This window comes from Streptomyces sp. NBC_01268 (assembly GCF_036240795.1).
In the GTDB taxonomy this organism is placed as follows: Bacteria; Actinomycetota; Actinomycetes; order Streptomycetales; family Streptomycetaceae; genus Streptomyces.
On the sequence record NZ_CP108454.1, the window covers coordinates 6,419,208 to 6,532,886 of the forward strand.

The window sequence follows — 113,679 nt, forward strand, 5'->3', positions numbered from 1 at the left end:
CACCGAGATGCTGCGCAAGCACGGTGTCGTCGGCAAGTTCGTCGAGTTCTACGGTGAGGGCGTCGCCGCCACCTCCCTCGCGAACCGCGCCACCATCGGCAACATGTCGCCCGAGTTCGGCTCCACCGCCGCGGTCTTCCCGATCGACGGCGAGACCCTGAACTACCTCAAGCTCACCGGCCGCTCCGAGCAGCAGGTCGCGCTCGTCGAGGCGTACGCCAAGGAGCAGGGCCTCTGGCTCGACCCGGCCGCCGAGCCCGACTTCTCCGAGAAGCTGGAGCTCGACCTCTCCACGGTCGTCCCGTCGATCGCCGGCCCGAAGCGCCCGCAGGACCGCATCGTCCTCGCGAACGCCGCCGCGCAGTTCGCCCAGGACGTCCGCAACTACGTCGACGAGGTCGACGAGGCGGGCAAGGAGTCCTTCCCGGCCTCCGACGCCCCGGCGAACCACCCGAACGGTGCCCCGTCGAAGCCGGTCCAGGTGACCGCCCCCGACGGCACGACCTACGAGATCGACCACGGCGCCGTCACCGTCGCCGCGATCACCTCCTGCACCAACACGTCGAACCCGTACGTCATGGTCGCCGCCGCGCTCGTCGCGAAGAAGGCCGTGGAGAAGGGCCTGACCCGCAAGCCGTGGGTCAAGACCACCCTCGCCCCGGGCTCGAAGGTCGTCACCGACTACTTCGACAAGGCGGGCCTGACCCCGTACCTCGACAAGGTCGGCTTCAACCTCGTCGGCTACGGCTGCACCACCTGCATCGGCAACTCCGGCCCGCTGCCGGAGGAGGTCTCCAAGGCCGTCAACGAGCACGACCTGGCCGTGACCTCGGTGCTCTCGGGCAACCGCAACTTCGAGGGTCGCATCAACCCCGACGTCAAGATGAACTACCTGGCCTCCCCGCCGCTGGTCGTCGCGTACGCCATCGCGGGCTCCATGAAGGTGGACATCACCAAGGACGCCCTCGGTGTCGACCAGGACGGCAAGCCCGTCTACCTGGCGGACATCTGGCCCTCCGAGGCCGAGGTCAACGACGTCGTCGCCAACGCCATCGGCGAGGACATGTTCAACAAGTCCTACCAGGACGTCTTCGCGGGTGACGCCCAGTGGCAGGCGCTGTCGATCCCGACCGGCAACACCTTCGAGTGGGACACCGAGTCCACCTACGTCCGCAAGCCCCCGTACTTCGAGGGCATGACGATGGAGACCACCCCGGTCACCGACATCACCGGTGCCCGTGTCCTGGCCAAGCTGGGCGACTCGGTCACCACCGACCACATCTCCCCGGCCGGTGCCATCAAGGCCGACACCCCGGCCGGCAAGTACCTCACCGAGCACGGTGTGGAGCGTCGTGACTTCAACTCCTACGGCTCGCGCCGAGGCAACCACGAGGTCATGATCCGCGGCACCTTCGCCAACATCCGCCTGCGCAACCAGATCGCGCCGGGCACCGAGGGCGGCTTCACCCGCGACTTCACCGTCGAGGGCGCGCCGGTGTCGTTCATCTACGACGCCTCGCAGAACTACCAGGCCGCCGGCACCCCGCTGGTCATCCTGGGCGGCAAGGAGTACGGCTCCGGTTCGTCCCGCGACTGGGCGGCCAAGGGCACGGCCCTCCTCGGCGTCAAGGCCGTCATCACCGAGTCGTACGAGCGCATCCACCGCTCGAACCTCATCGGCATGGGCGTCCTCCCGCTCCAGTTCCCGGCCGGCCAGACGGCCGACTCGCTCGGCCTGACCGGCGAGGAGACCTTCTCCATCGCGGGCATCACCGAGCTGAACGAGGGCACGACCCCGAGCACGGTCAAGGTCACCACCGACACCGGTGTCGAGTTCGACGCGGTCGTCCGCATCGACACCCCCGGTGAGGCGGACTACTACCGCAACGGCGGCATCATGCAGTACGTGCTGCGCAACCTGATCCGCGGCTGAGGATCGGGCAGAACGGCAAGGGCCCTCTCCCCGGTGGGGAGAGGGCCCTTCCTCATGTCCGTGCGGGAGGTGCCCTGCAGCACCTCTCGCACGGGCCTAGCCCAGCAGCTCGACCTCGGCCAGCTCACCCGTCGCCACGAGACGGTAGTGCGCGTACGAGCCCGGAGCCGCCACCGTGAACACCCGGGTCTGCCGGTCCCACGCGAAGGTCTCGCCCGCCCGCCGGTCCAGGTCCTTCCAGGTCAGGCCGTCCGCCGAGCCCTGGAGCACCCAGCCCGCCGGCGCCTTCGCCCGGTCGGCGGAGGAGGTCAGCGTGTACTGGACCGCCTTCCCCGGCGCCGCCACCGGCAGCTCCACCGTGCCGGCCAGCGGCCCCGCCGTCGCCGACGTGTCGTCGAAGAGCACGCCCGCGCCCTTCACCAGGTCCGCCCGGGGCGTCGGCACCTTGTCGTCCCGGGTGACCGAGACCGGGGCGGCCGAGCCGCCGGTGCCCCACGCCGAGGGCTCGGGGCCCATGTCGAACGTCAGCGTGCCGCCCTTCGCCAGCAGGTCGTGCGGCAGCGCCGTCGACGTCCAGCGCTTCCCGTTCAGCTTCACGCCCTGGACGTACAGGTTGCGGGCGCTGTTGCGCGGGGCCTCCACGACCAGCGTGCGCCCGTTGTCCATCCGCACCGTCGCCTTCTTGAAGAGCGGCGAGCCGATCGCGTACTCCCCGCTGCCCATCACCAGCGGGTAGAAGCCGAGTGCCGAGAAGAGGAACCAGGCCGACTGCTCACCGTTGTCCTCGTCGCCGTGGTAACCCTGGCCGATCTCGCTGCCGGTGTAGAGGCGGGAGAGGACCTCGCGGACCTTCTCGGCCGTCTTCCACGGCTGCCCGGCCGCGTCGTACATGTACGGCACGTGGTGGGCGACCTGGTTCGAGTGCCCGTACATGCCCATCCGCACGTCCCGCGCCTCGGTCATCTCGTGGATCACGCTGCCGTACGAGCCGGCGACGTCGGGGCTCGCCGTCTCGGGCGTCGAGAAGTAGGCGTCCAGCTTCTTCGCGAGACCCGCCCGCCCGCCGTACAGGTTGGCCAGCCCCCGGGAGTCCTGCGGGGCGGTGAAGGCGTAGCCCCAGCCGTTGGTCTCCGTGTAGTCGTAGCCCCAGACGCGCGGGTCGTACGTCTCCGAGGGCAGCCGCCAGGCGCCCTTGGCGTCCCGTCCCTGGAAGAATCCGGCCTTCGCGTCGAAGAGCGAGACGTAGTGCCGCGCCCGGTCGAGGAAGTACGCCGACTCCTCGCGGTAGCGCTTCTTGCCGGTCTTCTCGTAGAGGGCCTGGCCCATCTTCGCGATGCCGTAGTCGTTGAGGTAGCCCTCCAGGGACCAGGACAGGCCCTCGTGGGTCTCGGTCGACGCGTAGCCGGTGAAGGGCGAGGTCTCCATGCCCTTGCGGCCGACGCCCCGGCTCGGCGCGACGACGGTGGCGTTCTTCAGGGCCGCCTCGTAGGCCGCCTCCCCGTCGAAGTCCACGCCCTTCACGTACGCGTCCGCGAAGGCCACGTCCGAGGAGGTGCCGGTCATCAGGTCCGCGTAGCCGGGGGAGGACCAGCGGGAGATCCAGCCGCCGTCCTTGTACTGCTGCACGAAGCCGTCGACCAGCTCGCCCGCCTTGCGCGGGGTGAGGAAGGAGTAGGCCGGCCAGGTCGTCCGGTAGGTGTCCCAGAAGCCGTTGTTGACGTACGCCTTGCCGTCGACGATCTTCGCGCCGGTATGGGTCGGGGTGTCGGGACCGGCCGGGGCGGAGAAGGGGCTGGCGTACCGGTATCCCGAACCGACCTTCTCGAAGCCGGAGTTGGGGTACAGGTACAGCCGGTAGAGGCTGGAGTAGAGGGTGACGAGCTGGTCGTGGGTCGCCCCCTCGACGGTGACCCGGCCGAGCACCTCGTCCCAGGCGTCCTGGGCCCGCTCCCGGACGGTGTCGAAGCCGGTGCCCTCCGGTATCTCGTCGGCGAGGTTCGCCTTCGCCTGCTCGACGGAGATCAGCGAGGTCGCGATCCGCAGGCCCACCGTGCGGTCCGCGCCCGCGTCGAAGCGGAAGTGCCCCTTCACGCCCTGCTCGGCCGGCTTCCCGGAGCCGGTGACCGGCGCGTCGAAGACGCCGTACACGAACATCCGCCCGGCACCGGTGGACAGCCCGCTCTTCACGTCGGACCAGCCGGTGAAGGAGCTCGTCGCCGGGTCGAGGGAGAGCCCGCCCTGGTCGGTGACGTTGTCGAAGACGACGCTCGCGTCGGCGCCGGGGTAGGTGAAGCGCATCGCCGCCGCGTGGTCCGTCGGCGCGATCTCCGCCTTCAGGCCGTTCTCGAACGTGACGCCGTAGTAGTGCGGCCGGGCCGTCTCGTTCTCGTGCCGGAAGGGCAGCGCCCGGGCCGTCCGGTCGGCCGGCGGGGCACCGGCGGCGGCCGAGGGCATCAGCTGGAAGGTCTGTCGGTCGCCCATCCACGGGCTCGGCTCATGGCTCGCCGACAGGGCCTGCAGGGTCGGCAGGTTGTCGGCGTTGTTGCTCCGCGCGTACTCGTAAAGCCAGCTCTGGGAGGCCGAATTGGTCACCGGCGTCCAGAAGTTGAAGCCATGGGGCACGGCCGTCGCCGGGAAGGTGTTGCCGCGCGAGAAGGCGCCCGAGGAGTTCGTGCCGCGGGTCGTCGACGCGTAGTCGGAGAGCCGGGCGAGCGGCCGCGGCGGCGCCTTCGGGGCGAGGGAGAGGTCGTCGATCCAGCCCTGGAACTTCGCCGGGCCCTTGGGGGAGTCGTAGGCCACGAGGATGCGGTCGACGGTCTTCCCGTTCGCGACCTCGCCGATCCTCGCGGTGACCTGGTTCCACTGGTTGACGTAGAGCCGCTTGGCGGCGCCCTGCCCCTGCGGGGTGAGGAGCCCGCCGTGCGTGTCGGTGGCGCCGAGCCCGCTCAGATAGGTGCCGTCGGTGAAGGCCAGGTCGACGGCGACGTTCGTCGCCGGGTAGTTCAGGTCGGTCTCGTTCATCGCCGGGAAGATCCGGTAGGACAGCTCGGTGTTCCGGACGATCCGGGTGTCGACGTCGAAGACCTTGTTGTACGACCAGGCCCGGCCCTCGCCCCGGTGGGTGCCGGCGTAGCGCAGCGCCCGCTTCCCGGTGAACCCGGCGCCCGCCTTGGCGGTGGGGGAGCCGCTGGGGCCGCGGTCCGGCTGGCTGCGCATCTCCTCGGGGACGGGCTGGGAGCTGTCCCCGTTCGAGAACTGAACGTCGGCGAGCTGGGTGAGGCCCGCGCCCGCGTTCTTGGTGATCTCCAGGCGGTAGTGCGCGTACGCCGCGCCGCCGCCCGCGAGGTCGTACGAGCGGGTCTCGAAGCGCTTGGCGAAGGACTCGCCCGCGCGCGCGTCGAGGACCGTCCACTCCTTGCCGTCCGCCGAGCCCTTGAGGGTCCAGTCGCGCGGGTCGCGCTCGGCCGCGTCGTTGGCCGAGGTCAGCGCGTACGTCGCCAGCCTCACGGGCGCGTCGAGGTCGAACTCGATCCACGCGGTGGGCTCGAACACCAGCCACTTGGTGCCCGGTTGGAGGTCGGTCAGGTTCTCCTTGACCTCACCGCCGGACGCGTTCTCGCCGCTGGCGCGCAGCGTCGTCACGCGGTCGGTGACGTTGCCGGGGATGCCGGTGACGAATCCGCCGTCGACCCCGCTTGTCCGCTTCTTTCCGTCAGGGCCGACTTCGACGGAGTTCCGCCAGGTCGGCTGGGTTTCGTCCGCTTCGAAGGAGGTGGTGAACTCCCGTGCGGAGACGCCGGATCGGCGTGATTGGTCCGTTCCGCCCGGAAGCGCCTGAGCCACCGTGGGGGTGAGGCTCAGTACCAATGCCGCCGAGGCTGCCAGGGAGACCGCTCTGAGAGGGGGGCGCATGCCGTGTCGTCGCTCCTGCCACTGGATGTAGACAACGTTGTCATTCTCGCCGAGCAAGTCCCCAGGAGAAGGCCAAGTGGCAGGTGGTGTCAAGGGTGTTGACGGCAAAATCGGGGAGGAATCGGGGCAGAAGCGCCTCCGGCGTCCCGCAGGTCTCAACTCGGAGACGACTCCCGGAGAAAGCTGGTTTCGATCTTGCTCCGGCAGCGGGAAGTGGACTATACCTGTCGGCGTCCCGCCCGTCGTACCACTGCGCACGACGGCCCGACCCATGTACGACCCAGCTGCAATTGACCGCGGTGGCGGGGCCCTTCGCCTGAGGCGAATCTGTACGGGCGACCGGTACACCGCCTGAGTCCTGAATGAAGGCGAGGACTTGAGCATGGGATCCACCTCCGCCCAGAACCATGAGGGCCTCGGCCGTCGCGATCTGATCAAGCGTTCCGCCGCACTCGGTCTGATCTCGGTGCCGACCATGAGTTTCCTGTCCGCGTGTGCCTCCAGCGGGGGCGACGACGCGGGCGAAGACAAGCCCAAGGGCGAGAAGACGAAGGACAACCCGTTCGGCGTCGCCAAGGGCGGCAAGATCGACGTCGTCGTCTTCAAGGGCGGGTACGGCGACGACTACGCCAAGGCGTGGGAGGCCAGCTTCAACAAGAAGTGGGACATCACCGCCACCCACACCGGCACCCAGGAGATCACCGGCAAGCTGCAGCCGCGCTTCAACGCGGGCAACCCGCCGGACATCGTCGACGACTCCGGCGCCCAGAAGATCAAGATCGACGTGCTGGCGAAGAACGGGCAGCTGCTCGACCTCGCCGAGGTCCTCGACGCGCCGTCCGTCGACGACCCGTCCAAGAAGGTCCGCGACACCCTGATCCCCGGCACGATCGACGCCGGCCTCCAGGAGGGCAAGGTCGTCGCCCTCAACTACATCTACACGGTGTGGGGCCTGTGGTACTCCGGCAAGCTCTTCAAGGAGAAGGGCTGGACCGAGCCGAAGACCTGGGACGAGTTCATGGCCATCTGCAAGGAGGCCACCGCCCAGGGCATCGGCGGACTCGCCCACCAGGGCAAGTACCCGTACTACATCAACGTCGCCATCATGGACCTGATCGCCAAGAAGGGCGGTCTGGAGGCCATGAAGGCGATCGACAACCTGGACCCCAAGGCGTTCGTCGGCTCCGCCGCGGCCAAGGAGGCCGTCGAGGCGGTCTACGAGCTGGTGGAGAAGGGCTACCTGATGGCCGGCACCAACGGCCTCACCCACACCGAGTCGCAGACCCGCTGGAACCAGTACAAGGCGGTGTTCATCACCTCCGGCTCCTGGCTGGAGAACGAGCAGCTCAAGCAGACCCCGGCCGACTTCGACATGAAGTTCATGCCGATGCCGCTGCTGCCCGGCAGCAAGATGCCGTACGAGGCCATCCGCGCCGGTTCCGGTGAGCCCTTCATCATCCCGTCCAAGGCCAAGAACCTGGCCGAGGCGAAGGAGTTCATGCGGATGATGCTCTCGAAGGAGTGGTCGACGCTCTTCGCCAAGGAGGCGAACTCCCTCACCATCCTCGCGGACGGCGTGGACCCGAGCGTCAAGCTGCGCCCCGGCACCCAGTCGACGGTCGTGGCCTCCAAGGCGGCCGGCACCAACACGTTCCGCTACCTGTACACCGAGTGGTACAGCGAGATGGACACCGAGATCCAGAACGCCTCCAACGAGCTGATGGCCAAGCGCATCCAGCCCGCCGAGTGGCTCAAGCGGGCCCAGGCCGCCGTCGACAAGGCCGCCAAGGACCCGGCGTCCAAGAAGAACCACCGCGACTGACCGCCAGCACACCGGGGACATCAGGGACAGGAACGCCATGCGCAAAGGGCAGTACCAGTTCGTCACGGGATTCCTCTTCGTACCCGTGGCCCTCTATCTGGTCTTCGTCATCTGGCCGTACATCCAGACGATCGGCTACTCGCTGACCGACTGGAAGGGCCAGTCGCAGACCTTCTCCTTCGTCGGACTCGACAACTACGTCGCCCTGTTCCAGGACGACGTCTTCCTGGGAGCGGTCTGGCACAACATCCTGTTCCTGGTGTTCATCCCGGTGATCACCATCCTGCTCGCCCTCTTCCTCGCCTTCATGGTGAACGCGGGCGGCCGGGGCAAGGCCGGTGGCGTCGCGGGCGTCGCCGGGTCCAAGTTCTACAAGGTCGTCTACTTCTTCCCGCAGGTGCTCTCGCTGGCGATCCTCGCGGTGCTCTTCGGCGCCGTGTACCGCAGCGACACCGGCGGCATGCTCAACGGCCTGCTGCTCAAGCTGGGCCTCATCGACGCCACCGAACCGATCGAGTGGCTCAACGAGCCCGACTTCGTCCTGTGGGCGCTCATGGCGGTCGTCGTCTGGCACGGCGTCGGCTTCTACCTGGTGCTGTTCTCCGCCGCCATGCAGTCCATCCCCCGGGACATCTACGAGGCCGCGCTGATCGACGGCGCCGGCCGCGCCCAGTCCTTCTTCCGCATCACGCTGCCGCTGCTGTGGGACTCCGTGCAGACCGCCTGGGTCTACCTCGGCATCGTCGCCATGGACATGTTCGTCCTGGTCTCCACGATGACCTCCGGCGACTACGGCGGTGGCCCCGACCACCACAGCGAGACCATGTCGACGGTCATGATGCGCAACTTCCTCTACTTCGGGAAGAGCGGTTACGCCTGCGCCATGGGCGTGGTCATGCTGCTCCTCACCCTGATCGTGTCCGTGGTCACGCTGCGCGCCACCCGCCGCGAGCGCCTCGAGTTCTGAGCGGGAGAACCGACGATGACTGCACCCATCCAGAAGTCCGACGCGAGCCCGGCCACCGGCACGGGCGGGGGCTCCGTGCCCCGCCAGCGCGCGGCACGCGAGGGACACGCCCCGGCCCCGGGCCCCGCCCGCGAGGGCGTCGTCCTCAACGTCTTCTCACACGGCTTCCTCGCCGTGTGGGCCCTGCTGATCGTGCTGCCGCTGCTGTGGCTGGTGCTCAGCTCCTTCAAGACCGACTCCCAGATCGCCGGATCGGCCTTCGGCTGGCCGGCCAACTGGTCGCTGGACGTCTTCGGCCGGGCCTGGAGCAAGGGCATCGGCGACTACTTCGTGAACACCGTGATCGTCCTGGTGTTCTCGGTGCCGCTGACCATGCTCTTCGGCTCCATGGCCGCGTACGTCCTGGCGCGCTACCAGTTCTGGGGCAACCGGGTCATCTACTACTTCTTCGTCGCCGGCGCGATGTTCCCGGTCTTCCTGGCGCTGGTCCCGCTCTTCTTCATGGTGAAGATGCTCGGGATGCTCAACACCTACCAGGGCCTGATCCTGGTGTACGTCGCCTACTCGATGCCCTTCACCGTCTTCTTCATGCACTCCTTCTTCAGGACCCTGCCGACGGCGGTCTTCGAGGCGGCGATCCTGGACGGGGCCTCGCACACCCGGGCCTTCTTCCAGGTGATGCTGCCGATGGCCAAGCCGGGCCTGCTCAGCGTGGGCATCTTCAACACGCTTGGGCAGTGGAACCAGTTCGTCCTGCCGACCGTGCTGATGCAGCCGCAGAGCGGTGACGACCCGGAGCGGTACGTGCTCACCCAGGGCCTGATCCAGCTCCAGCAGCAGCAGGGGTACGAGACCGATCTGCCGGTGCTCTTCGCCGGCGTCACCATCGCCATGATCCCGATGCTGGTGGTCTACCTGTCCTTCCAGCGGCAGGTCCAGGCGGGTCTCACTTCGGCCACGCTCAAGTAACGACGACCGCGCGCGGAGGTCCGGTCCCGGGGAGTCCACCCCGGGACCGGACCTTTTGCGTCCGTTTTCGGCTACCGTCGAGGACTTGACGGCGACAAGCCCTACGAAGGAGCTTGGAGTTCATAACTTGTACACGTCGTAGGGTGGAGAGAGTCAATGGAGACTCCGGGGTCGCAGTCGTCGCTGCACCGGGCCAATCTGGAGCGGGTCGTCCGGGCGGTTCGGATGGCCGGATCGCTCACCCAGGCGGAGATCGCCCGGGCGACGGGCCTGTCCGCCGCCACGGTCTCCAACATCGTGCGGGAGCTGAAGGACGGCGGGACCGTCGAGGTCACCCCGACCTCCGCGGGCGGCCGCAGGGCCCGCAGCGTCTCGCTCAGCGGCGACGCGGGGATCGTGATCGGCGTCGACTTCGGCCATACGCACCTGCGGGTCGCGGTCGGCAACCTGGCCCACCAGGTGCTCGCCGAGGAGGCCGAGCCGCTGGACGTGGACGCCTCCGCCGCGGAGGGCTTCGACCGGGCCGAGCAGCTGGTCACCCGGCTGATCGCCGCCACCGGCATCGGCCGGGACAAGGTCGTCGGCGTGGGCCTCGGCGTGCCGGGCCCCATCGACGTCTCCTCGGGCACCCTGGGCTCCACGTCGATCCTGCCGGGCTGGAGCGGGATCAACCCCGCCGACGAGCTCTCCGCCCGCCTGGGCGTCCCCGTGCACGTCGACAACGACGCCAACCTCGGCGCGCTCGGCGAGCTGGTCTGGGGCAGCGGCCGGGGCGTGAAGGACCTCGCGTACATCAAGGTCGCCAGCGGTGTCGGCGCCGGGCTCGTGATCGACGGGCGGGTCTACCGGGGCCCTGGCGGCACGGCCGGCGAGATCGGCCACATCACCCTGGACGAGTCGGGGCCGGTCTGCCGCTGCGGCAACCGCGGCTGCCTGGAGACCTTCACCGCGGCCCGCTACGTGCTGCCCCTGCTCCAGTCGAGCCACGGCCCCGACCTGACCATGGAACGGGTCGTCCAGCTGGCCCGCGAGGGCGACCCCGGCTGCCGGCGCGTGATCGCCGACGTCGGCCGCCACATCGGCAGCGGCATCGCCAACCTCTGCAATCTCTTGAACCCGAGCCGGGTGATCCTCGGCGGCGATCTGGCCGAGGCCGGAGAGCTGGTCCTGGCGCCCATCAGGGACTCCGTCTCGCGGTACGCCATCCCCAGCGCCGCCCGGCAGCTGTCGCTGGCCCAGGGGGCGCTGGGCGGCCGCGCCGAAGTGCTCGGCGCGCTCGCCCTCGTGCTCAGCGAAATGGGCGATTCGACGCTTTTGGAGGGGGGCTCCGCGAGCACCCCGAACAAGGCCACGCTTGCGTTCACTTAGATAACGGATGGCACCGTTGTCATCTCGTTAAGGATTTACTCCTTGACGTCGACCCTGCGGCCGAGTTGACTTCCAGCCACCTCGGCCGCAACGTCGCGGCCTCGTCAGGGAGGCAACCCCACATGAATGCAATGACGCGTCGCGTCGTCATAGGCACGGCCGCGGTTTCCATGGCCCTCTCCCTCGCCGCCTGTGGCCAGGCCGGCGACAACGGGTCGGGCGATGCGAACGGCGGCGACGGCAAGACCATCGGTCTGCTGCTTCCGGAGAACAAGACCACGCGCTACGAGACCTTCGACCGCCCGATCATCGAGGCGAAGATCAAGGCCCTGTGCTCCGACTGCGAGGTCAAGTACAACAACGCCGCGCAGGACACCGAGACGCAGAAGAAGCAGTTCGACGCGCTCGTCACCCAGGGCGTGAAGGTCATCATCCTGGACTCGGTCGACTACAAGGCCACCAAGTCCTGGGTGCAGCAGGCCGAGAAGAAGGGCGTCAAGGTGGTCGCGTACGACCGCCTGGCCGAGGGCCCGATCTCCGCCTACGTCTCGTACGACAACGAGAAGATCGGCCGCCTGCAGGGCGAGGCCCTGGTGAAGGCGCTCGGCGCCAAGGCCAAGGAAGCCAACGTTGTCATGATCAACGGCTCGCCGACCGACCCCAACGCCCCGCTGTTCAAGAAGGGCGCCCACAGCGTCCTCGACGGCGGCGTGAAGAAGGTCGTCTACGAGCAGGACATCCCGGACTGGTCCCCGGACGAGGCCAACAAGAAGATGGGCGCCGCCATCGACTCGCTGGGCAAGGCGGGCTTCCAGGGCGTCTACTCCGCCAACGACGGCATGGCCGGCGGCATCATCACCGCCCTCAGCAAGCAGGGCGTCAAGGTCCCGGTCGGCGGTCAGGACGCCGAACTCGCGGGTCTGCAGCGGATCCTGAAGGGCGACCAGTCCTTCACGATCTACAAGCAGATCAAGCCCGAGGCCGAGACCACCGCCGAGATCGCGGTCAAGCTCCTCAAGGGCGAGAAGATCGACGACCTCGTCCCGGTGAAGGTCACCAGCCTCACCGGCGAGTTCAAGGACATCCCGGCCAAGCTGTACGACGCGCAGATCGTGACCAAGGAGAACATCGCCTCCACGATCATCGCCGACAACGTCTACAAGGCGGCCGACATCTGCACCGCCGAGTACAAGGCGGCCTGCGAGGCGGCGGGCATCAAGTAGCCCGCCCGGCCCCCCACGGAAGACCGTCCGGCGCTCCCCGCCCCGTTCCACGCCCCGCAAGCGGGGGCGGGGCGCCGGACTCCCTCGCGGTACTCGCGGTACTCCGCAGCACTTCTCGCACCACATCCCCGCCGGTCAGGCGGCGAAGGAGATGATTCACGTGTCCGCTACGCCCGTGCTGGCGTTGCGCGGGGTCTCCAAGCGGTTCGGCGCCGTCCAGGTGCTCACCGATGTCGATCTGGAGATCCACGCCGGAGAGGTCGTCGCCCTGGTGGGCGACAACGGCGCCGGCAAGTCGACCCTCGTCAAGACGATCTCGGGAGTTCACCCGATCGACGAGGGCACCATCGAATGGGACGGCCGCCCCGTCCAGATCACCCGGCCCCACGACTCCCAGAACCTCGGGGTCGCCACCGTCTACCAGGACCTGGCGCTCTGCGACAACCTCGACGTCGTCGCCAACCTCTTCCTCGGCAGCGAGCTCAGCTCCGCCCGGGTGCTCGACGAGATCGCCATGGAGAAGCGCGCCCGGGAGCTCCTGGACACCCTGTCCATCCGCATCCCCTCGGTCCGCATCCCCGTCGCCGCCCTCTCCGGCGGCCAGCGGCAGGTCGTGGCCATCGCCCGCGCCCTGATCGGCGACCCGAAGGTCGTCATCCTCGACGAGCCCACCGCCGCCCTCGGCGTCGAGCAGACCGCCCAGGTGCTCGACCTGGTGGAGCGGCTGCGCGAGCGCGGCCACGGCGTCATCCTCATCAGCCACAACATGGCCGACGTCCGCGCCGTCGCCGACAAGGTCGCGGTGCTCCGCCTCGGCCGCAACAACGGTGTCTTCGACGTCCAGGACACCACCCACGAGACGATCATCGCCGCCATCACCGGTGCCACGGACAACGCCGTGACCCGCAGGCAGGCCCGTACGGCAGCGGCCGGGAACGACGAGAAGGGGGCCGCCAAGTGAGCGACCTCGCCAAGACCCCCGAAGCCGCTGAGGCTCCCGAGACCCCCGAGACCCCCGTCGAGGCGTCCGCGGCGCCCGTCCCGGCCGTCGACCCCCGCCTCCTGGTGCGCGAGGAGGGCGTCAAGGGCTACTGGACCGAGTTCACCCGCAAGATCCGCGGCGGCGAGCTCGGCTCCCTCCCCGTGATCCTGGGCCTGATCGTCATCGCGATCGTCTTCCAGATCCAGAACGCGAACTTCCTCTCCGCGAGCTCCGTCGCCAACGTCGCGGTGTACGCCTCCGGCCTCGGCATCATGGCCGTCGGCATCGTGTTCGTCCTCGTCCTCGGTGAGATCGACCTGTCGATGGGCTCCGTCGCCGGCGTCGGCGCCGCCGTCTGGGCCGGGCTGCAGGTCAGCAACGGGATGAACCAGTGGCTGTCCATCGTGCTCGCGGTGCTCGCGGGCACCGCCATCGGCGCGCTGCACGGCTTCTTCTTCGCCAAGATCGGCGTCCCCGCGTTCGTCGTCACCCTGGCGGGCTTCCTCGGCTGGATGGGCTTCCAGGAGTGGCTCATGGGCGGCGAGGGCTCCATCAACACGCCGTCCGGCAGCGTGGTGGAGAACCTCACCAACTACTTCTTCGCCGACAAGATCGCCGCCTACGGCCTCGCCCTGGTCGCCGTCGCCGCGTACCTGTTCTCGCTCCTGCGCGACAGCAGCCGCCGCAAGGCCGCCCAGCTCCCGGCCCGCCCGATCGCCGAGATCGTGCTGCGCACCGCCGTCGTCGCCGTCCTGGTCTTCGTCGTCGCGTACGTCATGAACGAGCCCGCCGGCGCCCGCGGCCTGCCGCTCGCCCTGGTGCTGTTCCTGGCCGTCCTGGTGATCGCCGACTTCGTGGCCCGCCGTACCCTGTTCGGCCGCAAGGTCTTCGCGGTCGGCGGCAACGCCGAGGCGGCCCGCCGCGCCGGCATCAACGTGGACCGGGTCCGGATCGCCGTCTTCGCGATCTCCGGCACCCTCGCCGCCTTCGGCGGCCTGTTCATCGCGAGCCTCTCCGGCGGCGCGACCAAGAGCCTCGGCGGCGGCAACACGCTGATGCTGGTCATCGCCGCGGCCGTGATCGGCGGCACCAGCCTCTTCGGCGGCCGGGGCAAGGTCTGGTCCGCGCTCCTGGGCATGATCGTGATCCAGTCGATCCAGCAGGGCCTGAACATGATCGGCATGTCCAACGCGATCCAGAACATGATCACCGGCGCGGTGCTCCTCGCCGCCGTCGTGATCGACTCGGTCTCCCGCCGCACGCAGAAGACCGCCGGACGCGCGTAACGCTCGCCACACTCCGCCCGGCGCCGAGAACCGGCGCCGGGCGCTGCTGCGTCCGGACCAGTGCACCGGCCGTGCGGATCAGCGGTGTGTCGGCCATGGGGGTGGCGCTCGAACGCCCGGCCCGATGCCCACGATCCAAGACGGAACATTAGACTCGACAAATCGGCAAGCTCGACCAGCTCAAACGCAAGGAGGCACGGGTGGCTCTGCTGACCCGTATCAGGGGACCGCGAGATCTGGACCGGCTCTCCTCGGAACAGCTGGACCAGCTGGCCGGAGAGATCAGGTCGTTCCTCGTGGACGCCGTCTCCAAGACCGGCGGGCACCTCGGCCCCAACCTGGGTGTGGTCGAGCTGACCATCGCCCTGCACCGCGTCTTCGACTCGCCCAAGGACAAGGTCCTCTTCGACACCGGGCACCAGAGCTACGTCCACAAGCTGCTCACCGGGCGCCAGGACTTCTCCAAGCTCAAGATGAAGGGCGGCCTGTCCGGCTACCCCTCGCAGGCGGAGTCCGACCACGACGTGATCGAGAACTCGCACGCCTCGACCGTCCTCGGCTGGGCCGACGGACTGGCCAAGGCCAACGAGATCCTCCGCAAGGACGACCACGTCGTGGCGGTCATCGGCGACGGCGCGCTCACCGGCGGCATGGCCTGGGAGGCGCTCAACAACATCGCCGCGGCCAAGGACCGGCCGCTCGTCATCGTCGTCAACGACAACGAGCGCTCCTACGCCCCCACCATCGGCGGCCTCGCCAACCACCTGGCGACCCTGCGCACCACCGACGGCTACGAGCGCTTCCTCGCCCGCGGCAAGGACATCCTGGAGCGCACCCCGGTCGTCGGGAAGCCGCTCTACGAGACCCTGCACGGCGCCAAGAAGGGCCTCAAGGACTTCATCGCCCCGCAGGGCATGTTCGAGGACCTCGGCCTGAAGTACGTCGGCCCCATCGACGGTCACGACATCGAGGCCCTGGAGTCCGCCCTGACCCGCGCCAAGCGGTTCGGCGGCCCGGTCATCGTGCACTGCCTCACGGAGAAGGGCCGCGGCTACCAGCCGGCCCTCCAGGACGAGGCCGACCGCTTCCACGCCGTCGGCAAGATCCACCCCGACACCGGTCTGCCGATCGCCTCCTCCGGCGCCGACTGGACCAGCGTCTTCGGCCAGGAGATGGTCGAGCTCGGCAAGGAGCGCGCGGACATCGTCGCGATCACCGCGGCCATGCTCCAGCCCGTCGGCCTCGACAAGTTCGCCAAGGCCTTCCCCGAGCGGGTGTTCGACGTCGGCATCGCCGAGCAGCACGCCGCGGTCTCCGCGGCCGGCCTCGCCACCGGCGGCCTCCACCCGGTCTTCGCCGTCTACGCGACCTTCCTCAACCGGGCCTTCGACCAGGTCCTCATGGACGTGGCCCTGCACAAGTGCGGCGTCACCTTCGTCCTGGACCGGGCCGGTGTCACGGGCACCGACGGTGCCTCCCACAACGGCATGTGGGACATGTCGATCCTCCAGGTCGTGCCCGGCCTGCGGCTCGCCGCCCCGCGCGACGCCGACCAGGTCCGCGCCCAGCTGCGTGAGGCCGTCGAGGTCACCGACGCCCCCACCGTGGTCCGCTTCTCCAAGGGCGCGGTCGGCCCGGCCGTCCCCGCGCTGCGCCGGGTCGGCGGCATGGACGTGCTCCGCGAGCCGGGCACCGACACGCCCGACGTCCTCCTGGTCTCGGTCGGCGCCCTCGCGCCGATGTGCCTGGAGATCGCCGACCTCCTCGACAAGCAGGGCATCTCCACCACCGTGGTCGACCCGCGCTGGGTCAAGCCCGTCGACGAGGCCCTCGCCCCGCTCGCCGAGCAGCACCGCGTGGTCGTCACCGTCGAGGACAACAGCCGCGTCGGCGGTGTCGGCTCCGCCGTCGCCCAGGCGCTGCGCGACGCGGGCGTGGACGTGCCGCTGCGCGACTTCGGCATCCCGCCGCGCTTCCTCGACCACGCCTCCCGCGGCGAGGTCATGGCCGAGATCGGGCTCACCGCCCCGGACATCGCGCGCCAGGTCACCGGCCTGGTGTCACGCCTCGACGGGCGCTTCGAGTCCAGCGCCAAGGCCGTGGAGCCCGCCCGGGACTGACCCGCCGGGATCTCACCCAGCGTCACCTTTGGGCCGGTCGGCTCACTCTTCGGAGTGCCGACCGGCCCTTTCGCGTGCATTCTGGCCTGAGGGCGGGCAGCCCACTGGCAGGAGGTGCGACGGTGACTACGGACCAGCAGCCACGCGCGAGTTCAGGGATGTTCCGGACCAAGTCGGTCGAGCAGTCGATCCGCGACACGGAGGAGCCGGAGCACGCCCTCAGGAAGTCACTCTCCGCCTGGGACCTCACGGTCTTCGGCGTGGGCGTCATCATCGGTACCGGCATCTTCGTCCTCACCGGCAAGGTCGCCAAGGAGAACGCGGGGCCGGCCACCGCCCTCGCCTTCGTCGCCGCCGGCATCGTCTGCGCCCTGGCGGCCCTGTGCTACGCGGAGTTCGCCTCCACCGTGCCGGTGGCGGGATCGGCGTACACCTTCGCGTACGCCTCCATCGGCGAGCTGCCGGCCTGGATCATCGGCTGGGACCTCGTCCTGGAGTTCGCGCTCGGCACCGCCGTCGTCGCCGTCGGCTGGTCCGGGTACGTGCGCTCGCTCATGGACAACATCGGGTGGCATCTACCGGCCGCGCTCGAAGGCCCCGACGTGGCCGGAGGCACCTTCGACATCCTCGCCTTCCTGCTGGTCCTGGTGCTGACCGCGGTCCTCGTCCTCGGCATGAAGCTGTCCGCAAGGATCACCGCGGTCGTCGTCGCCATCAAGGTGACCGTGGTGATGATCGTGATCATCGCGGGCCTGTTCTTCATCGTCGGCGACAACTACAAGCCGTTCATCCCGCCGGCCGTCACCCCGCCCGGCGGCGGCTCCGGCTGGACCGAGCCGCTGGTCCAGCTGATGTTCGGCTACGAGCCGACCAACTTCGGCGTCATGGGCATCTTCACCGCCGCCTCCGTCGTCTTCTTCGCCTTCATCGGCTTCGACGTGGTCGCCACCGCCGCCGAGGAGACCAAGCTGCCGCAGCGCGACATGCCCCGCGGCATCCTCGGCTCGCTGCTCATCTGCACCGTCCTGTACGTGGCCGTCGCGCTCGTCGTCACCGGCATGCAGAAGTACACCGAGCTCTCCACCAGCGCCCCGCTCGCCGACGCCTTCAAGGCCGTGGGCCACCCGTTCTACGCGGGCGTCATCAGCTTCGGCGCCGCCATCGGCCTCACGACCGTCTGTCTGATCCTGCTGCTCGGCCAGACCCGGGTGTTCTTCGCGATGAGCCGCGACGGCCTGCTGCCCCGCTTCTTCTCCATCACGCACCCGCGCTTCAAGACCCCGTACCGGCCGACCATCCTGCTCGGCGCGATCATCGCCGTGGTCGCCGGCTTCACCAGCATCAACGAGCTGGCCACCCTGGTGAACATCGGCACCCTGTTCGCCTTCGTCGTGGTCGCCGCCGGTGTGATCGTGCTCCGCCGCAGCCGTCCCGACCTGCACCGCGCGTTCCGCACCCCGTGGGTGCCGGTGCTGCCGATCGTCTCCATCGCGGCCTCGCTCTGGCTGATGCTCAACCTGCCGGCCGAGACCTGGTTCCGCTTCGCCGTCTGGATGGTGATCGGCTTCGTCGTCTACTTCCTGTACGGACGCCGGCACAGCCGCCTCGGCAAGGCCGGAAGGGACGCGACCTACTAGGGCCCGTCAGACAGGCTCTGGGGGTCAGTCCCGGCCGGGAAGGCTGCGGGGCCCGGTGCACCGCCCGCCGGCCTCCGCCACCCGGCTCCGCAGTTCCCGGTCGGCCGTGACCACCAGACACGGCCGGCCGGCCGCGTTCCGGGCCAGTTCCACGATCAGGTCGTCGCCGCTGCCGGGCGCCTCCTCGACCCGTACCCCCGGCACGGACGCCACGCCCCGGGCCCGGCCCTCCACCACGAGCACGATCTCGTAGGGGCCGCCCTCCGCGGGCCCGCCGTGTTCCGCGAGCCGGTCCCGCAGCCGCTCCGCGGCCCCGCGCCGGTCCTTCCACCAGCCGTCGGGTACGGACCCGACCACGTTGGCCCCGTCGACGATCAGAAGTTCCATGCGCACAGCATGACGGCCCCGGCACCACCGAAGTGGTGCCGGGGCCGTCCGCACCCCCGGACTTCGTCCGGGGGGACCCGCAGGGGGTGTTACGCGGGGACGCTCGCGACGCCCTGCGCGAGGAACCGCTTGCCGTTGACGCGCTCGGAGACGCCCTCACGGTCCAGGTACGGCGTGATGCCGCCCAGGTGGAAGGGCCAGCCCGCACCCGTGATCAGGCAGAGGTCGATGTCCTGCGCCTCGGCGACGACACCCTCCTCCAGCATCAGGCCGATCTCCTGCGCGACGGCGTCCAGGACGCGCGCGCGGACCTGCTCCTCGGTCAGGACGACGTCGCCCTGCTTCAGGAGCGCGGCGACCTCGGGGTCGAGCTCCGGCTTGAAGCCGTTCTCCGGCTTGTAGACGTAGAAGCCGCGCTTGCCGGCCTCGACGACCGCCTTCAGGTTGGGGGAGACGGTGAAGCGCTCCGGGAAGGAGCGGTTCAGGGTCTCGGAGACGTGCAGACCGATCGCCGGGCCGACGAGCTCCAGGAGCACCAGCGGCGACATCGGCAGGCCGAGCGGCTCGACGCCCTTCTCGGCGACGGCCACCGGGGTGCCCTCGTCGATGACGTTCTGGATCTCGCCCATGAAGCGGGTCAGGATGCGGTTCACGACGAACGCCGGGGCGTCCTTCGTGAGCACGGCCGTCTTCTTCAGCTTCTTGGCGACGCCGAAGGCGGTGGCCAGCGAGGCGTCGTCGGTCTGCTCGCCGCGCACGATCTCCAGGAGCGGGAGGATCGCGACCGGGTTGAAGAAGTGGAAGCCGACCACGCGCTCGGGGTGCTTCAGCTTCGAGGCCATCTCGGAGACCGACAGCGAGGAGGTGTTGGTGGCGAGGATCGCGTGCGCCGGGGCGACCGCCTCGACCTCCGCGAACACCTTCTGCTTGACGGACATCTCCTCGAACACGGCCTCGATGATGAAGTCCGCGTCCGCGAAGCCCTCGGCCTTGTCCAGCACACCGGAGACCAGGCCCTTGAGGCGGTTGGCCTTGTCCTGGTTGATGCGGCCCTTGCCGAGCAGCTTCTCGATCTCGCCGTGGACGTAGCCCACGCCCTTGTCGACGCGCTCCTGGTCGATGTCGGTCAGGACGACCGGCACCTCCAGGCGGCGCAGGAAGAGCAGGGCCAGCTGGGAGGCCATCAGACCGGCGCCGACGACACCGACCTTGGTGACCGGGCGGGCCAGCGACTTGTCCGGCGCGCCGGCCGGGCGCTTGCCGCGCTTCTGCACCAGGTTGAAGGCGTAGATGCCGGAGCGGAGCTCGCCGCCCATGATCAGGTCCGCGAGGGCCTGGTCCTCGGCGTCGTAGCCCTTCTGCAGGTCGCCGTCCTTGGCGGCCTCGATGATGTCGAGGGCGCGGTAGGCGGCCGGGGCGGCGCCGTGCACCTTGGAGTCGGCGATGGCGCGGCCCTTGGCGACGGCCTGGTCCCAGCCCTCGCCGCGGTCGATCTCCGGGCGCTCGACGGCGACGGAGCCGTTGAGGACGCCGGCGGTCCAGATGAGGGACTGCTCGAGGAAGTCGGCACCCTCGAAGAGCGCGTCGGCGATGCCGAGCTCGAAGACCTGCTTGCCCTTGAGCTGGCGGTTCTGGTTGAGGCTGTTCTCGATGATGACCGAGACGGCCTTCTCCGCGCCGATCAGGTTCGGCAGGATCGTGCAGCCGCCCCAGCCGGGCACCAGGCCGAGGAAGACCTCGGGCAGCGAGAAGGCCGGCAGGGCCTTCGAGACGGTGCGGTAGGTGCAGTGCAGACCGACCTCGACGCCGCCGCCCATGGCCGCGCCGTTGTAGTAGGCGAAGGTCGGCACGGCGAGGTCCGCGAGACGCTTGAAGACGTCGTGGCCGCCCTTGCCGATGGCCAGCGCGTCGGAGTGCTGCTTGAGCAGCTCGACGCCCTTGAGGTCGGCGCCGACGGCGAAGATGAACGGCTTGCCGGTGATGCCGACGCCGACGATCTCACCGTTCGCGGCCTCGGCCTCGACCTGGTCGAGCGCCGTGTTCAGGTGGGCCAGCGACTGCGGGCCGAACGTGGTCGGCTTGGTGTGGTCGAAGCCGTTGTCCAGCGTGATCAGCGCGAACCGGCCCGCACCCGCGGGGAGTTCGAAGTGACGTACGTGGGCCGAGGTGACGACCTCGTCCGGGAAGAGCTCGGCGGCGCCCTTCAGAAGCTCTGCGGTGGTGCTCACTTGCCCTCCCAGTGGGGGTTTTCCCAGATGACCGTCGCGCCCATGCCGAAGCCGACGCACATGGTGTTGAGGCCGTAACGGACCTGCGGGTTCTCCTCGAACTGGCGGGCCAGCTGCGTCATCAGACGGACGCCGGAGGAGGCGAGCGGGTGGCCGTACGCGATGGCGCCGCCGTACTGGTTGACGCGGGCGTCGTCGTCGGCGATGCCGTAGTGCTCCAGGAAGGCGAGGACCTGGACCGCGAAGGCCTCGTTGATCTCGAAGAGACCGATGTCCGAGATGGACAGGCCGGCCTGGGCCAGCGCCTTCTCGGTGGCGGGGATCGGGCCGTAGCCCATGACCTCGGGCTCCACGCCGGCGAAGGCGTAGGAGACGAGGCGCATCTTCACCGGGAGGCCGTTCTCGCGGGCGAAGTCCTCGGAGGCGATGATCGAGGCGGTGGCGCCGTCGTTCAGGCCGGCCGCGTTGCCCGCGGTGACGTTGCCGTGGACGCGGAACGGCGTCTTCAGGTTGGCCAGCGACTCCAGGGTGGTGCCCGGGCGCATCGGCTCGTCGGCGGTGACCAGGCCCCAGCCGGTCTCACCGGTGGAGGCGTCGGTGCGACGCACCGAGATCGGCACCAGGTCCTGCTGGATCTTGCCGTCGGCGTACGCCTTGGCGGCCTTCTCCTGCGAGCGCACGGCGTACTCGTCGGCGCGCTGCTTGGTGATGGTGGGGTAGCGGTCGTGCAGGTTCTCGGCGGTCATGCCCATGAAGAGGGCGGACTCGTCGACCAGCTTCTCGCTGACGAAGCGCGGGTTCGGGTCCACGCCCTCGCCCATGGGGTGACGGCCCATGTGCTCGACGCCACCGGCGATGACGGCGTCGTAGGCGCCGAACGCGATCGAACCGGCGGTCGCCGTCACGGCGGTCAGCGCGCCGGCGCACATGCGGTCGATGGAGTAGCCGGGCACGGACTGCGGCAGACCCGCCAGGATGCCCGCGGTCCGGCCGAGGGTCAGGCCCTGGTCGCCGATCTGGGTGGTCGCGGCGATGGCGACCTCGTCGATCTTGACGGGGTCGAGGCCGGGGTTGCGGCGCAGCAGCTCCCGGATGGCCTTGACGACGAGGTCGTCGGCGCGGGTCTCGTGGTAGATGCCCTTCGGGCCCGCCTTGCCGAACGGGGTACGGACGCCGTCGACGAAGACGACGTCCCTGACGGTACGAGGCACGATGGCTCTCCTCCAGGGTGCGGGGTGGCACTGCTGCACGGGCGCGCTGCCCGGCACGCGGCTAAGCGCGCGCTTGCTCCCCCATGCTACTTGCGGGTAACCAGACTGCCCAGTCCCCCCGCGCCAAGCGGCGAAGGTCACACCCGACCGGGGTGCGCGGGAGCACTCTGGCACTCTGTCGGCTGCGGCCCATGATCATCAACCCGGGCCCGCGTTCCTCGGGGGGAGAACACATGTCCGCAGGGATGATCGGCACCGCCCGGCGAGACGGCGGAGGTGCCGTTCGAGGCCCGCGCCGCCGCGGGCGACCTGCTCTGCACCCGCCTGGACCTCCAGGGCCGGACCTCAAACCCCTGGGCGGCAACACGCCGCAGGTCCGGATCGTGAAGATCGAGGGCACCGACTTCCTCCAGCTGCGCGGCGGCGTCTCCTGCGACCCGGAGTTCGCGTTCGACGGCGGCAACACCGCCGACACCCTCGACCCGATCGGCACCCTCCCGGCCGGCTTCGAGCCCCCGACGACCTACGTCCGCGGCGTCGCCCCGCGCAACAACCGCGACGGCTTCAGCACCTGCCGGATCGAGGTCACCCTCACCGGCAAGGTGTACGTGTACGGCGCCACCACCGCGAACCGGATCTCCTGGATCCAGCTGGATTCCTTCTCCTCCATCTGGCGCTGACCCGGCGCCGGATCCGACGTGGGTCCCACGCCCGTCCGGCCCCGGGCACGCCGAAGCCCCCGGACCCGGTCCGGGGGCTTCGGCACACGTCCGTACTTCGTCAGGTCGTACGGCGGACGCTCACGCGTGGGCCGTCAGGGCCGCCACCAGGAGCGGGGTCACCAGGCCGACCTGCCACGGGCGGGCGCCGTGACCGATGAGGGCCGCGGCGACCGTCTCCGGCGTCACCGGGGCCGGCGGCTCCCAGCAGACCCGGCGGACCGTGTCCGGGGTGATCAGGTTCTCCTGCGGCAGGTTCAGTTCCTCCGCGAGCGTCGACACCGCGGCGCGGGCGGCGGAGAGGCGGGCCGCGGCGGCCGGGTCCTTGTCGGCCCAGGCGCGCGGCGGCGGCGGACCCGCCACGGGCTGGCCCGGCTGCGGCAGCTCCGCCTCGGGCAGGGCCTTCGCCCGGTCCACGGCCGCCTGCCACTGCTCCAGCTGGCGCTTGCCCATCCGCTGGCCGTAGCCCGGCAGCGCCGACAGCGCGCCCGCGTTCGGCGGCAGCGCGAGGGCGGCCTCCACGATCGCGGAGTCGCTCAGCACCTTGCCGGGGGAGACGTCACGCCGCTGCGCCACCCTGTCCCGGGCCGTCCACAGTTCCCGGACCACCGCCATCTGGCGGCGCCTGCGCACCTTGTGCATGCCGGAGGTGCGGCGCCACGGGTCCTTGCGCGGCGGGGCCGGCGGGGCCGAGGAGATGGCGTCGAACTCCTCCAGCGCCCAGCCCAGCTTCCCCTGCCGGTCGAGCTCCTTCTCCAGCGCGTCGCGCAGGTCGACGAGGAGCTCCACGTCGAGCGCGGCGTAGCGCAGCCAGGGCTCGGGCAGCGGGCGGGTGGACCAGTCGACGGCGGAGTGGCCCTTCTCCAGGGCGTAGCCGAGGACGGACTCGACCATCGCGCCGAGGCCGACCCGGGGGAAGCCCGCGAGGCGTCCGGCGAGTTCGGTGTCGAAGAGCCGCGTGGGCACCATGCCTATGTCACGCAGGCACGGCAGGTCCTGGGTCGCGGCGTGCAGGATCCATTCGGTGCCGGTCAGCGCCTCGCCGAGGGCCGACAGGTCGGGGCAGCCGACCGGGTCGATGAGCGCGGTGCCCGCGCCCTCGCGGCGGAGCTGGACGAGATAGGCGCGCTGCCCGTAGCGGTAGCCGGAGGCGCGCTCGGCGTCCACGGCCACGGGGCCGCGGCCGGCGGCGAAGGCGGCGACCACCTCGGCGAGGGCCTCGTCGGTCGCCACGACGGGCGGAATGCCCTCGCGGGGTTCGAGCAACGGGATCGGCAGCCCATTCGCAGGGACGTCGTCGTCCGAGGGGGCGCCCCCGGTGGTTCGCAGCGCTGTGTCGCTTGCGGTGTCTTGGGCGTCGGTCACCTGTCAAGGGTATCTGCGAATGGCAAGCACCCGCCGACGGAACGGCCGGAACGGCCCGTGTGGCCGGAACGGCCTGGTGGGGCCGCACCGGCCACACGGGACGGAACGTTCCGTCGACAGGTGACGGTCCTTCGTCGAGCCCGTCGGCCCTCAGGGGGTCGACCGGCTCAGTGGATGATCCCGGTGCGCAGGGCCACGGCGACCATGCCGGCCCGGTCGCCGGTGCCCAGCTTGCGGGCGATGCGGGCGAGGTGGCTCTTCACGGTGAGGGCGGACAGGCCCATGGAGACGCCGATCGCCTTGTTGGACTGGCCCTCGGCCACCAGCCGGAGCACCTCGACCTCGCGGCCGGAGAGCTCGCGGTAGCCGCCCGGGTGGCTCGGGGCACCCGGGGGGCGGCGGTGGCCGAGGCGGGCGGCCGCGGAGCCGATGGGGGCGGCGCCGGGGCGGGTGGGGTGGCCGATGTTGGTGCGCGTACCGGTGACGACATAGCCCTTGACACCGCCGGCGAGCGCGTTGCGCACGGCGCCGATGTCGTCGGCGGCCGACAGGGCGAGGCCGTTGGGCCAGCCTGCCGCCCTGGTCTCGGACAGCAGGGTGAGCCCGCTGCCGTCCGGGAGGTGGACGTCGGCCACGCAGATGTCGCGCGGGTTGCCGACGCGGGGACGGGCCTCCGCGATGGACGACGCCTCGATGACGTCGCGCACCCCGAGCGCCCACAGGTGGCGGGTGACGGTGGAGCGGACGCGTGGGTCGGCCACGACGACCATGGCCGTCGGCTTGTTCGGGCGGTAGGCGACCAGGCTTGCGGGCTGCTCGAGGAGAACGGACACCAGGCCTCCTGGAAAGGGGGTGCGGGACGGAGCCGGCTCGGGGAAGAAGCCGGGGGCGAACCCGTGCTGTGATGGGGTCACTGACTCCTTCGGCAGCTGGGCCGCCCGCCTTTAGGGAAAGATCACGATTTGGTGAGTAACAATTGGGGCAATTCGGACGCGTGATCGATCATCGTACGAGCCGTACGTGCTCCGCGGCCGTTTCTGTCCGGAAATCGACGTTACGAGCGGGGCGGTACGGCTATGGCTGCTGAGGCCCCCGCCGCTGGGGCAGCGAGACGACCCCCGCACCCGACGTCGTCCCCGCCCCCGGATCGGCCGACGCCGGCGGCAGCCCCGCGATCTGGCACAACAGGTCGCACCAGGCCGCCAGGTGCGCGCCCGTGTCCGGCACCCCCGACGACCCCTCCCGGGGCGTCCACGAGGCCCGGATCTCGATCTGGGTCGCCGGCCGCCGCTCGGCGAGACCCCCGAAGTAGTGCGAGCCGGCCATCGTGACGGTCCCGCTCGCCTCCCCGTACGCCAGACCGCGGGCCTCGAACGCCCCGGTCAGCCAGGACCAGCAGACCTCAGGCAGCAGCGGATCCGCGGCCATCTCCGGCTCCAGCTCGGCCCTGACCAGCGTCACCAGCCGGAACGTGCCCTTCCAGGCCTCGTGCCCCGCCGGGTCGTGGAGCAGCACCAGGCGCCCGTCCGCCAGATCGTCCTCGCCGTCCACCACGGCCGCCTCCAGGGCGTACGCGTACGGCGCGAGCCGCTGCGGCGGCCGGGTCGGATCGACCTCGATCTCCGGCCGCAGCCGGGCCGAGCGCAGCCCCTCGACCGCCCGCTCGAACGCGGGAGGCACCGGGTCGGTCTCCGTGGGGTCCACCCTGTCGCCCGCCGTCTTCTCCGTCCCTCGAATGCCGTCGGAATGATCGGAAAAATGTCCCTGAGCCGCAGCCATGCGGGGAAGAGTAGGCGGAACGGGGCCCGTGCGCAGGGAGGGACACCCTCGCCGGGCGAGCGGCTTCTCGCCACATGCGAAGATTCTGGGCGTGAGCGCCATTGACAGCCCGAAGGGCCAGCAGACGAAGCACCAGCCGCAGACGTACGACTCCGCGTTCCTGAAGGCGTGCCGCCGCGAGGCCGTGCCGCACACGCCGGTCTGGTTCATGCGGCAGGCCGGGCGGTCCCTGCCCGAGTACCTCAAGGTCCGCGAGGGCATCCCCATGCTCGAGTCGTGCATGCGGCCCGAGCTGGTCACCGAGATCACCCTGCAGCCGGTGCGCCGCCACAAGGTCGACGCGGCCATCTACTTCAGCGACATCGTCGTCCCGCTGAAGGCCATCGGCATCGACCTCGACATCAAGCCCGGCGTGGGCCCCGTCGTCGCCGACCCGATCCGCACCCGCGCCGACCTCGCCCGGCTGCGCGACCTGACCCCCGAGGACGTCCACTACGTCACCGAGGCCATCGGGATGCTCACCGGCGAACTCGGCGCCACCCCGCTCATCGGCTTCGCCGGCGCGCCCTTCACCCTCGCGAGCTACCTCGTCGAGGGCGGCCCGTCCCGCAGCCACGAGCACACCAAGGCACTCATGTACGGCGACCCGCAGCTGTGGGCCGACCTGCTGGACCGCCTCGCCGAGATCACCTCCGCCTTCCTCAAGGTGCAGATCGAGGCCGGCGCCTCCGCCGTGCAGCTCTTCGACTCCTGGGTGGGCGCCCTGGCCCCCGCCGACTACCGCCGCTCGGTCATGCCGGCCTCGGTGAAGGTCTTCGACGCGGTCGCCTCGTACGGCGTCCCGCGCATCCACTTCGGCGTGGGCACCGGCGAGCTGCTCGGCCTCATGGGCGAGGCCGGCGCGGACGTCGTCGGTGTCGACTGGCGCGTCCCGCTCGACGAGGCCGCCCGCCGGGTCGGCCCCGGCAAGGCCCTGCAGGGCAACCTCGACCCGGCCGTCCTCTTCGCCTCGCGCGAGGTCGTCGAGGCCAAGACGGACGAGGTCCTGGCCGCCGCGAAGGACCTGGAGGGGCACGTCTTCAACCTGGGCCACGGCGTCATGCCGGCCATGGACCCGGACGCGCTGACCCGCCTGGTCGACTACGTGCACACCCGCACCGCCGTCTGATCCGCCCCGGCCGTCCCCCGCACCGCGGGGGACGGCCCCGGGCGTCAGCCCGCCGCCCGCACCGCGGCCACCGCCTTGCGGGCCGCCACCAGGACCGGGTCCCACACCGGCGAGAACGGCGGCGCGTACCCCAGGTCCAGGGCCGTCATCGCCTCCACCGTCATCCCCGCGGTGAGCGCCACCGCCGCGATGTCCACGCGCTTCCCCGCACCCTCGCGGCCCACGATCTGCACCCCGAGCAGCCGCCCGGTGCGCCGCTCCGCCAGCATCTTCACGGTCATCGGGGCCGCCCCCGGGTAGTAGCCCGCCCGGCTCGTCGACTCGATCGTCACCGACACGTACTGCAGCCCCACCGCCCGGGCGTCCTTCTCCCGCAGCCCCGTCCTGGCGATCTCCAGGTCGCAGACCTTCGACACCGCCGTGCCGACCACACCGGGGAAGGTCGCGTAGCCGCCGCCCACGTTCGAGCCGATCACCTGGCCGTGCTTGTTGGCGTGGGTGCCCAGCGGGACGTACCGCTCCCGCCCCGACACCAGGTCGAGGACCTCCACGCAGTCACCGCCCGCCCAGATGTTCCCCTGCCCGCGCACCCGCATCGACAGATCCGTCAGCAGCCCCTCGTGCGCGCCCAGCGGCAGCCCCGCCGACCGCGCCAGCGAGGTCTCCGGCACCACGCCCATGCCGAGGACCACCACGTCCGCCGGGTACTCGCCCGTCTCCGTCGCCACCGCCCGGACCCGGCCCCCCTCGCCGGTGAGGATCTTGGTCACCGGCGAGGAGCCCACCGTCGTGATGCCCAGGCCGTCCATCGCCGCGTGCACCAGACGCCCCATGTCCGGGTCGAGCGTCGCCATCGGCTGCTCGCCCCGGTTCAGGACCGTCACCTCGAAACCGCGGCCGAGCAGCGCCTCCGCCATCTCCACCCCGATGTACCCGGCGCCCACGACCACCGCCCGGCGGCCCCGGGCCAGCCCCAGCGAGTCGAGCAGCGCCTGCCCGTCGCCCAGGGTCTGCACCCCGTGCACCCCCGGGGCGTCGATGCCCGGCAGTGGCGGGCGCAGCGGCCGGGCGCCGGTCGCGATCACCAGCTTGTCGAAGCCGGTCCACCCCTCCGCGCCCGACTCCAGGTCCCGGGTGCGCACGCGCTGCCCGTCCACGTCGAGCGCGGTCACCTCGGTGCGCATCCGCAGGTCGATCTCCCGGGCCCGGTGCTCCTCGGGGCTCCGGGCGATCAGCTCGTCCCGGTCGGCGACCTCGCCGCCGACCCAGTACGGGATGCCGCAGGCCGAGTAGGAGCTGAAGCGCCCCCGCTCGAACGCGACGATCTCCAGCTCCCCGCGCCCCTTGAGCCTGCGTGCCTGGGAGGCGGCGGACATGCCCGTCGCGTCACCGCCGATGACCACCAGTCGTTCCGTCATGCGACCACGCTACGACGGGCGGTGGGTCAGGGGGTGTCCCCCTGCTCGCCGACGGCCTCGGGGGTCCTGTCCGCGTCGGCGACGGGCCGCCGCGGAGGGGCCGGCCAGGCCCCCGACGCCGGCCCGGGGACCGGCTCCGGCTTCGCCCGCCGGGGCAGCCGCGGCCGGAGCACCCACCGCCACACCGCGTACGCCAGCGCGAGCAGCGCCAGCCACGGCGCGATCGCCGCGAGCACCACCAGCGTCCAGGCGAGCGCCGCCACCAGCGCGTCCCAGCCGCCGCCCAGCGCGTCCAGGAAGCCGGGCCGGTCCTCGTCCCCGGCAGGGGCCCCGGACTCCGGCTCCGTCAGCTCCAGGGTGATCGTCGCCAGCGTCGTACGGTCCTTCAGCGCGGCCTGCTGGGCGAGCAGCGACTCCAGGTCCGCCTGGCGGCGGCTCAGCTCGCCCTCCAGCGTGACCACGTCGCCCAGCCGCGTGGCCTTGTCCATCAGGGCCCGCACCCGCGCCACGCTCGCCCGCTGGGTGGCGATCCGGCTCTCCACGTCCACCACCTGGCCGGTGACGTCCTTCGCGTCCGCCCTGCGCGACAGCAGCCTGCCCGCGCCCGCCAGTTCGGCGAGGACGGAGTCGTACCGCTCCTGCGGGACGCGCAGCACGACCCGCGAGGTGACATGGGTGTCGTCGACGCGCTCGGTCGTCTCGTTCTCGACGTGGCCGCCCGCGCCCGCCGTCACCCGCCGGGCCGAGGCCAGCGCCTTCCCGGCGTCCTTCACCTCGACGGACAGCTCGGCGGTCCGGATCACGTGCTGCGGCTCCTGGACCGGCGCCCGGGTCCCCTCCCTGCCGTCGGCCGCCTTGTCGGCCCCGGCGGCGCCCGCCGCCCCGGAGGCGTCGTAGGCGGGCTTCTCCTGGCTCGGGTCCTTGGCGTCGGCCGACGCGGTGTCGGCGCCGCCGCTCCCGGCGCAGCCGGTCAGGAAGAGGGTTCCCGCCAGCAGCGCCCCGGCGGCGGCCCTCGCCGTGCCCCGGCGCGTACCCCGTCTCCTACCCGGGTCCGAACCCCGTCTCGTACCGCGTGCCGTCTCCCGCATGGACAACCCCCCAAGGTCGTGGTGTGCGCTGCTCGTTGGACGTGCCGGCCCGGCGGCGGGTTGCCGTCCGACGGTCGCGAAGGGGTCACGGTCCGGCCTCGGAACGGAAGCGCGTGGGCGATTTGAGAGAGTGGTCCCATGAACGCGAACGCGCAGACCACGGGCGGACCGGACGTCGTCGTCGTCGGAGGCGGCATCGCCGGCCTGGCCGCAGCCCACCGCCTCGTCACGTCCGGCGCGCGGGTCACCCTCCTGGAAGCCGGCGACCGGCTGGGCGGCAAGCTCCTCGCCGGGGAGATCGCGGGCGCCCCCGTCGACCTCGGCGCCGAGTCCCTGCTCGCCCGCCGCCCCGAGGCCCTCGCGCTCGCGGAGCGGGTCGGCCTCGCCGACCGGTTCCAGGCCCCCGCCACCACCACCGCCTCCGTCTGGTCCCGCGGCGAACTGACCCCCATGCCCAAGGGGCACGTCATGGGCGTCCCCGCGGACGGCCGCGCCGTCGAGGGACTCCTCTCCGAGGAGGCCGTCCGCCGCGTCGCCCGTGACGCGGAACTCCCGCCGACCGAGATCGGCGAGGACATCGCCATCGGCGCGTACGTCGCCGAGCGCATGGGCCACGAGGTCGTCGACCGCCTCGTCGAACCCCTCCTCGGCGGGGTCTACGCGGGCGACGCCTACCGCATCTCCATGAAGGCCGCCGTCCCCGCCCTCTTCGAGGCCGCCCGCAGCCGGCCCACCCTCGCCGAGGCCGTCCGCGCCGTCCAGCGCGCCGGTGCCGCCACCCCGAGCGACGCGGCCGGCGCCGGCACCGGACTCGGCGGCGCGGCCTTCGCCGGCATCCGCGGCGGCGTCGGCACCCTGCCCGGGGCCGTCGCCGACGCGATCCGCGCCGCCGGCGGCGACATCCGCACCGGCACCCCGGTCACCGCGCTGCGCCGCACCGGCCCGCACGGCTGGCAGGTCGTCACCCCCGAGATGGTCCTCACCGCCGACGCCGTCGTCCTCGCCACCCCCGCCGGACCCGCCGCCGCGCTGCTCGCCTCCGCCGCGCCCGCCGCCTCCGCCGAGCTCGCCGCCGTCGAGTACGCCTCGATGGCCCTGGTCACCCTCGCCTTCCGCCGCACGGACGTGACCGGCCTGCCCGGATCCGGGTTCCTCGTGCCCCCCGTCGACGGGCACACCATCAAGGCGTCCACCTTCTCCAGCCAGAAGTGGGCCTGGGTCGCCGAATCCGCCCCGGACCTCTTCGTGCTGCGCACCTCCGTCGGCCGGCACGGCGAGGAGGAGCAGGTGCACCGCGAGGACGCCGACCTCGTCGACGTCTCCCTCAAGGACCTCGCCGCCGCCACCGGCCTCGCCGCCCGCCCGGTCGCCTCCACCGTGACCCGCTGGATCGGCGGCCTGCCGCAGTACCCGGTCGGCCACCTCGCCCGGGTCGCCCGGGTCCGCACGGCCGTCGCGGCGCTGCCCGGACTGCGCCTCGCGGGCGCCGCGTACGAGGGCGTCGGCATCCCCGCGTGCATCGCCTCGGGCCACCGCGCCGCCGACGAGATCATCGCCACGTCGCAAACCACCGACCCTGGTGCAGGGCACTCTTCGTGACGGGCGAGAATAGGCGTATGAGTGCGCCCGAAAAGATCCCGAACGCCGGTAAGAAGGCGAAGGACCTCAACGAGGTCATCCGCTACACCCTGTGGTCCGTCTTCAAGCTGCGCGACAACCTTCCCGAGGACCGCGCCGGCTACGCCGACGAGGTCCAGGAGCTGTTCGACCAGCTCGCGGCCAAGGACATCACGATCCGCGGCACGTACGACCTCTCCGGTCTGCGCGCCGACGCCGACGTGATGATCTGGTGGCACGCCGAGACGAGCGACGAGCTCCAGGAGGCGTACAACCTCTTCCGCCGTACCCGTCTGGGCCGCGCCCTGGAGCCGGTCTGGTCGAACATGGCGCTGCACCGCCCGGCCGAGTTCAACAAGTCGCACATCCCGGCCTTCCTGGCCGACGAGACCCCCCGCGACTACGTCTCGGTCTACCCCTTCGTGCGCTCCTACGACTGGTACCTGCTGCCGGACGAGGACCGCCGCCGGATGCTCGCCGACCACGGCAAGATGGCCCGCGGCTTCCCGGACGTGCGCGCCAACACGGTCGCCTCGTTCTCGCTCGGCGACTACGAGTGGATCCTGGCCTTCGAGGCCGACGAGCTGCACCGCATCGTCGACCTGATGCGCCACCTGCGGGCCTCCGAGGCGCGGATGCACGTCCGCGAGGAGATCCCGTTCTACACCGGCCGCCGCAGGAGCGTGGCGGACCTGGTGGCCGGCCTGGCCTGACGGCCCGGCCCACCGAACTCGGTCACCGCCCCGCGTCCAGCCGGGCGGCGACCCCTCGACCCGGAAGATCAGACGGCCTGCGGAACTCCGCCTGCCGCTCCAGCGACACCGGGTCCGGCTCCGGGTGCGGCGCGCATGACGCGCGCCGCACCGGCGTCCCTCCCCGCGGCTCCGCCGTCCCGCCGGGCACGGCCCCCGTGAGCAGATAGCGCTCCAGGTAGCCGTTCACACACGCGTTGCTCCCGCCGCCGATGCCGTGGGTCCCCGCGTCCCGCTCGGTCACCAGCGCCGCCCCCCACAGCCTGCGCTCCAGCTCCCGCGCCCCTTCGTACGGCGCCGCCGCGTCCCGCTCGGCCGCCAGGATCAGCACCGGCGGCAGCACCCCGGGACCCGTCCGCACGTCCAGCGGCCGCTGCCGCGGCGCCTTCCAGTACGCGCAGGGCAGATTGGCCCACACGTTGTCCCAGGTCTCGAACGGGGCCAGCTGCGCGAGCCGGGTGTTGTCCCGGTCCCACCGCGCGAAGTCCTCCGGCCACGGGGCGTCGTTGCACTCCACCGCCGTGTACACGGCGGCCGCGTTCCCCGGATCGCCGGCCTCCGCCTCCCCGCTGTGGGGCGACTCGGCGGGCCCGGCCTGGGCGACCAGCGGTTTCGCGTCGCCCTTCAGGTACGCCCCGAGGGCGCCCGCCCGGGCCGGCCAGAAGCGGTCGTCGTACAGCGCCTGGAGCATCGCCCCGTGCAGCTGCCCGGGGCCGACCTTCCCGCCCGCCGGGGCCGCCGCCAGCTCGGCCCGGACCTTCTCGTAGTTCTCGCCGACCTCGCCCGCCGTCGCGCCCAGGCCGTACACGGTGTCGTGCTTCGCCGCCCAGGTGCGGAAGTCGGCCCAGCGGCGCTCGAAGGCGAGGGACTGGTCGAGGTTGTTGGCGTACCAGATCTGCCGCGGCGCCGGGTTCACCGGCGCGTCGAAGACCATCCGGCGCACCCGGTGCGGGAAGAGCGTCGCGTACAGGGCGCCGAAGTACGTGCCGTAGGAGGCGCCCATGTACGTGAGCCGGGGCTCGCCGAGCGCGGCCCGCAGGACCTCCAGGTCGCGGGCGTTGTTGAGCGAGTGGTAGTGCCGCAGGGCCGCGCCCGTGCGGCGGGCGCAGCCCTGGGCGTAGGTCGTGGCACGGGCGGTGCGCTCCTTCTTGAAGACCTCCGAGGGCAGCGTCGGCGCGAGCGTCGGCCCCTTCGCCCGGTCGGCCGGGTCCTGGCAGGAGACCGGCGCCGAGCGGCCCACCCCGCGCGGGGCGTAGCCGACCAGGTCGTAGGCCCCGGCGATCCGCTGCCACGCGGGGAGCCCGGCGGCGAGCGGGAAGTACAGGGAGGAGGCGCCCGGCCCGCCCGGGTTGTAGACCAGCGCGCCCTGCCGCCCGTCGGCCGGGCCGGTGGCCCGGGTGCGGCTGACGGTGAGCGGGATGCGGGTGCCGTTCGGGTCCGCGTAGTCGAGGGGCACCCGCACGGTGCCGCACTCGACGGGGGCCGGCAGGTGCTCGGCCGCCGGGCACGCCCCGAAGCGGATGCCCTCGGCGGCGGCGGCCCGCACGGCGACCTGGGTGCCCCGGGCCTCTGCGGGCGGTGCGTCGAGCCCCGGCGCGGCGACGGCGGGGGCCACGGCGCCCGGCGCGACCAGGGCGGGGGCGACGAGGGCGGACAGCAGGAGCGTGTGCAGCGCGACGGACCTCATCGGCGCTTCCCTTCTAGCCACGGCAGCGTGACGACCAAGGGACCTCGGCGCGCGGGCGAAGTAAAGGACCTACACCGGGTGTTGCCTGTCATGTACCCGAAAGGCGGCACGCAGCTCGGGCTCCAGGACCCCGGTGCCCCGCTTCGCGAGCGCCGTCAGCGGGTCGGCCAGGGACAGCCCGGCGAGCAGCCGCCTGCCCGCCGGCGAGGCCCAGCACGCGTAGCCGGGCGCGTCGGCGCGGGCGATCAGCAGACAGAGCCCCGCCGCCACCAGCGGCAGCGAGAACCCGGCGACCACCGGCCCCCGCTCGCCCGCCGGGACGAGCAGCCCGGCACCCGCCCCGAGCACCGCGGTCAGCAGGAACGCCGCCCGCACCGCCCGCGCACCCGATGCCACCGAGCGGCGCGCGTCCTCCGGCAGCGCGAGTCCGCGCGCGACCAGGCCGGCCGCCAGCGCCCGTACGCTCGCGTCGTCGGCGACCAGCGGCCGGACCGCCGGGATCCGCGACTGCCCGTCCGGGCCGATCGCGCCGAGCACCGCGCGCTCCAGCTCGTCCCGGCCGCCCGTGTCGGCCACCACGGTCGCCCAGCCGGTGTGCGCGAGCAGCAGCAGCCGGGCCCGGTGCATGGAGACCAGGGTGAGATCGGTGACCCGCAGCGGACCGCCCGCGAGATACGCCGCCTCGCAGACGCTGAGCCCGCCGCCGTCCCCGGCCGCCCGCGCGTCGCCCGCGACGGCGGCCCGGCACACCCGGGCGCAGCTGACGCCGGTGACGACGAAGGCGACGAGGAGCAGCGGGACCCAGACCATGACCCGGTTGTACGGGAGGAGCGGGCACCCCGCCACCGGAACGGCCGAGCGGGCGCTCAGGAACTGCTGCCGCAGGAGCTGCTGCTCGACGAGCAGGAGCTGGAGCCGGAGGAGCACGAGCTGGACGACGAGGAGGAACAGGAGCTGCCGCCTCCGGAGGAGCACGAACCTCCCCCGCCCGAGCAGGACGAGCCGCCCGAGTCGCCGGAGCCGCCCGAACAGGAGCCACCGCTGCCGCAGCCGCCCCCTCCGCCGCTGTCGCCGCCGGCCGCCGCCGCGCACCACATGACCGGCAGGAAGGCGGAGTCGTCCGACGAGGAGGACGAGCCGGCACGCCGGTGACCGCGGGGGAACGGCGGCGCGGCGCGGAACCGGGCCGCCGTCGCCAGCTGCTCCCGCAGCACCGGGTCGGGCAGCGCCCGCAGCCCGTGCAGGGCGACGAGCGTGCCCGGGTCGGCGAGGTGCGCGTGCCGACGCCGGTACGCGGAGACGGCGGCGTGCCCCGCGGACGACACGCGGCCCGACGCCGACGCCCCGCACACCACGGCGGTGATCAGCACCCCGGCGATCACCGGCAGCACCTTCAGGATGAACGGCACCGGCGTGTCCCCCGCCGCGAACTGCCCGATGGTGACGACCAGGGCGACCGGCACCATGGCCACGGCCGCGATGCCCAGACCGACGCACCAGCGGACCACCCGCCGCCGCGCGGCGGGCACCGCGATCAGACCGCGCGCCGCGAGCGCGTCGCCGGTCTCCTGGACCGCAGGGTGCCGCATGACGGCGAACCGCAGCGTGGCCAGGGCGCCGTGCGGGGCGGCCGCGAGCTCCTGGAGCACCGCCCGCTCGACGGGGTCGTGCGCGGTGGGCCGCAGGACCTGGACGATGCCGGGGCCGCCGACCGCGATCCGGCCGTCGCCGTGCAGGGAGGCGAGGGCGCTGTCGACGGCCCTGGCCGGGCCGCCGTTCAGGAACGCGACCTCGTAGCGGTCGTGGACGGCGCCGCCCGGGCCGCGCCGGCCGCGCCGCGACAGGACGATGAGCCAGGCGACGGCGGCGAGGCCGACGCCGTAGAAGATGACGACGGACGTGCTCACGGCCGCTTCACCCCTTTCCGAGAGCGGTACGGACGCGGTGTGCGAGGCGCGCGGCGGGACCCGGCGGGCGGATGCCCGCCCGCTCCCGCCACCAGCCGGTGAGGGCGCGGCGGGCCGCCGGGTCCTCCGGGCGGCCCGCGACGAGCAGCCCCTCGACGAAGTCGAGGGCGTCGTGCCGGTAGCCGTCGGTCATGGGCCGGTTCCTGGCGTACGAGAGGAACGCGGAACGGTACTCCTCACCGAGGATCTCCGGCAGCTCGGGCGCGACCTTGGCCACGACGTCCGCCCGCTTCGCGGCGAGCGCCCGGCTCTGCACCCCGAGTCGCCGCACGTCGAAGCCCTCCGGCGCGGGCGTCCCGGCCACCAGCGCCGACAGCAACGCCGCCTGCGCGAGCCCGACCCGCTGGCGGGCGCCCGCGGCGGCCGCGGACGCGGTGGCCGCGGACGCGGTGGCGGGGCGCGGCTCCGCGCTCGCCATCGGCTCCGCACCCCGCGGCGCGGGCACCGGCACACGTACCGGCATCGCCCCGCCCGAGACCCGGGCTCCGGCTCCGATGAGCAGGGGGCGCGGGCGGGCCGTGGCCACCGTCGTACGGATGGCGGCGAGTTCGGCGGCCAGCTCCGCCGGGGCCGGGAAGCGGTCGTCCCGTTCGAGCAGCACGCCCGGCGGGGAGACCCGCGAGGCGAGGTCGGCGAGGACGTCGAGCACGGGCTGGGACACCGGGTGCGCGTGGGTGTCGTGCCAGACCCCGTCGCGCTCCAGACCGCCCGCCACGTGCACGTACGCGATGGCCTCGACCGGCAGCTCCGACAGCGCCCGCGCCGGGTCCTCGCCGCGGTTGACGCGGTTGGTGTGCAGGTTGGCGACGTCGATGAGGAGCCGTACCCCCGTACGCTCCACCAGTTCCGCGAGGAACTGCCCCTCCGTCAGCTCCTCGCCCGGCCAGGAGACCAGGGCCGCGATGTTCTCCAGGGCCAGCGGCACCGGCAGGGCGTCCTGCGCGATCCGGACGTTCTCGCACAGCACGTCCAGCGCGTCCCGGGTCCGGGGCACGGGCAGCAGGTGCCCCGCCTCCAGGAGCGGCGTCGCGGTCAGCGGCCCCCCGGCCCGTACGAACGCGATGTGCTCCGTCACCAGCGGCGCGCCCAGCAGCTCGGCCTTCCGCGCCAGCCCCGCCAGCCGCCCCGCGTCCGGCCGCCCGGCTCCGCCGAGACCCAGCGAGACCCCGTGCGGCACGACGGTCACCCCGCGCGCCCGCAGCCGCTCCAGGGAGCCGGGCAGATGGTCGCCGCACAGGTTCTCCGCGACGACCTCCACCCACTCGACCCCGTCCAGCGCCTCGACCGCGTCCGCGATCTCGGGCCGCCAGCCGATGCCGATACCGAGTTCCTTCATGTCCCCCTCCTCCGGTCCCAGAGCTGATGGCCCGGAATCGGGCGTTCGAATCCGGACAGGGGGACGTTCAGAGCTTCATTTGAGGTTCCGGGTCAGAACAGCAGCTCCCCGGTGGGGAAGTTGGTACCGACCTGCACGCCCGGGGCGAAACCGCCGGCTCCGTCGCCCTTGAAGAAGAAGAGGTCCCCGAGGGTGTCGCGGGCGGTGTCGCGGGCGACCAGGTCCGGCTTGCCGTCGCCGTCCAGGTCGCCCGGGGCGGCGACGATGTCGTAGATCCCCCAACCGGAAGCGATCTCCCGGCGTTCCGTGAGGGTCCCGTCGCCCTTCCCCTCCTGCAGCCAGAGGTAGCCGACCTCGTCGACGGAGACGAGGTCGGGGGTGTTCGCGGCCGTGCCCGCCGAGTGGGCGAAGTCGCCCGCCACCACGTTCTGGTACATCGCCCAGTCGCCACTGGTGTCGGGGATCTGCGTCCGCGGCGCGTAGCCGTCCGCGCCCGTCCCCTTGTGGAGCCAGAGCAGGCCGTCGGTGCGGGTGATGAGGTCGGGGATGCCGTCACCGTCGAAGTCGCCGGGAGCGACGAGCAGGGTGTCGTTCTGGAAGCCGGTGCCGACCTGCCGGCGGGTGCTGCCGGAGACCGAGCCGTCCACCGCGCTGACGGGGTAGTGCCACAGGACGCCGGCCGCGTCGACGGCGGCGAGGGTCGTGCCCTGACGGGCGACGTGCTTCATGTCCCGCCAGCCGTAGCCGACCTTGCAGGGCTTGGCCAGAGCGGCGCTGTCACCGCTGGCGCGGCCCTCGTAGCGGTACAGCCCGCCGGCCGCGTCCCGGCGGTACACGGCACCCGGAGTGGCACCGTACGCCCCGCAGTCCGTCCAGTAGGCGGCGGCCCGCAGCGGCAGGTGGTCGGAGATCCACTGCCCGGTCCCCGGGACCTTCGGCTCCGCGGGCACGTCGCCGACCGCGCCGCGGAAGAACCGCGAGCTGAAGAAGGTGTAGTCCAGCTTCTGCACGCGGTTCTGGTGGGCCTTGTCGAACATGGTGTAGGCGCCCAGGCGGCATCGCACGATCCCGGGCGTCTTGCAGTTGCCGTACCCGGTGGTGTCGGAGACGTCGGTCTCGTCGGCCTCGATGAACCCGCCGTACGCACCGTCGCCGGTGGGGGCCTCGTAGAACCGGTTCAGCACGTCCCCCCACGGCGCGGAGTTGAAGTCACCGCTGAGGATCACGGGGATGCCGGCGTCCTCCCACGCCTTGGCCCGGGCGCTCAGGAGGTCGGCCTCCCGGGTCATCACCTGGTACCGCGCCGTCCGGTCCTTGTACAGGGCGACGGCCGTGTTGTACGCCGCGGTCTGCGCGGCGGTGGCGGGAGGGGTGGGAGGGGTGGGAGCCGTGGGGGCGCTCGCCGTGCCCCACCACAGGTGCACGGAGCAGGACCACGTCAGCCGGTTCTGCACCCAGGCCTTGATGCAGGGAGCCGTGATGTCCTCGGGGCTGTAGGGATCGACCGCCACCGGGCCGACGTCGCGCTGGATCGCCTCCTTCGTGTCCAGGACCAGGTCGGTCCCGTCGACGTAATGGCCCCTGACGAACTGGGCCATGCCGTAGCTGGGCGTGGTGCCCTTGGGGCCCGTGTCGACGCAGAGCTGCTTGCCGTCGGCGCCCTTGAGCTCGGCCTGGGGGACGGTCTCGACGTACCGGCCCGTGTACCCGCGCGGCGTGAGAGCGGTGTTCAGCTGGTTGTACTGATAGCTGCAGATCTCGACGAGGAAGACGTAGTCGGCGTTCCAGGCACTGCCCGTCTCCGCCACGATCGTGTCGACGCGGGCCTTGTTCTCCGCGGCGGTGACCAGGCACCCCTCGGTTCCGCCGCTGCCGCAGATGTTGTACGTGAACGTCTTGATCGGTGGTGCGGTGGACGCCGACACCACGTCCGCCGCCCGCGCCTGAGGCGCGGTCAGGACCGTCGCCGCGCATATGAAGGCCAATGAGGCCACGAAGGCTCTGAGCATCCCCAGTGTTCGCATGGAACCCCCCTGAGAGAAGTGACAGGAAAAGTTGAACGGTACGTGAACGTACCCTCGCCTCAGGGGGGCCGGGGGGCAGAGGCCGGGCGCTAGCCCGCCCGCAGGCCCAGCGCCGCGTACTCCGACACCACCGTGCATGAGCCCGGCGCGATCTCGGTGAAGCCGGCGTCGCGGACCACGGGCAGGTCGCCCGACGTGAGGCGGGACCAGTGCTCCGGGGGCGCGGTGCGCACCGCGAGCGGGAAGCCGGCTTCGCGCCAGGTCTTGCGGTCGGCGTCCGACAGGGCCCACCACAGCAGCTGCGCACCGTGGCCGGTCTGCGCCATCGTCTTGCCGGCGGACATGTCGAGTTCGGGGTTGAGCCACAGCACGGCCGAGCCCTCCGGCGCGGGACCCGGCTCGGCGGGGTCGTCCAGGTCGGTGCCCGAGACCTGGAGCTTGGCCAGCTCCTTGGGCCAGCCGTCCAGCGGGACCGGCGGGAAGACGCGTACCTCCGCGCCGTCGCCGCCCGTCACCGTGATGCCCGGCAGGGCCACGGCCCGGCGCCACTCGGCACCGCGCGCCCGGCGCACCACCTTGCGGATCCGGGCGTCCTGCCAGTCCGTCATGGCCTGCGCCCACTCGCCGTCTGCGTGCGACCGGTCGTCGGCCAGGATCTCCAGGACCGCGCGGGCGGAGGTCTCCAGCGCGTCGGTACGCGCCGGGGGAGCGTCGCGCTCGATGCGGACGACCAGGGGGAGGACGTACTGCGGCTTCTCGTCGCGGGGGTCGGCGGACGCGGCGGGCTCGGTGTCGTTGCTGCTCACCGGGCAAGTCTGCCACCGCCCCGCTCACCGCCCCCACGCCTTTCTTGTAGGAATGAGAGCTTCCGGGACAGGATGCCCTCCATGAAGAGTGATCTTTTCGCCAGTGAGCACCTCGCCGAGGCGGCGACGTTTCCGGGGATGACCCTCCAGAACGCCAAGTCGGTCAAGTACACCGTCCAGGGGGAGATGCAGGCCCTCCAGGGCTCGATGATCGCCTTCCGGGGGAACCTCCAGTTCGAGCACAAGAGCCAGGGCCTCGGCGGCCTGCTCAAGCGCGCCCTCACCGGGGAGGGCCTGCCGCTGATGACCGTCCGCGGCCAGGGCGAGGCGTGGTTCGCCCACGAGGCGCAGAACTGCTTCATCGTCGAGGTCGAGCCGGGCGACGCCCTGACCGTCAACGGCCGCAACGTGCTGTGCTTCGACTCGTCGCTCGCGTACGAGATCAAGACCGTGAAGGGCGCGGGCATCACCGGCGGCGGCCTCTTCAACAGCGTCTTCACCGGTCACGGCAAGATCGCCCTGATCTGCGAGGGCAACCCGGTCGTCATCCCGGTCACCCCCGACGCCCCGGTCCACGTCGACACCGACGCCGTCGTCGGCTGGAGCGAGCAGCTGCGCACCTCGCTGCACCGCTCGCAGTCCCTCGGCTCCATGGTGCGCGGCGGTTCCGGCGAGGCGGTCCAGCTGAAGCTGGAGGGCCAGGGCTTCGTCATCGTCCGCCCGAGCGAGCTCACCCCGCAGAAGAAGTCGGCCAACTGACCTCCGCCATGAGGCTGGAAGGCGTCGGCCGCCGCTACGGCCCGCGCGGACCCTGGGTGCTGCGCGAGGTGGGACTCGACCTGCCCGCCGGCACCCTCGCCCGCGTCACCGGCGGCAACGGCACCGGCAAGTCGACCCTCCTGCGCCTCCTCGCGGGCGTCGACGCGCCCAGCGCCGGCCGGATCGCCGCCCGTCCGCCGCGCACCGCGTACGTGCCCGAACGCTTCCCCGCCGCCCTCCCGCTCACCGCGACCGGCTACCTGGTCCACCTCGGCCGCGTCCAGGGCCTCACCGGCCGGGACGCCGCCGTGCGCGCGGGGCAGTGGCTGGCCCGCTTCGACGCGGCGCCCTACGCCGACACCCCGCTCGCCGAACTCTCCAAGGGCACCAGCCAGAAGGTGGCCGTCGCCCAGGCCCTGCTCGCCGACCCGGACCTGCTCGTCCTCGACGAGGCCTGGACGGGCCTCGACACCACCGCCCGCACGGAACTCGACCGCGCGGTGCGCGCCCGCGTCGCGGCGGGCGGCCGGGTCGTCTTCGTCGACCACGACCCGCGCCGACTGGCGGGGGAGGCGGACGCGGAGTACCGGGTGGCGGACGGCAGGGTCCACGGACCGGGGCCCCGCGCTGGACGTACGGAACCGGACGCCGCTCCCCGGGCCCGCGTGCGCGTCGGCGCCACCGGCGGCACGCCGCTCCCGCCCGGCCTCCCCGGCTCACCGGCGTACGCCCACGCCGGATCCGACGCGGCCCGGCTCACCGTCACCGTCGACGCCGCCCACTCCGACACCCTCCTGCGGGCGCTCCTGGACGCGGGCTGGCACATCGACGACCTGACCACCGAAGGCGTACGCCTGTGACCGCGCTGCTCCGCTACCAGGCCGCCCTGCTCCTGCGCTCCCAGCGCTGGCTGGCGCCCTTCCTCCTGTACGCGGTCTTCGTCGGAGTCGGCGTCAACGCGGGGGAACCCGTGCTCGGCGCCCTCGGCTACACGGTGGCGGGCCTGGTCCCGATCGGCGCCTGGGCGGTCCGCATCTGCCTCGGCCAGGAACCCCCGGCCGCCCGCGCCGTGACCGCCGCGGCCGCCGGTCGTACCCGCGCCCACCTGGCGGCGATCCTGACCGGCACCGCCGCCACCCTGTTCGTCGGCGCCGTCGCGGTCGTGACCGTCACCGCCCTGAGCGGGCACCGCGGGGTCTCCCCGCTCGCGGCCGGGGCGGAGGGCCTCCTCGCGGCGACCGTCTGCGTCCTGACCGGCACCGCCGTGGGCGCCCTGACGACCCGCCCCCTGGTCGCCTCCCGCGGCTGGTCCCTGACGACGCTCCTCCTCGGCTCCCTCCTCGCCCTCGTCACGACGGGCTCCCCGGCCAAGGCGGCCGTCTCGCCGCTCGTCACCGCCGCGCACACCGCCACCGTCAGCTGTCCGTGGCCGGCCCTGGCGGGCGCGCTGGTCCTGGGCGCGGCGGCGGTGGGGGTGGCGTGCCGGGCGACGGCGTGGTGGGAGTAGGACTCCGGGCCGGTCAGCGGCTCATCAGTTCCGAGACCTTCACGAAGCGGTAGCCCTTCGCACGGAGCTCCGGGACGATGCGGCGGATCGCCTGTTCGGTGACCGGGGCGGCGCTGCGGGTGCAGTGCATGACGACGAGGGAGCCGGGCTTCACGCCCTCCAGGACCTGGTCCGCGACCGCGTCCGGGTCCTTCGCGAAGGCGTCGCCGCTGACCACGTCCCACTGGACGGCGGTGACGCCGAGGGGGGTGAGTGCGCGCAGGGCGTCGTCGTCGTAGCAGCCGCCGGGGAAGCGGAAGTACGGGACCACGTGGGTCGCCCCGGCGTCGCGGAAGGCGTCGAAGGCGCGTTGGACGTCGGCGGCCATGTCGGGCGCGGCCACGGTCGGGAGGCCGTAGCAGGGGGTCGCGAAGGCGTAGTGGCTGTAGGAGTGGTTGGCGATCTCGAAGCGGGGGTCGTTGCCGAGGGAGCGGGCCTGGTCCGGGTACTCCTCGGCCCAGCGGCCCGTCATGAAGACCGTCGCGTCGACCTCGAGGCGGCGCAGGGTCGCGATGAGCTGCGGGTTGTCGAAGTGTTCGCCCCGTGCGGCGCGCGGGCCCTGGTCGGCCGTCATGTCGGCGTCGAAGGTGAGGGCGACGACCTTCTCCGCCGACGCCGCCCGGCCCGTGCGGTGCGTGTACACGCGGGTCAGGCCGTTCGGGCCCGGCGCCAGGGTCGGCGGCACCTTCGGGGCCGGGGCCGCCGGGTGGCCGGGCCGGGCCGGTGTGGCGGACCCCGGTGCGTGCGGGCTCGGTGCGGTGCTCTTCGCGGGTGCGGCGGCGGGCGCTGCTGCGGGCGGTGCGGCCGCGCCCCCGTCGCAGCCGACGAGAACGGCGCCCAGAAGGGCAAGCGCCGACAGCTTTCGTACAGAAATGGTCACCCAGGGAAATTAACCGATCATTGGGTGAGCAATCGCCTCCGGCACTCCGCCACGTCGAAGTCGCCCTTCGGGTACTGCGGGTCCAGCTCCGCCAGGTGCTCCCCGAGCAGGGTGCTGATCGCCCAGTTGCGGTACCACTTGCGGTCCGCCGGGACCAGGTACCAGGGCGCCGCCTCCGTCGAGCAGCGCTCCAGGGCGATCTCGTACGCCTCCTGGTACGCCGGCCACAGCTCCCGCTCCTCGATGTCGCCCGGGTTGAACTTCCAGTGCTTCTCCGGGTTGTCCAGGCGCTCCAGGAGCCGGGCCCGCTGCTCCTCGTACGACACGTGGAGGAAGACCTTGACGAGGGTGACGCCGTCCTCGGTCAGCGCCTTCTCGAACGCCCCGATCTCGGCGTAGCGGTCCTCCAGCTCCGGTCCCGGGGCCAGCGAGCGGACCCGGGCGATGAGCACGTCCTCGTAGTGCGAACGGTCGAAGATGCCGATCTCGCCGGGGCGGGGGAGCGCCTGGGTGACGCGCCAGAGGAAGGGGTGCGCCTTCTCCTCCGGCGTCGGGGCCTTGAAGGCCCGGATGCGGCAGCCCGAGGGGTTGAAGTGCCCGATCACGTGCTTGACCGTGCCCCCCTTGCCGCTCGTGTCCATGCCCTGGAGCACGAGGAGCAGACGTCTCCGGTCGCCCGCCGTGCTCGCCGCGTACAGGCGTTCCTGGAGGGTGGCCAGGGCCGGGGCCAGCTCCGCGACGGCCGCCGATCCGGCCGCCTTGTTCCTCGGACCGCCCGGGGTCGCGGCGGCGTCGTAGGAGGCGAGGTCGATCCGCCCGCCCACCGGGACCTTCAGCAGCTCGCGCAGGGACGCGGTCCCGTTCGCCGACGCCTCCGCTCCTCGGTTCTTCTTCTTCGGCATCTCGGGCCCTTCCTCACGTCGATCGGCGCACCTTCACCGATCGTGCGCGTCCAGGGCCGGGGCCACCACCGCGAACGCCCGGTCGAGCAGCCCCATCGGGTCCTCCGCCGCCTCGCTCTCGCTCCACCCCTGGAGCGCCACCCGGAACGCGACCAGCGCCGTGCCCGAGGCCAGTCGCGGGCGCGGGTCCGCCGTCACGTCGAGGCCCTCGCGGCGGGCCAGCTCCCGGGCCAGCGTCTCCTGCCAGGCGGCCTGCCGCTCCAGGAAGCGGGCCAGCAGCGCGGGCGTACCGAGGATCAGCTGGACCACGCGCAGCGCCCGGGCCGCGTGGTCCGGGTGCCGGTCGGTGCAGGCCAGCAGCGGGACCGCGACGGCGTGCCGCAGCGACCGCGACGGGGGCTCCCCGGCGGGGCGTTCCGCGAGCGCCGCGTGGATGTCGGCGCCCATGCCGGACAGGAACCGGACGACCACGTCCTCCTTGGACGCGAAGTAGCGGAAGAAGGTCCGCTTCGAGACCCCGGCGGCGGCCGCGATCTCGTCCACCGTGACCGCGTCGAAGCCCTTCAGGGCCAGGAGCTGCAGCGCCGATTCGGTGAGCTCGGTGGCGACGAGCAGGCGTTTGCGTTCCGCCAGGCTGACGGCGGGCTCGGGCGTGGTGGGCGTCATGGGCCGATCATAGCCCGCTGTGTCACTTGGGGAAGCGCTTGACACCGAGTGACACCAAGGGCAGCGTGTGACACATGACAGAGCAGCGGCGCTGGAACGCCGACCTCATCCCCGACCTGACCGGACGCGTCTTCGTCGTCACCGGGGCCAACAGCGGCCTCGGTCTCGCCACCACCCGGGAGCTCGCCCGGCGCGGCGGACACGTCGTCCTCGCCGTGCGCGACGAGCGCAAGGGGTGCGCCGCCGCCGACGGCATCCTCCGGGCGCACCCGGGCGCCCTCCTCGACGTCCGCCACCTCGACCTCGCCGACCTCGCCTCCGTACGGGACTTCGCCGGGAAGCTGTCCGCCGAGCACCCCCGGCTCGACGTCCTCGTCAACAACGCCGGCGTGATGGCCCCGCCCCGCACCCTCAGCGCCCAGGGCCACGAGCTCCAGTTCGCCGCCCACCACCTCGGCCACTTCGCGCTCACCGGGCTGCTCCTCGACCGCCTCGCGGCCGGCCGCGACCCCCGCGTCGTCACCGTCAGCTCGCTCGAACACCGCAGGGGGCGGATCGACTTCGACGACATCGACGCGGAGCGCCGCTACTCGCCCATGGGTGCCTACCGGCAGGCCAAGCTGGCCAACACCGTCTTCGGGCACACGCTCCACCAGCGCCTGACCGCCGCCGGGAGCCCCGTCCGCAGCCTCCTGGCCCACCCCGGCTACTCCGCGACCGGCCTCCAGAAGGACACCCCGGTCGCCTTCGTGCGCTTCGTCTTCGGACGGGTCCTCGGCCCGCTGTTCGCCCAGCCCGCGGCGACCGGGGCGTTCCCTCAGCTGTACGCGGCGACCGCGCCCGACGCCGAGGGCGGCGCGCTCTACGGGCCGGACGGGCCGGGCGAGCTGCGCGGCGCGCCGAAGCGGGTCGCCTTCGCGCCGGCGGCGACCGATCCGGAGACCGGCCGCCGCCTGTGGGAGCTGTCCGAGCGCCTCACCGAGGTGAGGTACCCCCTCGGCTGAGCGCCGCCGGGGTCACCGGCAGGGTCACCGCCAGGGCCCCGTCACCGCGAACGTCGTCCCCGGGGTGTAGCAGTTGACGAACATCGTGCGGCCGTCCGGCGCGAAGGTCACGCCCGCGAACTCACCCCACTCCGGGCCCTCCGGGGTGCCGATGTTCTGCGCGCCGCGCGCCACCGCGTACACCTCGCCCTTCCGGCTCACGCCGAAGACGTGCTGCGCGCCGTCGCCGTCCTCGCAGACCATCAGGCCGCCGGACGGCGCCAGACAGATGTTGTCCGGCGACTCGCCCGGCAGCCGGACGTCCGTGTCCGGGCCGAAGACCACCACCAGGGTGAGGCGGCGCCGGTGCGGCTCGTACTTCCACACCTGGCCGAAGTGGGTGGCCCCCGAGCCGTCCTTGGCGCGGGCGAACGACGACACGAAGTACACGGCCCCGGGACCTCCGGCGCGCCCGGGGCCCCAGTAGCAGCCCTCCAGCTTCTGGGCGTGCGTGATGCCGCCGGGCCCGAAGTCCTGGTGCCGGACGGGGGTCCCGGCCGCCAGCGGGTCGGGCACCGGTACCCACCGCACGCCCTCGAAGCAGCTCCCCGGCTCCTGGACCACCGACAGGTCCGGCACCCCGGGCACCCGCATGGCCTCCAGGGCGCCGCCCGCGCGCAGCGAACCGGTGCCGCCGAGCGGCTTCTCGGGCAGGAAGCGGTAGAAGAGGCCGAACGGCGCCTCGAAGGCGTCCTCCGTCTCGTAGACGATCCCGCTCCTCGGGTCGACGGCGACGGCCTCGTGCTGGAAGCGGCCCATCGCGGTCAGCGGTACGGCGCCGGTGCGGTGCGGGTCGGCTCCGTCGACCTCGAAGACGAAGCCGTGGTCCTTGGTGTAGCCGTTGGTCCCGGCCCGGTCCTCGGTCTCCTCGCAGGTGAGCCAGGTGTTCCAGGGAGTGGGCCCGCCCGCGCAGTTGACGGCGGTGCCGGCGACGGCGACCCGTTCGCCGAGGACGTGGGAGCGGCCGTCGAGTTCGAGCACCGTGCAGCCGCCCTTGGCGGCCGGGTCGTAGGTGAGGCCCGGGACGGTGGGCACGGAGGTCTTCGCGGTGATCCGGTTCTCGTGGTTGCGGACCAGGTGCACCCGGCCGCGGCGGCCGGCGAAGGCGCCCATGCCGTCGTGGTTGCCGGGCACGGTGCCCTCGCCGGAGCGCAGCGGGTCGCCCTGCCGGGACAGGACCCGGTACGAGAAGCCGGCGGGGAGGTCGAGCAGGCCGGCCGGGTCGGGGACCAGCGGGCCGTACCCGGCGTGGCCGCCGAGCGCGGCGGCGCTGCCCGCGAAGAGTTCGGAGAAGGCGCCGGTGAAGGCGATGCCGGCGACGGAGGCGCCGGTGCGGGCGAGGATCTGACGTCGTGTTGCGGACATGAGGCAACCCACTTCCTGCTGGCGGACAGGACGGAACCGAACGGAACCGATCAGTGTGGTGTGGCGTGTGATGACGTGTGACCCGCACGTGTGTACCACGCACATGGTGCGCGGTGAACCGTGCGGGCCCACATCGCCTCATGCGAAAGGCGTGGCCCGCAGCCGGGGCGCGGTCAGACCAGCTCGGCGGTGAGCGTGATCGTCGTGCCCGTCAGGGCCTGGCTGACGGGGCAGTTCTTCTTCGCGTCCTCGGCCAGCGACTGGAACGTGGCGGCGTCCACGCCCGGCACCTCGCCCCGCACCGTCAGGTGGATGCCGGTGATGCCCTCGCCGGGCTGGAAGGTGACGTCCGCCTTGGTCTCCAGGCGGGCCGGCGGGTTGCCGGCGCCGGCCAGGGCGTGCGAGAACGCCATCGAGTAGCAGGCGGAGTGCGCCGCCGCGATGAGCTCCTCCGGGCTGGTCTTCCCGTTCGGCTGCTCGGACCGGGCCGGCCAGGAGACGTCGTACGAGCCGAGACCGGAGGAGTCGAGGGAGACGACGCCCTTGCCCTTGAGGAGGTCGCCCTCCCAGACGGTGTGGGCGTGACGCACGGTGGCCATGGTGGATCCCTTTCGATCGGGTGTGGCCCCAAGCTACTGCGCGACCAGCCCCTTGGCGTCCCGGGCCAGCGCGGTGAGCCGCGAGATCGCCCGGAAGTACTTCTTGCGGTATCCGCCGTTCAGCATCTCGTCACTGAACAGACGGTCGAAGGGCAGTCCGGAGGCGAGCACCGGGATCTCGCGGTCGTAGAGCCGGTCGGCGAGGACCACGAGCCGCAGCGCGGTCGACTGGTCGGGGACCGGCTGGACGTCGGTGAGGCAGACGGCCGTGAGCTCGTCGGTGAGCGCGCCGTACCGGCTCGGGTGCACCTTGGCCAGGTGGTCGAGCAGGTGCGGGAAGTCGTCGAGGGAGGCGCCCGGCGTGGCGTACGCGGTCTTCGCGACGATCTCGTCGGAGTACGGGGCGGGGGCCTCGGGCAGACCGCGGTGGCGGTAGTCCTCGCCGTCGATCCGCAGGGGCTGGAAGTGCGCCGACAGGCCCTGGATCTCGCGCAGGAAGTCGACGGCGGCGAACCGGCCCTCGCCCAGCTTGCCGGGCAGGGTGTTCGAGGTGGCGGCGAGCGCCACGCCCGACTCGACCAGCTTGCGCAGCAGCGAGGAGACGAGGACGGTATCGCCCGGGTCGTCCAGCTCGAACTCGTCGATGCACAGCAGCCGGTGTCCGCCGAGGGTCTGCACGGTCTGCTGGAAGCCGAGGGCGCCCACCAGGTTCGTCAGCTCCACGAAGGTGCCGAAGGCCTTGAGCGAGGGCTCGGCCGGGGTGGCGTGCCAGAGGGAGGCGAGCAGGTGGGTCTTGCCGACGCCGTAGCCGCCGTCGAGGTAGATCCCGCGCGGGCCCGTCGGGGCGGCGGGCTTCTTCGAGAACCAGCGGCGCTTGCCCGCGCCGGAGGCGTGGGCGCCGCCGAGCCCCTCGGCGAACGAGGAGAGGACCTTGACCGCGTCGATCTGGCTCGGCTGGTTGGGGTCCGGTATGTAGGTGTCGAAGCGCACGGCGTCGAACCGGGGCGGCGGCACCATCTCCGCGACGAGCCGGTCGGCGGGGACGTGGGGCTCTCGGGAGCAGAGCGAGAGCGGGGCCGCTTCGGTGGAAGCCGCTTCGGTTATGGCACGGGTCGACACAGTTCCCCACTGTAAGCGCCATGTCAGACTGCGAGGATGCGACGCCTGTTCCCTGTGACGGACATGACAGCCACGGCCCCGGACAGGGAGTGGTCCCTCGACGAGCTCGCCGACGCCTACGCGTACCCCGCGGAGGCGGCCTCCGGTCCCTGGCTCCGGGCCAACATGGTCTCCTCGCTCGACGGGGCCGGCCAGCACGACGGACGCTCCCAGCCGCTCTCCTCCGAGACCGACATGCGGATCTTCGGCACCCTGCGGGGGCTCGCCGACGTGGTGGTCGTCGGCGCGGAGACGGTGCGCCTGGAGGGCTACCGCCCCGCCCGGGCGCGGGAGGCCTTCGCGGCCCGCCGGGCGGCGGCGGGGCAGGGTCCGGCGGCGGCGATCGCCGTGGTGACCGCCTCCCTGGACCTCGACTTCTCGCTCCCGCTGTTCACCGAGCCGCTGGTGCCGACCCTGGTCCTGACCGGCGCCCAGGCGCCCGCGGACCGGGTGGCGGAGGCCCGCGGGTCCGGGGCCGAGGTGCTGGTCGCGGGTGAGGGGCGCGGGGTCGAGCCGGAGCGGGTGGTGGCGCTGCTCGCGGAGCGCGGGCTGCGGCGCCAGCTGACCGAGGGCGGGCCCCGGCTGCTCGGGCAGTTCGTGGCCGCGGGGGTGCTCGACGAGCTGTGCCTGAGCGTCTCGCCGACGATGACGGCGGGGAGCGCCCAGCGGATCGCCCAGGGCCCCCTCGTGGACGTTCCGCGGCGCTTCGCCGTGGCGTCGCTGCTGGAGCAGGACGGGTTCCTGTTCACCCGCTACCGTCGGATCTGACAATCAGCGGAATTTGTCGTTCCGCTTTGCTTCCGCTGGGCACACTTACTCACGCAGTCCCCGTGCGGGCACGGGGAAGGATGGTTTCCGCAGAAGGGCTCCTGAGGTGTTCACAAGCGTTCTGATGATCGAGAAGCCCCTGACGTCCGTCGACGTGGATTTCGTCACCACGCTGCACGGCGACGAGGGTGTCTCCTTCGTCGTCCTGATGCAGCCGCGCGGTGACCAGGCCGATGTACTGCTGCGCGCCATCGACGACGTCGCCATGGGCGAACTGAAGGAGGCGACCCGCGAGGGCGAGGAACCGGAGGGCAAGGACGCCCGCAAGCCGGCCGAGCAGGCCCTGGAGCACTCCCTCCAGGCCCTGAGAGACGCCGGCTGCCAGGCGGTCGGACAGGTGGTCGAGGACCACCCCCTGGACAAGATGAAGTCGGTCGTCGAGGAGGTCAACGCCGACGAGGTCATCGTCCTGACGGCCCCGCACTACGTGGAGGAGTTCTTCCACCGCGACTGGGCCTCCCGGGCCCGCCACAAGGTCGGCGTGCCCGTCCTGAAGCTCTTCGCGCACAGCGAGTAGCCGCGCGACGTCGGGGCGGGCGTCCGAGGACGCCCGCCCCGACGCACTAGGCTGGAGCCTTCCAGACAGACGCACCCCGGGGAGAGATCCGCATGGCACCCGCCATCCCTGCCGCCATGGAACGGCCGCACTTCATCGGCATCGGCGGTGCCGGAATGTCGGGCATCGCGAAGATCCTCGCCCAGCGCGGCGCCAAGGTGGCCGGCAGCGACGCCAAGGAGTCCGCGACCGCCGAGTCCCTGCGCGCCCTGGGCGCCACCGTGCACATCGGCCACGCCGCCGAGCACCTCGCCGACGACGCCTCCGCCGTCGTCGTCTCCAGCGCCATCCGCGCCGACAACCCCGAGCTGGCCCGCGCCGCCGAGCTCGGCATCCCGGTCGTGCACCGCTCCGACGCGCTCGCCTCCCTCATGGACGGCCTCAGCGCCGTCGCCGTCGCCGGTACGCACGGCAAGACGACGACCACCTCCATGCTGGCCGTCGCGCTCACCGAGCTCGGGCTCGACCCCTCGTACGCCATCGGCGGCGACCTCGCGGGCCCCGGCACCAACGCCCGGCACGGCGAGGGCGAGGTCTTCGTGGCCGAGGCCGACGAGAGCGACCGCAGCTTCCAGAAGTACGACCCGCAGGTCGCGATCGTCCTCAACGTCGAGCTCGACCACCACGCGAACTACGCCTCCATGGACGAGATCTACGAGTCCTTCGAAGCCTTCGCCGCCAAGATCCGCCCCGGCGGCACCCTCGTCGTCGGCGAGCACTCCGGCGCCCGCGAGCTGGCCCGCCGGGTCGCCGGTCGCGAGGGCCTGAGGGTCGTCACGGTGGGCGAGTCCGAGGACTCCGACGCCCGCATCCTCAAGATCGTCCCCAACGGGATGAAGAGCGAGGTCACCGTCGCCCTCGACGGCACCGAGCACACCTTCACGGTCTCCGTGCCCGGCCGCCACTACGCCCACAACGCGGCCGCCGCCCTGGTCGCCGGCTCCCGCGTCGGCATCGACCCGGCCGAGCTGGCCCAGGCCCTCACCGCGTACACCGGGGTCGGCCGCCGCCTCCAGCTGAAGGGCGAGGCCGCCGGCGTCCAGGTCATCGACTCGTACGCCCACCACCCCACCGAGATGACCGCCGACCTGGAGGCCATGCGCGGCGCCGCCGGGGCCTCCCGGCTCCTCGTCGTCTTCCAGCCCCACCTCTTCTCCCGCACCCAGGAGCTGGGCCGGGAGATGGGCGAGGCGCTCGCGCTCGCCGACGGCTCCGTGGTCCTGGACATCTACCCGGCCCGCGAGGACCCGATCCCCGGCATCACCAGCCAGCTGATCATCGACGCGGCCCGCGCCGCCGGCGCCGACGTCACGCCCGTGCACGACAAGGACGCGGTGCCGGACGTGGTGGCGGGAATGGCGAAGCCCGGCGACCTGGTTCTCACCATGGGCGCGGGCGACGTGACGGACCTGGGCCCGCGGATCCTGGACCGCCTGGACGGCCCGGACGAGTCGGCGAAGTAGCAGAGGGAGCGAGCTCATGGCGTACGAGGTCGAGAAGACGGACGCGGAATGGCAGGCCGAGCTGACCCCGTCGGAGTACCAGGTGCTCCGGCTGGCCGGCACCGAGCCCGCCTTCCGCGGTGAGTACACGGACACGAAGACCAAGGGCGTCTACTCCTGCAGGGCCTGCGGCGCCGAGCTCTTCACGTCCACCGAGAAGTTCGAGTCGCACTGCGGCTGGCCGTCCTTCTACGACCCGAAGGACAGCTCCGCGGTCGAGCTGGTCGCCGACACCTCCCACGGCATGGTCCGCACCGAGGTCCGCTGCTCCCGCTGCGGCTCGCACCTGGGCCATGTCTTCGAGGGCGAGGGCTACCCGACGCCCACGGACCAGCGCTACTGCATCAACTCGATCTCGCTGACGCTGGAGCCGACGGAGAGCTGAGCACGGGCCGGACGAGGCCGTGAACCGAGGAGGGCCCCCGAGAGGGGGCCCTTTCTCATGCCCGCTCGGCCTCCCGCTCGGCCTGCGCGCACTCCGGGCACAGCCCCCGGTACGTCACCTCCACCGCCGTGACCGTGAAGCCGAACCGGTCCGCGTCGGCGAGCCCCGTCAGCGGGTCCCCTTCCGGACGCACGTCCCGGACCGCGCCGCAGCCCGAGCACACCAGGTGCTGGTGGGCCTCGTGGGCGTTCGGGTCGTAGCGCTTGGCCCGGCCGACGCTGGAGACCTCCAGGATCTCGCCGAGCGACACGAGCTCACCCAGCGTGTTGTACACGGTCGCGCGGGAGATCTCCGGCAGTCTCGCGGTGGCGCGGGCCAGCACCTCGTCGGCGGTGAGGTGGATGTGCTCGCCGGAGAGGACCTCGGCGACCACCCGGCGCTGGGCCGTCATCCGCCAGCCCCGTCGGCGGAGCCGCTCCAGAAGGTTGCTCATGGTCACCAGCCCTTGCAGCGCGTCTCGGCGCGGGTCAGCGCCGGTGCGGCGCGAGTAATCCGTACGGGTCCGGTTGTCGTATTGACTTGGACTGAGTCCACCATAGGATCGACTCCAGTAGTAGCCAAGAGGGTGTGCGCCGGTCACACCGACGCCTCAGCAGTTCCCGAGCTCCGCGATCCGAATGGTTCGGAAGGAAAGACCGATGTCTGAGCAGAAGCACGATCCCCTGGTCACCGAGGACGAGGCGGCCGCGGAAGGCAAGGGCGGCTGCCCGGTCGCGCACGGCCGCGCCGCGCACCCGACGCAGGGCGGTGGCAACCGGCAGTGGTGGCCGGAGCGCCTCAACCTGAAGATCCTCGCCAAGAACCCGGCCGTGGCGAACCCCCTCGGTGAGGAGTTCGACTACGCGGCGGCCTTCCAGGGCCTGGACCTCCCCGCCGTGAAGCAGGACATCGCCGAGGTGCTGACCACCTCGCAGGAGTGGTGGCCCGCCGACTTCGGCAACTACGGCCCGCTCATGATCCGGATGGCCTGGCACAGCGCCGGCACGTACCGCGTCAGCGACGGCCGCGGCGGCGCCGGCGGCGGTCAGCAGCGCTTCGCCCCGCTGAACAGCTGGCCGGACAACGCGAGCCTGGACAAGGCCCGCCGCCTGCTCTGGCCGGTCAAGAAGAAGTACGGCAAGGCCATCTCGTGGGCCGACCTGATGATCCTCACCGGCAACGTCGCCCTGGAGACCATGGGCTTCGAGACCTTCGGCTTCGGCGGCGGTCGCGTCGACGAGTGGGAGCCGGACGAGGACGTCTACTGGGGCCCCGAGACGGAGTGGCTCGGCGACGAGCGCTACTCCGGCGACCGCGAGCTGGAGAACCCGCTCGCCGCCGTCCAGATGGGCCTCATCTACGTCAACCCCGAGGGCCCCAACGGCAACCCGGACCCGATCGCGGCCGCCCGCGACATCCGCGAGACCTTCGCGCGCATGGCGATGAACGACGAGGAGACCGTCGCCCTCATCGCCGGTGGCCACACCTTCGGCAAGGCGCACGGCGCCGGCCCCGCCGACAACGTGGGCGCCGACCCGGAGGCCTCGCCGATCGAGCAGCTCGGCCTCGGCTGGAAGAGCTCCTACGGCACGGGCTCCGGCAAGGACGCGATCACGTCCGGCCTGGAGGTCACCTGGACCGAGACGCCCACCCAGTGGGGCAACGGCTTCTTCAAGAACCTCTTCGAGTACGAGTACGAGCTCGGCAAGAGCCCGGCCGGTGCGCACCAGTGGGTCGCGAAGAACGCCGAGGCGGTCATCCCCGACGCCTTCGACCCGGCCAAGAAGCACCTGCCGACGATGCTCACCACCGACCTCTCGCTCAAGCTGGACCCGATCTACGGGCCGATCTCGCGCCGCTTCTACGAGAACCCGGACCAGTTCGCGGACGCCTTCGCCCGCGCCTGGTACAAGCTCACCCACCGCGACATGGGCCCCGTCGTGCGCTACCTCGGCGCGGAGGTCCCGAGCGAGGAGCTGCTCTGGCAGGACCCGCTGCCGGTGCGCCAGGGCGAGCCGATCGGCGCCGCGGACATCGCCTCCCTCAAGGAGAAGATCCTCGGCTCCGACCTGTCGGTGACCCAGCTGGTCTCCGCCGCCTGGGCCGCCGCCGCCTCCTTCCGCGGCAGCGACAAGCGCGGTGGCGCCAACGGCGGCCGCATCCGCCTGGAGCCGCAGCGCAACTGGCAGGCCAACAACCCGGACGAGCTCGCCCAGGTGCTGCGCGTCCTGGAGGGCGTCCAGGAGTCCTTCAACGCGGCCGGCGGCAAGCAGGTCTCGATCGCCGACCTCATCGTCCTCGCGGGCGCCGCGGCCGTCGAGAAGGCCGCCGCGGACGCGGGCTTCGCCGTCGAGGTCCCGTTCTCCGCGGGCCGCGTCGACGCCTCCCAGGAGCAGACGGACGTCGAGTCCTTCGCCGCCCTGGAGCCGAGCGCGGACGGCTTCCGCAACTACCTCGGCAAGGGCCACCGCCTCCCCGCCGAGTACCTCCTCGTCGACAAGGCGAACCTGCTCACCCTGTCCGCCCCGGAGATGACGGTCCTCGTCGGCGGCCTGCGCGTGCTGGGCGTCACCCAGCCGCAGTCCTCCCTCGGCGTCCTCACCGAGACCCCGGGCAAGCTGACGAACGACTTCTTCGTCAACCTGCTCGACCTGGACACCGTCTGGCAGTCCACCTCCGACGACCAGACCACGTTCGAGGCCCGCGACGCCTCCGGCGCGGTCAAGTGGACCGGCACCCGTGCCGACCTGGTCTTCGGTGCCAACGCCGAGCTGCGCGCCGTCGCCGAGGTGTACGCCTCCGACGACGCCCGGCAGAAGTTCGTGACGGACTTCGTCGCGGCCTGGGCCAAGGTCATGGACCTGGACCGGTTCGACCTGCGCTGACCGCAGAGGTCGCAGCGGCCCTCCGGTCACACCCGGCACACGAGCCCCGCCCCTGACAGCACGGCGTCTCCCTCCCCGAACAGCCCGTTCGGGGAGGCGAGCGCCGGCGACCGGGGGCGGGGCTCGTCGCCGTCCCCGCGCGGACGGGGCACGACCGGCCCGTCCGGGGGCGCGGGACACCGCACTCGGGGGACCGGCCGGACGCGTCGTCCGGGGGTGCGGCGACCGACGGTCTCACCGACCGGTTCGACGCCGACATGGTGTCCTGGATGTTCCGGTCCGAACCCAGGTGACCGTCACGCCACGGTCGCCCTGACCGGATCAGCGCAGCCGGTCCGCCAGCTCCGCCAGCCAGGCGCCCGGGCCCAGGGGCTCGGGCGGGTCGACCTCCAGGCCGAGCTCGGTGAGGGCCAGGGCGTGGTCGGACTCGCTCAGCGGGAGCGAGAGCAGGTCGCGGAGTTCGCCGACGAGCTGGGCGACCAGTCCCGCGTCCGTGGTCTCGCGGTAGTTCGCGAGCGCCGCGTCGTGGTCGCCGAACTCCTCCGGCATGTCCTGGCCGAACCAGCCGCCGAGGAGCTGGGCCAGCTCCGGGAAGCGGGCGTGCCACTCCCAGTGGGTGCGCGGGGTGGCCGGCGGCGGGGCCTGGCCCGTCTCGACGCTGGCGCGGAGGCGGTCGGCGAGGCCGCGGAGCCAGTCCTGGACCTCGTCGTCGGGCAGGCCCACGTCCGGCACCGGGTAGTACTCGCCGAGCCGCAGCCGCAGCCGGCCCGGCGGGTTCTGGGCGTACTCGCGCAGCTGGTGCTCGGCCACGCCGATCACCCAGGGGCGGGTGCGCCAGCAGTGCCGCAGGTACGCCTCCAGGGCCTCGGGGTCGTCGGCGCGGCGCCCGAGGTGGGCGCGGACGACCTGGTCCAGCTCGCCGTACTTCCGGTCGTGTTCGAGGGGCTTGAGGGGCATCGGCTGCGGCTTCCCTACAGGTCGATCGGGACGGTGGAGTGCACGGTGAAGCCGAGCGGGCTCGTCTCGCTGCGCCGCAGCACGACCCGGGCGGCACGCACCTCGTAGGCGTCCCGGCCGGCGAGCGCCATCGGATCGGTGAGCACCCGCCCGACCGGCTCGGGCCGCGACGGCCAGGCCGCCTCGATGGCGAGCCGCTGCCGGGTGGACTGGGCGAGCCAGCGGTGGATCACCTGCTCGTTGCGGGTCACCACCTGCTGGGTGGCCCACTGGGCGGTCTCCCGGTCCGGATAGCTCGCGGCGCGGTTTCGGCGCGCGGTCATTCAGTGCTCCCGCTGCATGTGGTCGTCGACGGTGGTCGTGATCGAGAGGAGTGCGTCCCGGGTGGCCCAGGACAGGCGGGGGCGCAGCCCCTGCGCGCCCGGGAACAGGACGCGGGCCCGCTGGGCCTCGCCCGCGTACCCGGCCGCGAGCTCCGTGCAGAACGGGTGCTCGTTGTCGAGGAGGGTCCGTACGGTCGCGTCGACCGGGCCCGCCTCGTCCATCAGGATCGCGTCGAGGCCGAAGAGGAGCGGGAATGTCAGCAGGAATTCCCAGCCTTCCATCGGGAGTTCCGAGAATTCCGCCGATCCCGCCCGGTCCTGTTCTCGGAGTGAATGCGCGAGGCTCCGGAGGAATTGCCCCGGATCCGAGTCTCCGGCGGCCCGCGCGGCCTTCTCCCGGAAGGCGGACGGGGCCTCGTCCAGTGCGCCGGCGGCCAGGTCGAGGGCTCCGGCCGCCGCGTACGCCGAGCAGTTCCACTGCGCCACCGCGTCGCCGCGCACCAGCCGTACGTACCGCCCGAGCTCGGTGTCGAGGGAGAGGCGGCCCGCCGACTCCCGTACCGACACGGCGAGGTCGAGGAGCCGGACCACCGGCCCGTCCGAGAACATGGCACACACCTCTCTCACGGTCCCTTGTGCGGCATGGCGGTGAGCACGATGAACGGCGGATCGAGATCGTGCTTGTAGATGAGCCGCACCTGGACCCAGCTCTTGCCTTCGGCCTTGGCGTTCATGCCGTCGTTAGTGTAATCGTCGCGCGACACGCTGCGGCCGACGTCCTGCCCCGGGAATTCCAGAAGGAGCGGGGGCTGGATCTCGGATTTGTTGGGGTCGTAGTTCGGATTCGTCTGGATCTTCTTGCGGGTGCTGTCGATCCAGTCCGAGATGCGGTTCTCGTTCGCGTCGTTGCTGATCACGGCCTGCGTGTACTTCTGCGCCGAGGCCAGGTCCGTGAACGACGAGGCGGCGGGCGCGCCCGTCTGGTCGCGCAGCCGCATCCGCAGCTGGTCGTCGGTGAGCCCGACGTGCTTGTCGATCGGGTGGCTGTCGTAGAGCCCTTCCTGGCTGGCCAGGTCGATCGGGTAGTAGAAGTCGTCCTCGTCCTGCCCGGGCACCATGAACTTGTGCTCGTGCTTGAACTCGTTGAGCGAGCGCGCCCCGAAGGCCTGCGCCCTGGCCTGCTCGGACCGGTAGGTGGGGACGGCCCTGTCGGCCTCCTCCAGGGCGGGGATCAGCTTGTCGAGCCGCGCCACGACCGCCCGGCACTCGTTCTCGTACGTCGTCACGGCCCGGCTCATCGCGGCCTGGTCGATCTCCAGGGTGATGTTGATGCCGAGGTCGCGGCCGAGGGACAGGATGCTCTTGCCGATCTTCTTGACATCGCCCAGGTCGATGCCGTCCTTGATGTGCGGCAGCGCGTCCCAGACGGCCTTCTTCCAGATGCGCCACAGCTCGTGGCGCATCTTCGAGGCGGCCTCGGCGAACGCCCGCAGTGCCTGGCTGACTTCCTGCGTGGTGTCGAACAGGACGCTCATCACGGGGTGGCTGGCGCTGGTGCCGGCCGAGGTGCCGGAGCCGCCGCTGTCGTGCTTCCACTCGTACCCGGCGGTCGACGTGCCCCAGGCCGTCGTGCCCCACAGGGAGCTGGTGAACGTGCGCATGGCCGCCTGCCACTCGCCGTTGTTCGGGTCGGAGATCGAGCCCACGGCCTGGTTGAGCATCCCCTCGACCTGCCCGACGGAGAAGCCGGGCTGGAGCCAGGCGAGCGCCAGCTTGTCGATCTCCTGGTAGTCGGGCAGGGGCAGGATGTCGGCGGCCTTGCCCCAGCGAAAGACGTGGTGCAGCAGCTTGCGGATGATGTCCATCGCCCAGTCGGGGACGCCTTCGAGCAGCCAGGAGATGAGGTTGCTCGCATAGTCGTCCATGTCACCCCACTTCAGATCCGTGATCCGGGAGTAGTGGGGTGGGGAGTCGATGACGTGGGGGAGCGGGAACTGCTGGGGCTGCGCGGTGCCCGAGGGATGGCTCGCGGCCTCGGCCCGCGCGTAGTTGTTGGCGGTGGTGACGAAGCCGGTGGCGACGCCGCCGATGCCGGCCACCGCCTTGGCCCAGGTGTCGAGGAACTTGTTGCCGACCTTCACGTACGAGGCGGAGACGGCCTGGGCCGTCGGACCGTACCCGCCGCAGTCCATGTACTCGACGATGACGTAGAGGAAGTCCTTCGCGGCCTTGTCCAGGTTGCCCTGCTGGGTGGCCACGGTCCCCGCCACCCCGTTCAACTGGGCGGGCGTGACGTCGAATCCGGCTCCCGGGGCGGGCGGAGCGGTGGGCGTTCCCATCAGGCCGCCCCCCAGCCGCGCAGGACCGCGCGGTGGGCGGAGCCGTAGTTGGCCTGCCCGTTGGTCACGACCTCGTGCAGCCACTTCTGGGCGGCCTGCAGGTCCTGCATCTGCCGGTCCCACCGGTCGAGTTCGTCGACGAACGCGTCGCGCGCCTCGCCGTCCCAGGCGAGCACGACCTTCTCGGTGCGCTCGTAGAGCGTTTCCAGTCGGGTGTTGAGCTGCTTGAGGATGTCTTCGAGCTCGGTGGCGAGATCGCCCAGCGTGCCGAAGCTGACGCCTATGTGGTCGTCGGACAAGAGAGCCCCCGTGCTCCTTGGTGGTGCGCCTGTGTTGCGGTGGTGGGATGCGGTGGTGAAGCGTCCTCAGACGTCCAGGATGCCGCTGCGCGGTCCGTCGGCCCCGGCCTCGGGCGCCTGCAGCTTCGCGGCCTCCGCCGCCACGTCCACGGAGCTCTCCATCTTCCGCAGGCGCCGCAGGTTCTCCATCTCCTGCTCGGTGAAGCCGTCGCGGCTCAGCCGCACGGCCTGTTCGAGGACGACCAGGATTTCGCGTATGCGTACGGCGTCCTCGGACGCGGCACGGTGCAGGGACCGGTACGCCTTGCCGGTCTCGCCCTTCCAGCCCGCCTCGATCCGGTCGACGATGCCGTCCATCCGCCGTACCTGGCCGTCGATATGACGCTGCATCGTGTCGAGATCGTCCGCGAGTCTCGTCAGGTCCTCGTCCGAGGTCTTCAGGTGCGCGTCGATGGTCATGGCCCCCGCCTTTCGTCGCTACCGCAACCTTAGCAACGGGCTACGACAGACGTCCGGCAGGCGGGGACCGCACGGGGGCCCGGGGGGTTCAGTGCACGGACAGCCCGCCGTCGACGAACACGGCCTGCCCCGTGACGTACGCGGAGGCCCGGCTCGCCAGGAAGACGGCGGCCCCCTCGAAGTCCTCGGCGAGCCCGTTCCGCCCCACCATCGTCCGGGCGGCCAGGCCGGCGACCTTCTCCGGGTCGGAGGACAGCCGCTCGTTCAGCGGCGTCATGACGAACCCCGGCACGAGGGTGTTGCAGGTGACGCCGTACGGGGACCACGCCTCGGCCTGCGACCGCGCCAGCGACTCCAGCCCGCCCTTCGACACCCCGTACGCCCCCGACTGCACGAACGCGCGGTGCGCCTGCTGGGACGTGACGTGGATGATCCGCCCGAACCCGCGCTCGGCCATCCCCGGCCCGAACCGCTGGCCGAGCAGGAACGGCGCCTCCAGGTTCACGGCCATGGTGGTGTCCCAGACGTCCTCCGAGAGCTCGGAGAGCGGCGGTCGCAGGTTGATCCCGGCCGAGTTGACCAGGATGTCCGGCTCGCCGAACCTCCCCACCGCCTCCTCGGCGGCGGCCTTCACCCCGTCCCGGCCGCTCAGGTCCGCGCTCACCCAGGCGGCCTCCGCCCCCGCCGCAGTCAGCTCGTCCACCGCGGCCTTCAGCTCCGCCTCCCGCCGCGCCACGATCACCACGGACGCCCCCGCCCGCGCGAGGGCCCGCGCGACGGCCTTGCCGATGCCGGAACTCCCACCGGTGACGAGGGCGGTGCGGCCGGCGAGCGAGAACAGGTCGTCGAGGTACGCCATCAGACACGCCCGCAGAAGGTGAGGGGCCCCCGCCAAGGGGCCGGGGAGAGAGCGGCACGGGCGCCTTCGCGGCACTCGGAGCCGCGGACGCGGGCGGTGGCGGTACTCATGGCGGCATCCTGGCACATCGAACGGATCCGGGGCCCTGACGGGCGGGCCGCCGCTTGACCTCGACCACGCTTGAGGTCCTACGTTCCTCGTACGGCCCGCACGCGTGCGGGCTCCGCACCCGAAGTGCAGGAGGGGACATCCCATGACGACCCAGCAGACCACCGACGCGGAACTCGCCGGACAGCCCGCCGCCTACTGGACCGGTCTCGCCTACGAGGCGCTCATCGCGTTCACCCGGGCCAGGCAGGCAGAGAAGGGCTACACCCAGCCCCAGTTCTGGCTGCTGCGCAACCTTTCGGTGCACGACATCTCGCCCGACGGCCAGGGGATGACCGTGGCCGAGCTGCGCCGGGCCATGGCCTCCTACATCCGCCCCGAGGACGACCTGGCCGCCGAGGCCGAGGTGCTCCTGCGGCGCGGCTGGCTGACCCGCGACGCCGAGGACCGGTGGTGGCTCACCGAGGAGGGCGAACAGGCCCGCGTCGACCTCGCACGCAACGCCCCCGCGATCCGCGCCGCCCTGCACGAGGGCATCGACGACGCGGACTACGTCACCACGATGAAGGTGCTCCAGCGGCTGATCCGCAACGCCGGCGGGCCCGTCGCCTGACCGGCCCGCCCGGCCCGCCCGGCCCGTGGTGCGTGGCGATGTCACGTTTCGGCACGGCCCGTCGGTCCTATGGGGGAGGGGCGTTCCATCGGGGAGCGTCCCCCTGCGGAAGGACGCGATTGCGATGACCACGATCCTGGTGACCGGTGGCACCGGAACCCTCGGCCGGCTCGTCACCGAGAGGCTGCGCGCGGACGGGCACGAAGTGCGGGTGCTGAGCCGGCACACCGAGCCGTACGCCGTGGACCTGCGCACGGGCGGCCCCGGGCTCGCCGAGGCCGTGGCGGGTGTGGACACGGTCGTGCACTGCGCGAGTTCCCCGAAGGGCGGGGACGAGGAGGCGGCCCGCCATCTGATCGAGGCGGCCCGCGGCGCGGGGGTGCGGCACCTGCTCTACATCTCGATCGTCGGCGTCGACCGGGTCCCGTTCGCCTACTACCGCAGCAAGCTGGCCGTGGAGAGGCTCGTCGAGGCCTCGGGCCTCGGCTGGACCGTGCTGCGCACGACCCAGTTCCACGACCTCGTGCTCCGGGTGCTGGAAGCCGCGGCGAAGCCGCCCGTGATGCTGCTCCCGGCCGGAGTCCGCGACCAGCCCGTCGAGGTGGCCGAGGTCGCCGCCCGCCTCGCCGACCTCGCCCCCGGCGCCCCCGCGGGCCGCGTCCCCGACCTCGGCGGCCCGGAGGTGCGCACCCTGCCGGACCTGGCCCGCGCCTACCTGCGGGCGAGCGGCCGCCGCCGGCGCATCCTGGAGGTGCCCCTGGCGGGCCGGGCCTACCGCGGATTCCGCGAGGGCGGACACCTCGCACCGGAGCGGGCCGACGGCAAGGGCACCTTCGAGGAGTTCCTCGCGGCGCGGGGGTGAGGGGAGAGGGACGAGCCTCCGGCGCCGCGCGGGCGCCGGGCGCTCACACCGCCCCCAGCGCCTCCGTCGGCGTCAGCCGCGCCGCCCGCCCCGCCGGGTAGAGGCCGGCCGCCGTGCCGATCAGGGCCGCGGCCGCCACGCCCGCGAGCAGGATGTCCACGGGCAGCACCAGCGGCCAGCCCTGCGAGAGTGACCAGCCCGCCGTCACCAGGGCGCCCAGGGCGACGCCCGCCGTGCCGCCCGCGCCCGACAGGGCGACGGACTCGGTGAGGAACTGGAGGCGGATCTGGCCGCGGCCCGCGCCCAGGGAGCGGCGCAGGCCGATCTCCGGGCGGCGTTCCAGTACGGAGATCACCATCGTGTTGGCCACGCCCACGCCCCCGACCAGCAGCGCGACCGCACCGAGCCCGAGGAAGAGCGACGTGAACGCGGACTTCGCGGCCAGCTGGGCCTCCAGCGCGTCGGACGGGCGGCTGACCTTCACGTCCTGGGGGCTCTGCGGGTTCGCGGTCGCCGCGAGGACGGCGCGGACCGCCTCCACCGACTCGTCCGGGGAACGCTCGTACACCGTCGTCGGATGCCCCTCGAAGCCGAACAGGGTGCGTGCCGCCTCCCAGCCGACGAGGGCCGAGCGGTCGATCTCCGGCGCGAGGGCGACCGGGTCCAGGATGCCGGTGACGGTGAACCAACGCTCACCCAGGTAGACCTGACGCCCCGTCCGGTCGATGCCGAGGCGCTGCGCGGCCACCGAGCCCAGCACGACCGCCGGGTAGCGGCCGGTGGCCCCGTTGAGGAACTCGCCCTCGCGGACCGTGCCCCCGATCGTGCCGAGCAGATCGGTGCGGGCCGCGCTCACGCCGATCCCGCCGCCCGCGAGCGGGTCGATGCGGTCGGTGCGGCGGACCGTCACGCCGGGCAGCGCGCCGGTCGCGGTGACCGACCGGACCGGCCCGATGCGGCGGACCATCTCGACCGCGTCCTTCGGCAGCCGCGCCTCGGCACCGAAGAGGTCCCGGCCGGGGGAGACGGTCAGCAGGTTGGTGCCGAGCCGGCTGATCCGGTTCATCAGCTCGGCCTGGCCCGCGTTGCTGATGCCGAGGACCGCCACCATGGCCGCGATCCCGATCGCGATCCCGAGGGCGGACAGCACCGCCCGGGTGGGCCGGGCCCGCATCCCCACCAGGCCCACGCGGAGCACGTCGGCGACCGGCATGCGGGAGGGGCGGGGGAGGGGGCGGCCGGCGCTCATGACGACACCCCCAAGGACCCCAAGGGCCCCGTGGACCCCAAGGATCCTGTGGACCCCAAAGGCCCCAAGGCCCCCGAGTCCGCGCGGATCCGCCCGTCCAGCACCTCGACCCGTCGCGGCAGCTGCGCCGCCAGCCCCGGGTCGTGCGTGATGACCACGATCGTCGTCCCCCGTGCGTTCAGCTCGCGCAGCAGGTCGAGCACGCCCGCGCCCGCCGCCGAGTCCAGGTTGCCGGTCGGCTCGTCGGCGAGGATCACCGACGGGCGGATCGCCACCGCCCGCGCGATCGCCGTCCGCTGGCGTTCGCCGCCGGACATCTCGTGCGGCCGGTGGTGCAGGCGGTGGCCCAGGCCCACCTGGCGCAGCGCCGCGACGGCGAGGGCGCGGCGGCGGCGGGCCGGGATGCCGTGGTACAGAAGGCCTTCGGCGACGGTGTCGACGGCGCTGCGGCCCGGCGACAGGAAGAACTGCTGGAAGACGAAGCCGATCCAGCGCGCCCGCACCGCCGAGATCTGACGGTCGGTCAACCGTGCCACGTCGTGGCCGCGGAGGAGCACCCGGCCCTCGCTCGGCGCGTCCAGGGTGCCCATCAGGTGCAGCATCGTCGACTTTCCCGAGCCCGAACGGCCCACCACGGCGAGGAGTTCGCCCTCGTGCACGGTCAGGTCGACGCCGTGCAGCGCCCGGACCCCGCCGGGGTACGTCTTGGAGACCGCCTCCAGGGCGATCACCGGCTCGGGCTCGGTCCCGAGCTTCTTCGCGGGCTCCGTCACGGCAGCGGCACCTCCACCCTCATGCCCTCCCGCAGGCCCGTGCCCGAGACCTCCACCCGGCCCTGGGCGAACACCCCCAGCGTCACCGGCACCAGCCGGCCCTCCGGGGTCTCCACCGCGTAGCCGCCCTCCGCGAGGGCGAGCAGCGCCGGGACCGGGACCGCGAGCACGTCGTCGCGGCGCTCGCTCGTGAAGTCGACCTGGACCGGGGCGCCGTCCAGCGCCCCCACGTCCGCAGGCTTCGACAGGGTCACCTCGACCGGCACCGTCGCCTCGCCCGGCGCGCCCTGCGCCTGCCGGTCCGGGCCGCCCGAGGCCACCGCCCGCGCCACCGTGCCCACCCGGGACACCTTCCCGTCCGTCTCCTTCCCGCCGGGCAGCCGTACGCGGACGGCGGCGCCCCTCCCGGCGAGCTGCTGGCGCCCGACCGGCATGTCCACGGTGACGACCCGCCGGGTGCCGGTGAGACGGAGCAGCGGGCCCTCGGCGGGCGCGCCGACGATGCCCGGTATCTCCGTCACCCGCACCGGGCCCGGCTCCACCAGCACATCGCCCGGGGCCACCTTCCCGGTGCGCTCGCGGCCCCGGTCCTCCTGCCAGTCCCGTACCGCCTCCGCCGTGCCGGAGGTGAAGCGGGAGTCGTCGGCGAGTTCGTCCCCGTACCCGAGCGCCTTCAGGTTGCGCTTGACGACCCGCACGTCCGGGCCGTCGTCCACGCCCTCCTCCAGCGTGCGGTAGAGCGGGGTCGAGCCGTGGAACAGGGGCACGGCGACCCCGTCCACGGCGTACGCGCGCTGCCCGCGGGCGATCGTCACGCCGACGTCCGGCAGCCAGGTGACGATCCCGCCGCCCCGGGGCCCCGTGACCGTGTAGGAGCCCGCGTAGCCGAGCGTGCCGTCGATCCGCTCGCTCTGCACCAGGTCGGTGCGGACCACCGCCGCCGTGCCCGTGCGCGCCCCGGCGGCCGGGGCGGCCGGCCCGTCCGTACGGGACGACAGCACGACCCCGCCGGCCGCGACCGCGCCCAGCACCAGCACGGCGGCGCCGATCAGGAGGCCGCGGCGGCCCCGGTCGCGCGGCGGGGGCTCCTCGTGCTCCTCGTCGGCGGCGAGGGTGAGCGACTCCGTCACCGGACCGACGCCCTGCACTCGGTGATCGCCGTCCGCGCCTTCGGATCGTTCGCCGCACCGCTCAGCTGCAAGGGCTTGCCCGGCTCCGGGTCCGCCACGTCCAGGCCCTTCTCCCGCAGGCAGCGGGCCAGCCGGACCGCCTTGTCCTGCGCCGTGGCGTCCGTCCCCTCCTTGCCGCCCGCGCCCAGCAGCCCCTGGCACTCGGCGAGCGCCTTCTGGGTCCGCGCGTCGCCCTTGGTGCCCGGCGGCAGCTGCACGTTCTCGTCGCCCGGGGCCGGGTCGGCCACCTCGATGCCGTGCTCGCGCATGCAGCCCGCGAAGGCCACGAGCTGGTCCTGCCGGCTGCCGCTGGGGGACGCCGACGCGGAGGCCGACGCCGACCGGGTCCCGCCGCCGCTCGCCACCCCCGGGGTGTCGCCGCCACCGCCGCCGCACCCCGTCGCCAGGGCCGCGAGGGCCGCCACCGCCAGGGCTCCGCGCCGGAGCCGTCCCGTGATCGTCATGTGCGCTCCCATCCTCGGGCGTTCGTGGTGACAGATGTACCGAGGGCGGGGTTGCCGGGCCGTCTCCGTACCCGCATACGGTGGCGAAACATCGCGGCGGGTATCACGAGTGCCGTACGGGCGACGGGCCGTTGTCATCGGCCACGACGAAGGGACGCGCACCCATGCGGGTACTGGTGGCGGAGGACGAGCGGATGCTCGCCGAACTGGTCGCGGAGGGGCTGCGCGCCCACGGCATGGCCGTCGACGTGGCCCTCGACGGCGACGCGGCCCTGGAACGCCTCTTCGTCAACGACTACGACGTGCTCGTGCTCGACCGCGACCTTCCCGGGACCCACGGCGACGAGGTCTGCCGCGAGGTCGTCGCCTCCGAGGCCCGCACCCGGATCCTCATGCTCACCGCCGCCGGGCAGACCACCGACCTCGTCGCCGGGTTCGCGCTCGGCGCCGACGACTACCTCTCCAAGCCCTTCGAGTACCCCGAACTCGTCGCCCGGGTCCAGGCGTTGGGGCGGAGGGCCACCCGCGCCCTGCCGCCCGTGCTCGAACGGGCCGGGATCACCCTGGACACCCCGCGCCGCCAGGCCTTCCGCGACGGACGGTATCTGCGGCTCTCGCCCAAGGAGTTCGCCGTCCTGGAGGTCCTGCTCGCCGCCGAGGGAGCCGTCGTGTCCACCGAGGAACTCCTGGAACGCGCCTGGGACGAGAACGCCGACCCCTTCACCAGCGCCGTCCGCATCACCATGAGCAAGCTGCGCGCCAAGCTGGGCGAGCCCCAGCTCATCGAGACGCTGCCCGGCAGCGGCTACCGGATCTGAAGGCCCCCCTGATGCGTCTCCTCCGACCCGCGCAGCGCTCGCTGCGGCTGCGCCTCACCGCCCTCTACAGCGGCCTCTTCTCCGTCACCGGACTGCTCCTGCTCGGCCTCACCTACCTGCTCTTCCGCGAACGCCTCACCGGCACCACCGTCCTCGTGCTCCCCAAGGACGCCCCGTACGCCGACACCGCGCCCTCCCTGTCCAAGTCCCAGGTCGCCGCCCTCGCCGAGCGGCTCCGCGAGGACGCCCTGGACCAGCTCCTGATGATGTCGCTGCTCGCCCTGCTGGTCATGCTCGTCGCCTCCGTCGCGCTCGGCTGGCTCGTCGCGGGCCGCGCCCTGCGCCCGGTGCACACCATCGCCGCGACCGCCCAGCGCCTCTCCGCCGCCACCCTCCACGAGCGCATCGGCCTCACCGGACCCGACGACGAGCTCAAGAACCTCGCCGACACCTTCGACGCCCTCCTCGACCGGCTGCACGCCGCCTTCGAGGCGCAGCGCCGCTTCGTCGCCAACGCCTCCCACGAGCTGCGCACCCCGCTCGCCGTGCAGCGGGCCGCGATCCAGATCCGGCTCGGGCGCGCCCGCCCCGAGGACCTGCCCCGCATCCAGGAGGAGCTGCTCGACACCAACCGGCGCAGCGAACGGCTCATCGAGGGGCTGCTCACCCTCGCCACCACCGACCGGGGGCTGGACCGGAGGGAGCCCGCCGACCTGGCCCTGATCGCCGCCGAGGCGGTGGGGCAGAGCCGGCCCGCGATCCACACGGCCGGGCTGCGGCTCGCCCTGGACCTGCGGCCGCTGCCGGTGACCGGGGACCCCGTCCTGCTGCACCAGCTCGTCGGCAACCTCGTGCAGAACGCGGTCCGCCACAACGTGCCCGGCGGGTCGGTCGAGGTCGCCACCGCGCCCGACGGGGTCCTCACCGTCCGCAACACCGGGCCGGTCGTGCCGCCGGGGGAGACCGAGAGCCTGCTCGAACCCTTCCGCAGGCTCTCCCGCAGCGGCGACGGCGCGGGCCTCGGGCTGTCCATCGTCCGCTCCATCGCCCAGGCGCACGGCGGCTCGGTCGGCCTCACCGCCCCCGCCGACGGCGGCCTCGTCGTCCGGGTCACGGTGCCGGTGTGACCGGAGCCGCCGGGCCCCGGCCACCGGCCGGGTCCCGGGGCGGGCCACGGGAGGGGTTACGGGACGATCTTCCCCTTCGCGGCCAGCGCCGCCGCGATGGCGGCGGCCTTGGCCGCGCCCGGACCGGGTCCGGCCCCCGGAGCGGCAGCGGCGACCGGACCGGCCGCCGGGACCACCGCCGGAGCGGCGGCCCCGCCCCCGCCCGCCCCCGGCGCGTCCGTGTACGCCGCCGCCTGCAGGGCGAACAGGCGCGCGTACGAGCCGCCGAGCCGCATCAGCTCCTCGTGGGTGCCCTGCTCGGTGGCCCGGCCGTCCTCGATGAGGACGATCAGGTCCGCCCGCCGCACCGTCGAGAAGCGGTGCGAGATGTAGACCGTCGTGCGGCCCGCCGCCAGCTCGCGCAGCCGGGAGAACAGCTCGTGCTCCGCCTCCGCGTCCAGCGCCGACGTCGGCTCGTCCAGGACGAGCAGCGCCCCGCGCCGCATGAACGCCCGGGCCAGCGCCACCTTCTGCCACTCCCCGCCGGACAGCTCCACCCCGGTGTCGAACCACTTGCCGAGCGCCGTCCCGTACCCCTGCGGCAGCCGTGCGACGAGGCCGGCGGCCCCGGCGCGCCCCGCCGCCTCCGCGATCCGCTCGCCGTCCTCCAGGCCGGGCAGGTCGCCGAGCCCGATGTTCTCCGCGACCGTGGCCTGGTAGGTGACGAAGTCCTGGAACATGGCGGCGACCTGGCGCCGCAGCGCCTCCGGGTCCAGCTCGCGGATGTCGGTGCCGTCCAGCAGGATGCGGCCGGAGTCGGGCTCGTACAGCCGGCAGAGCAGCTTGATCAGGGTGGACTTGCCGGCCCCGTTGCGGCCCACGACGGCGAGCGTGGCCCCGGCCGGGATGTCCAGGCAGACGTCGTCGAGGGCGGGCCGGTCCGCGCCCGGGTAGCGGAACGTGACGTGCTCCAGGACGAGATGGCCGCGCACCGGGCCTGCCAGCGGTCGGCCGCCCTCGGAGCCGGTGCGGACGGCGAGGAGTTCGTACAGCTTCCGCAGGTACAGATGGTGCTCGTACATGCCGGAGGCGCCGCCGAACACGCCCTGGACGGCGGTCGCGACGGCGGTCGCCGCCGAGGTGTACAGGATGAGGTCGCCCAGGCTCAGCCGCCCGCGCACCGCCTGCACCGCCACGTACAGATACGTCAGCGAACCCGCCAGCGTCGTCAGCAACGACCACGCGTTGCCGACGAGATGACGTGCCGTCACCACACCGCGCAGGCCCCGGTAGGCCGCCGCTCCGAGCAGCCGGAAGCGCTCCGTCAGGAACGGCGCCAGACCGAAGACCTTGATCTCCTTCGCGTACGCGTCGGTCGACACCAGCCGCGACAGGTACTCCATCCGGCGCCGGATCGGCGAGGACCACAGCGTCACCTGGAAGCCGCGCATCCCGTAGCGCGCGTCGGAGACGAACGCCGGGACGGGCGCGAGCAGCGCCACCACCGCGACCAGCGGCCCGAGCCCGAACAGCAGGCCCACCATGCTCGCGAAGGTCACCGCGTGCTGGAGCAGCGTGAACGCCCCGCCGATCATCATCACCGGCCGGGTCGACGCCTCCTGCTGGGCCTGCCGCAGCAGGTCGTACGAGGCGGAGTCCTCGAAGAACGACAGCGGCAGCCGGCCCGCGTGCTCCATCACCCGCACCTGCACGCTCTGCGTCGCCCGCTCCTGGAGCAGCTGCTGGGCGATGCTCCGCACCGCCGTCGCCAGCGCGCTCAGCGCGAACACCCCGCACTGCACGGCCGCCAGCGCCACCAGGGCCGTCACCGTCGTCGTCGCCGGCGGATGCCAGACGAAGCCCGGCAGGTCCACGGCGAGCGCCACGCGGTCGGGGTTCCCCGAACCGTGCAGCGCGGCACCCCGCACCACCGTGTCGACGAGCAGCCGGGCCGTCATCGCGACCGCCGCCGGGACCAGACCGACCAGGACCGTCGACAGCGCGAGCGCCACCGTGAGACCGGGGCTCGCCGCCCACACCAGGGCCAGCACCCGGCCGAGCCCCGCCACCGTACGGGCCGCGCCGCGCCCCGCACCCCGCACCGCGGCCACCGGACCGCGCCGTCCGGCCCCCTCCGGGCCCGGGGCGGGGAAGTCGACGGGGCCGGTCAGGCCGCTGCCGCCGCTGCTCGCCGCATCCCGGGCCGTGAACACCATCTGCCGCATCAGCACTCCTCCCGCTCGCCCGCCGCATGGCCCCACACGACAGGACGTGCTCCATGACGACCGCCCCGCCCCTGATCCCGCGCTCGGTGCTCTTCGGCAACCCGCACCGCATGAGCCCGGCCCTCTCCCCGGACGGCGAACGCCTCGCCTTCCTCGCGCCCGCCGCCTCCGGAGTCCTCAACGTCCACGCCGGGCCCTGGCGCACCCGCGCCTTCCGCCCCGTCACCGCCGACGCGGGACGCGGCGTCCGCGCCTTCGCCTGGTCCGCCGACGGGCGGCACATCCTGTACGTCCAGGACCGCGACGGCGACGAGAACACCCACCTGTACGCCGTGGACCCCGCCGAGGGACCCGGCTCGGCCCGCGACCTCACCCCCTACGAGGGCGTCCAGGCCAGGATCGTCTCCCTCGACCCGCGCCGCCCCGACCGGCTGCTCGTCGGGCTCAACCTGCGCGACCCGGCCGTCCACGACGCCTACCGGCTCGACCCGGCCACCGGCACCCTCGAACTCGCTGCCGTCGACGAGGGGTTCACCCGCTGGATCGCCGACGACCGGCTGCGGGTGCGCGGCGCGCTGCGCCCGCACCCGGACGGCTCCGTGAGCCTGCTCGTACGGGACGCGGAGACGGCGCCATGGCGCGAACTGCACCGCGCCGGACCCGAAGACGCGCCGGCGCTCCGCCCGTTCGGCTTCACCACCGGCGGCCGGACCCTGCTGGTCCTCTCCTCCGCGGACTCCGACACCGCCCGGCTGCTGCGCCTCGACACGACGACCGGCGCGGCGAACGCGGTCTACGCGGACCCCGGGTACGACGTGGAGGGCGTCGGCGCCCACCCGGGCACCGGGGAACCGCAGTTCGTCCTCGTCCGGCGCGCCCGCAACGACCTCGAACTCCTCGACCCGGCCCTCGCCGAGGACTTCGCCGCGCTGCGGGCCGCCGCCCCCGGCGACGTGAGCGTGCTGGGCCGCGACCGCGCCGACCGGCACTGGCTGGTCCAGCACAACACCGACGACGCGCCCGCCGGCTACCGGGTGCTGCACCGGGCCGCGGCGGGCCGGCCGGCCCGCGTCGAGTACCTGTTCAGCCACCTCCCGGCGCTGGAGGGACAGCCGCTCGCCCACGTCGAACCCTTCTCCTTCACCGCCCGCGACGGGCTGCGCGTCCACGGCTACCTCACCTTCCCGCCCGGCACGGACCGCCGACGACTGCCGACCGTCCTCGTGGTCCACGGCGGACCCTGGACCCGCGACCAGTGGGGCTTCCGCGCCGAGACCCAGTGGCTCGCCAACCGCGGATACCTCTGCCTCCAGGTCGACTTCCGCGGCTCCACCGGCTACGGCAAGGAGTTCACCCGCGCCGGCGACCGGGAGTGGGGCGGCCGGATGCAGGACGACCTCCAGGACGCCGTCCGCCACGCCGTCGCCCTCGGCCACACCGACCCGGACCGGGTAGCGATCTACGGCGGTTCCTACGGCGGGTACGCGGCGCTCGCCGGAGCCGCCTTCACCCCCGGCGACTACCGCTGCGCCGTCGCCGTCGCCGCACCCTCCTCGCTGCTCACCTTCATCGGGTCCGTGCCCGCGACCTGGGGGCCGATGGCGGCGATGCTGCGCCGCAGGGTCGGCTCGCCGGAGGACGACGCGGAGTTCCTGCGCGCCCGCTCGCCGCTGTTCGCCGCCGACCGCATCCGCGTCCCGCTGCTCATCGGCCAGGGCGCGCGGGACCCGCGGGTGCGGCGCGAGGAGTCCGAGCAGCTGGTCGCCGCGCTGCGGAGCGGCGGCGTTCCCCATGAGTACCTGCTCTTTCCCGACGAGGGGCACGGCTTCGTCCGGCCCCGCAACCGACTGACGTTCTACGCGGCCGCCGAGCGCTTCCTCGCGGAACACCTCGGCGGCCGGTACGAGGCGTGAGGGGGCGGTCCGGACCGGGCCCCGCCCGGTCCGGACCGGGCCCTCACGCCAGGGTCAGCAGGCCCTCCTGGAGCAGCCGGCGCACCAGCACCAGGCGGCCCTCCACGTCCAGCCGGCCGGTCACGTCACGGGCCGTGAACGGGGCCCGCGCGTCGAGCACGTACCGCAGCTCGGGCTCGATCCGGGCCGGCAGCCGCACGACCTTGCCGTGGAACTCCAGCTGGAGGCCCGTGTCCTCCGGCCGCAGCGACCACAGCAGCTCGGCCCTGCGCCGCACCAGGGTGTCCGGGCCGAGCGTGCGCAGCCCCTCCAGGTCGAGCAGATGCCCGTCCAGGACCGGGCGGCGGCCCACCAGGGCCCGGCTCGCCGCCCGCTCGACGAGCTCCGCCGGGTCGACCGCCCCGGCGACCGAGCCGAGCAGCTCCGCGAGGGTCGCGGCGGCCCCGGCCCGCAGCTCCGGGTCGAGCGCGAACCCGGGAGGCAGGGCGCCCCGGTAGCGCGGGTCGCCCTCGATCGCCCGGTCCAGGGCGTCCTTGAGCACCGTCGACCAGAGCACCGGCAGCACGCCGAGCGTGATGTGCAGCGAGGCCTCGTCGTTGGACGTGGCGTCGTGCACGGTGCCGCGCGGCATGTACATCAGGTCGCCGGGCCGCAGGTCGAACTCGCGGACCGGGGCGCCGGGACCGTCCTTGGGCCTGCGGTACGGCTGGTTGGCCAGCGGCAGCTCGTCGGGCGAGTCGTACAGCCGCCAGTGCTTCGACCCCCACACCTGGAGCACGAACACGTCGTGGGTGTCGTAGTGGCTGGTGAGGCCCTGGGCGCCGGCCGGGGTCAGATAGGCGTTCGCCTGGAACCCGGCGCTGAACTCGCCCGACAGTGTGCGGCACAGTCGGCCGAGCGGCTCCCAGCGCTCGTGCAGGAACTTGAAGACGACGGTCGAACCGCGCCGGTAGAGGTCGTAGAGGACTTCGAGCCCATTGCTCGGCCCGCCGGGCCCCGACGCGGCCATTTCGACGAGCGGAATCTCCTGCCCGTTCACCACGACCTTGAGTTCGGAGGAACGGACACTGGAAGTGGAAAGAATGTGGTCGACATCGCGGAAACTCAGCGAGGCCGCGAAATGGTCGGGATTCTCCCGGTGCACGACGAGGGGTTTCTTCTCCCAGTACGCGTGCTTGAACTCGTCAGGGGTCACGGGGGACAGGAGGCTGCTGAGGCCGAGCGAAGGCTGCGCCTGGGGCGCAGCCTTCCACCCGCCGTGGGTCACGGCCATGCGGTCAGATCACCGGGTCCGACGGGTCGTTGTCGGCGATCACGAAGACCGGGTCGGTCGGGTCGTTGTCCGAGATCACGAAATCGGGCGTCGCGATCGGGGACGGCGAGACCTCGATCTCGTCCGGCCGCAACGAATTGCGCTCTTCCATGTTCCCTCCCGTTTCCTGGTGTTTCAGGAACTCCGTACTGCTGTGCGGAGCGGCACCGATACTCGTCAGCGCCGCAGAGGGATGTCAACGCTTCAAGGTTCCCTGTCCAATTACCTTCGCGGGGGTTTCGGAGGGGCCGGTCCGTCAGGAGTTCCACGACATTCTTGACAGGGTTGCCCGGGAGCGGAGACATCGCTGAAACGTGCCGTGGTCTACACCGATAGGCGGGAGTCGGACGGGACGCTCCGACGCGAGGGGGGAGGATCGGTGACCCGACACGCGAGTGCGGCACAGCGCCACCGGGCCGTGCGGGAGGTGCTCGCCGGGCGGCCCGTCGCCGAGGTCGCGCGACGCCACGGCGTCTCGCGCCAGACGCTGTACGCCTGGCGGAAGCGGTACGCGGCGCACGGCGAGGGCGGTCTCGCGGACCGCTCGCGGCGCCCGCACGAGAGCCCGGCGCGGATCCCGCCCGCCGTGGAGGCGCTGATCTGTTCGCTGCGCGAACGGCACCCGGGCTGGGGCGCCGGCCGGCTCCGCGCGGCCCTCGACCGGCTGGGGGTGCCCGACGCCCCCTCGCGGACCACGATCCACCGGGTGCTGATCCGCAACCGGCTCCTCGTCCGCCCGGACCCGGCCGCCGGGGAGGAGCTCGGCGGCCTGATCGCGGCCGCCCGCGAGGCCCTGCGGAGACTCGGCGCGGCCCTGGACGGGCTGGAGGCGGAGGCGGAGGCGGAGGCGGCCGGGGGGCCGGGTGCGCCGGGGGCAGGGGTGCGCGACGGGCTGGGCGACGGGGCAGGGGCCGGCTCCAGGGGGAGGCGCGGAGCGGGGCCGTCCGGAGTGGGGCCGTCCGAAGCGGGGCCGTCCGGACCTGCCGCCGCGAGCGGCGCCGAGCCGACCGAACGGGCCTCCATGGGGCCCACCGCGGCCTCCGACGGGCACGTCGGCGAGCACACCGACGGGCACGTCGGCGGGCACGTCGGCGGGCACGTCGGCGGGCTCACCGCGGGGCCCGCCGACGGCCCCTGCGGGACCTGCGCGGTCTGCACCCCGCCCGTCCGTCTGTTCGAACAGGCGTCGGCGCCGCCCGCGTCAACCATCTCCCGGTACGGCACCCTCATCCCCACCCCGCGCGAAGTCGGCCGCAGGGCAGGCCCGTTGACCGAAACCGCGCGGTGCGGGTCCGAAGGGTGAGACCCGGGGGGCGCGCCGCGCGGGCCGGTGTCAGTCCTCGGCCGGGGCCGGCTGGAGGAGGTCCCAGCGGTTGCCGTACAGGTCCTCGAAGACGGCGACCGAGCCGTACGGCTCGTGCCGGGGGGCTTCGAGGAAGCGGACCCCGGCGGCGGTCATCCGGGCGTGGTCGCGGGCGAAGTCGTCGGTGTGCAGGAAGAAGCCGACCCGCCCGCCGGTCTGGGCGCCGACGGCCGTCGCCTGCGTCGCGTCCTTCGCGCGGGCCAGCAGCAGGCCGGTGCCGTGCGCGCCGCGCGGGCGGACGACGACCCAGCGGGTGCCGTCGCCGCGGTCGGTGTCCTCGACGAGGTCGAAGCCGAGGGCGCGGGTGTAGAAGTCCACGGCCTCGTCGTAGTCGCGGACGACGAGGGTGACCAGCGCGAGGGTGGGCAGCAGGGGCGCGGAGGGGCCCGTGGGTGAGGAGGACGGGTCGGTCAGGTCGGTCATGAGGGCAAGGTAATACGTATGACGCGGGGGTCGCCAACGGACGCGCGGTGCGACAATGCCCCGCATGGACGTGACCGGACTGGAACGGCTCGCCGAGCGCGCGCGCTCGCTCGCCGACGGCGGCGGGCGCCGGGTGCTCGGCATCGCCGGGCCGCCCGGCGCCGGCAAGTCGACCCTCGCCGCCCGGCTGGCCGCCCTGCTCGACGGACTGGCCGTCCTCGTCCCCATGGACGGCTTCCACCTGGCCCAGGCCGAACTGGAACGACTCGGACGGGCCGGCCGCAAGGGAGCCCCGGACACCTTCGACGCCGCCGGATACGCGGCCCTGCTCCGCCGCCTGCGCGCCGCCGAACCCGGCGCCACCGTCTACGCCCCCGCCTTCGACCGCTCCCTGGAGGAGCCCGTCGCCGGATCGATCGCCGTGCCGCCCGAGCTCCCACTGGTGATCACCGAGGGGAACTACCTGCTGCACGACGAGGGCCCCTGGGCCGCCGTGCTCCCCCTGCTCGACGAGGCCTGGTACCTCGACCTCGACGCCGGCCGGAGGGTGCCCCGGCTCGTCGCCCGTCACGTCCGCTTCGGCAAGGACGAGGAGCACGCCCGCCGGTGGGTGGCCGACTCCGACGAGGCCAACGCCCGCCTCGTGGAACGAGGGAGAGACCGCGCCCACCTCGTCGTGCCCGGCGACTGACCCCCGCGCGGGACCCGGCCGTGCCGGTACGGTGGGCCCATGACCCACGCGCCGGCGCTCCTCGTCATCGACATGCAGAACGCCCTCGCGGAGATCGCCCACCGCGCCCCCGAGACCATCGCCGTGATCGCCGGGCTGCGCGCCCGGGCCCGCGCCGCCGGGGTCCCCGTCGTCACCGTCCAGCACCACGGCCCGCCCGGCGGCGAGCTCGCGCCCGGCACCGACGGCTGGCGGATCGTCCCCGAACTCGCCCCGCGGGACGGCGAGTCCGTCATCGCCAAGACCGGCGCCGACAGCTTCGTCGACACCCGCCTCGACGCCACCCTCGCCGCGCTCGGCGTCACCGAGCTCCTCGTCACCGGCTTCGCCACCGAGATCTGCGTCGACACCACGGCCCGCCAGGCCCTCAGCCGCCGCTACGACCTCGTCCTCGTGGCCGACGGGCACACCACCTCGGTGCGCGGCGCCGAGGGCCCCTACGCCGAGCCCGACCGGTCCGTCGCCCACCACAACGAGATCTTCCGCCACCTCGACTTCCCCGGCCGCAGCATCCGCGTCCTGCCCGCCGCCGAGGTCGACTTCGGCGCTCCCTAGCGCGCCGCGCGCTCCACGGCCGCCCGCGCCAGCGCCCGCACCACCGGGTGCGGCCGGCTGCCGTCGCCCGCGAGCTCGGGCTGGAACAGCGTCGCCAGGAAGAAGGGGTGACCGGGCAGTTCCGCGATCCGGATCTGGCCCTCGTCGTCCGCGCCGGTGAACCGCATCCCGTGCCGCTCCAGGGTGTCCAGGTGGCGCCCGTCGGGACCGTACGCGCAGTGGTAGCGCTCGGTGGTCCGCTCCGTGCCGAACACCGCCTCCGCGAGGGAGCCGGGGGTCACCCGTACCGCGCCCTCGTGACCGACGAGGGAGCAGGCGAGCGGGGCGAGCAGCAGGTCCTCCGGGTCCGCCTCCGGGTCGTTCTCGGCGTGCGCGGCCCGTTCGAGCCCGCACACGTCGCGCGCGAACTCGACCAGCGCGTGCTGGAATCCGGCGCAGGTCCCCAGGAACGGGATCCCCTCCTCGCGCGCGGTACGGATCGCCGCGAGCGCCCCGGCCTCGCTCGCGTACGGACTGCCCGGCAACAGCCACACCGCGTCGAACCCGCTCACCGCGCCCGGCTCCTCCGCGTCGCCCGACGGGATCCAGTAGGCGTCGAGGACGAGCCCGTCCCGCTCGGCCAGCGCGTCGAGGAGCAGCGGGATGCGGACATGGGACTTCACGTGCGGGGAGCGGTCGCCGACGAGGGCGACACGGGGGGTACGTGCGGTACGTGCGGTACGGGGGGACTGCGTGCTGCCGGAGGCGTCTGCGGTGTTCATGGGGACCATGCTCGGCGCCCGTTCCCGTTCACGTCCAACGATGATTCCTGGATCCTCCATCACGATCGCTTATCTCGTGGTCGGTAGGCTGAGGCCATGACCACCAGCAGCGAAACCGAGGACTGGCAGCGCCGCGTCGACGCCCTCTGGGCCGCGCTCGACACGTACGGGGATCCCGCCGCGTTCCGCGCCCGGATCGCCGAACTCGCCGACGAGCGCCCCGCCGACGACCCCGCCGCCCTCTTCGAGCGCGGCGCCGCCCACGACTCCACCGGCCTTCCCGAGGAGGCCGTGCGCCTCTACCGCCGGGCCCTCGACGCCGGCCTCACCGGACTGCGGCGGCGCCGCGCCGTCATCCAGCTCGCCAGCAGCCTGCGCAACCTCGGGCGCCCCGACCGGAGCGTCGAACTCCTCACCGAGGAGCGGGCGATCCCCGCCGAGCGGCTCGACGCCGACGAGACCGCCCTGGCCGGTGCCGTCGACGCCTTCCTCGCCCTCGCCCTCGCCGACACCGGCCGCGACCGCGAGGCCGCCTCCCTCGCCCTCGGCGCCCTCGCCCCGCTGCTGCCGCGCTACAACCGCTCCCTCGCGCACTACGCCCGGGCCCTGCTGGGCACCGAGCCCGACGCGTCCTGACCGGCCCGCGACCCGCCCCATGGACCCGCACCTCCTCCGCACCTACCTCACCGTCGCCCGGCTCGCCTCCTTCTCGGAGGCGGCGCGGACGCTCGGCTACACCCAGTCCGCCGTCTCCCAGCACATCGCCGCGCTCGAAACGGACCTCGGGCTCCCGCTGCTCACCCGCAGGCCCGTCGGGCCGACGCCGGCCGGTGAACGGCTCCTGGAGCACGCGGGTTCGCTGCTGCTGCGACTCGACGCGGCACGGGCCGACCTCGCGCGGTTCGCCGCCCTGCCCCGCGAGACGCTCACCCTCGTCGCCGCCCCGCTGGCCCTGGCGCCACGCACCCTCGCCGCGCTGCCCGCCACCGGGGTCACCCTGCGGACGCTGCCCCGCGACGAGGTGCCGGCCGCCGTCGCCACCGGAGCCGCCGACCTCGGGCTCGTCGACGGCATCGCCGCTCCCAGCGATCCGCTGCGGCTCCCCGACGTCGCCCCGTTCACCGCCCGGCGGGTCGCCGAGGAGCCGCTCGCCGTCGTCCTGCCCGCCGGCCACCCGCTCGCCGGACGCCCGGGGCTGCGGCTCGCCGATCTGGTCGACGCCCGCTGGCTCGACGCCCCCGAGGCCGCCTTCCCGCTCGACCGGCTGCGCGCCGCGCACGCCGGGCCCGCGGGCCACGGCTTCCGCCCGGCCCTGCGCTACGAGGGCACCGACGCCCGGACCGTCGCCGCGCTGGCCGCCGCCGGCCACGGCCTGGCCCTGCTGCCCTCCTCGACCGCCGCCGGGATCCCGGGGGCCGCCGTCGTCCCGCTCACCGCGCCCCGCCTGGTCCACCGCACCGAACTGCTGCGTCCGAACGGCGAACCGAGCGGCCTCGCCGCCGAGTTGATCGCCCGACTCGACGCCCCGCCCGCGCCCGGTCGCTAGTCTGACCCGAACGGAACGGACGGAACGAACGACGGCGAGAGGCGGGCGGACGTGGGGTGGTTCCGGCGAGGGCCCAGGCGGGACGGCGAGGACGCTCCCAGGGACCCGCAGTTCGCGTACTTCTCCGAGCGCGAGGCCGCCCTCTTCCGCGGCCGGGTCCGCGAGGCCTTCGCCGAACTCGGACTCGAAGTGACCGTGTACGCCGACGCCGTCATCGACGACTCCGGGCGCCGCTTCGGTCTCGGCACCCTCGCGGCCGTCTGCCACCAGGACCCCCGCGGCACCCCCGTCTGGCCCGAGCTGGTCCGCCGCCACGTCCGGCTCTGGGTGCGCGCCCTCGACGGCCCCTCCGCCCTCGACACCCTGCCGCCCGAGCAGATCCGCGCCCAGCTCTACCCCCGGGTGGTCAGCGGCGAGGGCATCGACCCCGGCACCTTCGGCTACGCCCGCACGGTCGCCCCCGGCCTGTACGAGGTGCTCGCCCTCGACCTGCCGGAGAGCGTCATGACGCTCACCGACGACGCCCTCGAACGCCTCGGCGACCCCGCGCGGCTGCGCGAACGGGCCCTGCACAACCTGCGCGACCTGCCCGTGGAGGGCCACGAGACCGTCAAGGACGCCGACGGCATGCGCTTCGAGGTCATCCTCGGCGACTCCTTCTACACCGCCAGCCGCGTCCTCGACCTCGACGCCGTCGTCCGCCGGGTCACCGGCCGGCCGCTCGGCGCGGACGGCGCGCTCGTCGCCCTGCCCTTCCGGCACCAGCTCGCCTTCCACCCCATCCGCGACACCAGCATCGTGCCCGCCCTCGGCGCGATGGCCTCCTTCGCCGCCTCCGGCTACGAGGACACGCCGGGCGCCATCAGCCCGTACGTCTTCTGGTGGCGGGGCGGGACGCTCACCCAGCTCAGCGAGCACGCCGAGGAGGACGGGCAGCTGCGGATCGTCGTCGGCGACGACTTCCAGGCCCTCCTGGAGCGGCTCATCGTCCAGGGCCCCTGACCGGCTGCCCGCCCGCTCCCGGACAGCCGCCCCGCCCGGCCCCCTCGGCCCGGCGGGCCCGGCCGACCGGTCGCGTCCACCGCCCGCGCGGGGCAGGATGCTGTACGTCGAGGAGGAGACCACCCATGCCCGAGAGCACCGCACCCACCCCCTTCACCGCCGACGACTACCGGGCCAGGATGGCCCGCGCCGCCGACTCCGCAGCCGAGGCGGGACTCGCCGGCGTGCTCGTCGCCCCCGGCCCCGACCTGGTCTATCTGACCGGGTACCAGCCGACCGCGATCACCGAACGCCTCACCGTCCTCGTCATCGCCCCCGGCCAGGACCCCGTGCTCGTCGTCCCCACCCTGGAGGCCCCGGACGCCGAGAAGGCCGTCGGCGCCCCGGCGCTCACCCTGCGCGACTGGACCGACGGCAAGGACCCGTACGCCGTCACCGCGCCCCTGCTCGACGTCGCCGGCCGCTTCGGCGTCAGCGACAACGCCTGGGCCATGCACCTGCTCGGCCTCCAGCAGGCCCTGCCCACCACCTCGTACGTCTCCCTCACCGAGGCCCTGCCGATGCTGCGGGCCGTCAAGGACGGGCACGAGCTGGCCAGGATCGCCGCCGCCGGGGCCGCCGCGGACCAGGCGTACGGCGAGATCCTCCAGGTCCGCTTCGCCGGCCGCAAGGAGACCGAGGTGGCCGCCGACCTGGCCCGGCTTCTCATGGAGTCCGGCCACTCCCAGGTCGACTTCACCGTCGTCGGCTCCGGCCCCAACGGCGCCAACCCGCACCACGAGGCCGGCGACCGGACCATCGAACGCGGCGACATGGTCGTCCTCGACTTCGGCGGCCTCAAGCACGGCTACGGCTCCGACACGACCCGCACCGTGCACGTCGGCGAACCCACCGACGAGGAGCGGCGCGTCCACGACCTCGTACGGGAGGCGCAGCAGGCCGGGTTCGAGGCGGTGCGCTCCGGGATCGCCTGCCAGGACGTGGACCGGGCCGCCCGCAAGGTGATCGCGGACGCCGGGTACGGCGAGTACTTCATCCACCGCACCGGCCACGGCATCGGCGTCACCACCCACGAACCGCCGTACATGATCGAGGGCGAGGAGCGGCCGGTCGTCCCCGGCATGTGCTTCTCCATCGAACCGGGCGTCTACCTGCCGGGCCGCTTCGGCGTCCGCATCGAGGACATCGTGACCCTGACGGAGGACGGCACCGGCCGCCGCTTCAACAACACGCCGCGGGAGATGGCGATCGTCGAGTGACATCTGCTCGGTAAGAGCAGCGCTCGACCGCCGGGCGACCCTCACCCGTCCGTCAGCACCACCGCCGACTCCGCCGGCAGCCTGAGCACTCCGTCCCGGCCGGGTGCCTCCGTCCGCTCCCACGCGGCGAGCACCCGGTCACGGCCGTTGGAGCCGAGCGGGATGTCCGCCGCGCGCTTGGCGAGGTTGACCGCCACGCGGATGTCGCCGCGCCGGAACACCAGCCAGCGGGCCTCCTCGTCGAACGCCACCTTCACCCCGGCCAGGTCGGGGTCGGTGAGGTCCGGCAGGGTGCGGCGCAGGGCGATCAGCTCCCGGTACCAGGCGAGGAGCCGCTTGTGCGGGTCGCGTTCGCGCTCGCTGCGGTCCAGGACCGAGCGGTCGCGGGTGGCGGGGTCCTGGGGGTCGGGCACGTCCTCCTCCGCCCAGCCGTGCGCCGCGAACTCCCGGCGCCGGCCGCGGCGCACCGCCTCCGCGAGCTCGGGATCGGTGTGGTCGGTGAAGTACATCCAGGGCGTCCGCGCGCCCCACTCCTCGCCCATGAACAGCATCGGCACCGAGGGGCCGGTCAGGACGAGGGCCGCCGCGCAGGCGAGCAGGCCGGGGGAGAGGGTGGCGGACAGGCGGTCGCCGGTCGCCCGGTTGCCGATCTGGTCGTGGGTCTGCGCGTAGCCGAGGAACCGGTGCGCCGCGGTCCGCTCGCGGTCCACCGGGCGCCCGTGGTGGCGGCCCCGGAAGCCGGAGTAGGTGCCGTCGTGGAAGAAGACGCGGGTGAGGGTCTTGGCGAGGGCGCCCAGCGGGGCGCGCGCGAAGTCCGCGTAGTAGCCCTGCGACTCGCCGGTGAGGGCGCTGTGCAGGGCGTGGTGGAAGTCGTCGTTCCACTGGTGGTGGACGCCCAGCCCGCCGGCCTGGCGCGGGGCGGTGGTGCGCGGGTCGCCCGCGTCGGACTCGGCGATCAGGAAGTGCTGCCGGCCCTGTTCCCTGGCGAGCTCGTCGACCGCCGCCGACAGCTCCTCCAGGAAGTGCAGCGCCCGGTCGTCGACGAGCGCGTGCACCGCGTCGAGCCGCAGCCCGTCGATCCGGTAGTCCCGCAGCCAGGCGAGCGCGCTGCCCAGGAAGTACGCCCGGACCTCGTCCGAGCCGGGCGCGTCCAGGTTGACCGCGGCGCCCCACGGGGTGTGGTGGGTGTCGGTGAAGTACGGGCCGAAGGACGGCAGGTGGTTTCCGGACGGGCCCAGGTGGTTGTGCACCACGTCCAGGACCACGCCCAGGCCGAGGCCGTGGGCCGTGTCGACGAAGCGCTTGAGCGCCTCGGGACCTCCGTACGGCTCGTGGACCGCCCACGGCGCCACCCCGTCGTACCCCCAGCCGCGCTCCCCGGGGAACGGACACAGCGGCATCAGCTCCACATGGGTGATGCCGAGGCCCGCGAGCTCCCCGAGGCGCGCCGCCGCCGCGTCGAGGGTGCCCTCCGGGGTGAAGGTGCCCACGTGCAGCTCGTACAGGACGCCGCTGCGCATCCGCAGCCGCGGGGCGGCGTTCCGCCAGGTGTACGCGTCGTGGTCGACGACCGCGGCGAGGCCGTCCGGGCCGTCGGGCAGGCGCCGGGCCCGGGGGTCGGGCAGCAGGTGGCCGCCGTCGAGGGAGTAGCCGTAGCGGTCGCCGTCGGCGGCGGGGGCGACGCCGGTCCACCAGCCCGGGCGCTCGGCGTCCCGCTCCAGCGGGTGAGCGCTGCCGTTCAGTTCCAGCGTCACCAGGTCACGGGCATGCGGCGCCCACACCTCGAACAGCACGGGACGGTCCCCTCGTCGACTGGTCAACGGCTACGGGACCATCCTGGCAGTCGGAGGCACGCCCCGCCCGGTGCATCGGCGATCTTGGCCTCACGGCCGCGGCGGGGCGTCCCACACGTAGTTGACGGCCCGCTCGAAGGTCACGTACCCCGCGCGGGCGAAGGACTTCGCCATGGGGACGTTGCCCAGGTCGGTGGCGGCCCGGATGTTGGGCACGTCCTGGGCGGCGAGGACCCGGGTGCCCTCGGCGAGGATGTCGTCGATGTGGCCCTGGCCGCGGTGGGCGGGCAGGACACCGATGTACGCGATGATCGGGTGGTAGTTGTTGCGCGCGGGGACGACGAAGCCGACCGGCTCCCCGGTGCCCGGCAGCTCCGCGATCCGCCACCACTCCGGGGGCGTCGAGAAGTGCGCGAACTCCTCGTCGTAGTGCAGCTCGGCCGCCTCGCGCGGCGACAGGCCGGAAGCCAGGTCCGCCTGGCCGTGCGCGTCGAGGGTGCCCTCCATGACCGGGGTCATCAGGTCGAGCAGGTCCTCGCGGTCCCGCACCGGACGGAACACCAGGCGCCCGCTCGGCTCCGGCACCGGCGTGCCCGCCCGCCACTCCAGGCGCAGCCGCTCCACCAGCGGGCGGGCGCCCGAGGCGGTCAGCACACCGAAGAGGGTCTCCAGGGCCGCGCGGGTCTCCGGGACCTCGCGCCAGTCCGCCGGTATGAAGCGGCCGAACTCGGGGCGGGCCGCGCCCGCCGGGACGACGGCGGCGGTCGCCGTCTCCAGGAGGCGCAGACCGATCCCGGCCGCCTCCTCCGGCGACAGAGCCGGGTCCAGGTCGAAGAAGTCGAGCGCCTGCGGGGCGGCGCCCTCCTGTCCGGACCACCACGAGATCCGTCCGAGCAGACGGTCGCCGCGCAGCGCCACCCACATCCAGCCGGGCCGGCGGCGGCCGGTCGCCAGGTCGTCGGCGAGCTCGTGGTCGAGCACGTAGTCGAGGCCCTGGAAGAGAGCCAGCTCGTCAGGTCCGGCGAGCGGTCGGACAACAACGGTCATGTACGGGATTCCCCCTGGTAGTAAGAGTCGGCAGACCGTATCAGCGCAGGTGGGCCGGGCGCCTTCGAGATATCGGGGCCCTTCTGGACACCCTGGTGCCGTCCGTCCGACAATCAAGGTGTGACGACACCCTTCGAGCTCCCGGCCAACCCGCCGGACGCCCCTCGGCTCACCGACGCCGAGCGGGAGCGCGCGCTCGCGGTGCTCCGTGAGGGTGCCGCCCAGGGGCGTCTGTCGCACGACACCTTCCTGTTCCGCATGGAGCGGGCGCTCGCCGCCCGCCGCTCCGACGAACTCGCCCTGCTCACCGCGGACCTGGCGGCCCCGTCGCCCTGGACCCGGCGGGTGGTGGGCGCGGTGGAGAAGGTGTCCGCGTTCACCGTCAGCATCCGCCGCGCCTGGCGGGCCGAGCGGCTCCCGAAGCTGCTCATGCCGCTGCCGGGCCCGCACCCGCTGCGGATCGGACGCGACCCGGTGAACGGACTGCGGCTCAGCCACGAGACGGTCTCCCGCCTGCACGCCGAACTGTCCCAGCAGGGCGGCCTGTGGGTGCTGCGCGACCTCGGCTCCACCAACGGCACCACGGTCAACGGGCGCCGGGTGACGGGCGCGGTCGTGGTGCGCGCCGGGGACATGGTGGGCTTCGGCCAGATGGTCTTCCGGCTCTCTCCGAACTGACGCGGAACTGGCGCGCCAACGCCTCCAACCGTCACCCGATCGGCGGTATACCTGCTGCGACCGGGTCTGCCCGGTGATGGGCTGGGGAGACGCGCGCCGCTGACCGACGAGGGGGCGAGATGAGCGACGAGCCGAACCACCCGCACACCCCGTGGCGAGACCACTGGGCCGCTCTGCCGACGATGACACCCGCCACGCGCGGGGCCGCCGCCGCGGGGAGGGACCGCACGGTCCGCCGGATCGCGCCCAGCCCCCTGGAGCCGGGCGCCACCCGCGACCCGTACCGCACCTACCGGGTCCTGCGCGAGGAGTTCCCGCTCACCCACGACCCGCTGCTGCGGGCCTGGGTGCTCAGCCGGTACGCGGACGTGGCGAGCGCCCTCACCGACGCCCGCTTCACCCACGGGCACCGGCCCGGCGACCCGCCGTGCGCGCAGACCCACACGGACGTCGACGACGGCGAGCTGCGGGCCGTCGCCGAACGCACCGCCTTCGTCCTCGCCCACCGGATCGCCGCCCGCCCGCAGGCCGACCTGGTCGCCGACTTCTGCCACTGGCTGCCGGCCGGCACCGTCGCCGCCGCCGTCGGCGTGCCGTACCGGGACATGATGCGGCTGGTCCGCGGCCGGGCCGCGTCCGCGCTGGTCGGACAGTGCACGGGCCAGATCGCGGTACGGGAGAAGGCCCTGGCCGCCTTCCTCGCCGCCGTCCTGAGCGACCCCGACCAGGTCGCCGCGCTCCGGGACGCCCCCTCGGGCCTGGTCGCCCGCGCCTGGACCGAGTCGCTGCGCCGCGACCCCCCGGTCCAGATCGTCATGCGCCGCACCCGCGGCGAGGTGCGCGTCGGATCGGGAGTCCTCCCCCCGGGCGCCCAGGTCGCCCTCCTGATCGGGGCCGCCGGCCGCGACCCGGAGCGCTTCCGCGACCCGGACCGCTTCGACCCGCTCCGCGACGACCCGGGCCAGCTGACCTACGGCACCGGCCTGTGTCCGGCCGTCGACCTGGCCGCCCTGGAGGCCGAATACGCCCTCCGGGCCCTCTTCCAGGCCATGCCCCGCCTCCGCCTCGCGGACGGCTTCCGGCCCGAGTGGACGGGCGTGATCACCCGGGCCCCGCGGAGCCTGGTGGTCCGGCCGGGAGGCTGAGCCCTTCGCCCGCGCGCACGCCTCAAGCGGCGGGCGCGACCTCCTGCCCCGGCCGGCCGGACCACCACACCGAGCCGAGCAGGAGCACGCCCGGGAGGATCCCGGCGACCGTCGCGATGGCGGCGCCGGACGCCCCGAGGGCGGCGAGCACGAGGCCGCCCGCGCCGCAGGCCGCGAGCGCCGCGCCCAGGACGTGCAGCTGCGGCCGCCGCCAGGCCGCCGCGAGCCCGAAGAAGTGCACGCCGACGACGAAGGCGATCCACCCCACGGCGGCCTGCGGGGCGTGCAGCACCCTGCCGGTCACGACCAGTCCGGCCACGAGCCCGACGACCTCGGCCGCCACCACGAACCAGTAGCGCCGCCCGAATCCGGGGCCGCCCGAGGCCGGTTCCGCGCCCCCGGTCCGGCCTCCGGCACCGGCCCGGCCGCCCCGCCCCCCGAACACGACCAGGGCGACGAAGGCGGCTCCGGCCAGCACGCGCAGCGGAGCGCTGATCCGGGTCGGCAGCGCCCCCGCGTTCGCCTGCACGAAGAACAGCCCGAAGGAGGCGCCGATGATCCGGCCGGTTCGATCCTTAGTCATGATCATCAGTATTGCTCCGCGCGCACGAGCAGCCCCACCGGCCTCCCCTCGAACAGCTCGGCCAGCCTCACCGGCTTCTCCGCCCCGCCCGTGAACTCCCGCGTCCCGTCCAGGAGGTCGAGCCAGCGGCCCTCCGGAAGGGCGAGGGACGCGTCCCGCCAGCCGCCCGTCTCGGCGAGGCGGAGGGAGAGCCGGGTGACGGCGGTCAGGACGTGGTCCGAGCGCGAGAAGGCCAGGCAGTGCGGGGCGGCCGGGCCCGTGGCGGACAAGGGGCGGTAGGTGGAGAGGGGACCGAAGAGGGCGGGGCGGGTGCGCCGCAGGTGGAGCGCGGCGCGGACCACCGCCGTCTTGTCGTCGTCCGGGCCCGGCGCGAACGGCGCCCGGTTGTCCGGGTCGACCAGGGCCCGGTACACCCGCTCCGTGCCCTGGTAGAGCTCCGGCACCCCCGGCATCGTGAGGTGGACCAGGGTCGACCCGAGGATGTGCGCGCGGATGTGGGGTTCGAGGGCGAGGGCCGCCGGTGCCGCCGTGCGCAGCGGGATGCGGCCGGGCCCCGCCGCCACGAAGTCCGTGACGGCCCGCTCGTACGCCTCGTCCGGCTCGGTCCAGCTGGTGTGCAGCCCGGCCTCCCGTACCGACTTCAGGACCGCCGGGCCCAGCCGCGCCGCGTCCGGGGTGCCGAAGCCGAACGCGGTCTGCCAGGCCGTCCACGCCAGGTGGGGGTCGGGCGCGGGGACGCCGGAGGCCTCCTCCAGGAACTCGGCCCAGCGCTGCGGGCACTGGGCCAGCACCGCGATCCCGGCCCGTACGTCCGCGCTGCGCTTGGTGTCGTGCGTGGTCAGGACCGTGCCCGTGCCCGGCCAGTCGCGCGCGATGCGGGCGCAGTACGCGTGGAACTCGTCCGGGTGCACCGCGGGGCGCCCCGGGTCGCCGCCGACCTCGTTGGCCGAGAGCAGGGGCGTGTAGCGGTAGAAGGCCGTGTCCTCCACCGACTTGGCCCGCAGCGCCGAGGAGGTCTGGGCGAACCGGGCCCGGAAGGCCCGGTGGTCGGGCCCGTCGCCGCGCGTCCCCAGCGCCAGCTCCCGCACGGTGTCCACCGCCGTCGCCTCCTCCGGCACCGCGAACGCCGCCTTGGCGCCGCGCGCCGCCTCCGGGGTCAGCACCCGCTCGCCGCCGGTGCGGTAGGTCCGGTACACCGGCACCCGCACGAGGAGTTCGCGCACCGCCGTGTGCAGGGCCCACGGCGCGTGGTCGCGCAGCTCCGGGTCGGCGGCGCAGAGCCGGCCCGCGAGCCGGGCCAGCGCGGCAGTCTCCGCGGCCAGTTCATGCGTGACCACCTTGTACGCGGCGCGCCGGGCGGTCGCCTCCCAGTAGCCGCCCCGGTCCCCGGCCCGTCCCACGAACTCCCTGTAGACGTCGCCCAGTTCGTCCGTCCCCAGCGGGTCGGTGAACAGCCCGTCCACGTGCCGCAGCGCGTCGTAGCCGGTGGTGCCCGCCACCGGCCAGGAGGCGGGCAGCGGTTCGGAGCCGGTGAGGATCTTCTCCACGACCGTCCAGCACCGGCCGCCGGTCGCCGCGTCGAGCCGTTCCAGATAGCCCTCCGGGTCGGCGAGCCCGTCCGGGTGGTCGATGCGCAGCCCGTCCACCACGCCGTCCGCGACCAGCTCCAGGATCTTCGCGTGGGTGGCCTCGAAGACCTCCGGGTCCTCGACGCGGAGCCCGATGAGATCGGAGATGGTGAAGAAGCGGCGGTAGTTGAGATCGGTGCGGGCCAGCCGCCACCAGGCGAGGCGGTACCACTGGGCGTCCAGCAGCGCGTCCAGCGGCAGCCCCTCGGTGCCCGGCCGCAGCGGGAACTCCTGCCCGTCCAGGGACAGTACGCCGTCCGCGACCCGCAGCCGGTCCCGCACCTCCGGGAGCCGGGCGGGCAGCACCGGCAGCAGCATCCGCCCGTCGCCCGCCGCCCAGTCGATGTCGAACCACCGGGCGTACGGCGAGTCCGGGCCGTCCCGGAGCACCGCCCGCAGGGCGTGGTTGTGCCGAGGCGCGGCCGCCATGTGGTTGGGCACCAGGTCGAGCACGAGACCCAGGCCGTGCGCGCGGGCCGTCGCGGCGAGCGCCCGCAGCCCGGCCTCGCCGCCCAGTTCGGCCCGTACGGCACGGTGGTCGGTCACGTCGTAGCCGTGCGTCGAGCCGGGCACGGCCTCCAGGACCGGCGAGAGATGGAGGTGCGAGACCCCCAGACCGGCGAGGTAGGGCACGGCGCGCTCGGCGGCGGCGAACGGGAAGTCCGGCTGGAGCTGGAGCCGGTAGGTGGCACTGGGCAGCGTCCGCTCGGACGAGGGGGGTCCGGGCCGGGCCGGCGAAGAGGACGTCATGCGAACGTACGTACCCGGCTCAGCGGCTTCTGTGTCATCGACGCATGCGCCCGTTCGAGTGCATCGCGTTACGTTCGCGTGATGCTCCGGATGTATCGCGACACGCTGTCCCTGCTCGGACCGGTCCTTCCGGTCGTCTCCTTCCTCGGGCGGCTGCCGACCGCCATGTGCCAGCTCGGCAGCCTCCTCCTGGTCGCCGAGACCAGCGGCTCCCTGACCACCGCGGGCCTCACGGGCGGCGCGCTCGCCGCCGGGCAGACCCTCGCCGGCCCGCTGATCGGACGGCTCGCCGACCGGCACGGCCAGCGGCCCGTGGTGCCGGCCGCCGCCCTCGCCAACGCGGTCGCCGTCACCGCCCTCGTGCTCGCCGCCCTCGACCGGGCCGGCACCGGGCTCCTCATGGTGCTCGGCGCCCTCGCCGGCGCGACGGTCCCGCAGATCGGCCCGCTCGCCCGGACCCGCTCGGTGAACCTGGCGCGCGCCGCCGGCGCCGACGACCGGGCGGTGGGCACCGTCCTGTCCTTCGAGGGCACCCTCGACGAGGTCTCCTTCGTCCTCGGCCCCGCCCTGGTCGGCCTGGCCGCCGCCGTCGCCCATCCGGCCGCGGCCCTGCTCACCGCCGCCGCGCTCCTCGCCGGCTGCGGCACCGCCTTCGCCCTGCACCCCACCGCCCGGTCGGCGACCGTCCGCGAGGCCACCCGTACGAGTGCCGCCGAACGGACGCGGCTGCCCGCCGCCACGTACGCCCTGCGGATCACGATGGTCCTCCAGGGCGCCATGTTCGGCGCCTCGCAGGCCGGCATCACCGCCCTCACCGAACGGCTCGGCACACCCGACCAGGCCGGGCTCGTCTACGCCGCGATGGGCGTGATGAGCGCGGCCGCCGGGTTCGCCATGGCCGCCGTGCCCGCCCGGATCGGCCTCGGCACCCGCTGGCGCGCCGCCACCGGCGCCCTCGTCGTGCTCGCCGCGCCCCTCGTCCTCGTCGACACGCTCGGCGGGCTCTACGCGGGCGTCGTCGTCCTCGGCGTCGCCTACGCCCCGCACCTCATCACCGTCTTCGGCCTCACCGAGCGGATCGTGCCGCCCGCCCGGCTCGCCGAGTCCATGGCCTTCCTCACCAGCGGCATCGTCGGCGGCCAGGCCCTCGCGCTGGCCGCGGCGGCCCGGCTCGCCGACACGCACGGCGCCCCGGCCGCCTTCGGGGTGGCGGCCGGGGCGGCCGTGGCCTGCGCGGTCCTCTCCTGGACGGTCCGCCTCCGCACCGGTCCGGTCAGGCGGGCCGTCGCAGCACCGTCAGCGTGAGCGGGGCGAGCGCCACCCGCTCGCCCGCCGCCACCATCGGGCCCACCTCGGGCGGCATGCCCTCCGGATGGGAGGTGTCCACCACGACCTTCCACGACTCGCCGTGACTGTCCGGGACCGCGAACTCCAGCTCCTGCGCAGAGGCGTTGAACATCAGCAGGAAGGAGTCGTCGGAGATCCGCTCGCCCTGCGGGCCCGGCTCCGAGATCGCGTTGCCGTTCAGGAAGACGGTCAGCGCCTGGGCGTGCGCCGCCTGCCAGTCCCGGGAGGTCATCTCCTCGCCCTCGGGGGTGAACCAGGCGATGTCGGTGAGCTCGTCGTGGGTGCCCTCCACCGGCCGCCCGTGGAAGAAGCGGCGGCGCCGGAACACCGGATGCTCCCGCCGCAGCCGCACCATCGCCCGGGTGAACTCCAGGAGCGTGGCCTCCGGTTCGCCGCCCGGCTTCGGCCAGCGCACCCAGGACACCTCGTTGTCCTGGCAGTAGGCGTTGTTGTTGCCGCGCTGGGTGCGCCCGAACTCGTCGCCGTGGCTGAGCATGGGCACGCCCTGCGACAGCATCAGCGTCGCCAGGAAGTTGCGCGTCTGGCGGGCCCGCAGCTCGCCGATCCCGATGTCGTCGGTGTCGCCCTCGGCACCGCAGTTCCAGGAGCGGTTGTAGCTCTCGCCGTCCCGGTTGCCCTCGCCGTTCGCCTCGTTGTGCTTGTCGTTGTACGACACCAGGTCGCGCAGGGTGAAGCCGTCGTGGCAGGTCACGAAGTTCACCGAGGCGAGCGGACGCCGCCCGTCGTCCTGGTAGAGGTCCGAGGAGCCGGTCAGCCGGGAGGCGAACTCGGCCAGCGTGCGCGGCTCGCCGCGCCACAGGTCCCGTACGCAGTCCCGGTACTTGCCGTTCCACTCCGCCCACTGCGGCGGGAAGTTGCCCACCTGGTAGCCGCCCTCGCCCAGGTCCCACGGCTCGGCGATCAGCTTCACCTGGCTGACCACCGGGTCCTGCTGCACCAGGTCGAAGAAGGACGAGAGCCGGTCCACCTCGTGGAACTGACGGGCCAAGGTGGCCGCCAGATCGAAGCGGAAGCCGTCCACGTGCATGTCCGTCACCCAGTACCGCAGGCTGTCCATGATCATCTGAAGGACGTGCGGGGACCGCATCAGGAGGGAGTTCCCGGTGCCGGTGGTGTCCGTGTAGGTGCGGGGGTCGTCGCCCAGCCGGTAGTACGAGGGGTTGTCCAGACCCCGGAACGAGAGCGTCGGCCCCAGGTGGTTGCCCTCGGCGGTGTGGTTGTAGACCACGTCGAGGATCACCTCGATGCCCGCCTGGTGCAGCGCCCGCACCGCCGCCTTGAACTCCAGGACCTGCTGGCCCCGGTCGCCCCAGGAGGCGTAGGCGTTGTGCGGGGCGAAGAAGCCGATCGTGTTGTAGCCCCAGTAGTTCGACAGGCCCGCGTCCACCAGCCGGTGGTCGTTGACGAACTGGTGGACCGGCATCAACTCCAGGGCCGTGACGCCCAGTTCCTTCAGGTGCCCGATGACCGCCGGGTGCGCGAGCCCCGCGTAGGTGCCGCGCAGCTCCTCCGGCAGGTCGGGGTGGAGCATGGTCAGGCCCTTCACATGGGCCTCGTAGATCACCGTGTGGTGGTACTCGGTGCGCGGCCGCCGGTCGTCGCCCCAGTCGAAGTACGGGTTGACCACGACCGAGGTCATCGTGTCCGGCGCCGAGTCCAGGTCGTTGCGCGCGTCCGGCCGCCCGAAGGGGTAGCCGTACACCGACTCGCCCCACTTCACCGCGCCCGAGACCGCACGCGCGTACGGGTCGAGCAGCAGCTTCGCCGCGTTGCAGCGCAGCCCGCGCTCCGGCGCGTACGGGCCGTGGACCCGGAAGCCGTACCGCTGGCCGGGCATCACGCCCGGCAGGTAGGCGTGCCGCACGAACGCGTCGGTCTCGCGCAGCTCCACCGCCGTCTCCGAGCCGTCGTCATGGAGCAGACACAGCTCGATCCGGTGCGCGGCCTCGGAGAAGACCGCGAAATTCGTTCCAGCGCCGTCGTAGGTGGCGCCCAAGGGGTACGCCTGACCCGGCCAGACCTGCATAGACGAACTCTTCCACTTCTGATCCGGGTGCAAGGGGTGTACTTCGGCCAGATCCTGCCCGAAAGAGGGGCAACCTCCTAGGACTTCGGCCCGTCCTACCGGGTGACCACAGAGAAATAGGGGAAATCCTGCTTCAAGGGGGGAAGTGTGTACGAAATAGTGCGCCGTCACCTGGGGAAGGTGGTGGCCGGTGCGGCGATGGCGGTGACGGGGACCGCCATCGCCGTCGCGGTCGCGGTGCCCGGCAGCGCGGGGGCCGACGACGCCCCGCCGGGCCGCACCGCGGCCCAGGGCTCCCGGGCGGCCGGCGGGAGCGGACAGCAGGGCGGGGGAGCGGCGGATCCCGGGCCCGCGCCGGGACCGGCGGCGCTCGCCTCGGCGCCGCCCGAGGGGGCGAAGGGGATCGGCACCGACCCGCTCACCGACGACGAGCTGAAGCGGGCCGAGGCCCTGGCGCTGACCCCGCCCGGCGCCGCCGCCCAGCGGAACGTCGAGGGCGGCCGGGGCCCCCAGCACCTCGCCACCGAACTGGCCGACCCGCAGCCCGGTGAGCAGTCCGGCGGCCCGCGCCGCGCCGAGGTCCGCTTCTACGACTACGGGCGCGACGAGCTCATCACCCGCACCGTCAACCTCGACACGGGCAAGGTCGAGCAGTCCGGCGCCCAGCGCGGCGTGCAGCCCTCCGCCCACCCCGAGGAGCTGCGCGCGGCGCTCGGCCTGATCCTGGCGAGCCCGCTGGGCAAGGGGGTCAAGGAGGACTACAAGGACGCCACCGGCAAGGAGCTCACCTCCACCGACCAGCTCTGGTTCAACGGGGACCTCTACCGCACCTACCGCGAGGCGGACGTCCCCGCGCAGCTCGCCAAGTGCGGCGAGCACCGCTGCGTCCGGCTCGTCACCAAGGTCCTCAACGGCGCCTGGATCGACACCCGCGACCTGATCGTCGACCTCAGCGCCAGGACCGTCACCCGCGCCGGCTGACCACCGGCCCGCACCACCCCCGCGCCGGCCGACCACCCGGCCCGGGAGACCACCCGCACATCCGTACCGAGGGAGTACGCACCCATGTCCGTACCGCGACTTCGGCGTGCCCGCAGGCGGGGCGCCGTCCTCGCCGCCGGCGCCCTGCTCGGCACCACCGTCGCCACCACCACCGCGGCCACCCCCGTGAGCGCCGCGCCCGTGCCGCCGCGACCCGACTGCTCCGCCGCCTACCGCATCGAGCAGAAGCTGGACGGCGGCACCGTCTGGCGCATGTGCTGGCGCTACGACACCGACTCCGGGCTCGTCCTGGACAAGGTCACCTACCAGCCGCCCGGCGAGGCCGCCCCCATCCGGGTGCTCAACAGCGCCAAACTGGCCCAGATCCACGTCCCGTACGACGACGGCAACGCCGAGTACGACGACCTCACCGGCGCCGGCTTCGGCTGGGGCCTGCAGAACCTGAAGCCCGGCGAGTGTCCCGGCGGCACCATCACCTCGGTGAAGGTCCCCGAGGTCGGCAAGGTCAACGGTCTGTGCACCACCACCCGGGCCCGCGGCCACGCCTACCGGATGGCCGCCGACGAGGGCGGCAAGGTCTGGCAGGCACAGGGCAAGGACCTGCTCGTCTACACCGTCAACAAGGTCGGCTGGTACGAGTACATCACCGAGTGGCGCTTCTCCTCCGACGGCATGATAGGCGCCAACGTCGGTGCCACCGGCAGCCTCTCGCCGGTCGACTACAACGCCACCGACGGACGCGGCTGGCCCATCGGCAAGGGCGCCCGCGACTACGCCACCAGCCACGCCCACAACGTCTTCTGGAAGCTGGACTTCGGCCTGGACGGCAGCTCCAAGGGCCGCATCGAGCAGTACGACTCCAAGGTCACCCCGCCCGTCCGGGGCGGCAGCCCGACCGTGAAGACCACCCGCACCCCGGTCACCAAGGAGCTCGCCGGCGACGCGAAGAACATGCGCTGGTGGCGGGTGGTGAGCGCGACCGGCAAGAACAAGGACGGCCACGCCCGCTCGTACGAGATCGTGCCGGGCCACACCAACAGCTACGCCGGCCGCCCGTTCACCAAGCACGACGTCTACTTCACCCAGGCGCGGGCCTGCGAGCAGTTCGCCAGCAACAACATCCTCGACTGCGGCCGGAACGCCCCCGACAGCGTGGACAAGTGGGTCAACGGGGAGACCCTGACCAACCCGGCGGTGTGGGTCAACATCGGGTTCCACCACGTCGCCCGGGACGAGGACCAGCAGCCGATGCCGGTCCACTGGCAGGGATTCCAGCTCGCCCCCCGGGACGTAACCGCTATGAATCCGCTCACTCCGGCCGATCTCGCCGGCCAGAACGGGGCCCCGGTTCCGCGCAGTTGAGCAACGACCGGTCGATCCTGCTGCATCGCCTCCCGCTCCCGGAGTACCCTTCCTTGATCGTTGTCAGTGCGGGTGTCCGGGAGCAGAAGGCGGTGCGCGGGTGAGCTCGGGAGGTCTGGAGCTGCCCCCAGGGGACGCGGGTCAGGAGGCGGATCCCGCGGACCCCGCGGACGCGCCGCCCGGCGCGGTCTCCGTCGCCCGCCCGGTCGAGATCGGGGCCGAGCTCGACTGGGGTGCGGACGCGTGGAGCGAGGTGCGCACCCGGGCCCAGCGGGCCGGCCGCGCCTACATCTGGCTCAACCTCGTCGAGCAGCGGCTGAGGGCCGTCGTCGCGGCGGTGCTGCGGCCGGTCTACGAGCCGGTGCACGGCGAGGAGTGGGTGGTCGCCGCGGCCGGGCCGGCCGGCCAGGAGTGGGTCCAGCGGGCGGTGGCCGTCCGCGAGGTCTCGCGGCGCAAGGGCTATCTGCTCGACCCGGCCGACGACAACGTGCTCAGCTTCCTCACCCTCCCGCAGCTGCGGGAGCTGATGGTGCAGCACTGGCCGTGCTTCGAGCCCTACTTCGACGACCGGCGCGAGGTGGAACTGGCCCTGGACGAGCTGGAGGTGACCCGCAACGTCGTCTCCCGCAACCGGGCCCTCTCGCTGACCGTGCTGGCCCAGTCCGAGCGGGCCTCCGCCCGGCTCCTGGAGATCCTCGGGAGCGGGGCGGGAGTGCCCTCCGCCGACCGGCTGCCGGTCGACGCCGTCGAGGACCTGGTCGGCGACCGCTACGCCGACGTCGTCTCCGTCCACCCCGACCGGGTCCGCCTCCAGCGGCAGCTGCCCGCCGAGGACCTGTTCGGCGGGGCCCGGCGGCTCGACGCCACCGGCATAGGCCTGAACCTGCTCGTGCAGAACTTCTCCGGGCGCCGGATGATCCGGCTCGCCGAGTCCGGCTGCCGGATCCGGCTGCTCTTCCTCAACCCGGCCAGCAGCGCGGTCAAGCGGCGCGAGCGGGAACTCGGCCTCAAGAAGGGCGAGCTGAGCCGCGCGGTGGAGATGAACATCCTGCACATGCGCCGGGTCCGCTCCAAGCTGCGCGATCCCGGCGCCTTCCAGATCCACGTCTTCGACGAGACCCCGCGGTTCACCGCCTACCTGGTCGACGGGGACGGTCCGGACGGGCTCGCCGTCGTCCAGTCGTACCTGCGCAAGGCGCGGGGCATGGAGGCGCCCGTGCTGGTGCTGCGCGGCGGGGGGCGGACCGTGGTGCGCTCCGGGCACGGCCCCGACCGTGACGCAGAACACGGGCTTTTCTGGACATATCGGGAGGAATTCGAGTCCGTGTGGCTCGATTCCCGACCCGTCTCCTGACCCCTCCGGCCGCTTCCCGGCCGCCCCCCGGCCGGATTGTCAGTGGCGCGTGCGAGGGTGTTCAGCACCACGGGGGAGATCACGTAAGGAGGACCCGATGGCTTGGCACGCGGAAATGCTGGTCGGCTTCGACCTGGAGACCACCGGCACCGAACCGCTGGAGGCCCGGATCGTCACGGCCTCGGTCGTCGGCGTCCACGGCGGCCGGGTGGTCCGCCGGCACGACTGGCTCGCCGACCCCGGCATCCGCATCCCGGAGCAGGCCTCCGCGATCCACGGCATCAGCAGCGAGCGGGCCGCGGCCGAGGGCCGGCCGGTGCGCGAGGTCGCCGACGAGATCGCCGACACGCTGACGGGGTACTGGCGGGACGGCGTCCCGGTCGTCGCCTACAACGCCTCGTTCGACCTGACCCTGCTCACCGCCGAGCTGCGCCGGCACGGACTGCCCTCGCTCAGCGAGCGCCTGGGCACCCCCGCCCCCTCCATAGGCCCCGTCATCGACCCGTACACCATCGACCGGGCCGTCGACCGCTACCGGCGCGGCAAGCGCACCCTCGAAGCGGTCTGCACCGAGTACGGGGTGGCGCTCACCAGCGCCCACCAGGCGGCCGCCGACGCGCTGGCCGCCGTGGAGGTGGCCGTGGCGATAGCCGAACGCCACGCGTCCGTCGCCGCCCTCGCCCCGGCCGAGCTGCACGAACGCCAGATCGACTGGTACCGGGAGTGGGCCGAGGACTTCCAGTCCTTCCTGCGCCGCAAGGGCAGCGCCGACGCGGTCGTCGACCCGGTCTGGCCGCTGCGCACCCCGGCGCCGGTCGCGGGCTAGCCGGGGAAGGTCAGACGGGGCGGGCCGGGTCCGTCCGCCGGAGCATCGCGAGGCGGCTGGCCGTGCGGTCCAGGTCGCGGGTGAGGGCCTGTCCGTCGGGGAGGCCGGCCAGGGGGTCGGCACCGATGAGGACGAGCCGGATGTCACGGTCGCAGGCCACGTCGACGAGGTTCGCGAACCACTGCCGTCCGTCCGCCGAGGCCTCGGTCAGCGCGGGCACCCCGTCGAGGACCAGGGTGGGGAACCGCTCGGCGAGGGCCAGGTAGTCGGGGACCCCCGTCGTCGCCTCGCACAGGGCGTCGAAGGCGAACCAGACGAGGCCGCCGCGTACCGCGCGGGCCGGCAGCTCCCGCAGGTGTGCCTGGACGGCGGTGGCCTCCGCCGGCTCCGGGACGGGGAGGCCGAGCGCCGCGAGGCCGGTGTCGCCCGGGGACAGGCACAGGCCCGTCGCGAACCGGCGGCCGCCGTCCGCCGCCGGGGGTGCCGCGACGCGGCGGAAGTCCACCGGACCCGTCACGTCCAGGACGTCCATCCGCTCCTCGATCAGGCGGATGGTCGGCTCGAACAGGTGGTGGTAGAGCGGGTCCGGCATCAGCCCGGCGGGCGGGTAGTTCGAGGTGGTGACCAGCGTGATCCTGCGGTCGAGGAGCGTGCGGAAGAGACGGGCGATCAGCATCGCGTCGCCCGCGTCGTGTGCGTGGAACTCGTCGAAGACCAGGACCCGGCTGTCGCCGATCAGCTCGTCGAGCGCGCTGTCGACGGCGCTCTGCCCGTCGTGCCGGGCACCCGGCCTGGTCACCCCGTCGTGCAGCCTGCGGAAGAAGTCGTGGAAGTGCAGGCGGCGCTTGCGGCCGGTGGGCAGCCCCTCGTAGAAGGTGTCCACCAGCCAGGACTTCCCCCGGCCCACCGGGCCCCAGACGTACAGGTCGCGCGGCGGCCTGGGGAAGGTCCAGGCCGGGCGGGCGAGTTCGCCCGCCAGCAGGGCCAGCCGTTCGACGGCGGCCTCCTGTGCGGGGGCGACCGAGAAGCCGCGTCGTGCCGCCGCCTCGTCGAAATGGCGGCGCATGGCCTGGGCGTGCTGGGGCACCGGTCGGTTCGTCCGTTCGTACGCGGGGGCTCGGCAGGGTGTCGGGAGGAGGGGGCGGGGCCCCTAGGGCCTGTCGTCAAACTCCCGCCTGCCCCGCGGGCGACGACGGGAGTTTGACGACAGGCCCTAGCCGTTCTCCTTGAGGAAGGAGAGGAGCAGCTCGTTGACCCTCTCCGGCTGGTCCAGCTGGAGCCAGTGGCCGGCGTCCTCGACCCGCTCGTAGCGCCAGGATCCGGCGACGTACGCGGACGTGCCCGTCATCTGCGCCTCGGTGAGGAAGCGGTCGCCGGTGGACCAGACGCCCATCACGGGGACCTGCTCCGGCAGCGGCGGCAGCGGCAGCGCAGGGGCGAACTGGACCTCGGCCGGCACGCCCGAGCGGTAGATGTTCAGCGCCGCCGTCAACGCGCCCGGCGCCCGCAGCGGCTCCAGCACGGCCTCCGCGTCGGGATGCTCGCCGAGCATGTCGCGCAGGTGGGCGAAGTCGTCGTGGGACAGCCAGTTCTCGGCGAGCTCCGGCAGCTGGAACAGCAGCATGTACCAGGAGCGCTGCCGCTGCTCCCAGCCCGCGCCCCGGATGGCCCCGAAGTGGCCGACGGACAGGATGGCCAGGCTCCGCACCAGCTCCGGCCGGACCTGGGCGAGGCCCTGGACGATGCCCGAGCCCCAGTCGTGCCCGACCACATGGGCGCGGTCGATCTCCAGGTGCCCGAGCAGCTCCACCAGGTTCGCCGCCGAGGCCGCCGGGGAGTAGGCCTCCGGGCCGCCCTCCGGCCGGTCCGAGGCGCCGAAGCCCCGCAGGGTCGGCGCGATCGTCCGGAATCCGGCGGCGTTCAGCGCGGGCACCTGGTGCCGCCACAGATGGTGGGAGTCCGGGAAGCCGTGCACCAGCAGCACGGCCGGTCCCTCGCCGCTCACCTCGACGTCCAGCGTGACGTCCGAAAGCTCCACCCGCATCACAACACCCCGTTCCCGGAAGCCGGTTCGACAAGGAGTCATGATGTCAGGTCGGACGTCGGCCGGCCGTCAGAAGGGGTACCAGCGCACCTCGGGGTCGCCGTCCCGCAGCGAGGCGACCCGCCGCTCGAACTCGGCGAGCGCCTTCGGGTCGGCCGGCGCGTGCTGCGCGACCCAGGCACAGCTCGCGGTCTCCCGCGCCCCGCGCAGCACCGCGCAGCCCTCCCAGGCGCGCACGTCCCAGCCGTACGCGTCGGTGAAGGCGTCGTACGCGGCCGGGTCGAGGCCGTAGCGGTCGCGGGAGAGGGCCAGCACCACCAGGTCGTGCTCGCGCAGATCGGAGGAGAAGGTCTCCAAGTCCACCAGGACCGGCCCCTCGGGGCCGACGTGGACGTTGCGGGGGAGGGCGTCGCCGTGGATCGGGCCGGGCGTCAGATGCGGGGTCAGGGCGGCGGCCGCCGGGGCGAAGGCGTCGCGGCGCTCGCGCAGGAACGCCGCGTCGGCCGGGTCGATCGCGTCGCCCGCCAGCCGCAGCCAGCGCTCCACCCCGCCGAGCAGCTCCCGGCGCGGCAGCGTGAGCCCGGCCGGCTCGGGCAGCGCGTGCACCTGCCGGAGCAGCGGCGCCAGGTCCCGGGGCTCGGTGGGCCGGACCGGGTCGGGCAGCCGGTGCCACAGGGTGACCGGGTGCCCCTCGGCGACCCGCGGCGTGGGCTCCGCCGCCCGTACGGCCGGCACGCCCGCCTCCGCCAGCCAGCCGGCCAGCGCCAGCTCCCGTTCGGCGCGCGGCAGCAGCTCGGCGTCCCGGCCGACCTTGACCACCAGCTCGCCGAGGCCGAACACCGCGTTCTCGCCCAGCGCGAGCAGCGCCGCGTCGGCCGCCCGCAGTCCGGCGGCGGCCAGGATCTCCCGTGCCCGCGCCTCGTCCATCGTTCTCTCCCCACAGCCGTCGCGTTTCCGCCAAAGTCTCGCATCCGCGCAGGTCGCCTTGACGAACCGACGGCCCCTCAGGACGATGACCGCCCTGGACAGCGTGACCGGTGCGAGGCGGCACACCGGCGGACCGGCCCGGCCGGCCCCCCGGGTCGACCGCGCGAAGGGGGCAGGTCTGTGAGTGCGACGACCGCGGACAGACGGTCCGCGAGGCGCCGGACACCCGCCGGGGCCCCCGGCGCCGGCCGCCCCCGCCCGAGCCCCGGCTCCGGCCCCTTCCACAGCCCCTGGTTCCTGGTGCTGCCGGCCCTCCTGCCCATCCTGCTGCTCAGCGTCGGCCCGATCCTCTACGGCATCGCGCTGGCCTTCACCGACGCCCAGTCCGGCCGCACCCAGGCCACCGGCTGGATCGGCGCCCTCAACTTCCGGGACCTGCTGCACGACACCCTCTTCTGGGACTCCTTCCGCATCGGCCTGGTCTGGGCGGTCGGCGTCACCGTCCCGCAGTTCCTGCTCGCCCTCGGCCTCGCCCTGCTGCTCGACCAGAAGCTGCGGCTGCGCTGGCTGGCCCGGGCGCTCGCGATCGTCCCCTGGGCGATGCCCGAGGTCGTCGTCGGCATCATGTGGCGGCTGGTCTACAACCCGGACGCGGGCATCCTCAACGAGACCCTGCGCGACCTCGGCCTCGGCGAGGACCGGGTCTGGCTCGGCGGCCTCGCCACCGCCCTGCCCGCCGTCCTCGTGGTCGGCGTCTGGGCCGGCATGCCGCAGACCACCGTCGCCCTGCTCGCCGGACTCCAGAACACCCCGCGCGAGCTGCACGAGGCCGCCGCCCTCGACGGCGCCGGAGCCTGGCAGCGCTTCCGCACCGTCACCTGGCCCGCGCTGCGCCCGGTCGCCCTCGCGATCAGCGCCCTCAACCTGATCTGGAACTTCAACTCCTTCGCCCTGGTCTACGTGCTGACCGGCGGCGGACCGGGCGGCCGGACCCGGCTGCCCATGCTCTTCGCCTACGAGGAGGCCTTCCGCTACGGCCAGTTCGGCTACGCCGCCGCCATGGGCTGTGTGATGGTCGCGGTGATCTCCGTCCTGCTCGCCCTGTATCTCGTCGGACGACTGAAGGGGGACGAGGACCGGTGAGCGCCTTCCGCACCAGCGGGCCCGCGCGGTTCGGCCAGTACCTCGCGCTCGTCGCGTATCTGGTCTTCCTCGCCTTCCCGTTCCTGTGGCTGATCTCCACCGCCTTCAAGCCGGCCGTCGAGCTGGGCTCCCCGCACCCCACCTGGATCCCGCGCGCTCCCACGCTCGACAACTTCCGGCAGGCCTTCGACGAGCAGCCGCTGCTCCGGGCGGCCGGGAACAGCCTGCTGGCGGCGCTCGCCGCCGCCCTCGTCGCGGTCCTGGTCGCCACGCCGATGGCCTACGTGCTGGCCCGGCACCGCTCCCGGCTCACGGCCGCCGCCACCGGCTGGGTCGTGGTCAGCCAGGCGTTCCCGTTCGTGCTGCTGATCATCCCGCTCTTCCTGGTCCTGAAGAACCTGCACCTGGTGAACAGCCTGGCCGGGCTGACGGCGGTGTACGTGGTGTGGTCGCTGCCCTTCGCCCTGTGGATGCTCACCGGGTACGTCCGCGCCGTCCCCGTCGAACTGGAGGAGGCGGCGGCCGTCGACGGCGCCGGACGGCTGCGCGTCCTCGTCTCCGTCACCGCGCCGCTGCTCGGCCCCGGCATCGTCGCCACCGCGCTGTTCGCCTTCATCACCGCGTGGAACGAGTTCTTCTTCGCCCTCGTCCTGCTCAAGACCCCCGAGAAACAGACCCTGCCCGTGGTCCTCACCCACTTCCTCGGCGCCGAGGGCGTCGCCGACCTCGGCCCGCTCGCCGCCGCGGCCTTCCTGGCGACCCTCCCGTCCCTCGTCGTCTTCGCCGTCATCCAGCGGCGGATCACCGGCGGCATGCTGGCCGGGGCGGTGAAGTCATGAGGGGCGCACGCCTGCTGACCGCGGCGGCGGCAGCGCTCGCCCTGCTGCTCACCGGCTGCTCGACCACGGGTGATCGCGGCACCGACGGCACCGACGGCGTGGTCCGGCTCCGCTTCCAGTCGCTGGCCTGGCAGCCGGAGTCGGTCGACGCCAACAAGGAACTGGTGCGGGAGTGGAACGCGGCCCACCCCCGGATCCAGGTCGACTACGTGCAGGGCAGCTGGGACTCGGTCCACGACCAGCTGCTCACCTCCTTCGAGGGCGGCGAGGCACCCGACCTCATCCATGACGCCTCCGACGACCTCGCCGACTTCGCGTACGGCGGCTACCTCGCCGACCTGCGCGGACTGCTGCCCGCCCGGCTGCGCGCCGACGTCCCCGAACGCAGCTGGCGGACCACCACCTTCGGGGACGGGATCTACGGGGTGCCGTTCCTCCAGGAACCCCGCATGATCATGGCCAACCGGAGCCTCCTGAAGGACGCCGGGGTCCGCGTCCCGACCGCCGAACACCCGTGGACCTGGCCGGAGTTCCGTCAGGTCGCCAAGGACCTGACGGCGGCCATGGGGGAGGGGCGGTACGCGGTCGCCTGGCCGCTGAAGGAGCCGGTGTCCGTCTCCCTCAACCTCGGCCTCTCCGCCGGGGGCCGGCTCTTCCACCGTGACCCCGACGGCAGGGCCGTGCTGCGGTTCGAGGAGGGCGACGCCGTCGTGCCCGGCACCGTCCGGGCCATGGTGGACACCGACCGCACCGCCTCCCGCGCCACCCTCGGCAGCGGCGGCTCGGACACCCTGCCCGGCTTCTTCGGGGGCAAGTACGCGATGGTCCCGCTGGGCTTCTCGTACCGGCAGCAGATCGTCCGGCAGGCGCCGAAGGGATTCGACTGGACGGTGCTCCCGGCCCCCGCCGGGGCGGGCGGGCTCACCCAGGGCGTCAGCCCGCAGACCCTGTCCATCGCCGAGGACAGCCCCCACAAGAAGGAGGCGGCGCAGTTCCTCGACTTCTTCCTCCAGCCCCGCAACACGGTCCGGCTGGCGCGCGGCGACTGGATGCTGCCCACCTCCACCGCCGCCCTCGCCGACCCGGCCCTGCACACCGCCGCGTACGGCTGGGCCACCGGCGCGGCCGTCGCCCGGCAGCTCAGCCCGGCGCCCGCCCCGTCGGTGCGCGGCTACCCGGAGTGGAAGGACAAGGTCGCCACCCCCGCGTTCCAGGAGTACTACAGCGGCGCCATCGACGCCGCCGAGCTGCGCAAGCGCCTGGTGGTGGACGGCAACCGGGTGTTGGCCCGCTACCAGCGGCGATAGGGGCGACGAGAGGAAGAGGGGGCCCGGAGGCGACAGGGAACCGCGATAATCATTAGACGAGACGTATCGTCTCACTTAGGGTGGGGGTCATGACCGCGACCCCCCGCTCCCACATCGCCATGTTCTCCATCGCCGCCCACGGGCACGTGAACCCCAGCCTCGACGTGATCCGCGAGCTCGTCGACCGGGGCCACCGGGTGAGCTACGCGATCCCGGCCGCCTTCGCCGAGAAGGTCGCCGCGACCGGCGCCACCCCCGTCGTCTACGGCTCGACCCTCCCCGTCGACGACGACCCCGACGCGTGGGGCACCGAACTCATCGACAACATCGAGCCCTTCCTCGCCGACGCCGTCCAGGCACTCCCGCAGCTCGACGCGGCCTTCGACGGCGACCGGCCGGACCTGGTGCTGCACGACATCACCTCGTACCCCGCCCGCGTCCTCGCCCACACCTGGGGCGTCCCCGCCGTCTCGCTGTGGCCGAACCTCGTCCCCTGGGAGGGGTACGAGGAGGAGGTCGCCGAGCCGATGTACGCGGAGCTCAAGGCCACGCCGCGCGGCAGGGCGTACTACGCCCGCTTCACCGCCTGGCTCACCGCGCACGGCGTCCACACCCCTCCCGACCCGTTCGTGAGCCGCCCGCGCCGCGGGCTCGTGCTCATCCCCCGGGCGCTCCAGCCGCACGCCGACCGGGTCGACGAGTCCGTGTTCACCTTCGTCGGCTCCTGCCGCAGCGAGCGCGCCGAGCCGGCGGAGTGGCGGCGGCCGGAGGGCGCCGGGAAGCTGCTCCTGATCTCGCTCGGCTCCTCCTACACCAAGCAGCCGGCCTTCTACCGGGACTGCGTCGCCGCCTTCGGCGGGCTCGACGACTGGCATGTCGTGCTCCAGATCGGCGCGTTCGTCGACCCGGCCGAGCTCGGTGAGGTCCCGGACAACATCGAGGTGCGCACCTGGGTGCCGCAGCCCGCGATCCTGGCGGAGGCCGACGCCTTCGTCACCCACGCGGGCGCGGGCGGCAGCCAGGAGGGCCTGGCCACGGCGACCCCGATGGTCGCGGTGCCGCAGGCGGTCGACCAGTTCGGCAACGCCGACATGCTCCAGTCGCTCGGCGTCGCCCGCCACCTGCCGATGGACGAGGTCACCCCCGAGCGGCTGCGCGAAGCCGTGCTCACGCTCGTCGCCGACCCCGAGGTCGCCCGCCGAGCCCGGCTGATCCAGGAGGCCATGACCCGCGAGGGCGGGACGCGCCGCGCGGCCGACCTGATCGAGGCGGAACTCCCGTAGACCCGGCGCTCCCACGCGCGGGCACCCCGCGCCCACGCGCGGGGTGCGGGCGGTCACGAGTCCCGGCGCACGCCCTCGCCCCCGCCCCGGCCGGACGGGCTCAGGACTCCTCGGGCACCGGGTCGGCCGCGGGCGGGGCCGACCTCCTCCTGCGGTGGAGCAGCACCGCGCACACCGCGAGGAGGAGGACGGCCACGGCGGCCACCCCGAGGGCCGTCCGCTCGGCGAAGAGGCGTCCGAGTACTTCGAGCGCGCCGAGGCCCGCGGTCGCGTAGATCAGGGCCCAGGCGGCTCCGCCCGCGAACAGGGCGGGGAGGTAGCGCGGCAAGGGCATGCGCAGGCTGCCCGCGAGGAAGTTGGCGGCGGTCTGGAAGCCGACGGTCAGGAAGGAGACGGCCACCACCGGCGCGCCCCACCGCTGGATCGCCCGCTCGGCGCGCAGGAACTTCTCCGACGAGATCCGCCCGGCGAACCTGCTGCGCCGGGCGCCGGCGCCCGCCAGCCAGCCGACGGCGAACGTTCCTCCGGCGCGGAGCAGGATGATGAGGTACAGGGCACCGGCCGTGAGCGCGATCTTATCCACGACGTTCCGTCCTCTGGGTTGCCTTGCCCGCCCGTACGCCAGGCAAGGCAACCCTAACCGAACACCGGTGGGGTGGATGCAGGGCACCTGTATCCCGGGCCCCGGCGGCCGTGCTCCGTCGCAATCGGACGGCTCGTCCCGATTCCTTATTACGAAACGTTGTTGAATAAGTCACAGCCGCGTGGAGCCCTTGATTCACCCCCTCCCATCGGACAGGGTTTCGGCCAGCTACCGGAGAGCTCCGTTCCAGGAGCCCCGCGGCCGGCGGCCGTCGCGCCCTCCCCCACGGGGCACGGCGGCCGTCCTAGGGTGTGGACATGACGACTACGTACGCGGCCCTGCTCCGCGGGATCAATGTGAGCGGGCGCAACAAGGTCCCCATGGCAGAGCTCCGTTCCGTCCTCGAAGGGCTCGGCCACCACGAGGTGCGCACCTATCTGCAGAGCGGCAACGCCGTCTTCACCACCGACCGCGAGGACTCCGAGGACGAGCTCGCCGCCGCCCTCGAAGCGGCGATCGAGGAGCACTTCGGCTTCCGCGTCCCCTGTCTCGTGCGTGACCACGCCTATCTCGCGGCCGTCGCCGAAGCCTGCCCGTTCCCCGCCGCCGAACTGGAGGGCAAGCAGCTCCACGCCCTCTACTACTCCGGGCCCGTCACGGCGGACCGCTTCGCCCGGATCGACCAGGAGGCCTTCCTGCCCGAGGAGTTCGCCCTCGGCGACCGGGTCCTCTACCTCTACGTCCCCGGCGGACTCGGCACCTCCAAGCTGGGCGAGGCCGTCTCCCGGCCCTCCCTCCACAAGGACGTCACCGTCACCGCCCGCAACTGGAACACCGTCGTCAAGCTGGTGGAGATGACCGCGGGCTGAGGGAGATTGGCCCAGTGGGACGGGATGCGAATGGCCCGGTGATCCGGGCCATCGGCTGGCTAGTGTCTCTTCCATGACGACCACCGTGGACTTCTACTTCGACCCCGCCTGCCCCTTCGCCTGGATCACCTCCCGCTGGATCCTCGAAGTCGAGCGGCACCGCGACATCGACCTGCGCTTCCGCGTGATGAGCCTCTTCTTCCACAACGAGGGCAACGAGCTGCCCGACTGGTACCGCACCCTGGTCGACGCCTCCATCGGCCCCGTCCGGGTCGCCGCCGCCGCTGCCGAACAGCACGGCGAGGAGATCCTGCGCCCGCTCTACACCGCGTACGGCACCCGCATCCACGAGCAGAAGAACAAGGACTTCGACGCGGTGATCGCCGAGTCCCTCGCCGAGCTCGGCCTGCCCGCCGCCCTCGCCGAGGCCGCCCACGACCCCTCGTACGACGAGGCCGTCCGGCGCAGCCACGACGCGGGCAAGGACCCCGAGGCCGAGGCCTACGTCGGCACCCCCACCCTGCACGTCGACGGCACCGCCTGGTTCGGTCCGGTGCTCCGGGCCATCCCGCGCGGCGAGCGGGCCGCCGAGCTCTTCGACAGCTACCGCGTGCTCACCGGCCACCCCGACCTCTTCGAGATCAAGCGCACCCGCACCGGCGACCTCGACTTCGCGTAGCCGGCCCCGGCCCCCGGGCCCGCGCGCCTGTCGCGAAAGTTCAAGACCGGTCCGGGCGGTCCTCCGTACCGTCGGCGGCATGAACGAGATCCACGCGCACCTCACCGCCTGCGCCGCCGAAGCCGCCCGCGTCACCCGCGGGATCACCCCGCAGCAGCTCGCCGCACCGTCCGTCTGCACCGACTGGACGGTCCGCGAGCTCGCCAACCACCTCGTCCTCTACAGCGCGCACGGCCTCGAACACCGCGCCCTGCGCACCCCGTTGCCCGAGGAGACCGTCCAGCGCGACTTCACCGCCGACACCGACTGGGCCGAGCGGTACGCCGCCCAGCTCGACCGGGCGCTCGCCGCCTGGGAGAAGCCCGAGGCCTGGGAAGGCGAGGTCGACCTCGGCGGCAGCTCCCTGCCCGCACCCGAGATCGCCTCGATGCTCGTCAAGGAACTCGCCCTGCACGGCTGGGACCTGGCCGCGTCCACCGGCCGGACCTTCGAGATCCCCGCGGACACCGCCGTCTTCCTGCTCGACGTCGTCGATCGGTACGCGGAGATGTTCCGCCGATACGACGGCTTCGCCGAGCCGGTCGCCGCCCCCGGCGACGCCGACCCCTTCACCCGGGCCCTCGCCCTGAGCGGGCGTACGCCGAGGCCCTAGGGCCGGTCGTCACACTCCCGCCTGCCCCGCGACGCCTGGCACGCGCTCTCGCCGCACCGGGTGAAAGTCCGAGTACGTCCAGTACGAGGGCTTCCACCCGGCACGCCGAGAGCACGCACCAGACGCCGCGGGGCCGCCCTTCGGGCGACGACGGGAGTTTGACGACAGGCCCTAGGCCGCCGGCCGGTCGGCCGCGGCGCGCGCCGCGGCCCCGTACCGCTCCAGGAGCAGCCGGGCCAGCTCCGGGGCGGGCCCCAGGACGTCCGCGAGGACGTCGGCGTCGGCCGCGCCCGCCGCGATACGGTCCGGGAGGCGGCCCGGCGCGATCACGTACGGGGCCACGGCCACCCGGCGCACGCCGGGGTCGGCGCGGAGCGCCCGTACCGCCTCGTCCGTACGCGGAAGAGATGCGGAGGCGAACGCAGGCCGCACGGAGCACCAACCGGTGCGCCGCAGCTCCCGCGCCGTTTCTGCGATCACTGCGATCGCCTCCGGGTCGGTGGAGCCCGCCGAGGCCAGGACGACCCCGGTCGAGCACTTGTCGCCGGGCGTGAGCCCGGCCTCGTACAGCCGCCGTTCGACCGCCGCGATCAGCAGCGGCGAGGGGCCGAGGACCTCCGCCTGCCGGACCCGCAGACCGGCCGGGGCCTGCCGCAGGACGGCGGGGATGTCGGCCTTCGCGTGGAAGGCGCGGGTCAGCAGCAGCGGCAGCACCACCACCTCCCGCACCCCGTCGGCGGCGAGCCGGTCGAGCACCCCCGGCACCGAGGGCAGGTTGAAGTCCAGGAACGCCGTCTCCACCCGCAGCCCCGGCCGCAGCGCGCCGGCCCGGCGCACCAGCGCCTGGACGGTCGCCGCGTGCCGCGGGTCGCGGCTGCCGTGGGCGATGACGAGCAGAGTCGGAGCGGTCATGGGGATCAGGCCTTCACCAGCAGGCCGCGGCGGCGCAGCACGGCACGCTCCACCGGGCTGAACACCAGCAGGTCGATGGCGACGCCGACGAGCAGGATCAGGAAGATCGCCAGGAAGATCCCCGGCATGTCGAAGTTGTTGCGCCCGTTCTCCAGGAGCTGGCCGAGGCCGAGGCCCAGGTCGGGGGAGGAGGCGATGATCTCCGCCGCCATCAGCGAGCGCCACGAGAAGGCCCAGCCCTGCTTCAGACCCGCGAGGTATCCGGGCAGCGCGGCCGGCATCACGATGTGCCAGGCGCCCTTCAGCCCGGTCGCGCCGAGCGTCCGCCCGGCCCGCAGGAACAGCGGCGGCACCTGGTCCACGCCGGCCACCAGGCCGTTGGCGATGGAGGGGACCGCGCCGAGCAGGATCACCGCGAACATCATGCTGTCGTTGAGGCCCAGCCACAGCACCGCGGGAGCCACCCAGGCGACCGACGGCAGCGACTGCAGCCCGGACAGGATCGGGCCGATCGCCGTCCGCACCACACCCACCCGGGCGACCAGCAGGCCCAGCGGCGTGCCGATCGCGAGGGCGAGCAGGAAGCCCAGCAGGGCCCGGGACACGCTGGTCCACAGGACGTCGAGGAGGGTGCCCTCCAGCCACATCGTGGACAGGCTGTCCCACACGGCGCCCGGCGAGGGCAGCTTGCCCTCGTCGGCCACCTCGAAGGTCACCAGGAGCTGCCACACCACCAGCACCAGCACGATGGCGAGGACCGGCGGCAGGACCTTCCTCAGGAGGACCTCGCGCACCGGGGCCCGCCGAACCTGCACGCTGTCGAGCGCGTCGAGTCCGGCCTCCAGACCGGCGAGGTCGTCGGTCTTCACCCGCTCGTCGGGCGGCGTCGTCTCAGTGCTGGCCATGGCGGCGGATCTCCCCACGCAGTTCTTCGGTGATCTCGACGGAGAGCTCCGCCACGGCGGCGTCCTCGATGCGGCGCGGCTGCGGAATGCCGATGGTCCACTCGCGGGCGATCCGGCCGGGCCGGGAGGACAGCAGGACCACGCGCTCGGCCAGCCGCACGGCCTCGCGCACGTTGTGCGTGACGAAGAGGACCGAGAGCCGGGTCTCCCGCCAGATCCGGGTGAGCTCGTCGTGCAGCACGTCCCGGGTGATCGCGTCGAGCGCGGCGAACGGCTCGTCCATCAGCAGCAGGTCGCTGTCCTGGGCGAGCGCCCGGGCCAGTGCCACCCGCTGCCGCATGCCGCCGGACAGCTCGTGGACGCGCTTGCCGTACGAGCCGCCGAGCCGCACCAGTTCGAGCAGCCGCTCGGCCTCCGGGCGGCGCTCGGCCTTCGGCAGCCCGCGCAGCTTCAGGGCGAGCTCGATGTTCTTGCCCGCGGTGAGCCACGGGAACAGGGCGTGCTCCTGGAACATCAGGGCCGGCCGGCCGCCGGGGGTCTCGATGGACCCCGCGGACGGCCGGTCGAGCCCGGCGACCAGGTTGAGCAGGGTGGACTTGCCGCAGCCCGAGGCGCCCAGGAGGGTGACGAACTCACCCGGGGCGACATCGAGCGAGATGTCGTCCAGGACGAGCTGTCCGCCGGTGGGACCGCCGAAGGACTTCGAGACGTGCTCGATGCGCGCGGCATGACCCACCGCGCCGACGCGGTCCTCGGCCTTGGCGAGCGTCGTGGTCGTGGCCATGGTCGTCACCTCCTGGGAGAAAGCTGCGGCTGGGTTACTTCGCGCCGAGACCGGCGTCGGACACCTCGGGCTTGCCCGCGGCCTTCAGGACCTTGTTGAGCGCCTTCAGGTCGTAGATGCCGTTCAGGTCGGGCTGCTTGAGGAGACCGGCCTTCACCGCGTGGTCCGCCTGCGCCTGCAGGGTGGCCGCCAGCGGGTCGTCGGTGAACTGGATCGACGGCCAGGCGCCGTCGATCACCTTGGCGCCGAGCGGCTTGCCCGACAGCTCCTTCAGCTTGGCGTTGGCCGAGGCCTTCGCCCGGTCCTGGTCGGCGTTGATCCACGCGTTGGTCTTCACCGAACCGCGCAGCACCGCCTCCACCACGTCGGGGTGCGCCTTCAGGAACTTCTGCGACACGATGATGTTGGTGATGACGAACTTCTTGTCCGGCCACAGGTCGGACTCGTCGAGCAGCACCTTCGCGCCCTCGCCGACCAGCTTGGACGCGGTCGGCTCCGGCACCCAGGCGCCGTCGATGGAGCCCGACTTGTAGGCGTCCGGGGTGATCTTGTTGTCCGTGCGGACCACGGAGACGTCGCCCTTGCCGCTCTGGGCGTCGACGCTCCAGCCCTTCTCGGAGATCCAGTTGAGGAAGGCCACGTCCTGCGTGTTGCCCAGCTGCGGGGTGGCGATCCTCTTGCCCTTGACGTCGTCGAGGGTCTTGATCTTCGCGGGGTTGACGACCAGCTTGACGCCGCCGGAGGCCGAGCCGCCGACGATCCGCAGGTTGGTGCCCTTGGACTTCGTGAAGCCGTTGATGGACGGCGAGGGGCCGATGAAGCCGATGTCGATCGAGTCGGCGTTGAGCGCCTCGATCTCGGAGGGGCCGGCGTTGAAGGTCGACACCTTCAGCTGGGTGCCGCCCAGCTCCTTCTGGAAGATGCCCTCCTGGTCGCCGACCAGCGCGGTGGCGTGCGTCAGGTTGGGGAAGTACCCGAGCCGTACGGTGTCGGCGGAGAGCTTCGCGCCCTCGGCGGCCACCTTCTTCTCGTCGTTGTTCTTGGCCTCGGAGCCGTAGCCGCAGGAGGCGAGCGCCCCGATGAGCAGGGGCAGGGCGGCGGCGGCCAGGCCGCGGCGCAGGGTCGTACGGGTGGTGGCAGGCACGGGAGGTGTTCCCCTCGATTCAGCTTCTGCGAAGTCTGCGTCTATGTCGATGTCGTACGGGGTGGAACGGGTCGATCAGCGCGGCGCCGCCGCAGCGGCGCACGGAGGTCAGCACGCACATCGCGCGACACCTCCCCGGCCCGCGCCGAGCGCACCGGAACCCACCCGGCCGCCCTCCTTCGCGAAGGTGGCCCAGAAGTCCTGAATCATCGTCAGAAGTCCCATCCTTCTTCGGTGTCCGTGGCGTCCACCGCCGCGACGGCCTTGGCCGAGGCGAACGACTCGCCCGCCATGCCGGCCGCGAGCGTGGTGCCGTCCGCGGGGTCGATCAGCAGGAACGATCCCGTGCGGCGCGAGTCGGCGTACGCGTCGAGCGCGAGCGGCTCGGCGGTGCGGACCTTGACCCGGCCGATGTCGTTGGCGACCAGCTGCCCGGGCTCCGGGTGCTGGGAGAGGTCGTCCAGCGTGAGCCGGGACGGGATCTCCTTCACGATCGCCTTGACCGTGCGGGTGGTGTGCTTCAGGAGCACCCGCTGCCCGACGGCCAGCGGCGTGTCCGCCACGTGGCAGACGGTCGCCTCGACGTCCTGGCTGGTGGCCGGGGCGTCGCCGACCGGGGCGAGCAGGTCGCCGCGGGAGATGTCGATGTCGTCGGCCAGCCGGATCGTCACCGACTGCGGCGCCCACGCGATGTCCACGGACTCGCCCAGCGCGTCGATCCCGGCGATCGTCGTCGTCCGACCCGAGGGCAGCACGGTGATCTCCTCGCCGACCCGGAAGGCACCGGCCGCGATCTGCCCGGCGTATCCCCGGTAGTCCGGGTGCTCGGCCGTCTGCGGGCGGATCACGTACTGCACCGGGAAGCGCGCGTGGCAGGCCGTCAGGTCGTGGCTGACCGGGACGGTCTCCAGGTGCTCCAGCACCGTCGGGCCGCCGTACCAGTCCATGTTCGCCGACGGCTCCACCACGTTGTCACCGGCCAGCGCCGAGATCGGGATCGCGGTGATCTCCGGGACGCCCAGCTCGGAGGCGTACGTCGTGAACTCCGCGGCGATGGAGGCGAAGACGGACTCCCGGTACTCGACCAGGTCCATCTTGTTCACCGCGAGCACCACGTGCGGCACCCGCAGCAGGGCGGCCACCGCGGCGTGCCGCCGGGTCTGCTCCACGACGCCGTTGCGGGCGTCGACGAGGACCACGGCCAGCTCGGCCGTCGAGGCGCCCGTCACCATGTTCCGGGTGTACTGCACGTGCCCGGGGGTGTCGGCGAGGATGAACCGGCGCCGCGGCGTCGCGAAGTAGCGGTACGCCACGTCGATGGTGATGCCCTGCTCCCGCTCGGCCCGCAGGCCGTCGGTCAGCAGCGCCAGGTCCGGCGCCTCCTGGCCGCGCGAACGCGAGGCGTGCTCCACGGCCTCCAGCTGGTCCACCAGGACCGACTTGGAGTCGTGCAGGAGCCGGCCCACCAGGGTGGACTTGCCGTCGTCGACGGACCCGGCGGTGGCGAAGCGCAGCAGGGTGGTGGCCGCGAGCTCGGCGGCCGGCTGCTCGGTGGACGTGCTCATTAGAAGTACCCTTCGCGCTTGCGGTCTTCCATCGCGGCCTCGGACATCTTGTCGTCCGCGCGGGTGGCTCCGCGCTCGGTGAGCCGGGAGGCGGCGATCTCCGTGATGACGGCGTCCAGCGTGGTGGCGTCGGAGTCCACCGCGCCCGTGCAGGACATGTCGCCGACCGTGCGGTAGCGGATCAGCCGGGTCACGACCGTCTCGGATTCCTTGGGGCCGCCCCACTCGCCCGCCGTCAGCCACATGCCGTTGCGCTGGAACACCTCGCGCTCGTGCGCGAAGTAGATCTCCGGCAGCTCGATCCGCTCGCGCTGGATGTACTGCCACACGTCCAGCTCGGTCCAGTTGGAGAGCGGGAAGACGCGGACGTGCTCGCCGGCGGCGTGCCGGCCGTTGTACAGCTGCCACAGCTCGGGCCGCTGTCGGCGCGGGTCCCACTGGGAGAACTCGTCGCGCAGGCTGAACACTCGCTCCTTGGCGCGGGCCTTCTCCTCGTCGCGCCGCCCACCGCCGAACACGGCGTCGAAGCGGTGCTGCTGGATCGCCTCCGTCAGCGGGACGGTCTGCAGCGGGTTGCGGGTGCCGTCGGGGCGCTCGCGGAGCTTGCCCGCGTCGATGTACTCCTGCACGGAGGCCACGTGCAGCCGCAGCCCGTGCTCGGCCACGACCCGGTCGCGGTACTCGATGACCTCGGGGAAGTTGTGCCCGGTGTCGACGTGCAGCAGCGTGAAGGGGACCGGCGCCGGGGCGAAGGCCTTCAGCGCCAGGTGCAGCATGACGATCGAGTCCTTGCCGCCGGAGAAGAGGATCACCGGCCGCTCGAACTCGCCCGCCACCTCGCGGAAGATGTGGACGGCCTCCGACTCCAGGGAGTCGAGGTGCGACAGCGCGAACGGGCTGTCGGTCGCCTCGTGGACATGAGCGACAGTGGTCACAGCAGACCCCTCTCGGTGAGCAGCGCGTGGAGCTGCGCCGCGGACTCCTGCACGGTCTGGGTGTGGGACTCGATCCGCAGATCCGGGTTCCGCGGCTCGTCGTACGGGTCGTCGACGCCGGTGAGACCGCTGATCTCACCCGCGGCCTGCTTGGCGTACAGGCCCTTCACGTCCCGCACCGAGCACACGTCCACCGGAGTGGCGACGTGCACCTCGACGTACGGGGTGTCCTGGGCCGCGTGGCGCTTGCGGACCGCCTCGCGGCTGTCCTCGTACGGCGCGATGACCGGGACCAGGACCGTCACGCCGTTCGAGGCGAGCAGTTCCGCGACGAAGCCGATGCGCTGCACGTTGGTGTGCCGGTCCTCGCGGCTGAAGCCGAGGCCCGCCGAGAGGAACTCGCGGATCTCGTCGCCGTCGAGGATCTCGACGCGCTGCCCTCCGGCGCGCAGCCGGCCGGCCAGCTCGTACGCGATGGTCGTCTTGCCGGCGCTCGGCAGGCCGGTGAGCCAGACGGTGGCACCGGTCACGTGGTTCTCCTGGGAGGTCTCGGTGTGGGGGGTTTCGGTGGTGGTCATCAGGCGTGCAGTCCGCACTCGGTCTTGGCCCGGCCGGCCCAGCGGCCGGCCCGCGCGTCCTCGCCGTCCTCGACCCGGCGGGTGCAGGGGGCGCAGCCGACGGAGGCGTAACCGTCCATGAGGAGCGGGTTGGTGAGCACCCCGTGCTCCAGGACGTACGCGTCCACGTCGTCCTGGGTCCAGCGGGCGATGGGGGAGATCTTGACCTTCTGCCGCTTCTCGTCCCAGCCGACGACCGGGGTGTTCGCCCGGGTCGGGGACTCGTCGCGGCGCAGACCGGTGGCCCACGCGGCGTAGCCGGTCAGGCCGTCCTCCAGCGGCTTGACCTTGCGCAGCGCGCAGCACAGGTCGGGGTCGCGCTCGTAGAGCTTCGCGCCGTACTCGGCGTCCTGCTCCTCCACCGTCCGACGCGGGGTCAGGGTGATCACGTTGACGTCCATGACCGCGTCGACCGCGTCACGGGTGCCGATGGTCTCGGGGAAGTGGTAGCCGGTGTCGAGGAAGACGACGTCGACACCGGGCAGGGCGCGCGAGGCGAGGTGGGCGACGACCGCGTCCTCCATGGAGGAGGTGACGCAGAAGCGCTCGCCGAAGGTG

The 113,679-nt window shown here is 72.9% G+C and carries 104 protein-coding genes (2 of these 104 running past the window's edge); 49 read left to right on the top strand and 55 right to left on the bottom strand.

Features of this window, described 5'->3' with window-relative positions; translation table 11 throughout:
- Positions 1–1,933, top strand: the 3' portion of a protein-coding gene (gene acnA / locus OG309_RS28805; RefSeq protein ID WP_329425143.1) for an aconitate hydratase AcnA. Its footprint begins 785 nt before the window's first position; the window shows 1,933 of its 2,718 coding nt (coding positions 786–2,718); its start codon lies off the left edge, out of view; it ends in the stop codon at positions 1,931–1,933.
- A gap of 96 nt (positions 1,934–2,029) precedes the next feature.
- On the opposite strand, the gene OG309_RS28810 is transcribed toward acnA, so the two are convergent.
- Positions 2,030–5,845 carry a GH92 family glycosyl hydrolase gene (locus OG309_RS28810; protein WP_329425144.1) on the bottom strand — a complete coding sequence of 1,272 codons (3,816 nt, stop codon included), beginning with the start codon at positions 5,843–5,845 and terminating at the stop codon, positions 2,030–2,032.
- A 382-nt stretch (positions 5,846–6,227) separates the two neighbouring features.
- On the opposite strand from OG309_RS28810, the gene ngcE reads away from it, so the two are divergent.
- The 9 genes from ngcE to OG309_RS28855 all read left to right on the top strand — a co-directional run bounded on the left by ngcE (position 6,228) and on the right by OG309_RS28855 (position 18,219).
- Entirely contained in the window at positions 6,228–7,667 is a 1,440-nt protein-coding gene (gene ngcE, locus OG309_RS28815) for an N-acetylglucosamine/diacetylchitobiose ABC transporter substrate-binding protein (protein ID WP_329425146.1), read from the top strand.
- A 37-nt stretch (positions 7,668–7,704) separates the two neighbouring features.
- Positions 7,705–8,634 (top strand): carbohydrate ABC transporter permease, encoded by a 930-nt coding sequence (locus OG309_RS28820; RefSeq protein WP_329425147.1) that lies wholly within the window; start codon positions 7,705–7,707, stop codon positions 8,632–8,634.
- 15 nt (positions 8,635–8,649) lie between these two features.
- A complete protein-coding gene (locus OG309_RS28825; RefSeq protein WP_329425148.1) occupies positions 8,650–9,603 on the top strand; it encodes a carbohydrate ABC transporter permease in 954 nt (317 codons plus the stop codon).
- A gap of 156 nt (positions 9,604–9,759) precedes the next feature.
- Positions 9,760–10,971 carry an ROK family transcriptional regulator gene (locus OG309_RS28830; protein ID WP_329425150.1) on the top strand — a complete coding sequence of 404 codons (1,212 nt, stop codon included), beginning with the start codon at positions 9,760–9,762 and terminating at the stop codon, positions 10,969–10,971.
- Between the two features lie 122 nt (positions 10,972–11,093).
- A complete protein-coding gene (locus tag OG309_RS28835) occupies positions 11,094–12,194 on the top strand; it encodes a sugar ABC transporter substrate-binding protein (protein ID WP_402545500.1) in 1,101 nt (366 codons plus the stop codon).
- Between the two features lie 151 nt (positions 12,195–12,345).
- The gene (locus tag OG309_RS28840) at positions 12,346–13,155 is read left to right on the top strand and encodes an ATP-binding cassette domain-containing protein (protein ID WP_329425151.1); all 810 of its coding nucleotides are present in this window, start codon (positions 12,346–12,348) and stop codon (positions 13,153–13,155) included.
- Positions 13,152–14,462 carry a sugar ABC transporter permease gene (locus OG309_RS28845; RefSeq protein WP_329425153.1) on the top strand — a complete coding sequence of 437 codons (1,311 nt, stop codon included), beginning with the start codon at positions 13,152–13,154 and terminating at the stop codon, positions 14,460–14,462. Before OG309_RS28840 ends, OG309_RS28845 begins: the two co-directional genes overlap by 4 nt.
- Before the next feature lie 200 nt (positions 14,463–14,662).
- Entirely contained in the window at positions 14,663–16,582 is a 1,920-nt protein-coding gene (gene dxs / locus OG309_RS28850; protein WP_329425154.1) for a 1-deoxy-D-xylulose-5-phosphate synthase, read from the top strand.
- 158 nt (positions 16,583–16,740) lie between these two features.
- Positions 16,741–18,219 (top strand): amino acid permease, encoded by a 1,479-nt coding sequence (locus tag OG309_RS28855; RefSeq protein WP_402545498.1) that lies wholly within the window; start codon positions 16,741–16,743, stop codon positions 18,217–18,219.
- Between the two features lie 24 nt (positions 18,220–18,243).
- Here OG309_RS28855 and OG309_RS28860 read toward each other — a convergent pair whose 3' ends face one another.
- The 3 genes from OG309_RS28860 to OG309_RS28870 form a co-directional block, all read right to left on the bottom strand.
- The gene (locus tag OG309_RS28860; RefSeq protein ID WP_329425158.1) at positions 18,244–18,606 is read right to left on the bottom strand and encodes an NTP pyrophosphohydrolase; all 363 of its coding nucleotides are present in this window, start codon (positions 18,604–18,606) and stop codon (positions 18,244–18,246) included.
- A gap of 89 nt (positions 18,607–18,695) precedes the next feature.
- Positions 18,696–20,834 (bottom strand): 3-hydroxyacyl-CoA dehydrogenase NAD-binding domain-containing protein, encoded by a 2,139-nt coding sequence (locus OG309_RS28865; RefSeq protein WP_329425160.1) that lies wholly within the window; start codon positions 20,832–20,834, stop codon positions 18,696–18,698.
- Positions 20,831–22,045, bottom strand: coding sequence for a thiolase family protein (locus tag OG309_RS28870; protein ID WP_329425162.1), 1,215 nt, complete (start codon positions 22,043–22,045; stop codon positions 20,831–20,833). The genes OG309_RS28865 and OG309_RS28870 overlap by 4 nt, the downstream gene beginning before the upstream one ends.
- A gap of 383 nt (positions 22,046–22,428) precedes the next feature.
- Between OG309_RS28870 and OG309_RS28875 the strand changes: the two genes are divergently transcribed.
- Positions 22,429–22,725: a hypothetical protein gene (locus OG309_RS28875; protein ID WP_329425164.1), complete on the top strand. Its 297-nt coding sequence runs from the start codon at positions 22,429–22,431 to the stop codon at positions 22,723–22,725.
- 120 nt (positions 22,726–22,845) lie between these two features.
- On the opposite strand, the gene OG309_RS28880 is transcribed toward OG309_RS28875, so the two are convergent.
- From OG309_RS28880 to OG309_RS28890, 3 genes are all read right to left on the bottom strand, one after another.
- Positions 22,846–24,129, bottom strand: a complete 1,284-nt coding sequence (locus OG309_RS28880) for a ribonuclease D (RefSeq protein WP_329425166.1) — start codon at positions 24,127–24,129, stop codon at positions 22,846–22,848.
- A gap of 167 nt (positions 24,130–24,296) precedes the next feature.
- Positions 24,297–24,962 carry a response regulator transcription factor gene (locus OG309_RS28885; protein ID WP_017242457.1) on the bottom strand — a complete coding sequence of 222 codons (666 nt, stop codon included), beginning with the start codon at positions 24,960–24,962 and terminating at the stop codon, positions 24,297–24,299.
- A 241-nt stretch (positions 24,963–25,203) separates the two neighbouring features.
- Positions 25,204–25,908, bottom strand: a complete 705-nt coding sequence (locus OG309_RS28890) for a DUF3000 domain-containing protein (RefSeq protein WP_329425167.1) — start codon at positions 25,906–25,908, stop codon at positions 25,204–25,206.
- A gap of 91 nt (positions 25,909–25,999) precedes the next feature.
- Here OG309_RS28890 and hemE point away from each other — a divergent pair, with 91 nt between their 5' ends.
- Complete coding sequence (gene hemE / locus OG309_RS28895) at positions 26,000–27,076, top strand: uroporphyrinogen decarboxylase (RefSeq protein ID WP_046910742.1); 1,077 nt, start codon at positions 26,000–26,002, stop codon at positions 27,074–27,076.
- A 44-nt stretch (positions 27,077–27,120) separates the two neighbouring features.
- Here the strand turns inward: hemE and OG309_RS28900 are convergent, their stop codons facing one another.
- Together OG309_RS28900 and OG309_RS28905 are read right to left on the bottom strand one after the other, a co-directional pair.
- Positions 27,121–28,494 carry an FAD-dependent oxidoreductase gene (locus tag OG309_RS28900; protein WP_329425169.1) on the bottom strand — a complete coding sequence of 458 codons (1,374 nt, stop codon included), beginning with the start codon at positions 28,492–28,494 and terminating at the stop codon, positions 27,121–27,123.
- Between the two features lie 26 nt (positions 28,495–28,520).
- Entirely contained in the window at positions 28,521–29,582 is a 1,062-nt protein-coding gene (locus OG309_RS28905; RefSeq protein ID WP_329425171.1) for a DUF4349 domain-containing protein, read from the bottom strand.
- Between the two features lie 138 nt (positions 29,583–29,720).
- Here OG309_RS28905 and hemG point away from each other — a divergent pair, with 138 nt between their 5' ends.
- Positions 29,721–31,181: a protoporphyrinogen oxidase gene (hemG, locus tag OG309_RS28910; RefSeq protein ID WP_329425173.1), complete on the top strand. Its 1,461-nt coding sequence runs from the start codon at positions 29,721–29,723 to the stop codon at positions 31,179–31,181.
- Between the two features lie 17 nt (positions 31,182–31,198).
- On the top strand, positions 31,199–31,912 hold the full coding sequence (gene hemQ, locus OG309_RS28915; protein ID WP_046908315.1) for a hydrogen peroxide-dependent heme synthase: 714 nt from the start codon (positions 31,199–31,201) through the stop codon (positions 31,910–31,912).
- 22 nt (positions 31,913–31,934) lie between these two features.
- On the opposite strand, the gene OG309_RS28920 is transcribed toward hemQ, so the two are convergent.
- The 6 genes from OG309_RS28920 to OG309_RS28945 form a co-directional block, all read right to left on the bottom strand.
- Entirely contained in the window at positions 31,935–33,638 is a 1,704-nt protein-coding gene (locus tag OG309_RS28920; RefSeq protein ID WP_329425176.1) for an alpha/beta hydrolase, read from the bottom strand.
- A 69-nt stretch (positions 33,639–33,707) separates the two neighbouring features.
- Entirely contained in the window at positions 33,708–34,448 is a 741-nt protein-coding gene (locus tag OG309_RS28925) for a TIGR04222 domain-containing membrane protein (protein ID WP_443067644.1), read from the bottom strand.
- A gap of 56 nt (positions 34,449–34,504) precedes the next feature.
- Positions 34,505–35,545 (bottom strand): TIGR04222 domain-containing membrane protein, encoded by a 1,041-nt coding sequence (locus OG309_RS28930; RefSeq protein WP_329425180.1) that lies wholly within the window; start codon positions 35,543–35,545, stop codon positions 34,505–34,507.
- Between the two features lie 7 nt (positions 35,546–35,552).
- Positions 35,553–36,941, bottom strand: a complete 1,389-nt coding sequence (locus tag OG309_RS28935; protein ID WP_329425183.1) for a DUF692 domain-containing protein — start codon at positions 36,939–36,941, stop codon at positions 35,553–35,555.
- A gap of 92 nt (positions 36,942–37,033) precedes the next feature.
- Complete coding sequence (locus OG309_RS28940; protein ID WP_329425185.1) at positions 37,034–38,965, bottom strand: FG-GAP-like repeat-containing protein; 1,932 nt, start codon at positions 38,963–38,965, stop codon at positions 37,034–37,036.
- 89 nt (positions 38,966–39,054) lie between these two features.
- Positions 39,055–39,771, bottom strand: coding sequence for a peptidyl-tRNA hydrolase (locus OG309_RS28945; protein WP_329425187.1), 717 nt, complete (start codon positions 39,769–39,771; stop codon positions 39,055–39,057).
- Positions 39,772–39,852: 81 nt separating this feature from the next.
- Here OG309_RS28945 and OG309_RS28950 point away from each other — a divergent pair, with 81 nt between their 5' ends.
- From OG309_RS28950 to OG309_RS28960, 3 genes are read left to right on the top strand one after another with little or no spacing between them, the layout of a single operon-like run.
- Positions 39,853–40,530, top strand: coding sequence for an AIM24 family protein (locus OG309_RS28950; RefSeq protein ID WP_329425189.1), 678 nt, complete (start codon positions 39,853–39,855; stop codon positions 40,528–40,530).
- A gap of 8 nt (positions 40,531–40,538) precedes the next feature.
- On the top strand, positions 40,539–41,390 hold the full coding sequence (locus OG309_RS28955; RefSeq protein WP_329425191.1) for an ABC transporter ATP-binding protein: 852 nt from the start codon (positions 40,539–40,541) through the stop codon (positions 41,388–41,390).
- A complete protein-coding gene (locus OG309_RS28960) occupies positions 41,387–42,037 on the top strand; it encodes an ABC transporter (RefSeq protein WP_329425193.1) in 651 nt (216 codons plus the stop codon). The genes OG309_RS28955 and OG309_RS28960 overlap by 4 nt, the downstream gene beginning before the upstream one ends.
- 13 nt (positions 42,038–42,050) lie before the next feature.
- Here the strand turns inward: OG309_RS28960 and OG309_RS28965 are convergent, their stop codons facing one another.
- Genes OG309_RS28965 through OG309_RS28975 form a run of 3 tightly spaced genes read right to left on the bottom strand, consistent with a single transcriptional unit; the run spans position 42,051 to position 44,524 of the window.
- A complete protein-coding gene (locus tag OG309_RS28965) occupies positions 42,051–42,956 on the bottom strand; it encodes a polysaccharide deacetylase family protein (protein WP_329425195.1) in 906 nt (301 codons plus the stop codon).
- Between the two features lie 17 nt (positions 42,957–42,973).
- Positions 42,974–43,858, bottom strand: a complete 885-nt coding sequence (locus tag OG309_RS28970) for a PPK2 family polyphosphate kinase (protein ID WP_329425197.1) — start codon at positions 43,856–43,858, stop codon at positions 42,974–42,976.
- 33 nt (positions 43,859–43,891) lie between these two features.
- Entirely contained in the window at positions 43,892–44,524 is a 633-nt protein-coding gene (locus OG309_RS28975) for a TetR family transcriptional regulator (RefSeq protein WP_329425199.1), read from the bottom strand.
- 74 nt (positions 44,525–44,598) lie between these two features.
- Here OG309_RS28975 and OG309_RS28980 point away from each other — a divergent pair, with 74 nt between their 5' ends.
- The gene (locus OG309_RS28980) at positions 44,599–45,528 is read left to right on the top strand and encodes an oxidoreductase (protein ID WP_329425201.1); all 930 of its coding nucleotides are present in this window, start codon (positions 44,599–44,601) and stop codon (positions 45,526–45,528) included.
- Between the two features lie 24 nt (positions 45,529–45,552).
- Here OG309_RS28980 and OG309_RS28985 read toward each other — a convergent pair whose 3' ends face one another.
- The 3 genes from OG309_RS28985 to zapE (OG309_RS28995) form a co-directional block, all read right to left on the bottom strand.
- Positions 45,553–46,932, bottom strand: coding sequence for an alkaline phosphatase PhoX (locus tag OG309_RS28985; protein ID WP_329425203.1), 1,380 nt, complete (start codon positions 46,930–46,932; stop codon positions 45,553–45,555).
- A gap of 173 nt (positions 46,933–47,105) precedes the next feature.
- The gene (locus tag OG309_RS28990; RefSeq protein WP_329425205.1) at positions 47,106–47,531 is read right to left on the bottom strand and encodes an OsmC family protein; all 426 of its coding nucleotides are present in this window, start codon (positions 47,529–47,531) and stop codon (positions 47,106–47,108) included.
- A gap of 33 nt (positions 47,532–47,564) precedes the next feature.
- The gene (zapE, locus tag OG309_RS28995) at positions 47,565–48,650 is read right to left on the bottom strand and encodes a cell division protein ZapE (protein WP_329425208.1); all 1,086 of its coding nucleotides are present in this window, start codon (positions 48,648–48,650) and stop codon (positions 47,565–47,567) included.
- Positions 48,651–48,686: 36 nt separating this feature from the next.
- Here zapE (OG309_RS28995) and OG309_RS29000 point away from each other — a divergent pair, with 36 nt between their 5' ends.
- From OG309_RS29000 to msrB, 4 genes are all read left to right on the top strand, one after another.
- The gene (locus OG309_RS29000; RefSeq protein WP_329425210.1) at positions 48,687–49,457 is read left to right on the top strand and encodes a pyrimidine reductase family protein; all 771 of its coding nucleotides are present in this window, start codon (positions 48,687–48,689) and stop codon (positions 49,455–49,457) included.
- A gap of 106 nt (positions 49,458–49,563) precedes the next feature.
- Positions 49,564–50,034: an indole-3-glycerol phosphate synthase gene (locus OG309_RS29005; protein WP_329425212.1), complete on the top strand. Its 471-nt coding sequence runs from the start codon at positions 49,564–49,566 to the stop codon at positions 50,032–50,034.
- A 92-nt stretch (positions 50,035–50,126) separates the two neighbouring features.
- The gene (murC, locus tag OG309_RS29010; RefSeq protein ID WP_329425214.1) at positions 50,127–51,536 is read left to right on the top strand and encodes a UDP-N-acetylmuramate--L-alanine ligase; all 1,410 of its coding nucleotides are present in this window, start codon (positions 50,127–50,129) and stop codon (positions 51,534–51,536) included.
- Positions 51,537–51,552: 16 nt separating this feature from the next.
- Positions 51,553–51,960 (top strand): peptide-methionine (R)-S-oxide reductase MsrB, encoded by a 408-nt coding sequence (msrB, locus tag OG309_RS29015; RefSeq protein ID WP_329425215.1) that lies wholly within the window; start codon positions 51,553–51,555, stop codon positions 51,958–51,960.
- Positions 51,961–52,015: 55 nt separating this feature from the next.
- Here the strand turns inward: msrB and OG309_RS29020 are convergent, their stop codons facing one another.
- Entirely contained in the window at positions 52,016–52,453 is a 438-nt protein-coding gene (locus OG309_RS29020) for a Fur family transcriptional regulator (RefSeq protein ID WP_329425217.1), read from the bottom strand.
- Positions 52,454–52,658: 205 nt separating this feature from the next.
- On the opposite strand from OG309_RS29020, the gene katG reads away from it, so the two are divergent.
- Positions 52,659–54,884 (top strand): catalase/peroxidase HPI, encoded by a 2,226-nt coding sequence (gene katG / locus OG309_RS29025; RefSeq protein ID WP_329425219.1) that lies wholly within the window; start codon positions 52,659–52,661, stop codon positions 54,882–54,884.
- A 321-nt stretch (positions 54,885–55,205) separates the two neighbouring features.
- Here the strand turns inward: katG and OG309_RS29030 are convergent, their stop codons facing one another.
- From OG309_RS29030 to OG309_RS29060, 7 genes are all read right to left on the bottom strand, one after another.
- The gene (locus OG309_RS29030) at positions 55,206–55,841 is read right to left on the bottom strand and encodes a contact-dependent growth inhibition system immunity protein (protein ID WP_329425221.1); all 636 of its coding nucleotides are present in this window, start codon (positions 55,839–55,841) and stop codon (positions 55,206–55,208) included.
- A 14-nt stretch (positions 55,842–55,855) separates the two neighbouring features.
- Entirely contained in the window at positions 55,856–56,164 is a 309-nt protein-coding gene (locus tag OG309_RS29035) for an RNase A-like domain-containing protein (protein ID WP_329425223.1), read from the bottom strand.
- On the bottom strand, positions 56,165–56,773 hold the full coding sequence (locus tag OG309_RS29040; RefSeq protein WP_329425224.1) for a hypothetical protein: 609 nt from the start codon (positions 56,771–56,773) through the stop codon (positions 56,165–56,167).
- 14 nt (positions 56,774–56,787) lie between these two features.
- Positions 56,788–58,503: an RNase A-like domain-containing protein gene (locus tag OG309_RS29045; RefSeq protein ID WP_329425226.1), complete on the bottom strand. Its 1,716-nt coding sequence runs from the start codon at positions 58,501–58,503 to the stop codon at positions 56,788–56,790.
- A complete protein-coding gene (locus OG309_RS29050) occupies positions 58,503–58,802 on the bottom strand; it encodes a WXG100 family type VII secretion target (protein WP_329425228.1) in 300 nt (99 codons plus the stop codon). Before OG309_RS29050 ends, OG309_RS29045 begins: the two co-directional genes overlap by 1 nt.
- A gap of 66 nt (positions 58,803–58,868) precedes the next feature.
- Complete coding sequence (locus OG309_RS29055; RefSeq protein WP_329425230.1) at positions 58,869–59,261, bottom strand: WXG100 family type VII secretion target; 393 nt, start codon at positions 59,259–59,261, stop codon at positions 58,869–58,871.
- An 88-nt stretch (positions 59,262–59,349) separates the two neighbouring features.
- A complete protein-coding gene (locus OG309_RS29060) occupies positions 59,350–60,120 on the bottom strand; it encodes an SDR family NAD(P)-dependent oxidoreductase (protein WP_329425231.1) in 771 nt (256 codons plus the stop codon).
- Positions 60,121–60,373: 253 nt separating this feature from the next.
- On the opposite strand from OG309_RS29060, the gene OG309_RS29065 reads away from it, so the two are divergent.
- Together OG309_RS29065 and OG309_RS29070 are read left to right on the top strand one after the other, a co-directional pair.
- Complete coding sequence (locus OG309_RS29065; protein ID WP_329425233.1) at positions 60,374–60,841, top strand: MarR family winged helix-turn-helix transcriptional regulator; 468 nt, start codon at positions 60,374–60,376, stop codon at positions 60,839–60,841.
- 124 nt (positions 60,842–60,965) lie between these two features.
- Positions 60,966–61,703, top strand: coding sequence for an SDR family oxidoreductase (locus tag OG309_RS29070; RefSeq protein ID WP_329425235.1), 738 nt, complete (start codon positions 60,966–60,968; stop codon positions 61,701–61,703).
- A gap of 43 nt (positions 61,704–61,746) precedes the next feature.
- Here OG309_RS29070 and OG309_RS29075 read toward each other — a convergent pair whose 3' ends face one another.
- From OG309_RS29075 to OG309_RS29090, 4 genes are read right to left on the bottom strand one after another with little or no spacing between them, the layout of a single operon-like run.
- On the bottom strand, positions 61,747–62,952 hold the full coding sequence (locus OG309_RS29075) for an ABC transporter permease (RefSeq protein WP_329425236.1): 1,206 nt from the start codon (positions 62,950–62,952) through the stop codon (positions 61,747–61,749).
- Positions 62,949–63,725: an ABC transporter ATP-binding protein gene (locus tag OG309_RS29080; RefSeq protein WP_329425237.1), complete on the bottom strand. Its 777-nt coding sequence runs from the start codon at positions 63,723–63,725 to the stop codon at positions 62,949–62,951. Before OG309_RS29080 ends, OG309_RS29075 begins: the two co-directional genes overlap by 4 nt.
- Entirely contained in the window at positions 63,722–64,855 is a 1,134-nt protein-coding gene (locus tag OG309_RS29085) for a peptidoglycan-binding domain-containing protein (protein WP_329425238.1), read from the bottom strand. The genes OG309_RS29080 and OG309_RS29085 overlap by 4 nt, the downstream gene beginning before the upstream one ends.
- The gene (locus OG309_RS29090; RefSeq protein ID WP_329425239.1) at positions 64,852–65,358 is read right to left on the bottom strand and encodes a hypothetical protein; all 507 of its coding nucleotides are present in this window, start codon (positions 65,356–65,358) and stop codon (positions 64,852–64,854) included. Before OG309_RS29090 ends, OG309_RS29085 begins: the two co-directional genes overlap by 4 nt.
- A 164-nt stretch (positions 65,359–65,522) precedes the next feature.
- Here OG309_RS29090 and OG309_RS29095 point away from each other — a divergent pair, with 164 nt between their 5' ends.
- Together OG309_RS29095 and OG309_RS29100 are read left to right on the top strand one after the other, a co-directional pair.
- Positions 65,523–66,176 (top strand): response regulator transcription factor, encoded by a 654-nt coding sequence (locus OG309_RS29095; RefSeq protein WP_329425240.1) that lies wholly within the window; start codon positions 65,523–65,525, stop codon positions 66,174–66,176.
- Positions 66,177–66,187: 11 nt separating this feature from the next.
- Entirely contained in the window at positions 66,188–67,303 is a 1,116-nt protein-coding gene (locus OG309_RS29100; RefSeq protein WP_329425242.1) for a sensor histidine kinase, read from the top strand.
- Positions 67,304–67,359: 56 nt separating this feature from the next.
- On the opposite strand, the gene OG309_RS29105 is transcribed toward OG309_RS29100, so the two are convergent.
- Positions 67,360–69,507: an ABC transporter ATP-binding protein gene (locus tag OG309_RS29105; RefSeq protein WP_329425244.1), complete on the bottom strand. Its 2,148-nt coding sequence runs from the start codon at positions 69,505–69,507 to the stop codon at positions 67,360–67,362.
- A gap of 53 nt (positions 69,508–69,560) precedes the next feature.
- Here OG309_RS29105 and OG309_RS29110 point away from each other — a divergent pair, with 53 nt between their 5' ends.
- Positions 69,561–71,420: a S9 family peptidase gene (locus tag OG309_RS29110; protein WP_329425246.1), complete on the top strand. Its 1,860-nt coding sequence runs from the start codon at positions 69,561–69,563 to the stop codon at positions 71,418–71,420.
- 43 nt (positions 71,421–71,463) lie between these two features.
- On the opposite strand, the gene OG309_RS29115 is transcribed toward OG309_RS29110, so the two are convergent.
- Positions 71,464–72,615: a cupin domain-containing protein gene (locus tag OG309_RS29115; protein WP_329425248.1), complete on the bottom strand. Its 1,152-nt coding sequence runs from the start codon at positions 72,613–72,615 to the stop codon at positions 71,464–71,466.
- An 82-nt stretch (positions 72,616–72,697) separates the two neighbouring features.
- The gene (locus OG309_RS29120) at positions 72,698–72,844 is read right to left on the bottom strand and encodes a hypothetical protein (protein WP_165590942.1); all 147 of its coding nucleotides are present in this window, start codon (positions 72,842–72,844) and stop codon (positions 72,698–72,700) included.
- A 267-nt stretch (positions 72,845–73,111) separates the two neighbouring features.
- Between OG309_RS29120 and OG309_RS29125 the strand changes: the two genes are divergently transcribed.
- Positions 73,112–74,035: a helix-turn-helix domain-containing protein gene (locus OG309_RS29125; protein WP_329425252.1), complete on the top strand. Its 924-nt coding sequence runs from the start codon at positions 73,112–73,114 to the stop codon at positions 74,033–74,035.
- Between the two features lie 30 nt (positions 74,036–74,065).
- Here OG309_RS29125 and OG309_RS29130 read toward each other — a convergent pair whose 3' ends face one another.
- Entirely contained in the window at positions 74,066–74,464 is a 399-nt protein-coding gene (locus OG309_RS29130; RefSeq protein ID WP_329428593.1) for a VOC family protein, read from the bottom strand.
- A gap of 109 nt (positions 74,465–74,573) precedes the next feature.
- Between OG309_RS29130 and OG309_RS29135 the strand changes: the two genes are divergently transcribed.
- The gene (locus OG309_RS29135) at positions 74,574–75,209 is read left to right on the top strand and encodes a nucleoside/nucleotide kinase family protein (RefSeq protein WP_329425254.1); all 636 of its coding nucleotides are present in this window, start codon (positions 74,574–74,576) and stop codon (positions 75,207–75,209) included.
- 39 nt (positions 75,210–75,248) lie between these two features.
- Positions 75,249–75,803 (top strand): isochorismatase family protein, encoded by a 555-nt coding sequence (locus tag OG309_RS29140; RefSeq protein ID WP_329425255.1) that lies wholly within the window; start codon positions 75,249–75,251, stop codon positions 75,801–75,803.
- Here the strand turns inward: OG309_RS29140 and OG309_RS29145 are convergent.
- Entirely contained in the window at positions 75,800–76,564 is a 765-nt protein-coding gene (locus tag OG309_RS29145; RefSeq protein ID WP_329425257.1) for a CTP synthase C-terminal region-related (seleno)protein, read from the bottom strand. The genes OG309_RS29140 and OG309_RS29145 overlap by 4 nt on opposite strands.
- Before the next feature lie 96 nt (positions 76,565–76,660).
- Between OG309_RS29145 and OG309_RS29150 the strand changes: the two genes are divergently transcribed.
- The 4 genes from OG309_RS29150 (at position 76,661) to OG309_RS29165 (ending at position 80,371) form a co-directional block, all read left to right on the top strand.
- The gene (locus OG309_RS29150) at positions 76,661–77,200 is read left to right on the top strand and encodes a tetratricopeptide repeat protein (RefSeq protein ID WP_329425259.1); all 540 of its coding nucleotides are present in this window, start codon (positions 76,661–76,663) and stop codon (positions 77,198–77,200) included.
- Positions 77,201–77,219: 19 nt separating this feature from the next.
- On the top strand, positions 77,220–78,110 hold the full coding sequence (locus OG309_RS29155; protein WP_329425261.1) for a LysR family transcriptional regulator: 891 nt from the start codon (positions 77,220–77,222) through the stop codon (positions 78,108–78,110).
- A gap of 51 nt (positions 78,111–78,161) precedes the next feature.
- Entirely contained in the window at positions 78,162–79,112 is a 951-nt protein-coding gene (locus OG309_RS29160) for a hypothetical protein (protein ID WP_329425263.1), read from the top strand.
- A 125-nt stretch (positions 79,113–79,237) separates the two neighbouring features.
- Entirely contained in the window at positions 79,238–80,371 is a 1,134-nt protein-coding gene (locus OG309_RS29165) for an aminopeptidase P family protein (protein WP_329425265.1), read from the top strand.
- A gap of 41 nt (positions 80,372–80,412) precedes the next feature.
- On the opposite strand, the gene treZ is transcribed toward OG309_RS29165, so the two are convergent.
- Both treZ and OG309_RS29175 read right to left on the bottom strand, forming a co-directional pair.
- Positions 80,413–82,164, bottom strand: coding sequence for a malto-oligosyltrehalose trehalohydrolase (gene treZ, locus OG309_RS29170; RefSeq protein ID WP_329425266.1), 1,752 nt, complete (start codon positions 82,162–82,164; stop codon positions 80,413–80,415).
- Positions 82,165–82,254: 90 nt separating this feature from the next.
- Positions 82,255–83,211, bottom strand: coding sequence for a GNAT family N-acetyltransferase (locus OG309_RS29175; RefSeq protein ID WP_329425268.1), 957 nt, complete (start codon positions 83,209–83,211; stop codon positions 82,255–82,257).
- A 120-nt stretch (positions 83,212–83,331) separates the two neighbouring features.
- On the opposite strand from OG309_RS29175, the gene OG309_RS29180 reads away from it, so the two are divergent.
- On the top strand, positions 83,332–83,889 hold the full coding sequence (locus OG309_RS29180; protein ID WP_329425270.1) for a DUF1707 and FHA domain-containing protein: 558 nt from the start codon (positions 83,332–83,334) through the stop codon (positions 83,887–83,889).
- 119 nt (positions 83,890–84,008) lie between these two features.
- Positions 84,009–85,034, top strand: coding sequence for a cytochrome P450 (locus OG309_RS29185; protein WP_329425272.1), 1,026 nt, complete (start codon positions 84,009–84,011; stop codon positions 85,032–85,034).
- Between the two features lie 22 nt (positions 85,035–85,056).
- On the opposite strand, the gene OG309_RS29190 is transcribed toward OG309_RS29185, so the two are convergent.
- On the bottom strand, positions 85,057–85,617 hold the full coding sequence (locus tag OG309_RS29190) for a hypothetical protein (RefSeq protein WP_329425274.1): 561 nt from the start codon (positions 85,615–85,617) through the stop codon (positions 85,057–85,059).
- A 5-nt stretch (positions 85,618–85,622) separates the two neighbouring features.
- Positions 85,623–87,995: a malto-oligosyltrehalose synthase gene (gene treY / locus OG309_RS29195; protein ID WP_329425276.1), complete on the bottom strand. Its 2,373-nt coding sequence runs from the start codon at positions 87,993–87,995 to the stop codon at positions 85,623–85,625.
- Positions 87,996–88,085: 90 nt separating this feature from the next.
- Between treY and OG309_RS29200 the strand changes: the two genes are divergently transcribed.
- Entirely contained in the window at positions 88,086–89,300 is a 1,215-nt protein-coding gene (locus tag OG309_RS29200) for an MFS transporter (RefSeq protein WP_329428595.1), read from the top strand.
- On the opposite strand, the gene glgX is transcribed toward OG309_RS29200, so the two are convergent.
- Positions 89,269–91,389 carry a glycogen debranching protein GlgX gene (gene glgX / locus OG309_RS29205; protein ID WP_329425278.1) on the bottom strand — a complete coding sequence of 707 codons (2,121 nt, stop codon included), beginning with the start codon at positions 91,387–91,389 and terminating at the stop codon, positions 89,269–89,271. The two genes, OG309_RS29200 and glgX, sit on opposite strands and share 32 nt — an antisense overlap.
- A 147-nt stretch (positions 91,390–91,536) precedes the next feature.
- Here glgX and OG309_RS29210 point away from each other — a divergent pair, with 147 nt between their 5' ends.
- From OG309_RS29210 to OG309_RS29225, 4 genes are all read left to right on the top strand, one after another.
- On the top strand, positions 91,537–92,370 hold the full coding sequence (locus OG309_RS29210; protein ID WP_329425280.1) for a Tat pathway signal sequence domain protein: 834 nt from the start codon (positions 91,537–91,539) through the stop codon (positions 92,368–92,370).
- Between the two features lie 84 nt (positions 92,371–92,454).
- Positions 92,455–93,753 (top strand): copper amine oxidase, encoded by a 1,299-nt coding sequence (locus OG309_RS29215; RefSeq protein ID WP_329425281.1) that lies wholly within the window; start codon positions 92,455–92,457, stop codon positions 93,751–93,753.
- A gap of 100 nt (positions 93,754–93,853) precedes the next feature.
- On the top strand, positions 93,854–95,107 hold the full coding sequence (locus OG309_RS29220; protein ID WP_329425283.1) for an SAV2148 family HEPN domain-containing protein: 1,254 nt from the start codon (positions 93,854–93,856) through the stop codon (positions 95,105–95,107).
- A gap of 97 nt (positions 95,108–95,204) precedes the next feature.
- Entirely contained in the window at positions 95,205–95,933 is a 729-nt protein-coding gene (locus OG309_RS29225; RefSeq protein WP_329425285.1) for an exonuclease domain-containing protein, read from the top strand.
- 10 nt (positions 95,934–95,943) lie between these two features.
- Here OG309_RS29225 and zapE (OG309_RS29230) read toward each other — a convergent pair whose 3' ends face one another.
- The 3 genes from zapE (OG309_RS29230) to OG309_RS29240 form a co-directional block, all read right to left on the bottom strand.
- Positions 95,944–97,020 (bottom strand): cell division protein ZapE, encoded by a 1,077-nt coding sequence (gene zapE, locus OG309_RS29230; RefSeq protein ID WP_329425286.1) that lies wholly within the window; start codon positions 97,018–97,020, stop codon positions 95,944–95,946.
- Between the two features lie 126 nt (positions 97,021–97,146).
- Positions 97,147–97,977 carry an alpha/beta fold hydrolase gene (locus OG309_RS29235; protein ID WP_329425288.1) on the bottom strand — a complete coding sequence of 277 codons (831 nt, stop codon included), beginning with the start codon at positions 97,975–97,977 and terminating at the stop codon, positions 97,147–97,149.
- Between the two features lie 69 nt (positions 97,978–98,046).
- A complete protein-coding gene (locus OG309_RS29240) occupies positions 98,047–98,904 on the bottom strand; it encodes a phosphotransferase enzyme family protein (protein ID WP_329425289.1) in 858 nt (285 codons plus the stop codon).
- A 180-nt stretch (positions 98,905–99,084) separates the two neighbouring features.
- Here OG309_RS29240 and OG309_RS29245 point away from each other — a divergent pair, with 180 nt between their 5' ends.
- The 4 genes from OG309_RS29245 (at position 99,085) to mgt (ending at position 103,476) form a co-directional block, all read left to right on the top strand.
- Positions 99,085–100,047 (top strand): carbohydrate ABC transporter permease, encoded by a 963-nt coding sequence (locus tag OG309_RS29245; RefSeq protein ID WP_329425291.1) that lies wholly within the window; start codon positions 99,085–99,087, stop codon positions 100,045–100,047.
- On the top strand, positions 100,044–100,886 hold the full coding sequence (locus tag OG309_RS29250) for a carbohydrate ABC transporter permease (protein WP_329425293.1): 843 nt from the start codon (positions 100,044–100,046) through the stop codon (positions 100,884–100,886). The genes OG309_RS29245 and OG309_RS29250 overlap by 4 nt, the downstream gene beginning before the upstream one ends.
- Positions 100,883–102,193: an ABC transporter substrate-binding protein gene (locus OG309_RS29255; protein WP_329425295.1), complete on the top strand. Its 1,311-nt coding sequence runs from the start codon at positions 100,883–100,885 to the stop codon at positions 102,191–102,193. Before OG309_RS29250 ends, OG309_RS29255 begins: the two co-directional genes overlap by 4 nt.
- A gap of 89 nt (positions 102,194–102,282) precedes the next feature.
- Positions 102,283–103,476: a macrolide-inactivating glycosyltransferase gene (mgt, locus tag OG309_RS29260; protein WP_329425297.1), complete on the top strand. Its 1,194-nt coding sequence runs from the start codon at positions 102,283–102,285 to the stop codon at positions 103,474–103,476.
- A gap of 100 nt (positions 103,477–103,576) precedes the next feature.
- On the opposite strand, the gene OG309_RS29265 is transcribed toward mgt, so the two are convergent.
- Positions 103,577–104,059: a DedA family protein gene (locus OG309_RS29265; RefSeq protein WP_329425298.1), complete on the bottom strand. Its 483-nt coding sequence runs from the start codon at positions 104,057–104,059 to the stop codon at positions 103,577–103,579.
- 317 nt (positions 104,060–104,376) lie between these two features.
- On the opposite strand from OG309_RS29265, the gene OG309_RS29270 reads away from it, so the two are divergent.
- The 3 genes from OG309_RS29270 to OG309_RS29280 all read left to right on the top strand — a co-directional run bounded on the left by OG309_RS29270 (position 104,377) and on the right by OG309_RS29280 (position 106,259).
- Positions 104,377–104,928 (top strand): DUF1697 domain-containing protein, encoded by a 552-nt coding sequence (locus tag OG309_RS29270; RefSeq protein WP_329425300.1) that lies wholly within the window; start codon positions 104,377–104,379, stop codon positions 104,926–104,928.
- A gap of 73 nt (positions 104,929–105,001) precedes the next feature.
- Positions 105,002–105,607 carry a mycothiol-dependent nitroreductase Rv2466c family protein gene (locus OG309_RS29275; RefSeq protein WP_329425302.1) on the top strand — a complete coding sequence of 202 codons (606 nt, stop codon included), beginning with the start codon at positions 105,002–105,004 and terminating at the stop codon, positions 105,605–105,607.
- 79 nt (positions 105,608–105,686) lie between these two features.
- Positions 105,687–106,259, top strand: a complete 573-nt coding sequence (locus OG309_RS29280; RefSeq protein WP_329425304.1) for a TIGR03086 family metal-binding protein — start codon at positions 105,687–105,689, stop codon at positions 106,257–106,259.
- Between the two features lie 171 nt (positions 106,260–106,430).
- Here OG309_RS29280 and OG309_RS29285 read toward each other — a convergent pair whose 3' ends face one another.
- From OG309_RS29285 to OG309_RS29320, 8 genes are all read right to left on the bottom strand, one after another.
- Complete coding sequence (locus OG309_RS29285; RefSeq protein WP_329425306.1) at positions 106,431–107,171, bottom strand: sirohydrochlorin chelatase; 741 nt, start codon at positions 107,169–107,171, stop codon at positions 106,431–106,433.
- A 5-nt stretch (positions 107,172–107,176) separates the two neighbouring features.
- Positions 107,177–108,076, bottom strand: a complete 900-nt coding sequence (locus OG309_RS29290) for an ABC transporter permease (RefSeq protein ID WP_329425308.1) — start codon at positions 108,074–108,076, stop codon at positions 107,177–107,179.
- Positions 108,063–108,860, bottom strand: coding sequence for an ABC transporter ATP-binding protein (locus OG309_RS29295; RefSeq protein ID WP_329425309.1), 798 nt, complete (start codon positions 108,858–108,860; stop codon positions 108,063–108,065). Before OG309_RS29295 ends, OG309_RS29290 begins: the two co-directional genes overlap by 14 nt.
- 34 nt (positions 108,861–108,894) lie before the next feature.
- A complete protein-coding gene (locus OG309_RS29300) occupies positions 108,895–110,004 on the bottom strand; it encodes an aliphatic sulfonate ABC transporter substrate-binding protein (protein ID WP_329425311.1) in 1,110 nt (369 codons plus the stop codon).
- 212 nt (positions 110,005–110,216) lie between these two features.
- On the bottom strand, positions 110,217–111,569 hold the full coding sequence (locus OG309_RS29305) for a sulfate adenylyltransferase subunit 1 (protein WP_329425313.1): 1,353 nt from the start codon (positions 111,567–111,569) through the stop codon (positions 110,217–110,219).
- Positions 111,569–112,504 carry a sulfate adenylyltransferase subunit CysD gene (gene cysD, locus OG309_RS29310; protein WP_329425315.1) on the bottom strand — a complete coding sequence of 312 codons (936 nt, stop codon included), beginning with the start codon at positions 112,502–112,504 and terminating at the stop codon, positions 111,569–111,571. The genes OG309_RS29305 and cysD overlap by 1 nt, the downstream gene beginning before the upstream one ends.
- The gene (cysC, locus tag OG309_RS29315) at positions 112,501–113,082 is read right to left on the bottom strand and encodes an adenylyl-sulfate kinase (protein WP_329425317.1); all 582 of its coding nucleotides are present in this window, start codon (positions 113,080–113,082) and stop codon (positions 112,501–112,503) included. The genes cysD and cysC overlap by 4 nt, the downstream gene beginning before the upstream one ends.
- Positions 113,082–113,679, bottom strand: partial view of a phosphoadenylyl-sulfate reductase gene (locus OG309_RS29320; RefSeq protein ID WP_329425319.1) — the 3' portion only. It continues 119 nt past the right edge of the window; the window shows 598 of its 717 coding nt (coding positions 120–717); its start codon lies beyond the right edge, outside the window; the stop codon is at positions 113,082–113,084. The genes cysC and OG309_RS29320 overlap by 1 nt, the downstream gene beginning before the upstream one ends.

Bases quoted from the DNA above. Each gene is read 5' to 3' on its own strand.
- OG309_RS28970 (WP_329425197.1), bottom strand. From the start codon at position 43,858: ATGCCGAAGAAGAAGAACCGAGGAGCGGAGGCGTCGGCGAACGGGACC.
- OG309_RS29185 (WP_329425272.1), top strand. From the start codon at position 84,009: ATGAGCGACGAGCCGAACCACCCGCACACCCCGTGGCGAGACCACTGG.
- ngcE (WP_329425146.1), top strand. From the start codon at position 6,228: ATGGGATCCACCTCCGCCCAGAACCATGAGGGCCTCGGCCGTCGCGAT.
- OG309_RS29305 (WP_329425313.1), bottom strand. From the start codon at position 111,569: ATGAGCACGTCCACCGAGCAGCCGGCCGCCGAGCTCGCGGCCACCACC.
- hemG (WP_329425173.1), top strand. From the start codon at position 29,721: ATGAACGCGAACGCGCAGACCACGGGCGGACCGGACGTCGTCGTCGTC.
- OG309_RS29030 (WP_329425221.1), bottom strand. From the start codon at position 55,841: ATGCCCCTCAAGCCCCTCGAACACGACCGGAAGTACGGCGAGCTGGAC.
- OG309_RS29135 (WP_329425254.1), top strand. From the start codon at position 74,574: ATGCCCCGCATGGACGTGACCGGACTGGAACGGCTCGCCGAGCGCGCG.
- OG309_RS29285 (WP_329425306.1), bottom strand. From the start codon at position 107,171: ATGACCGCTCCGACTCTGCTCGTCATCGCCCACGGCAGCCGCGACCCG.
- OG309_RS29140 (WP_329425255.1), top strand. From the start codon at position 75,249: ATGACCCACGCGCCGGCGCTCCTCGTCATCGACATGCAGAACGCCCTC.
- murC (WP_329425214.1), top strand. From the start codon at position 50,127: ATGGCACCCGCCATCCCTGCCGCCATGGAACGGCCGCACTTCATCGGC.
- OG309_RS28830 (WP_329425150.1), top strand. From the start codon at position 9,760: ATGGAGACTCCGGGGTCGCAGTCGTCGCTGCACCGGGCCAATCTGGAG.
- OG309_RS29270 (WP_329425300.1), top strand. From the start codon at position 104,377: ATGACGACTACGTACGCGGCCCTGCTCCGCGGGATCAATGTGAGCGGG.
- OG309_RS29175 (WP_329425268.1), bottom strand. From the start codon at position 83,211: ATGACCGTTGTTGTCCGACCGCTCGCCGGACCTGACGAGCTGGCTCTC.
- OG309_RS28955 (WP_329425191.1), top strand. From the start codon at position 40,539: ATGAGGCTGGAAGGCGTCGGCCGCCGCTACGGCCCGCGCGGACCCTGG.
- OG309_RS28860 (WP_329425158.1), bottom strand. From the start codon at position 18,606: ATGGAACTTCTGATCGTCGACGGGGCCAACGTGGTCGGGTCCGTACCC.
- OG309_RS28820 (WP_329425147.1), top strand. From the start codon at position 7,705: ATGCGCAAAGGGCAGTACCAGTTCGTCACGGGATTCCTCTTCGTACCC.
- OG309_RS29070 (WP_329425235.1), top strand. From the start codon at position 60,966: ATGACCACGATCCTGGTGACCGGTGGCACCGGAACCCTCGGCCGGCTC.
- OG309_RS29190 (WP_329425274.1), bottom strand. From the start codon at position 85,617: ATGACTAAGGATCGAACCGGCCGGATCATCGGCGCCTCCTTCGGGCTG.
- OG309_RS29040 (WP_329425224.1), bottom strand. From the start codon at position 56,773: ATGTTCTCGGACGGGCCGGTGGTCCGGCTCCTCGACCTCGCCGTGTCG.
- OG309_RS29275 (WP_329425302.1), top strand. From the start codon at position 105,002: ATGACGACCACCGTGGACTTCTACTTCGACCCCGCCTGCCCCTTCGCC.
- OG309_RS28840 (WP_329425151.1), top strand. From the start codon at position 12,346: ATGATTCACGTGTCCGCTACGCCCGTGCTGGCGTTGCGCGGGGTCTCC.
- OG309_RS29045 (WP_329425226.1), bottom strand. From the start codon at position 58,503: ATGGGAACGCCCACCGCTCCGCCCGCCCCGGGAGCCGGATTCGACGTC.
- OG309_RS29065 (WP_329425233.1), top strand. From the start codon at position 60,374: ATGACGACCCAGCAGACCACCGACGCGGAACTCGCCGGACAGCCCGCC.
- msrB (WP_329425215.1), top strand. From the start codon at position 51,553: ATGGCGTACGAGGTCGAGAAGACGGACGCGGAATGGCAGGCCGAGCTG.
- OG309_RS29200 (WP_329428595.1), top strand. From the start codon at position 88,086: ATGTATCGCGACACGCTGTCCCTGCTCGGACCGGTCCTTCCGGTCGTC.
- treY (WP_329425276.1), bottom strand. From the start codon at position 87,995: ATGACGTCCTCTTCGCCGGCCCGGCCCGGACCCCCCTCGTCCGAGCGG.
- OG309_RS28920 (WP_329425176.1), bottom strand. From the start codon at position 33,638: ATGAGGTCCGTCGCGCTGCACACGCTCCTGCTGTCCGCCCTCGTCGCC.
- OG309_RS28835 (WP_402545500.1), top strand. From the start codon at position 11,094: ATGAATGCAATGACGCGTCGCGTCGTCATAGGCACGGCCGCGGTTTCC.
- OG309_RS29215 (WP_329425281.1), top strand. From the start codon at position 92,455: ATGTCCGTACCGCGACTTCGGCGTGCCCGCAGGCGGGGCGCCGTCCTC.
- OG309_RS29150 (WP_329425259.1), top strand. From the start codon at position 76,661: ATGACCACCAGCAGCGAAACCGAGGACTGGCAGCGCCGCGTCGACGCC.
- OG309_RS29235 (WP_329425288.1), bottom strand. From the start codon at position 97,977: ATGCGGGTGGAGCTTTCGGACGTCACGCTGGACGTCGAGGTGAGCGGC.
- OG309_RS28810 (WP_329425144.1), bottom strand. From the start codon at position 5,845: ATGCGCCCCCCTCTCAGAGCGGTCTCCCTGGCAGCCTCGGCGGCATTG.
- OG309_RS29100 (WP_329425242.1), top strand. From the start codon at position 66,188: ATGCGTCTCCTCCGACCCGCGCAGCGCTCGCTGCGGCTGCGCCTCACC.
- OG309_RS29255 (WP_329425295.1), top strand. From the start codon at position 100,883: ATGAGGGGCGCACGCCTGCTGACCGCGGCGGCGGCAGCGCTCGCCCTG.
- OG309_RS28825 (WP_329425148.1), top strand. From the start codon at position 8,650: ATGACTGCACCCATCCAGAAGTCCGACGCGAGCCCGGCCACCGGCACG.
- OG309_RS28975 (WP_329425199.1), bottom strand. From the start codon at position 44,524: ATGACGCCCACCACGCCCGAGCCCGCCGTCAGCCTGGCGGAACGCAAA.
- OG309_RS29225 (WP_329425285.1), top strand. From the start codon at position 95,205: ATGGCTTGGCACGCGGAAATGCTGGTCGGCTTCGACCTGGAGACCACC.
- OG309_RS29145 (WP_329425257.1), bottom strand. From the start codon at position 76,564: ATGAACACCGCAGACGCCTCCGGCAGCACGCAGTCCCCCCGTACCGCA.
- OG309_RS29090 (WP_329425239.1), bottom strand. From the start codon at position 65,358: ATGACGATCACGGGACGGCTCCGGCGCGGAGCCCTGGCGGTGGCGGCC.
- hemQ (WP_046908315.1), top strand. From the start codon at position 31,199: ATGAGTGCGCCCGAAAAGATCCCGAACGCCGGTAAGAAGGCGAAGGAC.
- OG309_RS28925 (WP_443067644.1), bottom strand. From the start codon at position 34,448: ATGGTCTGGGTCCCGCTGCTCCTCGTCGCCTTCGTCGTCACCGGCGTC.
- OG309_RS29280 (WP_329425304.1), top strand. From the start codon at position 105,687: ATGAACGAGATCCACGCGCACCTCACCGCCTGCGCCGCCGAAGCCGCC.
- OG309_RS28990 (WP_329425205.1), bottom strand. From the start codon at position 47,531: ATGGCCACCGTGCGTCACGCCCACACCGTCTGGGAGGGCGACCTCCTC.
- OG309_RS28935 (WP_329425183.1), bottom strand. From the start codon at position 36,941: ATGAAGGAACTCGGTATCGGCATCGGCTGGCGGCCCGAGATCGCGGAC.
- OG309_RS29295 (WP_329425309.1), bottom strand. From the start codon at position 108,860: ATGGCCACGACCACGACGCTCGCCAAGGCCGAGGACCGCGTCGGCGCG.
- glgX (WP_329425278.1), bottom strand. From the start codon at position 91,389: ATGCAGGTCTGGCCGGGTCAGGCGTACCCCTTGGGCGCCACCTACGAC.
- OG309_RS29240 (WP_329425289.1), bottom strand. From the start codon at position 98,904: ATGGACGAGGCGCGGGCACGGGAGATCCTGGCCGCCGCCGGACTGCGG.
- OG309_RS29110 (WP_329425246.1), top strand. From the start codon at position 69,561: ATGACGACCGCCCCGCCCCTGATCCCGCGCTCGGTGCTCTTCGGCAAC.
- katG (WP_329425219.1), top strand. From the start codon at position 52,659: ATGTCTGAGCAGAAGCACGATCCCCTGGTCACCGAGGACGAGGCGGCC.
- cysC (WP_329425317.1), bottom strand. From the start codon at position 113,082: ATGACCACCACCGAAACCCCCCACACCGAGACCTCCCAGGAGAACCAC.
- OG309_RS29060 (WP_329425231.1), bottom strand. From the start codon at position 60,120: ATGGCGTACCTCGACGACCTGTTCTCGCTCGCCGGCCGCACCGCCCTC.
- OG309_RS29095 (WP_329425240.1), top strand. From the start codon at position 65,523: ATGCGGGTACTGGTGGCGGAGGACGAGCGGATGCTCGCCGAACTGGTC.
- OG309_RS28985 (WP_329425203.1), bottom strand. From the start codon at position 46,932: ATGTCCGCAACACGACGTCAGATCCTCGCCCGCACCGGCGCCTCCGTC.
- OG309_RS29020 (WP_329425217.1), bottom strand. From the start codon at position 52,453: ATGAGCAACCTTCTGGAGCGGCTCCGCCGACGGGGCTGGCGGATGACG.
- OG309_RS28940 (WP_329425185.1), bottom strand. From the start codon at position 38,965: ATGCGAACACTGGGGATGCTCAGAGCCTTCGTGGCCTCATTGGCCTTC.
- OG309_RS29290 (WP_329425308.1), bottom strand. From the start codon at position 108,076: ATGGCCAGCACTGAGACGACGCCGCCCGACGAGCGGGTGAAGACCGAC.
- OG309_RS28905 (WP_329425171.1), bottom strand. From the start codon at position 29,582: ATGCGGGAGACGGCACGCGGTACGAGACGGGGTTCGGACCCGGGTAGG.
- OG309_RS29075 (WP_329425236.1), bottom strand. From the start codon at position 62,952: ATGAGCGCCGGCCGCCCCCTCCCCCGCCCCTCCCGCATGCCGGTCGCC.
- OG309_RS29055 (WP_329425230.1), bottom strand. From the start codon at position 59,261: ATGACCATCGACGCGCACCTGAAGACCTCGGACGAGGACCTGACGAGA.
- OG309_RS29105 (WP_329425244.1), bottom strand. From the start codon at position 69,507: ATGCGGCAGATGGTGTTCACGGCCCGGGATGCGGCGAGCAGCGGCGGC.
- OG309_RS29165 (WP_329425265.1), top strand. From the start codon at position 79,238: ATGCCCGAGAGCACCGCACCCACCCCCTTCACCGCCGACGACTACCGG.
- OG309_RS28980 (WP_329425201.1), top strand. From the start codon at position 44,599: ATGACAGAGCAGCGGCGCTGGAACGCCGACCTCATCCCCGACCTGACC.
- OG309_RS28950 (WP_329425189.1), top strand. From the start codon at position 39,853: ATGAAGAGTGATCTTTTCGCCAGTGAGCACCTCGCCGAGGCGGCGACG.
- OG309_RS28855 (WP_402545498.1), top strand. From the start codon at position 16,741: ATGTTCCGGACCAAGTCGGTCGAGCAGTCGATCCGCGACACGGAGGAG.
- OG309_RS29155 (WP_329425261.1), top strand. From the start codon at position 77,220: ATGGACCCGCACCTCCTCCGCACCTACCTCACCGTCGCCCGGCTCGCC.
- OG309_RS29000 (WP_329425210.1), top strand. From the start codon at position 48,687: ATGCGACGCCTGTTCCCTGTGACGGACATGACAGCCACGGCCCCGGAC.
- OG309_RS29035 (WP_329425223.1), bottom strand. From the start codon at position 56,164: ATGACCGCGCGCCGAAACCGCGCCGCGAGCTATCCGGACCGGGAGACC.
- OG309_RS28890 (WP_329425167.1), bottom strand. From the start codon at position 25,908: ATGGCTGCGGCTCAGGGACATTTTTCCGATCATTCCGACGGCATTCGA.
- OG309_RS29120 (WP_165590942.1), bottom strand. From the start codon at position 72,844: ATGGAAGAGCGCAATTCGTTGCGGCCGGACGAGATCGAGGTCTCGCCG.
- mgt (WP_329425297.1), top strand. From the start codon at position 102,283: ATGACCGCGACCCCCCGCTCCCACATCGCCATGTTCTCCATCGCCGCC.
- OG309_RS28900 (WP_329425169.1), bottom strand. From the start codon at position 28,494: ATGACGGAACGACTGGTGGTCATCGGCGGTGACGCGACGGGCATGTCC.